This is a genomic window from Bradyrhizobium sp. RDI18, from assembly GCF_043203335.1.
GTDB classification, from domain to species: Bacteria; Pseudomonadota; Alphaproteobacteria; order Rhizobiales; family Xanthobacteraceae; genus Bradyrhizobium; species Bradyrhizobium retamae.
The window spans coordinates 2,429,364-2,544,706 of record NZ_JBICRN010000008.1; the positions used below are offsets into that span (position 1 = coordinate 2,429,364).

Below are 115,343 nucleotides of genomic sequence, written 5' to 3' on the forward strand. Positions count from 1 at the left end.
GAACGCGCGAACTCGCGATATGAGATTCTTTCAGCAGCTTGCACAAGTAGGGTTGGGTTTTCCCAATCTTCGCGAGGTCGGCCTGCGTCAAAGCCGCCCGTTCAGCCAATTCTTTGATTTCTCGGGTCGCACGCACCGCGCTTGGGCCCATGACCTTGCATGCATAAAACGAATTAGGCACCAGTTGAGGATTTAGCCATGCAGACCATGCTCACGGTTCGAGATGGACACTGGAGGTAACTCGCCATATCTCCAACCGTCGAATGGACTGCTGCCGAAATTCCGGCTTTGCTCGGCCAATCCTTTTACTGCCACGATACGCGCGCGGCGCGATTTGGCCGCCGGCAGATGGCGGGCGGAACGAACGGCAGTTTCTCCTGGAGCGCGGTGGAAATGCCTATCGACTCGTAGTGTCTGTGTGGGACGAAATGTCGCCTGTCGCATTCGGCACCTTGACTTTTACGATAAAGAGATTCCGGCTGATGCGGCCACCTCGATCCCATTAGGCAGCACAAACTTCCCGCAGCCCCTAGTCGTCCTTCGACATCTTGTAGGAACAATAGCTGCAGAGCTCGCTGGACTCGTCCGACACGTTGTCTGGGGTCAGTGACTCGCCGCACCGAACGCAAGCTTCCAGCTCCATGAAGCAGTTGACGCACTGATTTTCATCTTGCCACGTAACATACGTCTTCGTACCGCATTCGGGACAAAGTCCGACCGGATCTTGCCCGCCTTCCTTTACGGCTGAATGGCTCTCAAATTCGAAATGTGCTTCAAGGGCTGTTTCCATGAGCGTGATTGCATCGATCCTGGCGCCGCATTGCCGACACTCCGCATCGGCAAAGCCCGATCCCTTTCGGGTCTGATCGAGCCGATAAATCAAATGTGAACCGCATTTGTTGCAAGGCCGTGCAGCTTCAGACAGTGCGGCCGATTTCCATTCGACACCATCAAACGTTTGCGTGCACTGCTCGAGCTCACTGTCGTAGACCGCTTTCACTTCAAGCATGGTTAGCCAGCAGTCTCCAAGATGAGCCCGGGGATCCTCGTTCATGTCGGAATAGGTCGATAACCACGGGGAACGCCTTGGCGATCGCTTCCCGGACCGTCTCGCGACTCGCTTGCGTGTAGAGATGCTCCATATCATTCCGGATCCGATTAAGCTCGTTCAAGGCTTGACGGTCTATCTTGAGCTTGAAGGTGGCGAAGCGCTCGCCGATCTCATGAAAATCGACGGTTCTATTCCCTGGAGAGAGTTCAACCCCGCCTTTCCCGTCCGGCAGCGGCTTGAATTGCGTCCCTAGGACATCCTTGATCTTCGCCTTCGGCGCCGCCCGGACCAAGACCTCCTTCGCCAAAAGTAACGTGCCGGCATAAAAGTTACGGACAGCTGACAGCGCGCGCTTGGGCGCGTTTGCCTCGTAATCCTCGATCCCGAGCTGAATAGATTGAATGGCGTTATCGAACAGACTGTTCATATTGCTCTGTTTCCGATGCGGGACCTTCGGTCAACCTCCACTTGGGTAAATGGGCAGGTCCACTAAACGCACGAGAATCTAAGGCGCTTCAACTGATAGGATTTTCGCTTCCGTCAGGACGCGACGGTACAGACCGACGAACTGGCTGACCAGTCCCCAGTCCTTGTTCGCGGGCTTGTTTCCGGTCAGCGCCACGAGCACCCACAAAAGGTCGCGATAAGCCAAAGAAAACGCGGAAGCGATCAAATCCTCGAGCGAGTCTTTCATTTCGCCGTAGCCGCCGTCAGTTGCATAGAGAAGCTTGTTTCGAAAATCGGCGCGGGCGGAAACGAACTCCTTCACCGTCATGCCATTCTGTTTCGCAACTTCCTCCGAAAAGTCCTTCAGCATCTCTTCGACGATGGCGTCGTCATCCAGGTCGTCTCGCGACACGGCGAAGTCCAGCGGGTTTATTTTGATAACCTCTTCCCCGTCCTCCTTCCCAATGGACAGCTTCAACTTCTCTTGGTCGAGAACAGGCTTGATCGGCATCCGCAGATAGTTCTCAAGACCGTTGAAACTGACGCCGTGCTTGAGCATGTCTCCCAATACGAACCGAAATTGCGAGAGTACGGGGTAAAAAGCCAACTTCACGTAGTGGTTTTTGAACTTCTTCACGAAGTCCCGATGCTCGGGCATATCGTCTTCGTTGAGCTTCAGAAGCTCGAAGACTGCGACGACAAGCTCCTCTTCCGCAGCTATGCATCGGATAGCGCCCATGGCGTCGTCCACGCCCCTGAGGCGCAAAGCCTTGTTGAAATGATCGAGCGCTTTCCCGATGCGCGCACCGACCTTCCGGGGAGAGTGCTCGAGCAGGAAGTCGACGAATTCCTGACCGATCAGATCGGCAAATGGCTCGGTGTCCAAGCCCTCGCCGGCAGCATCATTGTCTGCTTCGCCTATGGTCTCCCGCTTATCCGTCATTTCGAAGCGTCCTTAAGCCAAAGCCCCGCCTGCCAGCGCTCCGCTTCGGCCACTTCCTAACCCTTGCTACTGCGTCGAAATCGATATTAGCGACAGAAGTCGGCTCACCTTCGTGTGTTTCAGTCATTCGATATGGGCTTCCACAACTTGTGAAAGGCTATCACCCCGCGTGGGCCCCATTGAGTTGATCTGCTTTTTCATGACAGCTGACGCCTTGAACACAACGACATTGCGCGGCTCAATAGGCACTTCAACGCCGGTCTTCGGATTTCTGCCTAGCCGCTGAGCTTTCTTCCGAACCGTGAACGTACCAAAAGACGACAGCTTGACTGTTTCCCCGCGTGCGATGCAGTCGGCTATCTCATTTAGAACTAGTTCGGCAAAATCCGCCGATTCTCGCCGCGACAGGCGGACTTTCCGATAGATCGCGTCGTACAGATCGACTCGGGTGATTGTTTTGGCCCCGCGCATATTGCTGCATCCTTACTGAAACTGTTTTGATTATGGCTGCATTCAAGCAGCTGCATATGGCCAGGATCAACCCCGTTAACCTCTTGCGGCAGGGTACAAGATCTTCCTCTCGTCGCCAATAACCAGCTCGCGAACCCGTTCGGCATCTTCAACTCGCGGAAGCGAATGGGCGATGATCAGTCAGATCCTACAGGACTACTCCTCCGGTACAACGAACTCCTCCCACGCAACGTCGGAAAGATCCTGCTCTAGGATGAAGCCGTGGGCCGCGACGCCTTCCTCTACCTTGGCGACGATGACCTTCCAGAAGCGCACAGGTATTCGCGCCCTCAGCGTCGTGTTGCCGTCGCCCTTTCCGACGAAGATGTCGTCAGTCTCCTTCAGGATCGGACCCTGCGAATACGCATAGGCGAAGTCCCATCGGCTCAGCGGCTCTCCCCGGCCGTTGACGAACATCTCGGGTACTGCGACCCGCCCACGAACGGCGAGCCAGGCGCGCAGGGCAGCAGCTGTGGTCCTCCACAAGGGGAGCGTTCGTTCCCGCCGTCCCTTGCCCAGAACACGAATGCTCATCGACGACAGGTCGATGTCCTCGAGCTTCAGCCGTGATCTTGGTCATTGCCGATCTCCCCGCTTGCCAGCGCCATCGCGATCTCCAGCAGCAGGGCTTCGACCAGCGTTGCCAACTGCTCCTTTTGTGCGGGGACCGGCAAGACGCCCGGTTCGACCTCTTCGAACAGGTCCGGCTGAATGTTTGCGCCCTTCATTATTGGCGTCCTCCCTCCGTGAGTCGGATTGGAGATAGCCTAGAAGCGCATCATCTCGGCGCGCAGAGATCGCAGAATATTCAGGGAAAACCGCGGCTCGGCACGAAACTGGTGACGCGCCGCTGACTCGTGTGTCATCCACGCGGGTATGCAGGCGACCGACCCGTCAGGCTGCGGAATGACGACCGACTCCGCCCCACGGTGGGCGTATCTCCTGACAATCAGCACCGTCTCGCCACACCTTGGATGGAACGGATAGTAGATCTGCTCCTCGATCGGCTGTTGGTGGGCAGTATGTCTCTGCTTCGAGCAAGACCTGGATGATCCGGATATCGGTTCCGTTCTCGAGAAGATGGGTCGCGAAGCTGTGGCAGCGTGTGGAGCGTGACGCGCTTGGTCAGGCCCGCAGCCTTCACCGCCGACCGGCAGGCGGCGTGCAACACGGTCTGATCGATCGGATGATCTTCGTCGCGTCCCGGGAACAGATAAACCCGCGGCCGGGCGAGCCGCCAGTAGGTGCGCAGGATGCCGAGTAGTTGGGGCGACAGCATCACGTTGCGATCCTTCGCCCCCTTGCCGTGGCGCGCGAGCACTGTCCCTTCGATCCGCAGTCCCGCGACCTCGGACGCCCTCAGTCCGGCCGTATAGGCGGTGGTGAGCGCGGCGCGGCTCTTCAGGCTCGATACCGCTTCAAGAAACTGAACCACTTCGTCGGCGCTGAGCACGACCGGCAGCTTGCGCGGTTCTCGCGCATAGGGAATGCGTTCCGGGATCAGCGCCTCGCCGAAAGTAACGCCGTAGAAAAACCGCAGCGCACAGACGATTTGGTTCAGCGCCGGCCATGATATGCAGACCAGATGCACTTGGAAGGCGCGAACGTCTTCCAGTTCCAACCGATCCGGCGATTTGCCGAAATAACGGCTGAACTTCGAAACCGCGCTGATGTAGGATCGCTGCGTCGACGGCGACAGATTGCGGACTGTCATGTCCTCGATCATGCGGCGGCGAATAGGGCTCAAATCGGCCATCTCGATACTCCTGTCTGAGGGGGATGGGCTCCAACACCCACATCCTCTCAGCCAGGAGGCGATCTACGCCACCTTGCCCCTCACGCCGCGGTAGCGGCTTCGTTCAATCCAACTAAGCGATTGGTCCCCGTGGCCCCACGGATGGGGTCCACTTCACTACTACAGGCCCTGATCTATTGGAAAAGGTCGTTTGAAGCTTTTGTTGGACGGCGAACGAATGCCTCGCCGGGAAGGCGATGTGAGAGGTCCTCCGCAAGAACGGTCACATTTGGATGCTTCAGAAGGGAACCATGGTCGCCAGGAAGAGGGGGCCCTTCAACGACGCTCTCGAAAGCAGCGTGCCATGGAGTTGCTGCGCTAGTGGACTCCCGAGTGTAATAGACGCAGAGCGCCGAAACCTTCTTAGGTACGTATAGTTTGCCCGCGCGAATATGGCGAATGAACAATTGGAAGATTTCCTCAAGCGCCGGTACACCGATTTTCCATGCACCGAAAGCAGCGCTCGCGAGCGTAGCGAAGTTACCCGGTCGAATTTTCATGGTTGCATCGTGCTCAGGCGACAATCCTCCCTCGTCGACAAGGAATGCAAGGAATTCAGACCATTCCTGGTCCAAGGTGAGAGTGGAAGGCGTCTCTGGCGCCGACGGATGGGCACTATCGATCAATGCCACTAAATCGACCCTCACATTTGCAGAGATTAGTATCCCAGCAACGGCGTGGGCGAGCATACCGCCAAAAGACCATCCGGCGAGCGTACAAGCCATGTCCGGCAACACAGGAACAATAGCCCGAGCATAGACTTGGGCAATCTCGTCAATCGAACCTACCTTCAGGAGTTCGTGACCGAACTCTAGGGCATGTATACCGTAGATGGTCTGTGTAGCTGGCAGCGCCCGCACGAGGTCATCATAGACGCTCAGCCCTCCGCCACAAGCGTGACAGAGGATAAGTGGCTGACTGTTCGCGAGTCGAAGCGGAATAAGTTGGCTCGCAGATTTTCGATGGTTCTTCGATGCGGGGCGCACCTTCTCGGCGCACTGATCGAGACGAGGTTTCGTGAAATGCACGGAAAGATCGAGGATCAAACCCCGCCGCCGGAGTTGCTCAAGCACTTGCAGCGCTAGCAGCGAATGTCCACCGAGGTCAAAGAAGTTGTCGTGCCGCCCGACCCGCGCCACACCGAGAAGCTCGGCCCAGATCGTCGCCAGCGCGGTCTCGGTCTCGCCCCGCGGCGGCTCATAGGCCGCGCGCGCATAGGCCGCATCCTCAGGCATCGGCAGCGCCTTGCGGTCGAGCTTGCCGTTTGCCGTCAGCGGCAGCGCCGCCAGCCGCACAAACGCAGCCGGCACCATGTAGTCGGGCAGCCGCGCACTCACATGCGCGCGCAACGTGCCGGCAAGGTCAGATCCCTCAGCTTCGCCGGCGTGCTCCGCAGCCGCAACCACATAGGCGACAAGACGCTTCTCGCCGGTACGATCCTGTTGCGCCACGACGACCGCATCGCGCACGAATGCGTGTTCGACGAGCCGTGCCGCGATCTCGCCGGGCTCGATCCGGAAGCCGCGGATCTTCACCTGGTCGTCGTTGCGGCCCAAAAACTCCAGATTGCCGTCCGGCAAGTAGCGCGCAACATCCCCGGTCCGGTACATCCGCGCCCCCACCTCAGCGCTGAACGGATCGGCCACAAACCGCTCCGCCGTCAGCTCGGGCCGGTTCAGATAGCCACGCGCGACCCCCGCCCCGCCAATGTAAAGCTCCCCGACCGCCCCGAACGGAACGGGCGCGCCATGACCGTCCAGCAGGTAAACCCGCGTGTTCGCGATCGGTCGGCCAATCGGGAGCCGCTGGAATGGCTCATCAATCGCGTTGATCTCGCAGACTGTCGCAAAGGTCGTCGTCTCGGTCGGACCGTAGCAGTGCAAGAGATGCTGCGGTCGGTTCTGCCTCAACACCCGTGCTACTGCCGCCACATCAACCGTATCACCACCAACTAATAGCAACCGCAAACTTGCCAGCACCGGGCCTAGATCATTAGCGCTCTGCCTGAACAACCCCGCTGTCAAATGCAGGACGGTAATGCGGTGCTGCTGAACCAGACTGCGCAGCACTTCTGGCTCCAGCACATTAGTGTATGGAATCGCAATCAGGCTCGAACCGTGTAGCAGCGGTGCCCAGACTTCCAGCGTACTGATATCAAACGCGGGATTGCCCAGCCATCCCACTCGATCCCTCGAGCTGAACTCCGCATAGCCGTTGTTGATGACGAGCCGGTTGACAGCACGATGAGGAACAACAACTCCCTTGGGAACGCCGGTCGAGCCGGAGGTGTACATGACATAAGCGGCGGCCTCGGCGCTCAATGCCAGGCCTGGATCGGTACTACATCCTGTTCCGGCCATGAGCGGCTCAATGGGCAGAACAGGGATTGTCACCTCAACCAGATCGTCATCGTCACTCTCGCTAAGCACGAGGCGCGCATCACAGTCGGCCAGCATCCAGCTTTGTCGTGCAGATGGAAGAGCGCGATCGATCGGCACATAAACTCCCCCGCCTTCAGGGTCGCCAACTGCGCCACCACAAGCGCAACGGAGCGGTCCAGCATTGTCGCAACACTATCCCCGGGCCTCACCCCGAGCCCGATCAGATGATGCGCGAGCCGGTTCGCCCGTGCGTTCAGCTCGCCATAGCTCAGCTCCTCGTCCTCATCGACCACTGCCACCGCCTCCGGCGCCTTTTGCACCTGCGCCTCGAACAGCTGATGGATGCACTGCTCCGCCGGATAGGGGGCCGCCGTCCGGTTCAACTCCTCCAGGAGGTAGGCGCGCTCAGCGGACGGCAGGATGTCGAGCTCGCGCACCGGCGTGTTGGGGGCATGCTCCAGCGCCTCCGCCAGTTGCTCGAGCGCGCGCTGCATGTAACCGCAGACCCGGTCCGCAGCGACGCCCTCCGCCACCTGCGCCGTCAGACCGAGCGCCTCGCCAAAATCCTCCACCGACAGGGTCAGCGGATAGTTGGTGCGTTCCTCCCCGCCCAGCCATTCCATCCCCGACAGACCATCATCCGTTCCGGAGCCCGGCATGGCCGCCGGCGTGGTGTGGCGGTAGTTCAACAGCGCGCTGAACAGCGGCGCCGGCGCCGCAACGCCGCTGCAGCGTTGCGCCAAGGCCAGCGAGGCATGCTCATGCGCCAGCAGCTCGGCCAGCCGGGCGTGCGTGGTCCGCACGCTCGCCTCGACCCTAGTGCCGTCAAGGTCAAGCCGCAGCGGCAGGGTGTTGATGAACAGGCCCATCGCGCGGTCGGCGCCGGCGCCGCCATGCATGCGGCCAAACAGCACCGTGCCGAACACCACCTGCTCGCGGCCGCTGCTGCGCGCCACCACCTGTCCCCACGCCAGATGGCACAGGCTGGCCAGGCTCACCCCAAGCCGCCGCGCCTGGCTGCGCAATCGCGCGTTGAGCGCCTGCGGCAGCCTCCGATGCGCCTCATGAACCCCGCAGCCGTCGCCGCGGACCTCGCTCAAGCCAAACGGCATGGTCGGCTCGTCGATGTCTGCCAGCAGCCCCCGGAAGAACTCTTCATGCGCCTTGGCATCAACACCAAGACGCGCCTGCGCCACCAGATTGCGGAACGGCTGCGGGGCTATCAGCTCATGCTCGCGCCCCTCCAGCACGGCCCGGACCTCGGCATGCATCACCTCCAGCGTGGTTTGATCCCCGATCAAATGATGCTGCAGCTGCAAGAGCAGCCAGCGCGCGCTGCCGGGCTCGCGCGCGGTCACAAACCGCAACAGCGGCGCCCGGCCAAGATCGATGCGCTGCCGGCGCGGATCAAACCGGCGCCGGAGCTCATCGGCGCCGGGACCATCATAGCCATCCAGCTCGACCTCGCTCACCTCCAGCGGCGCACGACGCCACACCACCTGGGCCGGGCTCGACAGCCCCTCCCAGACAAAGGCCGTGCGCAGAATGTCGTGCCGATCCACCACCCGCTGAACCGCACCAAGATAGCGATCCAACAGGCCACGGTCGGCAAACGCCGTCTGCGACACCAGCAGGTACGGATCGCCATGGCTGGCGAGCAGATGATGGAACAGGATGCCGTCCTGCAGCGCCGACAAGCCATAAATGTCCTGGATGTTGCCGACGCCACCAGGCACCATGGCGACGATCCGATCGATCTCCGGCTGGGCCAGCTCGATCAGCGGCAGCATCTGCGGCGTAATCGCCGTGCTGCTCGCGGTGATCAGGTTGGCCGGGACCGCCACCTCCTGATGACTGCCCAGGCTTGCGGCCAGATCCGCCAGCACCGGCTTGGCGAACAAGGTCTGCACCTCGATCCCCAGCGACAGCCGCCGCAGACGCGCCATCAGCTGCACCGCCAGCAGCGAATGGCCGCCAAGCTCAAAGAAGTTGTCGTGCCGCCCGACCCGCGCCACACCGAGAAGCTCGGCCCAGATCGTCGCCAGCGCGGTCTCGGTCTCGCCCCGCGGCGGCTCATAAGCCGCGCGCGCATAGGCCGCATCCTCAGGCATCGGCAGCGCCTTGCGGTCGAGCTTGCCGTTCACCGTCAAGGGCAGCGCCGCCAGCCGCACAAACGCAGCCGGCACCATGTAGTCGGGCAGCCGCGCTCACATGCGCGCGCAACGTGCCGGCAAGGTCAGATCCCTCAGCTTCGCCGGCGTGCTCCGCAGCCGCAACCACATAGGCAACAAGACGCTTCTCGCCGGTACGATCCTGTTGCGCCACGACGACCGCATCGCGCACGAATGCGTGTTCGACGAGCCGTGCCGCGATCTCGCCGGGCTCGATCCGGAAGCCGCGGATCTTCACCTGGTCGTCGTTGCGGCCCAAAAACTCCAGATTGCCGTCCGGCAAGTAGCGCGCAACATCCCCGGTCCGGTACATCCGCGCCCCCACCTCAGCGCTGAACGGATCGGCCACAAACCGCTCCGCCGTCAGCTCGGGCCGGTTCAGATAGCCACGCGCGACCCCCGCCCCGCCAATGTAAAGCTCCCCGACCGCCCCGAACGGAACGGGCGCGCCATGACCGTCCAGCAGGTAAACCCGCGTGTTCGCGATCGGTCGGCCAATCGGGAGCCGCTGGAATGGCTCATCAATCGCGTTGATCTCGCAGACTGTCGCAAAGGTCGTCGTCTCGGTCGGACCGTAGCAGTGCAAGAGATGCTGCGGTCGGTTCTGCCTCAACACCCGTGCTACTGCCGCCACATCAACCGTATCACCACCAACTAATAGCAACCGCAAACTTGCCAGCACCGGGCCTAGATCATTAGCGCTCTGCCTGAACAACCCCGCTGTCAAATGCAGGACGGTAATGCGGTGCTGCTGAACCAGACTGCGCAGCACTTCTGGCTCCAGCACATTAGTGTATGGAATCGCAATCAGGCTCGAACCGTGTAGCAGCGGTGCCCAGACTTCCAGCGTACTGATATCAAACGCGGGATTGCCCAGCCATCCCACTCGATCCCTCGAGCTGAACTCCGCATAGCCGTTGTTGATGACGAGCCGGTTGACAGCACGATGAGGAACAACAACTCCTTGGGAACGCCGGTCGAGCCGGAGGTGTACATGACATAAGCGGCGGCCTCGGCGCTCAATGCCAGGCCTGGATCGGTACTACATCCTGTTCCGGCCATGAGCGGCTCAATGGGCAGAACAGGGATTGTCACCTCAACCAGATCGTCATCGTCACTCTCGCTAAGCACGAGGCGCGCATCACAGTCGGCCAGCATCCAGCTTTGTCGTGCAGATGGAAGAGCGCGATCGATCGGCACATAAACTCCCCCCGCCTTCAGGGTCGCCAACTGCGCCACCACAAGCGCAACGGAGCGGTCCAGCATTGTCGCAACACTATCCCCGGGCCTCACCCCGAGCCCGATCAGATGATGCGCGAGCCGGTTCGCCCGTGCGTTCAGCTCGCCATAGCTCAGCTCCTCGTCCTCATCGACCACTGCCACCGCCTCCGGCGCCTTTTGCACCTGCGCCTCGAACAGCTGATGGATGCACTGCTCCGCCGGATAGGGGGCCGCCGTCCGGTTCAACTCCTCCAGGAGGTAGGCGCGCTCAGCGGACGACAGCAGCTCAATCCGCGCGGCCGCTTGCCGCGCATCGGCCATCACAGCACACAACAAATTTTGCAAATGCTGCGTCATGCGGTCGATCTGCTTGGGCGCCAAGCGACTAGCATCAAAGTGCCACCGGAAGCTCCCATCCAGAGCGCAAACCTCAAACGTTAGCAAATCGCCGGATAGGGTTGTCTCAGAACGCGGGCTCGAAGCCAGATCACCAGCGGCAGAACAGCTATTTGTCGTAACCGTAACACCAATCGGCCAGGGTCGCCGCGATCGTAGCGCCTCCCTACCCCGCAAGCTCGGAGCGCGCGCGATCACATCCCGCGCAAAGCTATCGTGCTCGCTCAGTTCGGCGCATTCGGCGGCGACCACCCTGCGCACCTCTGCAAAATCATGACCAAGATCAATGGTAATTTCCATCGGCACGACAGAAGCGACAATCACCTCCGCCGCCTTCAACGGGGCCCGCGATCCATTCTGTGCGGGCGTCCAGCCCAATTGGAGCTGTGATTCGCCCGTGACGCGAGCGAGATAGGTCAGCCAAGCAGTTATTAGGTGTTCCGTGCGATCAAATGGCGACAGCCTAGCCAAAGCACTTGGAATGAGCCACGAACTCGACTGCCATCTCGGGGGAGCCACAGCTTGTGGAGACGACAGAAAAGGAAGCTGCAATATTTTAGATTGCTCAAGCCGCTGTCGCCAGAAACTCTCCCGAGGCGCCAACATTTCATGGGTAACAGTTATGCTCCGCGCCTCGTCATCGCTTAGAATCGGGAGGCGATCGCCTACATCGAGATCGGAGTGCCTCGCGAGCGCCCGCGCGTCCAGAGCCTGACCATCCGGGTTGCCAAACCAAACATCGACATCCTCTGTACCTGTCGCCACACGCCAGTGGCTGGGGTGGATTTCAACCAGGGAACCCGCCGATAAGCCCGAGCGGCCAGACGACACCTCCAAGCACCTGACTGCGACAACGTCATCGCCCACAAGAGCCTTGGACAGACATAAAGGATTGAAATGATGCGGCCCAAAGTCTAAGGCGCGCGTCATCGCTGAGAGATCTTGCGCGGATCTATCCCATCGCAGACAGCCCGCAGCATCTGGGCGTCGGCGCCTCGGAAAATAGCTTCTGTCCGCTAGCGCCTGCGGACGGGCGGCAAGCGTTTCGTTCGTTAACCCAGTTAAAAGCTCGCGGAATCCCTCGACTGCGGCTTCATAACATTTGATGTTCAGGCTTAACGCGGTGTCGGTAGGTCCAATCAGGACTTGGCGTTGAACCACCAGGTCACCCGTATGAACACCATGATCTATGCGATGCCACGTGATGGCATATTCGGACTCTTGGGCCAGCAGCGCCCAAGACGTCGCATGAGTTCCCGCATACCGCGGTAAGGGACCATCGTGGTAATTGAAAGCGCCTCGACGCACTCGCCCAAACACATCCGCCGGCAATATGAACGGATTGGCAACAGAAAATATCCACTCCACCGGTTCGGTACTGAGCAATGTGGCAAGCTCTTCAACGCTCGCTAGGCACAAGACATTGGCGCGAGCGGCCCAATCGCGGAAGATGGCGTCGGCACAAAGGGCCGCGCCGATGACGTAGCCCATCTCCATTGCTAACTCTGCACACCTAATAGCTAGCGTACCACCACCAACAAAGACGGTAGAACCAATTGGTGAGGCTGCAGGTCGTTGCCCACCCCAATCGCCGAGTTCGCAACTCGATGAGGCCAACACACATATGTCGTGATGGTCGTACCCCACGTCCATGACAAAACCTCCACGTGTGTGACGCGCCGAGCGTGTGGCCACCGAGAGACGCGCGCCGGCGTGCACCGGAGGAGACCGATGGGCCATCTTCACGCTCCAGCCAAGCCGTCGCGTAGACTGGGCAATTCCCGTCCGACGCGCCGCGCCACATAATGACCTAAACCTCTCACAGCGGTTGAGATTTGCTCGGGAGTAACCGAGCTGAACGCCAATCGGATCCGGCAGTCTTGAGAGTTATCCAGTGCGAAGAAGCTCATCGGCATAACAATGACATTGTAATGCGTTGCGCACTCGTCCGCGGCGTTCGCGTCAAATCTGAAAGGAAGATCGAGAGTCAGAAAGAAGCCGCCGGCAGGACAATTCCATCGAACCTGGTCCGACAAAGGCGAAAACACATCGTCCAGCCGACACAACATAAGGTCGCGATTTGCACGATACCAATCCAGCGCCGGCCGGATCCAGCCACGTAAGCTTGTCCGCTGTTCGATCAAGAGCCCCGCCACAATCGCTTGGCTAATTTGGCTCGTATTCACGGTACCGAAACTCTTGCGCTGAACCAGATCTTCCCAAAGTGTCCGGCAAGCACCTGCGTCTCCAAAGATGGTATCGGGCAGTATTGCTGCTCCGACGCGAAGAGCTGGGCTTAGCGTCTTGGAGAATGTTGACAGGTAGATAACACTTCCGACCTCATCCAAAACGGCCATCGGAGGCACCGCATCTCCTTCATACCGAAATGGCCCATATGGATTGTCCTCCAAAACGACGATCCGATGTTTGGCGCACACTTCGAGGATCTCCCGTCGTGCGACCACATCGAGGACGCGTCCTGTCGGATTATCAAAATCGGGAATAAGATATGTTGCCCGAGCTCTTCGACCATTTCGGCCCAATTGCACAACGGCGGACTCGATCGCGTCTGCAACGCAAGACGCTGAGTTGGACAACGCTGCAATAGGCACCCTCGCAGCATTAGCTGCACCAATTGCTCCAATATAGGTGGGATTGCAGACCAGGAGCACATCCGAAGATTCGGGACACAGCGCCGGCAGGCAGAGAGCGAGCGCTTCCTGGCATCCTGAGGTGATCAGGACGCGATCCGCCTTAGCGGGGAGCCCCTCATCGGATCGCACCTGTTGCGCAACAAGCTCGTTGATGATTCCCGCTGTTCGACCATACTGCAACAACTGAGACCATACTTGGCCACGATCGCCAGCCCAATACCTTTGATACACACCGAATGCATTCAACAGCGCATGGGGGTTGAGTCTATCGAAAAACCGGTCACTCGGCCTACCAGACGCAAGCGAGACAGCTGAGGGAAACCGACTCGAGACCTCGTTCAGGAAATTCATTGCCGAACTTTGCAACCGGAAATCCATCATGGAGCCTTGGAGGAGGACGGAGCTATGGAGATCACGCCTACGTCGGAACACGAGCACGACTGGAGGTCTAAGGGCGTACGCCTCTTCGCTCAATATTTGCCGGACTGTTCAAGCTGGTCAAAAAGCTGCTGGACGTTCGATTCGAGGAAACCACTCTCTCCATCTCGGTGAATGATTTCGAAGCTAAGCCCCGTCTCAATGGAGCGGCTCGAGAAGGCCTGTGTCAGTCCAGGGCCACGTATCACATTCGTGTCAAATCCCAGACCACGAGACTTTAGGGTCTCTACAGCAGCATCCACGTCGTCGACCTCAAGAGCGATATGAGCAACTCCAACGCCGTGACGCCGCACGAGCTCTGAGACCTGAGAAGCCGGCTCAGTACCCTGACACAAAACAAACCTGATGCCCCTGCTCTCGAACTCAGCAGATAGCATGCCCGTCGCTCGACCCTTGATGTGAAAACGGCGCTTCAACTCAAAACCTAGCACGTCCCGAAAGAATTGAATTGAGGCCTCAAGATCGAGCACAGCAATCGCAATATGATCGATCCCGCGAAATTGCGACACCGGACTCGCGGTTGTCCGGATGTCATCGGAAGTCGCACCCACTCCGAGCTTGCTATCGATCGTTTTCTGCATAGCACCCACTTTCGATCACACAATCCGACAATCAGGCCAAGGCGACCTCATCGCGCGAGCGACAGGCAAACCCTGCTACCAGCAGATCAGCCCTGTACTAGCGTCAAGGTTCTTCAGAATCCTCTGCTCGAGGTCCGCCAACTCAGCCTTACGCCTGGCCACATCCGATTGAGCGCGGAAGAGCTTGGCTTTGAGCTCTTCTCGTTGCCTCATTGCTTCTCGAAGTTCCCAACCGTCCTGCATCGGCTAATTACCTATCTACGAGCGAACGCCGTCTGTCAGCTCCGAAAACACTGCCTGCGCTTCCGCTGCTGCTGGTGTCAGATCGCCGCGCTTCAGCTGGAGGCGGACGTCCGCCAGACCAATCTGTTGGAACGGCTCGCGGCACATCACCTCGAACATGGTGCGCAGCACCTCTTGACTGGCGTCGTTCCGTCCAGTTCCGGGTGCAGGAGCAATCCTGTCCTCGCCGGGAGACCGAAGCGCCATCAGGAGATGAGAGGCCCCGCGACGGCCACGCATGTGACGGGCGCGGCAGCATCAGCATGGCACTGATTTGGATCAATCGAGCAAGTTTCATCTGAACTCTTAGACAAGGGCTGCGATCGTGGTCGTAACGGATCACCCCCGCATCTCAAGCAACCGACGTGCCAATGACGTTCTGCGAGCGTTTCCTGAAGAAACAACGCGCCTCTCGCTGCGCTGGCGGAATGCTGCCGTCTTACTGTCGGGCTTGGGACATCGACGTCTTGAACCAGACACAGCTCAACACAACAACACGGACGGTCAATGGCGACGATCCCCCGCCGCAATCGCTTCCGCCGTCAGCCCGTCGCTGGCCAAAAGCACGATCCGCGCTCTCCAAACCACCTTCTGGGGCGTGTTCCGGTTTCGGACCAGCCCCTCCAATCCTTCACGATCAGCACTGCTGATCGAAATCCGTTCGATCGTCCTCATCGGCCCAGATTCGCAGGTCTGAGCCGATTTGTGAATCTTGAGGGTTCTGTGAGGTCGCGGGGGCGAAGGCCAGCCGCGCGCGCGGTGGCGCGTGCGACCTCATAGAAGCCGGATTGAACGAAGCCGCGGAGTTGCGACGCTATGGCGATAGTGCAGCCGGTGCAACTGCGGAGAAGGCGCGCCCGTGGTCGCCGCACGTCGGCGAGACATCCGGCTGATGTGAGCGGCCCTATTGATTGGGCAGTGGGCGCGGCGCAGCGAGGGATTTGCTGCGCTGGGATGCGCGGCCGAACGAATGACGGGGTGTTCGGTGACGAACGCGGCCACGGCGACATCGGACGTTGCCACTGAGAAGGTGATCACGGAACGGGTGGATGGTGCAGGCGCTGGTCATGACGTGTCACAACGAAACGGCTGTCGCGCGCGCCGGCCTGCGGGACGACATCGACGCGCCGCATGGTGCCACCGCAATGTGGGCAAACGGGGATCTCGCATTTGGGATCGACGCCGGCTTGTTGATCAGCCGGAGCGTTGCGGACAGCAAGGAGTTGGCGGCAGAGGGCGATTTTATCGTTGCGTCCGCCGTAGGCGAGGAAACCATAGTGGCGGATGCGGTGGAAGCCGTCCGGCAGGGTGTGCAGGAGAAAGCGACGAATGAACTGATCGGCATCAAGCGTCATCACCTTGGCTTTGTGATTCTGCCGATAGTCCTTCCAGGAAAAGCTCACCTTGCCGTCGGCAAGTGAGATCAGTCGACTATTGGCGATATTGTCCACCTTGTCTGATAAGACGGGCTGCGCTCGTATCCGGACTCGATCCTGACCCGGATCCGACCGTCTACACGATCGACGACCTGACAAACCGCATTCTCGATACGCGTCAATCCGAAGGAGTTCAGATCCGCTCGTTCCAGCTCGCGATCGAGCGATTGCGCGCAAAGCCGCAACTGGGGCCGATTCTGATCCATAAGCCCGGCCCCTCTTTGAAACGCCTGAACGGCAGGCTGCTATTGCCGCTGTTTACCGGCGTGGGTTAGAGGAAGTTGGCGCATTGATCGGTGGTGTGAGGACGCGGCCGGGATGACGGAAGGCTCCCAATTAGGTGGCGTGGATTTTCACTGTCATCTGGATCTTTATCCGAGCCATGAAGCCTCGATCGCCCGGGCAGAGGCGGCGAACATCTACACTCTGGCGGTAACCACGACTCCGAAAGCGTGGTCGCGCAATCTCGAACTCACACGGAGCACCCGATTTTGTTCGGGCGGCACTTGGACTGCATCCGCAGCTCGTCGCCGAGCGCGGCGGTGAACTCGCGTTGTGGAGCGGCACCTTTCCGAAACGCGCTATGTTGGCGAGGTTGGCCTGAATGCAGGCCCACGTTTCTATAAGTCCCTTGAGCCCCAGAAGCGTGTCTTCCGAACGATCCTCGAGCGCTGCGCGGATGCAGGGGAAAAATTCTCACCGTCCACAGCGTGAGGACTGCGCCGACAGTGCTGGACATGATTTAGGAACACCTGCCCCGGCACCGCAGCACCGTCGTTCTACACTGGTTCACCGGCAGCAAGCGCGATATGCAGCGCGCGGCCGCCTTGGGATGCTATTTTTCTGTCAATGCCGAGATGACGCGCTCGGACCGGGGTCGGATCCTCGTCACCGAAATGCCCTTGGATCGCATTCTCACCGAAACGGACGGTCCTTCACTCAAATGGAAGGCAGGCCGGCGGAGCCGGCAGACATCCGACTAACGGTCGCATCTATCGCCGATGTCAGAAAAATAGCTGCCGACACCGTGTCCGACATTATTCGCGCAAACCTGCAGACGCTCCTCAAAACCTGAGCGATCCTCTCACTCGGGCTCCTTTGTTGCCGCAAGATCGGAACCACTCTTCGTCTGGTGGTCGAACGAACGCAATCGCGCGGCGAATTTTATCAAGCCCGCTCTGAGCTCGAGGTCAGCAATATATTCGTCCTAGAAAGGCAAGCTCTTCGTAAGGTTGGCCGCCGCCTCTCGCGTTGCGGCTTCGATAAAGCCCGGTGCTTCGTCGAGTAGCTCAACGAGAAAATCGTCCGGCGACAATACTCGGACGCCGAGCTTTGCGAGCTCGCTTGCATCGAAATCATTGAGGTTGTTTGTGATCAGTGCACAGGGTTGCACCGCGACGGCTGCACCGGCTACGTGGCGGTCTTTGGGATCCGTACTTCCGATAGCTTGGTCGGCGTCGAAATCGCAAATGATCGCATCCGGAAAGTGCTTGCGAATGAGCGGCAGGGTTCGCTGCGAAACCCGATCTCTCGTCCGATCCTCGAGATTGCGGAGCCACTCATCTTCGATGCGATCCGTCCACCGGGCCTCGAACGCGTCATTCAACGCAAGCTGAAGCAGGAGATTGCGAAGTGCGTTCGAGTATAGAACGTTTGCATCAAGGGGTCCGGTTACCGGTCTCGGCATAGTTCGCCTCGAGATCCTCGGTATCGGCAGCTATTTCAGCCGCAGCATTCCGGCGCTGCTCCTCATGCTGCTTCAGGCGCGCGACATCTGCGACACGGATTCGTCTATGGGTGCCTATCTGCCGGAACGGCAGTTTCCCCACATCCATGCGCTTGTACACGATGGGACGAGAGATGCCCAACATCTCGGCTGCCGTCTCTGGGGAAACCTCATGCTCCGCCTTGAAGACCAAGGTTTCGCCCGGCTGCGAGATGGCGTCGAGAAAATCGTGCACCGCTCGCAAGAGCGATGCAGGCATCTCTGTCAGGATCGGCTTCCCGGAGGGATCTGTGAAGAACAGGCCGCCAGGCGCTGCAAGCCCGCCAAGCAGGCCCGCGCCCTTCTTTGCCTCTTCCCGATCACGATCATCGATCTTAAGCTGGTGACCACGTCAGTCATGGTCCACACCTCCGCGCAACTGTAATAAGTGTAATGATTGTCAGATGACATTTCAAGGCAGTTATAATTATCTCAGCAATAACATAGACTTAGATTATAAGAAGGCGTTGTGCATTGATCACCAAGGCTCTTTTGGTCCCCCGGCGAGACTCGCGTCGGTCGGTCGCCGCCGGTAACTTCCCGAAAAATTTTCGAAAAGCCTTCCCGGAAAGGCCACCTGCAGCGCAACACTCATTGGAGGCCTGGTCGGCAATCAATGGACGATGAGGCGACGCATCTTTCCCTCGGCGAGGTTCGCCGCATCATCAGCCGCTTGCGCGGGCCCGACCTCGTGCGTCTGTCGTTGTTAGCCCGCGCCTGGGCAGCCGGCCTACGCTACCATGATACGGATGATCTCCTCTACGAGGCGCTCGACCGCATCTTGTCGGGGCGGCGGCTGTGGCCCAGCGAAGTCCCGCTTCCAGCATTCCTTTCACAGGTGATGCGCAGCATCGCGAGCCAGTGGCGCCAGGAAGATCGTCGCGAACCTCTGAGGGAAGACGAAACCGACCAGATGTTCGAGGACGAGACACAGGATCCTTCAACCAGATACGAAATGGACGACCTAATCTCACGAATGCGTTGCGCCCTTGCTTCGGATCCGATCGCTTTTGATGTGGTGGACGGCGCCCGCTCCCGGCATCGCAGTGCCATAGGGTGGTTCGTCGAAGACGAATCACATGAGGGGAGCCGTCCACATGCAAATTACCACGATCGGTTTGGATATCGCCAAGAACGTGTTCCAGGTTCACGGCATTGACGCGGCCGAGAAGGTCATCGTCAGAAAGCAACTTCGCCGCGGCCAGATTATAGCGTTCTTCGAAGCTCTGGCGCCGTGCCTGGTCGGCATGGAGGCCTGTGCCACGTCGCACCATTGGGCGCGCGAGTTGACGAAGCTGGGCCACGAGGTCCGTCTGATGCCAGCGAAGGATGTGAAGGCCTACGTCAAGCGCAATAAGAACGATGCCGCCGACGCGGAGGCAATCTGTGAGGCGGTGCGGCGCCCGACCATGCGTTTCGTGCGGATTAAGTCGGCCGAGCAGCAGGGCCAGTTGATGCTGCATCGAGCACGCGACCTGCTGATGCGCCAACGTACCCAGTTGATCAATGCATTACGGGCGCATTTGGCCGAGTTCGGCGTTACGGCTGCACAGGGGCGCGAAGGGATCAAAGAGTTGTTGGCGATCGTCGCACAGGATGAGAGTTCGCGCTTGCCGATCGACGCCCACGCCAGCCTGACCGTACTAGCGGCGCAGCTTCAGGCTGTGCAGACGATGATCGGATCGATCGAGAAACGGATCGTTGCGCAGCATCGCTCGAACGAGGCAAGTAAGCGGCTCGAGACCATCCCCGGTATCGGCGTCGTAGGCGCGACGACCATCACCGCCGTCGTCACGGACCCGAAGGCATTCCGGTCGGGTCGTGATTTTGCGGCCTGGATCGGGATCGTGCCGCGGCAGGATTCGACCGGCGGCAAACAGAAGCTCGGGCCGATCTCGAAACAGGGTGACCAATACCTCAGGCGTATTCTTATTGTCGGAGCCCATTCTGTCTTACGGCGTGCGCGCCAGCAGCCGGAGAAGTATCCCTCACTCACTCAGCTTCTCGCTCGGCGACCGTTCAAGGTCGTCGCCGTCGCGCTGGCCAACAAGATGGCGCGGATCGCCTGGGCATTGCTGGCCAGGGGTGGGACCTACCGGGCGCCCCAACTTGTGGCAGTCTAACAAGGGGCTCGGCAATGGGAGGATGAGGTTGCGTCCGTGCGTTCACGAACTGCAGGGGTGAAGACGACATTGATGCGAAACGGTCGAGACCGTCGATTGGGAAAACCCGTAAGGTGCCACGCGAGGAAAGAACGCGTGCTTTTGTTTGGGACCCGATCAGCGGATCACATCAAGGCCAGCGGCCAAAGTGGCTGCATTCAAAGGCCGGATACATGGCTGCACCCGAACGCTTCGCTGAAACGTCAGATTCCTCTTGCGCCGCGGGCGCCGTCCATACAAGGCATCTTCGAGCATATCTTGGCGGATAGCGATTGCGATGAGGCGCAGCGGGCGCTTGGTATAGACGCGATCCAATACGACACGGCGCGCCGACGAATGGCGAACCGGCTCTTCGACGACTTTCATTCAGGATTATGCGCCATAAGGCGACCGACGAACGTGTACTCGAAATTCTCGCGGAGGGCGTTCTCAACGCCAGCCCGGAGGAAATCAAGCGTGTCGCCATCGCGAGCGGAATTGACGTTGCTGCGCTCGAGAAGAAAGTTCGCGAAAAGATCGCGGAGCGTACGGCAATTGCCGAAGATTCGCAGAGAGGCAGCTTCTCGGTCGGTGAGACCGTGGCTTTGCGCTCCGATCCAAAGCGAATTGGCGTTGTAACTGCCGTCACTCCAAGCAACCGCGAGACCCGCTATTCGGTCTTCATCGAAGGTCGAATGGAGATGCTCTATGCAAGCCAGCTTCAGCCGGCCGACCTCGCACCAACTGCAATCCAAGCCACCAGTAACGAGCTGAATGCTCGATTGACCGCTCTGCAAATTGCCGCGCCAAGCTTGGCCAACCTGTACTCACTGCAGGCCGGTCGCGTCGATTTTATTCCTTATCAATTCCGCCGGAATTATCGAGGTGGAGAGCTGAGATGGCGGAAACGTTCAATGTATGGCTCGATGCATTGCGCGAGAGACATGAGCGGTGGGTCGCCGCCAGCCATGAGAACAACTTTGATCGCGGCATTTGGAACGCGACCGTCGAAAAGTACGCGGATCCGACCCATTTCGAACTCTTGCAGAACGCGGAGGACGCGGAGGACGCGGACGCGAGCTGGGGCTCGCTTCGAGCTGACCAAAGATGCGGTCATTTTCCATCATAACGGTCGCCCGTTCGAGCGAAACGACATCGAAGGGATCACCGGAATCGGCAACACCACGAAAACGAAGCGAACAAGATAGGCTCCTTCGGAATCGGCTTCAAGTCGGTCTATATCGTGTCCGAACGGCCGGAAGTCCACTGCATCGTCGAAGGACAATCCATTGCATTCGCGATCCACGATTTGGTGGTTCCGGAGCTGATCACCTGCGTACACGGCCCGGCTTCTACCCGTTTCGTGCTACCGCTGTCACCTGCAAAGGCCGCTGTCACTATCGCGAAGGCGCGACTTACGTTGGAGCAAGCCGGCGCACGCTGTAGCTTTACTACATGCTTCGCCCGAGCGCAGTGCTCTACCGGGATGAATGAGGTTCCGCGCATCCTTCGCAAGGCCCGCTTGGTGCTCGGTTCCGGCGTCGATCACACCATTTGAGACTCAAGATTGATCAAACCAGCGAGATGTAGCTGGTCCAGCGGTCGCTTCGGCGCCGCGGTAAGTGACATCTGCTTCAGGGCCCATAGGCGTTGCATGAATGAAGTCGATGGTCGGCGTTGCCTCTGCTGTTTGATCAAAAGAGGCTCCGAGGGGATGCGCCCTTCTGGCCGCAAAGCGAGAACAACACTCAGCCAGACGATCCGATACAGTTCGTCGCTGCTCTCGCCCACGCGCGCCTTGGTCAGCGATCCTTGATTCGACACCCTCCACTCCAATGTTGGCATTGACGAACATCTCTCCCAGATCCGATACGCGATCAACGCTTTGCGTTGTGCACATTTGGTCATGGTTTCCAAGCCTACAACCTGACGCGGCGTGAGTTTCAAGCTCTTTCTTTCGAGTGAGTGTTGCGCTGTCGTTACAGCAATTCCCGATGACGTTGCTAAGACGCGCGCGGCCCGGGGGCCATGTAAAGGAAAGAAACTGGAATGAAGAACTTGTTGCTTGTGACTTGCAGCATCGTCGCGCTTGGCGCGGCCGCACCCGCATTCGGCGCGGATCTCGCTGCGCAGCCCGTCTACATGGCGCCGCCGCCACCGCCGCAAGTCGCGGCCGCGATCTACGACTGGAGCGGTTTGTACATCGGCATCAACGGCGGTTGGGGCTTCAGCGATGCAACCGGTAGCACCGTGGGTGGCCAGATCGGCTATCGCCAGCAGATGGGCCAGGCGGTGTTTGGTATCGAAGGTCAGGGCAACTGGGCTGATTTCAGCGGCTCCAATGTCAGCACCACCTTCCCCCTCAATACTAACCGCAGCACGACCGACGCGTTCGGCCTGATCACCGGCCTGATCGGCTACACCTCCAACAACGTTCTGCTTTACGCCAAGGGCGGTGCTGCGGTGACAAGCAACACCCATCAGGTCACCTCAACCCTGACCGGCGCGCAGCTGGCGAGCACCGACAATACGCGTTTGGGCGCAGCTGTCGGCGCGGGTGTGGAAGTCGGCTTTGCGCCGAACTGGTCGGTCGGCGTCGAGTACGACCACCTGTTCATGCCGGACGCCAACGTGAACTTCACCACGGCCGCTGGTGTGGTCGCGACCGATCGCATCCGCCAGGATTTCGATCTCCTGACCCTGCGGCTCAATTACAAGTTTAGCCCGCCGGTTCTCAAATACTGATCTCTTCGCGTCAAACGGCGGATCGAGAGCCCCGGCCCTCGGGCCCGGGGCTTTTTTCGAGCTATTCATCTGCCGCGGAACGGTCACCTAACCGCGTTCTGTATTTTCCGGGAATATGCAAGGACGTTCTGCCTGCAAATCGTTTGGGTTGAGTATGTTCAATGTGATCACCACCAAACTCGAATGGCTAAATGGCAATCGCGAACCTGACACGGCCCGGCACAATGGTGATGCATGGTTAGGGGATGAGCACGCAGACGGCCGGACAGTTTGCCCGGTTCAAGATCGCCTCCCATGCTTCCGCGGATATTCAACCCGAGGCCTACTTCCATTCTGCGGTCCGCAACGCACTGTTCAGCTTACGCATCTCACGTTTGGAAGCGCCGGATCGGCTTTCAGCCCGCTCACACGATTAGATTGCTACGAGTATGGTACTGCTTGTGCTCGACGTCTGGGTATTCTGCGGCCGCCCTTTTGTGCAGAACGCTTGGTTAAATTGTCATCCCCCTTGACCTTGGGCTCAACGCGCGGATACACGGCAAGATAAACCCGTTTGTGTCTGTTGACGATTCAGGCCCAACCCGAGCCACTGTTTGCCTACATCAACAGTCCTGTCATATGCGTCAGTTTTTATAGCCTTCTGGACTTGGTGCTATCAGACGCTTTGTCATAGCTGCGCTTTCATCGGGCAGCTGATCGGGCACTTGCTTTGTGTCCTGCTCCCATCCTGCACCGCCTTTGCGAATTCATGCATCGCAGACGCCGAAGGCCTGCGCCGCGTTCCTTTACATTCAAAGAACGCGCAATGCCCACTACGGTGGAAGAACCATACTATCTGCCTAAAGAGGGCGGCGGCGTCGCGTCGGTACGCGTGGGCAATTTCGGATACTCAATCTTAGGCAGCTGCCCAGTGAGCGAATTCAGAACGCAACAATATCGTTCCTTTCCTTATCGCTAAGCTCGATGCCGAGCTGGGTTTCACCCATCACGCCAACCGCTTGCTTAAGGCTCCAAACCTGGCCTGAATGGAAGTATGGAGCCCGCAACGCGACATTGCGCAACGGCGCGGCGCGGAAAACGTATTCGTCGCTGGCAGCCTTGGTGACCGCGTATCGGCCCTTGTCGGAGGCCGGAAGCAGGGTTGCGCCCGGCCTTTCGATCACGCCTTGTCCACCGACGTTGATTCCGTTGTGACAAGAGGAGCACCCCGTTTGCATGAAGAGCTTCAATCCTGCCTTCTGCTGATCATTGAGAGCAGTCGTATCGCCTTCAAGGTACTGATCGAATGGAGCAGCCGGTGTAATCAGAGTCGCTTCAAAGCGCCTCGATCGCCTTCGCGAAATTGTCAAAGGTGACCGGCGCCGCCTCGTTCGGGAACGCCTTCTTGAACATGACCACATAGTCACTCATCGAATTCAACGTATTGAGCACATGATCTGGGGTCGCGTTCATTTCGACACGCGCCTGCACGGGTCCCTTAGCTTGTGCCTTGAGGTCTGCGGCACGTCCATCCCAGAACTGCGCCACATTGAATACCGCGTTATAGACGGTTGGCGCCCGACGTGGACCCGGCTGCCAGCCGTGCCCGACCGAGGTCGGACCGGCATCGACTCCGCCGCTACCAAGATTATGGCAGCTATTGCAGCCGATAATCTCGCTGGCTGACAGCCGCGGATCGAAGTACAGCATCTTGCCGAGTTCGACCTTCTCGTGGGTGACCGGATTGTCCTTCCACTGCAGGCATGATCGAGGGGATCGGTTTGAAAATCTGCCTAGCAGCTCTCATCAAATCATCATCGGCGCTAGTCTGTGATGAGGCCAACATCGCAACGGCCGCAACGGATAGCTTGCGTACGAGGTGAAGCTCCCATATCGCTGACTTCTTCACAATACCTCTCATCGGCACCAAACAAGGAGGGCGTCGTCCCTGTTTATGTCACGCACTCACGCTTGTCCCAGTGATGGCTGCATAGCAACCGCCGCGCCAGTGGCGCTCGCAAGAGCTAAGCTGCTGATTTAGCCTTCAAAGCAACTGCGACCCCGCGGAGAATGTTAGGTGTCTTGAACCTGACAGAAGCCGTGCGGTGTCAGAAACGCGACAGCCACGAACTAGCGGCGGCCGATTCGTGGGTGGCCGGCGCAGGCCTTTTGTGATTATACCGATGCGGCATCCAACTCGCTGCTGTTCTCAACGAGATTAGATCGTCATGCCATGGAGAATCCTGCGAGCGGACGCCACACGCTCAGGTCAGTTAGCATCCAGTCGCCAGCGCTGGCGCCGCCGAGAATTCAATGAGATTGAGGCGAATCGCCTTTACGATGGCCTGGGTGCGGTTCGTCGTACCCAGCTTGCGCATCACGTTCTTAAGATGAAAATTGACTGTATTCTCGCTGACCTTCAGGATCTTCCCAATTTCCCAAGACGATTTTCCCTCTGCCACCCAGCTCAGGCAGTCTTTTTCGCGCTTAGACAGGGTAAGTTTCCTGTCGCAGCTGCTATCCGAGGGCCGCGCGATCTCCGCAAACGCGATATGAAAGTGCCAGGCCAGTGTGTTGAGGTGACTCATACGATACTGAGGATCGGCGTCGTCGAACGGAGATGCAAAGGATACCACAGATACTCGGCCCAATGCCCCAAACAATGGCACGCTCATACCGTGCTTCAGACCTGCGTCTCTGGCCTCGTCCAGTACGCGCTGCTCGCCGGATTGCAGTTGATATTGCTTGGCGAGTTCGTCCCAGAGAAACGGCCCCGGAAGCATTGGTGTCCGCCGGACCACCGGGTCGATGACACGGTAGTTACGTTCAAAATAACGGTGGCACCAGTCAGGCGGGAAGTTCACGGTCACCGCGGGCGGTAGATACTCCGGTAGACGAGGCGGCTCCGCGAAGGTGAGTGCTCCGTAAGCGACTTCACTGAAGCCCTCCTCGCTCGCACAGCTCACAAGAAGATCGAACAGCGCTTTAATAGAGCGCGTTCGCTTCGCGCATTCGATGAAGCTGAATAAGTCCATGTGGCGCCTCACGAGGGCAGCCAAGAGGCCGCTATTGCGCCGTTCGATTGAGTGTTTTAGGTGGAGTTCTAGCTTTATTCCGCTCAGCGAAGCCCTTGCTCCGCTCTTCATCTAGTCTGAACGCTCGCGCGCTGCGGCAAATGCTATTCCCGAATTCGTTGACCTCTCCCAGCAGGCGCCCAGAAGGGACAGGTCAATCGAAACCGCGGGCACGCAATCAAGCAGCGGAGGTGCAGCGCCTCTTCACTTAAGCTCGAACGGCACACCATAACCGTGGCGCTGGCAGCTCCACTTTATGTCGCCAGAGGGCTCGCCAACGACGCGGTGGGTATCGCGTTCGATGCAGCCGTCGAGGGTGATCTCCACGTCTCACTTGGCGTTCGGCTCGAAGCAGCGCGCGGGGCCGGCTTTCACGAGCGAAAGCAGCGGTCGCATTGTGCGCGCGCACCCCGATATGGGAACGACCGAGATCGATGTGATTGCGCTTGTCGAACAGCTTCCCTTCGAGGCACACTGAGGGCTCGACATTCATGTTTCAGTCTCCGTAGTTGGCATCCACGATTAGAGAAGGCTTCAGTCTTTTGTTTGTGCATGATCTCTTTCGAAAACCGGCGGCCACTTTTCCGGATCGTGCAGCGGCACAGGGCGCGGGCGAATATTCACCGCGCTTGGGCCGCAACGCCTTCATGTCGACTTGGCCATAGGTAGCACGGAGGCATGCCGGCTATCCCGGCGCCGACTACGATGGCGTCGAACCTTACCTCGATCGTGACAGCTTCCTCTAGCTCGCGAACTGGACGCACGAATGCGGCCGCAGACGCGCACGAAGGCGGCCATCGGCGCCGCCAGCAGCCGGTTCGCGACACTACAAACATGGGCGAGTTCGAAGATCGGCGCGTTCTTCTCGATGCTAATGGCGACGATCAGGTCGGCGCCCTTGACGCCGACCCGATGCAGGATCGCGCCGGAAATGCCGGCCGCGATAAAGAGCTTTGGCCGGATGATCTTGCCGGTGTGACCGATCTGCCGGGCGGAGGTGACCCAGCCCTTCTGCGCCAGCGGACCTGAGCAGCCATATTCGGCGCGAAGGACAGCGGCGAGCTGGCGCACCATTTGACAATTTTCGTCCGATCGGAGCCCAAGACCCTCGGCGACCACGACATCGGCATACGCGAGATCGACGTTTGCGGATTCGCAGTCCGGCACGAATGGAGTGCTGCTCCGCCTTGATGGAGTGTACGCGGAGATCCGGGGCCCCCGTCTTAGCGACGCAAGTGAGCTGCAGCAGGCCGGGCCGCTTCGCAATGCCGGGCTCGACCTTTGCGGTGTCGCCGTCGATCGTCTGCTTGTCAGTGAAGGTGACATCAACCGGGCCATACTCGCTCCCAGTCTTGCGGATTGCGGTCGTCAACGCATAGCTGGTCGCCAGCGTGCCGTCCTGGCTCATACGCGATCAATGACCGTACGATGTGGTCGGCGCCGAAGGTCAGTGCCTTGCGTAGGGCTCGGCGGCCATCGATAAGCACGCGCCGCACTCTTCGCTTAGCTCCGGCACTGCTCGCAGCGCGAACAGATCGTAGATGTTGATAATGGTCCGCGTCGGCCTCCCGGTGGCGCATGGAGTTGTTGGCCACGGGGCGCACGCGGATCTGAGCGAAGTTGGAAACCTGCTTGACCCAGACGATACCGTGCATGCGATACTCCACAAGTTCCGAGAACCTGGGATGAGAACAGCAAGGCTCGTACCAGTTGCGGCGCTCGCGAGAATCAGGCGTGGAGACAAATGCTTGAGAGAATTGGCGATCGATTGGGCACGATAGGCGATCGACGCAATTGCGACATGGTCGGAAATCCGACATCGCCGTTTGCAGCAGCCGCGACATTAGTTGATGTAGATCAAGAAGAGCGCAGCGTAAGACGGGATATGTTCTCCCCTCATCTGCGGTGAGAGCGGGGCGCGTAACACACAAGGTGAGCGGCCACAGCGTTCACGAGGACGAAAAACCAAACCCCCTTTCGCCTTGGACGACGCTTCGCATCGCCAGGAGCAGGACGCGATTTCGGATCGCACTCGAGGTCGAGCAGAGCAAGAAGTGCTGAGCTGATGAGGTTTGCCCATTGTCGAAAGGGTGCGCTTTGAATTTCCGCCACCAACGATCGAACGTCTAGTGATTGTTAGGACTTAGCCCGACTCCCGCGGTATCCTGTTTCGACTTGCAAGACGTTGCGACCCAGTCAACTACCAAAGCTAGCAATTGATCGAGATGACAGAAGCATGTCACCTACGGTTGGGCTGCGGAATTGCCCGAGCGGCTTGCCTCGATCAAGAACTGGGCGAAGCATGCCCTGAATGTCCGGCCGGTCGAAGGCACTTGCAAGGAGTGGCATGCAAGATCAATCACAATCTTTTCTCGCCAACGGCCCTGATCGATGCGCTGACTCCTCACTTGCAGAAATACTGCGCGCTGAGATTTGCTCCAACCGCGAGCTCTCCTTCCTCATGGAAGCTCATGATGCGCTCTCTGGCGCGATCGCGAAGCGGGCAGGCTTTAAAGGTTTGTGGGCGTCGGGCCTGTCAATTGCCTGCTCTCTGGGCTACCGCGATGCCAATGAAGCGTCATGGAACCAACTCGTCGACGTCGTCGAGCGCATCGTGGACTCAACGGAGCTGCCCGTGCTCGTTGATGGCGATGGCGGCTTCGGGAATTTCAACAATGCGCGCCTCTTGGCGCGCAAACTCCGTCAGCGTGGCGCTGCCGGGATTGCGCTGGAGGACAGCTGTTTTCCGAAGATGAACTCGTTCGTTGGCGATCGGCATCCCCTAGCCGATATCGATGAATTCTCCGGCCGTCTGCGGGCAGTGAAAGATACAGTCGCGGGCGACTTGGTTCTCGTGGCCCGGATCGAAGCGCTGATCGCCGGCCATGGAATGGACGAGGCAATTTTACGCGCTAGCGCTTACGCCGCCGCGGGCGCCGACGCGATCCTCATTCACTCGAGTAAGAGCACCGCGGACGAGGTCCTCTCGTTCGCGAGTGCCTGGCAGAACTGCCTGCCTGTCGTAATCGTTCCAACGAAATACTATCGAACACCGGTCTCTAAATATCGGGATGCCAGCATCTCCACAGTGATCTGGGCCAACCACTCCATGCGAGCTGCAATAGCGGCAATGCGGCACGTCTGCGGCCGCATTATCGCCGAGGAAGGCATTGACGGCATTGAGCCAGATATCGCAACGCTCGATGAGGTCTTCGATTTGTTGAGGTACGACGAACTCGTCCGTGCGGAAGCGCGATATCTCCATCCCCCTGACTCACGGCAATAGCTTGTCATCCACACTACTCATTCTCGAAGGACTGCCTGCGATGCGACCGCCTGCCCGATCGTCACGCTCCACTGCAACCGTAAACGAAGCACTTGTTTGCCCTCCTGGCACTGGACGTGCCATCAAATGGCGCCACAGCTCTTACTCGGCCGACCTGTGCATTGCTGCCGTATCTCGGCCCGATCTCCTCTCTCAATGGCCACCTAGTCACCGAAGAAGAGCAGGAGCTAATTTCTCTCTCGGAGAACGGCCGAAACGGAGATGATCCGTCCCCTTTGAATTGTGGGGTCAAGGATTCCGGTAGACCCCGCGCCACAGCAGCAACCATAGGCGACATTGGATCGACGGAGAGCGCTCATGTTGGCGCAACGGACAGTTCTGTTCAACTCGTCGGGCACGGCCGCGGCGAGAACCGCCGCCAAAGCGGCTGCCACGAACGGCAAAGAAATCATCGATCTGACCGCCGGAGAGATCTGGACCGACCTGGCGTCCTCGGTGCGCGAGGGCGCGATCGCCGCAATTAATCGCAACGTCAACCGCTACACTGATACGCTCGGTATGATGGAGTTGCGACATGCGCTTGCTCGCAGGATTTCCGCTGAGACCGCTCAACCCTGGTCGGCGGACGAAATCGCGGTGACGAGCGGCGCCAAACAGGCGCTCTTCAATGCGGCCATGGTTATTCTGAACCCGGGCGACGAAGTGCTGATCCCCGCCCCCTACTGGACTACTTTCCCGGCCCAGATCATCATTGCCGGCGGCACGCCGATCTTTATTGGGACCCGGCAGAGTAATTATGTGCCAACGCTTACGGATCTCGTGAAGGCCGTTACATCAAGGACTAAGGCGATCGTGGTCAACACGCCGAACAATCCGACTGGCGCAATCTACGACCGCGAAGCTCTTGCTGGCGTTGCCCAGCTCGCCATGGACCGGGATCTCTGGATCATCTTCGATGAATGCTACGGAGCTTTCGCCCATGCCCCACATACCCATCATCCGATCGTCTCGGTTGCGCCCCGGGCACGCGATCGTACTTTGATCGTCAATTCGTTCTCCAAGTCCTTGGCCCTGACCGGCTGGCGGATTGGCTATCTCGCAGGCCCCAAGGCGGTCATCGGCGCGGTTAAAGCGCTGCAAAGCCATACAACCTCCAATCCAAATGTCATTGCACAGCACGCGCTGCTCCATTACCTCGAGTGCGGCGGTCCTGCATACCAATTGCAGTTGCAGCGCCAAGTTGCCAACGCGCGGGAGCTCGGCCTCTCGATCCTTTCAACGCTGACATCGGTACCCCAACCTACCGCCCAAGGTGGATTTTACTTCTATCTCGATCTCAGCGAATTGCAGCGGCACGCCAAGACCCATGGCCGCGAATTCAGCGCCGATGACGTCGTTAAAAAGTTGCTGATGGACGCTGGTGTTGCAACGATTTCGGGCACTGCCTTCGGCGACCCCGCTGGGGTTCGACTCTCCTACGGCATCAATCTCAAATTGCTCGACAAAGCCTTGCGGCGTCTGACCGCAACTCTGAACGAACTGACCTTTTGAGTGGCAAGGTGCCTGTATTTGAAGAGGTTACCATAATGCCCGACATTCCAAGCCACGTCGTCATCCTTGCCGCGGGGACTTGGCTCCCGCCTGCGGCCTCTGACCGAGACCCGACCAAAGCCGCTACTCGAAGTGCTTGGCACGCCGATCTTGCACAACACACTCGGCAATTTGGCCGCTCTTGTGCCCCTTGCTCAACCTTCCGATCTGCTGCGAAATGTTGCCTGAAGGACAGCCGACGACATCTAAACAGGCTGCATGCGGAAGCCGGGGTCGCGCTATATCCGGCACCGCATTCGAGACGCCGCAGGCGTCGCCTCCCCCGGGATTATATCCGAAAAACTCGAAATTTTCCCCAGACAGCAGGTCGCAATCCTCACCGTCCGGGAACGACGGTGCGGAAAATCCTGCGATGATGAAAGGGAATGAAATGACTACCAATGCTCCAAAGAAAGCCGTCATTCTCGCGGCCGGGTTGGGCTCCCGCCTGCGTCCGCTGACCAATCTGCGCCCGAAGCCGCTAGTCCAAGTCAACGGCACTCCGATCCTTCACAACGCTCTGCACAATTTGGAAGCCGTCGGCGTGGAAGAGGTGACGATCGTCGTCGGTTATCGGAAGGACGCAATTCAATATGCCTGCGGCAGCCGCTTTGGTGAGCTCGAAATCAAGTATGTCGAGTCGGCCGTCTTCGACCGTACCGGCAGCGCCTATTCCTTGTGGCTGGCGCGCGACGCGCTTCTTTCCGGAGACTGCTTTCTCCTCGAGGGCGACGTTTTTTTCGAGGAGGATGTGTTGCGCTACCTGATGATCGGAGAGGCGACCGATGTGGCTGCAGTTGCTCCCTTCGCTGAATTGATGGAAGGGTCGGCAGTTCTGTTGTCGGATAGCGGCTTCATCTCAGGTTTCCGCATGAAGCAAACCGCCGCAAAGCTTGTCGCGGATGGGCCAAGACTATTCAAGACGATGAACCTGCTACGATTCTCGGCGCGGACTCTCAGGGCAACGATCGTTCCAGGGCTGGACGATATCATCGGCTCCGGAGCTGCTCAGGCCTACATCGAGGAGCTTCTTGCGTATCTGGTGGAACGGCGCGGCCTACAGCTCGCAGCGGCGCGTTGCGACGCTCTCAGGTGGTACGAAATCGATAGCACAGAAGATCTGCGCATCGCAGAGCGCATTTTCTCGGGAGCGAACGCCTTCGGCCCGGCTTGTGAGCTGCAGAGTAGGTGAGCCACCAATGCTGAAATACCTTTGGGATCCAGCGAACGCCATAACAATCGGAGGACTTCTTTTTTCTTCCGTCAGCCTATTCTTCGCTCTCTCCGAGCAGCTTGAGCTATCCGTGGCGGCGGCGCTTTGGGCTGTCCTCTCAGATCATCTTGATGGGGTCGTGGCAGCTCTCACGAAGAATCGTGATCCAGATGTTGCGAAAATGGGAAAGAGCCTCGACGGGTTCGGCGACATTATCTACGGAGCCGTCTTGCCCGCAGCGATTGTGATCCAACTCAGCCACGCCTCCCTCCTCGCCCTGGCGACCGCAACCGCCCTGCTTGTGGCCGCGGCAATTCGGCTTAGCTACTTTGCGAATTTCGGCAGATCGTCCGATGGGCGCTTCTTAGGTGTGCCCTTGTCATACGACGTGCCGCTACTGGCCCTCTTGTTCCTTCTCCAACCTCTTATCCCTGCTGAAGGATTTGCGGGCATTGTTAATATCTGCTTCTTGCTGCTCGCTGTCGCTCACGTGGCCTCTATTCGTGTGCCATCACCGAACATGGCGATGTATGCAGCAATCAGCGTTTTCGCCGTCGCGTCATCGGTCGCTTTAGTCGGCCGCTCTCTCTGAGCAGCTCGTGGGCAGATTAGGATGAGATCTACGGAGACTGGCATGATCGGCGCGAGTAAACGGGCTCGTGGTACGGCTTCCTGCTGCGGACCGCTTCGTCCGCCTTTGCTCACGATTTTCCGGACCTTGTCGCCTGCGTCCTCGTCGCACTTGCTGTCGAGAACGTTGCGTTCCCCGAGTGCTGAAGACGGCTTGCGCCAGGTTTCCTGGTCGTCGTTGTCATTACCCTTTGGGGAATGCATCATACTTGCGATGGAGTGGCTGCCATGAATATGCGGCCTGACCCTATAGATGCATGTGATCTGTCCGAACGAGACCACACGAGGGGCTGGATCTATCGACAAGTCGGCGTTGAACCATTCATCCAATGCGCTGGTGTCCGCACGATTTACGGCGCAAGCAATCCGAGCGACGAGGTCATCGCCGCAATGAATGCCGCTGCCGAGGCTTTCGTCGACATGGATGAGCTCGCTGAAGCCGCAGGTAAAAGGCTCGCTGAGCTCACGGGCGCCGAATGGGGCGTCATTACCGCCGGCACTGCATCAACGCTAGTGTTGGCCACCGCAGCGTGCATTGCCGGAAATAATCCGGAGCTGATGTTGCGATTGCCGGACACGTCGGGGCTGCGCAACAAGGTGCTAATTCCCTCCGATCAGCGGTTTTCATATGAACAGGCGGTCCGCGCCGCGGGTGGCAAGATCGTCAGCATTGGTAGCACACAGGAGTTGGCGCAGGCGTTTGATGGAAGCGTTGCGATGATCTGCGTGCTGGGTCGCATGGAGGCTGCGTCGGTATTGCCAATAAGGTCACTCTTGCCTTTCGCGCGCGCACACGACGTGCCAATTCTCGTCAATGCCGCCGGGCTTTCACCAGGAAAGCCGGATCGCTGGATCAAGTATGGAGCCGACCTGGTGGTTTACGCAGGTGGCAAATATATCCGTGGGCCCCAATCCACTGCTATCGTGCTTGGCAGCGAACGGCTTTGTAAGGCTATCTGGTGGATTGGAGCGCCTCACCAGGCATTCGGACGGTCAATGAAGGTTGGCAAGGAGGAAGTGGTCGGCGCACTAATCGCGCTAGACCGCTGGATCAATTTTGGATCGGCCAAGGACGAGCGCGACCAGTGGCTTCCGCGCTTAAAGCGGATTGAGGCTCACCTTAACCTGCTGGGCGTTAGGACGGAAGTGCTTTCCTGGCCTGGTTCTGTTACAGCCATCCGACTGAAGGTCATCTGGGACCCTGATGTTATTCCGTTTAGTGCCGAACAGTTGAGACTCGCCCTATTAAAACAACGGCCGCGGATCCTGATCCACGATTTTTGGTCTACGCCAATCTCGATCATATTGGATCCCGTGAATCTTTCTGAGGATGACGCGGAGACCGTCGGCCGCGCCTTGGCAACCGCGTTCCGTAGCCCCCAGTCGATAGCTCAACCTACCCCCAACCTCCCTGCAAAAGTCAATGTCTCGGGCAGTTGGTGTCTCGAAATGCAATTCCTTCATGGTTCGGCGACACATCAGATCAACATTCAGCAGAACGGCAAACTAATATCGGGCGTTCATCACACGGGATCCTCCACCGGAGTTGTATCTGGTGAAGTTCATGGCCGCCATGTCCACTTTGAGGCTGCGCATGAGCAGTTGCCGATTTCGCTGTTCTACGACTTCGAGGGCGATTTCGCGGCGGACGGCTCCATCAGCGGAAAGGTTCGGCTGGGCGGTACCGCCAAAGAACATCTCGGGCCGGTTTTCAAAGGTCAATATGGTTTTGCGGAATGGCATGCAAGACACGTCCACCTCGCTCCGGATGATTCAGTCCCGCAGGCTGTCGCCCTAAGCCAGGGAAGACCCGAATGACCATTCAGAACGTGGACACACGGACTCTCCATCTCGTCATAGCGGTCCACGCCGACATATCGGCGCAATGCCGAGATCGATCCCGCGCACCAGATGTAAGCTCGAGCTGTTGCCTAAGGCGCCCTCGCCGGATCCCGTGCACGTCCATGAAAACCTGGTTTGGCTTATCCGGAACGTCAAAATGAACATCCATGCCCAGCAACAAAGAGAGCCAATCAGCCTTATAAGAACCACCCCTCCAACGCCAGATTGGATGGGTACCAAATTATCGAAAACGCTAGTTGAGCTGGCTGAACGAAATGAGCTCGAGAAGTTGTTGAGATATCACCGCTTCGGCGGAACGGAAGCTGATCGCCAAGCTGGAGCGACTTGGCTTGCAAAGCGCTTCGCTGTTGCGCCCTCAATTGATCGTATCCTGCTCACGAATGGAACGCAGAACGCGCTCCTAATCACATTAGTATGCGTGGTAGGAAGTGGTAACCTGCTGCTGACCGAGAGCTTGAGCTACTATGATTTGCGGCGGATTTCCGGCTTCTTGAACATCGATGTCAAGGGCATAGCGATGGACAACGACGGAGCGTTGCCGGACGCGTTTGAACACGCGTGCAAAACACTCAACCCCAAAGCTCTATTCCTTATGCCCACGGTTCATAATCCTACCACAATGATCATGTCGCGCGAGCGCCGCCTCGCGCTCGCCGACGTCGCGAGACGATATGGTGTTATGATCATTGAAGACGATGTTTACGGGTTCCTTCCAAAGGAAGCTCCGCCTTCAATTAGTGCGTTGGCGCCGGACGTCACCTGGTACGCCGCAGGCTTGGCGAAATGCATTGCTCCAGGCTTGAAGATTGCCTATCTCTTGCCGCCGTCCGCGGGCGCGGTGGCAAGCGCGTTCGATCGCTTTCACGCTACCTCGACCTGGCATGTCGCTCCCCTATCTGCGGTAGTGGCTCAAACTTGGATCTCTGATGGCACTGCCGAAAAGGTGTTGCTTGCTATTCGCAGTGAAGCGGCAGCCCGACAGGCAATCGCGGCGAAACTGTTCGCTCGTGCAACTTACCTGGCCAAGCCGGAGGCACTACACATATGGCTGACTCTTCCGCGCAGATGGACACAATCGAGCTTTATAGCCGCGGCAGCCAGGGCTGGGGTAGAACTTCGCCCCGGAAGCATGTTCGCCCTTGACGAGGAAAACGCCCCGAACGCCATTCGGATTGTCTTAGGTAGCCCGGAAACCCGTGCCAGCCTTGAGCGAGCTTTGATCGCCCTCAAGCCCCTCGTCCACGACTAGCAGGATGCTGAAAAAGACGTTTCGTGAGTCGGCTGGAGTGTGATTCTGTGCATGCGTTTGATTCCTTTGGATTGGGGACCTGGATGCGCGGCGAAGATAAGCATGCGGAACACCTTTTCAGCTACGTGCGGCTGGAGACACGGATCCCGACGGACCATCCGCTGCGAGCGATCCGGGAGCTCGTTGATGCGGCGCTTAAGGATTTGTCGCGGTCGTTTGATCGGCTGTATGCCCGCGAAGGACGGCCGTCGATCCCGCCGGAGCGGCTGTTGCGAGCGCTGTTGCTGCAGGCGTTCTACACGGTGCGCTCGGAGCGGCAGTTGATGGAGCAGCTCGACTACAATCTGCTGTTCCGCTGGTTTGTCGGATTGTCTGCGGACGATTCGGTGTGGGACGCGACCGTATTCTGCAAGAACCGAGATCGGCTGCTCGACGGCGATATCGCGGCAAAGTTTTTCACAAGCGTTCTCAACCTGCCGCAGGTGAGCAAGCTGCTGTCGAGCGAGCACTTCTCGGTCGACGGGACCTTGATCGAGGCCTGGGCCAGCATGAAGAGCTTTGTACCGAAGGATGACGACGGCAAACCACCTGCGGACAAGGGCGGCGGCGGGCGCAATGCCGAGCGCAACTTTCACGGCCAAAAGCGTAAGAATGACACGCATTCTTCGACCACTGACCCGGACGCCAGGCTGTTCCGCAAGGGCGCTGGCAAGGAAGCTAAGCTCTGTCACATGGGTCATCTGATGACGGAGAACCGCAACGGGCTGATCGTCGATGCGCGACTGACCGAGGCCAACGGCACCGCTGAACGGACGACCGCGCTCGACATGATCGAGGATAATGCCCACCCTGGCAGCACTGTGGGGGGCGACAAGAACTACGACACTGCCGACTTCGTCGCGGGCTGTCGCGAGCGCGGCTGCACCCCGCATGTCTCCCAGAACAATGCCAATCGCCGCTCGGCGATCGATGCGCGCACCACCCGCCATCCCGGCTATCGCATCAGCACCATCAAGCGAAAGCGGATCGAGGAGCCGTTCGGCTGGATCAAGACGGTCGGCGGGCTGCGCAAGACCCGTCATCGAGGCCGAGGCTTGGTGGAGTGGTTCTTTGTATTGACCGCAACCGCCTACAATCTCGTTCGCATCCCCAAAATTCTGGCAGCGACGGGATGAATCCGTCTGGAGCATCGAAAATGACGAAAAACGGCAACCAGAACCCGGCGTCCGACGCCGTTCGGACCTCATCGACCGTCGCCTCGTCGCGCTCATTGAGAAAATCGCTCCCGCAATCAGCTTTTTCAGCACCCTGCTAGTCCTACTGCGTCATAATTTTCACCGACTTCGAGGTGAGATTGGTCTGATGCAACAAGGGCATCGAGATAGTGTGGACACGAGAGCCGCGTTCAATCTTCTCCGAACGGTGGCAATCGAATTTGGGACGTGTCGTTCAGGCCGCAATGGCGGACCCCCTCGGTCGATTAGTTTCGGGAATTGCAGCTTCCTTGAACAGCTTGGTGGAGGCTGTTTCTGAGGGGGGAATCGTTTCTCGCTCGGAGACCAGAAATCCGTAGGCGGCAATGCACAGTGTTGCGTGATGGTGGAAGCCACGCCAGCTTCGCCCCTCGAAGTGGCCAAGGCCAACTTCCTGTTTGAGTTCGTGATAATCGCGCTCAATGCGCCAGCGCAGCTTGACGATATCGACGAACTGACGGAAGCCAATGTTCGCCGGAAGCGTTGACAACCAATATTTGGTCGGCGCCTCCTCGCCTGCCGGCCACTCGATCAGCAGCCATTCCTCCGGCCGGCTTTCGGCGCGCCAGTAATCTCGATGTGCCGGACGGACGCGCACACGGGCAAAGCGCGAGGACAACCGTTCTGCCGTACCCTCACGCCACGTGATCTTGTGCCAAGCATGTGATGGCAGGCCGATCGCAAGCTTCTTGGCCGAAATCGGTCGGTGCTTGCTGTCACGCCGCAGCAACTTTGGAGGTCGCCCGTTCCCCGACCACTTCTTCGGCGGCCGCGGCCCAGTTCCAGGCGTCCATACCGATGTTTGTGGCAGGATGCCAGCCACATAGCTCAGGCCAAGTGCGGTGATATCTCCACGCAGAGCGGTGTCGGTGCCATAGCCGGCGTCCATCAGTACCACGCCGCGCGGCAAGCCCGCCGCACAGGCCCAGCGCAAATGATCGAGTGCAATTGCCGGCTTGGTCTTGAAGGTAATCTCCTTGGGTACACCGGCTTTGCGCCGACGTGTACGGTCCGTCACCCACTCCTTTGGCAGATACAGACGATAGGCCACCGGCAAGCTCGCATGATGATTTGCAAGCGAAAGGGTCACGGCGACCTGACAATTGTCTTGCTTGCCCAACTGGCCGCAATATTGCCGTGCAACCCCGACCGAATGCCGGCCCTTCTTGGGAAAGCCCGTATCATCGATGATCCAAGCTTCGATCGGCCCGTGCCGTTCGATCTCCGGCAGCACCATCTCGCGGACCTTGGCCAAAACCTGCTGGTCCGACCAGTCGCCTTGACCGACAAAATGCAACAACGACTGATGTTGCGCTGCTGTCCGATCAGGAGCCGTGATCGCCGCCATCGGCTCGACACTCTTGCGATCGCAAGGCATCATCAGACCAGTGCAGTAATCGCGAAGTGGCTTGGCTCGGTCCGCATGCCCGATCACGCTCGTAAGACCCTCAACATACGCCGAAAACCGCGACGCCACGTCCCCCGATTTTGCCAAACCCATCTCAGCCTCTCCGCATGCTGAAAATTGAGTCTTTTCAAATATATGATTCTTCTCGGCAAAGGCCGCGACACTCTGACTCAGTAAGACTAGAAGCTGCTGGCGGGCAGATTACAACGACCCACGACCGCGCGCGAAGGTCGGATGGAGAATGCCCTCCGAATTGGGCTTCCCCTTCCGACCGCGATGAAACTGGCGTTGCACTATGCCGAACGTTCCGCGCCAGCTCCCGTCCCGGCCATTGCCCGAGAAGGCAAATCAAACGTACCTCGGCGACACCGGACTGCAAACCACTTGGGCGGAAGGTCAACTCTGAAACCAGCCATCTGTCCGATCTCGCTCCGGCTACTAGATTAGCGTTTTCTTGGTTCGAATCATATCAGGCGGCGTCGGCGAGTTTGTAGGACCACGTGTGGATGACCGGATGGCGATTGACGTCGTCGATACCGGCCATGATGCGCTCCTTGAGTTCGTGTTTTGAGGCCACCCGGATGTGGCGGAGGACTGAACGGGCGAACTTGGAGAAGAATCCCTCGATGAGATTGAGCCATGAGCCGTGCTTGGGCGTGAAGGTGAGCTCGAAGCGCCCGCTTGGTCGAGTGGCGAGCCAGGCTCTGGTTTCTTGCGAGATGTGCGCGGAATGATTGTCGAGGATCAACTTGATCGCAGTGTTCGGCGGATAGGCGTCATCGATAAGCCTGAGGAGTTCGACGAACTCTCGACTGCGATGGCGATCTTTGACAAGGGCGTGGACCTTGCCGGTGAGCAGATCAATCCCAGCCAACAGGCTGAGCGTGCCATGGCGTTTGTATTCATGATCGCGCGCAAAGGTGGCGTGGACGCCAGGCTTGGGTGGCAAATCCGGCGCCGTCGTTGCGATGGCCTGGATTCCCGGCTTCTCGTCGCAGGAAACGATCGTCACCGGTTTTCCCCGCTTCTTCTTTCCCTTGGCAAAGGCTTTCTTCAGGACTTCGACTTTCCGATAGACGCACAGGACCTCCGCCATCTTCTGTTCGAACTCGGCGTCGCGATTTTCAAGATAATAGCGCACCTTGTGCGGCTTGATTTCCTCTTGACCGAGGATCTTGCACACCGTTCCCTGGACCAAATTGGCTAAACACGCATGCCCCGCCGCCGGCCCTTGTTCACGCGCATGGCGCGCCAAGAGCCGCGTCGTCCACAACTCATGTGGATAGCCGTGGTCCTTGGCCTTGTCGCAGGCCAGCGACACCAACCAGGCTTTGGCCTCAGGCGTGATGGTTGGTTCCTTGCCCGGTCGCGGGCGATCGTCGAGGGCTGCCAGTGGGCCATCGGCCGGCGCCCGCTCGACACAGCGCTGCACCGTCTGATGATGGACCCCAAGTCTCTGGCCCACCGCGCAGAACGAAGGATTTTCCCGATACGCCAGCAGCATCTGCGCCCGCGACACGGCTCGCCAGTTCGATCCTCGACCGCGAAAGCGTCGTCAAGGTCGCTATCTCTTCATCACTCATTGCCAATTCGACCGCTCGCCGCCATCCTGCCATGATACAGCTCCTCGTTTCGCCGACCGCAAACGAGGAATCCGCCAACAGCCTGTCCGTTCCACCAATTCAGCCTGCTCCATCAGCCCAGGTTTCATGGAATCGGTCGTCTAGACAGCTTGTTTGATCAATAATTGGAAAGCACCGCAGTATTAGCAATATCGACGCTCTACCGAGATAGACCGATCTGTCAACGGACCTTCGTTGTTAACGCTAGGTACGATCGTCGAACCCGGCACCGTTCGCAATTTGCATCAATGCTGGCTGACTCGGCTCCGAGCTCGCTGGCAGGATTACTGGAGTTTGAAGCACGATGGCGTGACGATGTGCCGAGTAAGGGCAGATTTGCGCGCCTGACTGAGTCCAACGAAGATCGGTCTCGCGCTGACGCACACTTGCGCGATACAGCGGCGGGCCGAAACTTTGATTGTTAAGCTCCTGCGTAACAATCAACCGCGCGTTTGGCCCTCCAGATTCGGTTCGAATCTCTAGCAGGGTGCTGAAAAAGCTGATTGCGGGAGCGATTTTCTCAATGAGCGCGACGAGGCGACGGTCGATGAGGTCCGAACGGCGTCGGACGCCGGGTTCTGGTTGCCGTTTTTCGTCATTTTCGATGCTCCAGACGGATTCATCCCGTCGCTGCCAGAATTTTGGGGATGCGAACGAGATTGTAGGCGGTTGCGGTCAATACAAAGAACCACTCCACCAAGCCTCGGCCTCGATGACGGGTCTTGCGCAGCCCGCCGACCGTCTTGATCCAGCCGAACGGCTCCTCGATCCGCTTTCGCTTGATGGTGCTGATGCGATAGCCGGGATGGCGGGTGGTGCGCGCATCGATCGCCGAGCGGCGATTGGCATTGTTCTGGGAGACATGCGGGGTGCAGCCGCGCTCGCGACAGCCCGCGACGAAGTCGGCAGTGTCGTAGTTCTTGTCGCCCCCCACAGTGCTGCCAGGGTGGGCATTATCCTCGATCATGTCGAGCGCGGTCGTCCGTTCAGCGGTGCCGTTGGCCTCGGTCAGTCGCGCATCGACGATCAGCCCGTTGCGGTTCTCCGTCATCAGATGACCCATGTGACAGAGCTTAGCTTCCTTGCCAGCGCCCTTGCGGAACAGCCTGGCGTCCGGGTCAGTGGTCGAAGAATGCGTGTCATTCTTACGCTTTTGGCCGTGAAAGTTGCGCTCGGCATTGCGCCCGCCGCCGCCCTTGTCCGCAGGTGGTTTGCCGTCGTCATCCTTCGGTACAAAGCTCTTCATGCTGGCCCAGGCCTCGATCAAGGTCCCGTCGACCGAGAAGTGCTCGCTCGACAGCAGCTTGCTCACCTGCGGCAGGTTGAGAACGCTTGTGAAAAACTTTGCCGCGATATCGCCGTCGAGCAGCCGATCTCGGTTCTTGCAGAATACGGTCGCGTCCCACACCGAATCGTCCGCAGACAATCCGACAAACCAGCGGAACAGCAGATTGTAGTCGAGCTGCTCCATCAACTGCCGCTCCGAGCGCACCGTGTAGAACGCCTGCAGCAACAGCGCTCGCAACAGCCGCTCCGGCGGGATCGACGGCCGTCCTTCGCGGGCATACAGCCGATCAAACGACCGCGACAAATCCTTAAGCGCCGCATCAACGAGCTCCCGGATCGCTCGCAGCGGATGGTCCGTCGGGATCCGTGTCTCCAGCCGCACGTAGCTGAAAAGGTGTTCCGCATGCTTATCTTCGCCGCGCATCCAGGTCCCCAATCCAAAGGAATCAAACGCATGCACAGAATCACACTCCAGCCGACTCACGAAACGTCTTTTTCAGCATCCTGCTAGTGCTGTGGCCTCTAGCCGAGCGATCTGTTCAGGAGCTCCCTTCACCAGCTTCGCGTAGGGCGCTTTCCGTGATCTTACCGCCAAGCTCAAGAATTACTCGCGCAGCATCTCACCGCGATGCCGCGTTCGGGGAAAGCCGAGATCATATTCATCGCAGCTTCCTATAGGAGTTCGCGAGAAGACAATCATCGTTACTCGCCGAGAACAGAGCAAAACGAACCTTCGTTACAGTAACGTATGAAAAGCAGGTCGGTCCACTTGCCGCGATGCCTTCGTCTGCCAAGGAATAGCGCAGTTCGATCGGTGGCGATCAGCGAGTCCTCCTTCCTAGAACCGGCGTGTGCACTCATCTAGACATGCGACTAATTGCCTTCCGGGACTGCGGCCTTCTTACAGAGGCGCGTCAACCATCGACAAAAAGCACGAGCGATGTCGGGGGTGTCACTGCGATCGACAGCATAAGCCCGATATTGCATGCCGCTGGGAGTCCGTGATCCTGGTATCACATGCAGAACGCCCGCGCGCACGAGATCGCTGACAATGATCTCGGGAACTACCAGAAGGCATTTTCCTGTCATGACCGCCGGTAGGGCAAGGTAATTGTGATCATATCGCGCACCCGACTTTATATCTCTCGAGCTCAGGTTCATCGCTCGTAGCCATGTAGGCAGTATGTCGGGGCGCGATGTGATGTTCAGAATCGGCATCGATCGAACAACTGAGAGCATTCTGCCATTTACGTGGTTTGGTGCGCCCACACAGACGAGTTGCTCATTGTAGATTTCCCAATCGTCTGCCGGCTCGATGACAGAAAGGTCGCGCGTAATCAAGATGTCGAAATCATCGGAAGATGTCGGCGGAGACAATGAACTAACCACATCCACAATCACGCCGCCCATCTCAACGGAGAATGCCTGAAGGTTCGGAATTAGAAAAGAATATGCGAAGGTCGAAAGCGACGTGCGAACCACAATCCGATTGGCGTCCGGAGGATTCCGCCGACGCATTCTTTTGGCGGTGAAGCACACTGTATCTAGCGGTTCCGCGACGGTGTTCGCGAAAAGCCTGCCGAATTCCGTCAATTCGCTCCGACGACCGCGTCGTTGCACGAGGTCTGTCCCTAGGTATGCTTGCAGCACGGCCAGGTAGCGGCTGACCGAGCTCTGGGTCGCTCCTAATGCGCTCGCCGCGCGCGTCACGCTTCCTTCCCGCGCGATCATCACGAACGCTCGGATTGCGTTGAGCGGCACTTCATCGTCTTGGGCAGCCATCTTCTGCTCGGGCAAATTCCTGAAATCTCCGTCAGCTTTCATTGGCAGACCATTCCAAAATGGATGTTCCATCACATTATTCGATTTTTATAGCCGGATTGCTGCTTATTAGCGACTTCCACGCGCGAAATCGGATTCCGGCCTCAGCCGATAGGACCGGTGCGTTGAAAGCGTTTTACTGAGACGCACCTTAAGGCGCGCGTGAAGCGGTCGGCGCGATAGCTCTTCTTGCAGTCGACACTCCACGGCTTTCTGAATGAGAAAGCCGTTAACTCAATTTTCCGATCAAGGGCGCGCCGAGATGGCGCCTGAGCGTAGCTAAGGAGCTATCTATTACGTTAGAAATTCGATAGTCACGGCTTGATGAAATGATGTTTAGCGAAGGAAGCGAGCTTCAGCTGCCTTAACCTCGTCCATCTTTTGAAGTCTGAAAATCTCTTCGACCGGCAGAATGTCCTTATGGACGTTCTGGATGCCGCCGTCGGCCATGATCCTGCGGAAGGTCTCTTTCATGGCTGTTGCAGCAGCACGGATGCCGTAGTTGCCATAGATCATCATGCGGATATTGCCGAGCGCCTTGACCCGCCCAGCATCGAGATCCGGGTAAGCGTTCGGCACGACCACCAACGGAACCGTTCCGGTCCAGGCGCGCGAAAAGCTTACGATTTCCGAGGGATCCTTCTTTTTCGAATGGATCAGGATCAGGTCGGCGCCAGCATCCTCATAGACCTGTGCCCGATGCAGGGCTTCTGCTTCGCCGCCCCCTGCGATCAGAGCTTCGGTGCGGGCGATGACGAGAAAATCTGGGTCCCGTCTTGTCGCGACCGCGGCTTTGATCTTGCCTTGAAACTCTTCAATTCGCAGCAGCTCCTGGCGCCCGTCGGCAACAAGGCTCGTTACTTTCGGAAAGGTCTTGTCCTCGATAACGACCGCGCTGGCACCGGCCCGCTCGTATTCCCCGACGGCATGGATGACATTGATCGCATTGCCATAGCCCGTATCGATGTCGGCAACGACTGGCAGCGTCGTGCGTCCGGCGATCGCCCGCAGCATATCGAGATGCTGTGTCATCGAGATGAGGCTCATGTCCGGCAGCCCGTAGAGGGCTGATAGCTCGAAGCCGGAGGCCCAAAGACCATCAAATCTGGCTTCTTCAGCGAGGATCGCCGAAAGCGGGCTATGTGCGGCCATGATGTGGACAAGGCCGGTCTCGGCCATGCGGGCGCGGAGGCGTTTGGCAGGCGACATGGGAGATCTTTCAGGTCAGCGCCGCACAGGCGGCAATGATGGGCGTCGCAAGCGCGGACGAGATCCCCGGCGGACGAGGCCTAGGAAATGCGGATATGCGGCCAGGCCATGGTGCCGGGCACAATTGCCACGCCAAAGACAGCGAGCAGATGCATGGCGAAATCGCAGCCGGTTAGGATCACCTTCCTTCCAGAGTGTGCTTGCGGATAACACCTGCGCAGAGAGAACGCACCGTCGGGAACGTCGCACGATGCCCCTCGTCTTGGCTGGGCTTCTGCGCCCGTCCTCGGATAGCGCCTCCATGGCAGCGCATTGTGAAATTGAACTGCTCTGCGAGTACATCTGGGCCTCGATCGGGTTTACGGCCCTGCTCAGCGCCAGAAGCCCTGCGCCATAATCAATCCGCGCCCCGCTCATTCCATCGGCCATGGACACCCCGTTGACTAACAGCGTGCGCCCATACAAGTCCGGCGCGACTGCGGCCATCGTAGCGAACTCTCCTCATAGGTAAGCTTTGACAGATGTCGTCTTGCACCACCTGGATATCGCGGAGCGGCTCGATTCCTGCGGCCTGTTGTATTTCGTCCGCCGGCGTGGATAGCCCGGATGCCGCCCTCGCAAATCGGGGACGGCGTATCGAAATCCGTTCGGCCCACCTAAGTGTGCTCACATCAATGCCTTGATCGCACAGCAAGGCGGCGCGAGCCGTCATAACTCCGCTTCAGAGGAGCGGACGAGCTGAGCCGTTCTGCAACGAGAGCCAAGACCGAATACCTCCGCATTCCGAAGAATGGTTTTAAAGAGCCTCTAATCGCTTTCAAACGTTCGAGCCAATCGGGCTATCGCCTTATTGAGTGAAATGATCGAAGAATATGATCTCATCCTAGCAATCGTCCGTCAGGTCTTTTTGCCGCGCGCCTCATCCAGTGGAAGAGGATTCGCATGAGGATCGCGGTCACGATTGACCGTATAGGCGCGTTCCTGCATGCCGGCGAGGAGCCGCGCGTGCGACGGCGACAGCGTGAACGCCGCTACACATCGCATGTTCGCAAGCTCACATCGACTTTTTTGATGATCGTCATTCCGCCGTAGCAATTCGAGCCTCTAAGGTCTCGCACATGAGCGAGCACTTCCAAGCGCAATACGCGATTTAATGGTCGAGTCGGGCGTCCGCATTGATCGACAATCGTGTGCTTCTCTTTGCTCGTGATGGGCGGTCTTGGCACTGCCAATTTGATTTTTTCAGGAGACAGTGATGTCCCCTATCGACCTGACACGACGGCAAGCCCTGACTGGCGCTCTTGCGGCAAGCATGTTGGGCAGCACGCGCATCAAGGCCGCCGAGGGCGACGTAAAGAATTCGCGTCGCCGGCTGAGAGTCGCAATGTCCGGATTTCCTAACACATTCGATCCCGCCATTGCGACTGACACCGCCATTCGCCGCATCATGCCGCAGCTTTTCGATACGCTCATCGCATTCGATCACACCCGTGGCATGGCGCTGCGGCCAGCGCTTGCTGAACGTTGGGAGCGGATCGATGCGCAGTCGCTGCGGCTCTCGTTGCGCAAGGACGTGATCTTCCATGACGGAAGTCCGCTGACGGCCGAAGATGTCGCGTTCAGCCTCGGCCCCGATCATCTGTTAGGACCCGGACGGAGCGGAATGTCCGAGGCGCTGCAGTCGCTCGATAGGCTTAAGACCGTGCAGATCGTCGATCCCTACACCATCATCGTGCACGCCCAGGGCGGCGACGCCCTCCTCGAGCAGCGCCTTGCCGCCTGGGGATCGGAAATTGTCAGCAAGCAGGCCTTCACGGCGGCAGGCTCGTGGGAGCGCTGGACGGCGGCCCCTGTCGGCAGCGGCCCGTACAGGCTCGTTGGTCACAAGCTCGACGTCCATGTCACCTTGGCCGGGCATGACGCCTATTGGGGCGGGCGCCCGCCATTCGATGGTGTCGAGTACCGGATCATTCCTGAGCTCTCCGCGCGCGTGAACGGTCTGCTCGCCGGCGAGATCGACCTCATCACCGACATCCCGCCGGACCAGTTCGCAGGTATCCAGAAGCGCCCCGATCTGGAGGTTTTGGGCGGTGCTGTGCAGAATATACGCTCGCTCGTCCTCGACCAGTCTGATCCGGTACTAAAGGATGCGCGGATTCGCCGCGCGATGAGTCTGGCGCTCGACCGCAAGCTGATCGTGGAAAGCTTGTGGGAGAATCGGCTCCCGATCCCCAATGGTTATCAGCTGCCAAGCTATGGGGAGGGCTATATCGAAGATTTCCCACCGCTTGCGTACGATCCCGACAAGGCTAGGCAGCTGCTCGCAGCCGCAGGTTACAAGGGTGAGCGGATCACTTATCGGCTGCTCAACAACTACTACCCCAATCAGGTGTCTGGCGCTCAGACGATGATCGAGATGTGGCGTGCCGTAGGTCTGAACGTCAAAATGCAGGTGATGGAGAATTTCGCCCAAATCCAGCGGCAGCCAGTGCATGCGATTTACGACACGTCCAACACCGCGCTCTTTCTCGATCATCTCGGCCATCCCTGGCGCGAATATGGCCCGAACGGCACGCTGCCGAAGCGGGGCGGCATCTGGCGGAACGAAGAATACTTCGTGCTGGGCGCGAAACTTCAGGAGACGGTCGAACCCGATAAGCGCCGGACGCTCATTCGGCGCATGCTGGAGATCGTCAATGACGTCGATCCACCCTGCGTGATTCTGCATGTGTCTGGCCAGTTCTACGGCAAGCGCCGCGACGTGCCATGGTTGCCGGGGCTGATGCTCGACCTCAACTTTGGCCCGTTCAATCAAGCCCTGACCCGGACACGAGCTAGATGACGGACACCGCCAATCCGCCATTACGCGACACGCAAGGAACTGAAAGGCCTCCGATGGAGCCGATCGTCGAGATTGTTGATCTGCGTGTCGCCTTTGACGGCCTGCCGGTGCTGCACGGCGTCGACTTCAGCATCAGGCGTGGCGAATCGGTGGGTATGGTCGGTGAAAGCGGCTGCGGAAAATCTGTGACTTGGCTAGCGGCGCTCGGCCTTTTTGCCGCAGCGCGCCCGGACAGCGGGCAGCGTGAGGCTGGCTGGCGAGGAGCTTCTTCGTGCGCCAGCGTCTTGCCTCGACAATGTTCGCGGCGGCCGCATCGCCATGATCTTTCAGGATCCGGCAAGCGCGCTCAATCCCGTCCACAAGGTGGGCGACCAGATCGCCGAGGTGTTGCGGCTCCATCGCGGGCTGGAGCGGCATGCCGCAAAGGCTGAGGCTCGGCGCCTGTTCGACCAAGTCGGCATTCCGGACGCAGCGCGTCGACTCGATGCCTACCCGCACGAATTCTCCGGCGGGCAGAACCAGCGCATCATGATCGCCATGGCGCTGGCGGGACTGCCGGATGTCTTGATCGCAGATGAGCCGACAACGGCTCTGGATGTCACTATCCAGGCGCAGATCCTTGAGCTCCTGCAGCAGATCCAGCGCGAGACAGGCATGGCACTTGTCTTAATCTCACATGATCTCGGCATCGTCGGCGAGGTGTGCGAGCGCGTCCTCGTCCTTTATGCCGGGAGGGTCGTGGAGGAGGCACCCGTCGATCGCCTATTTGCTCACCCGTCCCATCCTTACACACGGGGTCTTATTGGAGCCCTGCCAAGCCTGGAGGCGCCGCAGCGCCGGCTATCGGCAATTCCGGGTGTCGTTCCGAGTGCGGCCGATCTTCCATCAGGCTGTGCCTTCGCTGCCCGCTGCGAGCTACGGGTCGAACGATGCGCCCAATGGGCCGTCGAGCTTTCTTCCGTGAGCGATCATTGTGGTCACAAAGCCGCTTGCCTGCATCTGGCAGGTCAATTCGCGGCCACCGAGGTAGTGGCCGCATGATGGCTGCGCCCCTCCTGCAGGCGGACGGGCTCGTCCGCCACTACCGCCTACGACATGGCATGTTCGGTCATTCAGCCACGGTTCGGGCTGTCGATGGTCTTTCTCTCTTGCTGGAGAGCGGCGAGACGCTCGGACTGGTTGGGGAATCTGGCTGTGGTAAATCCACGACCGGCCGACTCCTGATCGGCCTGGAACGGCCGGATGCCGGCACCATCAACTTTGCCGGCGAGACTATGCCGCCCGAAGGCCATGCTCGCTGGCGGCGTCTCAGAACGCGTATTCAGATGGTGTTTCAGGATCCGCTCGGAGCGCTCGATCGGCGCCTGACGATTGGCACTCAGATCGCAGAGCCTCTCGAAATTCACCGGCTCGGCTGCAAGAGCGAACGTGCGGAGCGGGTTAACGTGCTGCTCGCAGACGTCGGGCTTAGGCCAGATCACGCCGCGCGCTATCCGCACGAGCTCTCTGGAGGCCAGCGACAGCGCGCTGTCTTGGCGCGGGCACTTGCCACGGATCCGGACCTTATTCTCTGCGATGAACCGGTCTCAGCGCTCGATGTCTCGATCCAGGCGCAAGTGATCAATCTTCTTGCCGACCTGAAGGACCGTCGGCGCATGGCGATGATCTTCATCAGCCATGACCTGCGCGTGGTGCGGCAGATCAGCGATCGTATTGCTGTGATGTATCTCGGCAGGATCGTTGAAGAAGGCTTGTCCGACTTGGTCCTGCGGGATCCTTTGCATCCCTATTCGCGAGCGCTCGTCTCCGCCGTGCCAGTACCGGGGCATCGCCGGGAGCGCACAATTCTACGGGGCGATCCACCCAACCCTGCTGCGCGGCCGAGCGGTTGCACCTTTCATCCGCGCTGTCCGGCAGCACTCCCTCTGCGCGCAGATCGTGCCCGAGCTCAAATTGGCCGGAACGGGACGGCGGGTCGCCTGCCACATCGTTAATGGTCTCGGTCAGGAAACTGAGGACGCAATCTGATGGCGCGATTCTTTGCGGTCCGGCTAGCGCGCGCGCTGCTCACCATTGCCATGGTGGTCACCTTCGCCTTCATCGTGCTGCGTGCCTCAGGCGATCCCGCGCGTGCGATGCTCTCGCCGGAAGCCCCCGCCGCGGCGGTCGAGGCCTTTCGCAGGGCCTGGGGTCTCGATGCGCCACTCTGGGTCCAATTTGCGAAATATCTTCTCGCCATCGTTCATGGAGATCTCGGCCAATCGATGCGCGACGGGCGCGGCGCCGTCACGGTTGTTGCCGAGCGTATTCCTGTGACGCTGATGCTCACGGTACCAGCCCTTGTGCTCAATCTCCTGCTCGGTATCCCGGCCGGGATCTACGCAGCCCTTAAGCGCGACACACTCTCGGACCGTCTGGTCATGGCACTGGCGGTGGCAGGATTCACCGTCCCCTCCTTCGTCCTTGGCCTTTTGCTCGTACTTGCCTTTGCGGTCGAGCTGAGCTGGTTTCCCTCCGGGGGGACAGGCAACTTGCGCCACATGGTGCTGCCTATCGTCACACTTGGCCTGGGCGGCGCGGCCGTTCTTGCCCGCTTCACTCGTAGCGCGATGCTTGAGGTGCTCGGGCAGCCCTATATCAGGACTGCTAGCGCCAAGGGCGCACCATGGCATAGAGTTGTGACCGGCCATGCACTGCCCAATGCCGCCATTCCGGTCGTGACCATCGTCGGGTTCATGGTCGGCAATCTCATCGCAGGAACGGTGCTTGTCGAAAGCGTGTTTTCCTGGCCGGGTCTGGGCAGCCTGCTCGTCGTCTCGGTCGTGAGCCGCGATCTTGCTGTGGTGCAGTGCATCCTGCTCATCGTGGCGGCTGCCATGATCGTGACCAACCTCGCTGTTGACTTGCTTTACGGCGTGCTCGATCCGCGTCTGCGCGATACCTCCTACCCGGCAGGAGGAGCCTAGATGTCGGACATCTCCGCTGGACAGGTCCCATCGCCTTCGATGACGCGGAAACTGTTGTGGCGGCGCGATCGCGCCGTCCAGGTCGCGATCCTCTGGCTGGTTCTCATGCTGGCTATCGCCGTCTTCGCAGATCGCCTGGCTCCTTACGACTACGCGGCGCTTGATCTTCGCAACCGGCTCGCTGCGCCCATAGCCTTCGGCGGCAACGTCACACATCTGCTCGGCTCGGATGAACTGGGCAGGGATGTGCTGGCGCGCCTGCTGATATCGATTCGCATGAGTCTTCTCATTGCCTTCGGCGCCGCCTTAATAGGTGCCTTCGTCGGCACCCTGCTCGGCTTTCTGGCCGCTCATTTCCGCGGCTGGGTCGAGCAGCTCATCCTCGCGTGCGCTGATTTTCAGGCAAGCATGCCATTCCTCATTTTGGCGCTCGCAGTGCTTGCCTTCTTCGGCAATTCTCTGCCGCTGTTCGTAGCTCTCCTTGGCCTCCACGGCTGGGAGCGCTATGCTCGCGTCAGTCGGGCGCTTGCTATGAGCTCGACCGCGCAGGGCTATGTGATGGCTGTACGCCAGCTCGGCGCAGGACCATGGCGCCTCTATCTGCGCCATGTCCTGCCGAATATCGCCTCCACCTTGATCGTTACCATGACGCTCGCCTTTCCGGAAATCATCCTGCTCGAGAGCGGGCTCAGCTTCCTCGGTCTTGGCGTGCAGCCGCCGCTCACCTCACTTGGCAACATGGTCGGCTACGGACGCGACTATCTGACCCGTGCACCGTGGATCCTCGTGCTGCCCTCACTAGTCATCTCGCTCACGACGCTGTCCATCTCACTTCTCGGAGACTGGCTGCGCGATCGACTCGACAAGACATTATCCTAATGGCTTCTGTGACCAATCCTGCCCGACAACGACGGGTCATTCTGGTAAGCTTCGACGGGCTTCGTCCCGATCTCATCAGCCCGGCCACAACGCCGCATCTTGAGAGGCTACGGCGCAACGGCGTCACGCTCGCTCGGCACCGCACCGTGTATCCGAGCGAAACGCGGGTCGCCATGCCGAGCCTGGTTACCGGCACGTCTCCGGGACGCCACGGCATGATAGGCAACAAATATCTCGATCGCACGTCGGCGCCCTCGCGCTATATCGATACGGCCGATGATCGGCTCATTGAGGCGCTCGATAGCGCCAGTGGCGGACGTCTCATGGGGGTGTCGTCACTTGGTGAAATCCTTGCCGCTCACGGCAAGACGCTCACGGTGCTCGCCTCGAATTCTGCCGGCACCACTTGCCTACTCAATCACAAGGCGCGCTTGCTGGGCCATTTCACCGTCTCTGGCCATTATAAGCGCCTCGCCACTTCTCGGCCGCTTCTCCAGGCCCTCGAGGCTCGGCTCGGCCCGTTCCCACCGCCGCCGCCTCAGGGCACGCCCGATCTGGCCTCCCAGAACTTCCTGACCTCGGCTTTGCTGGACATGGTCTGGCCCCAGCTTCGGCCCGACGTCGCTATCCTGTCCTTCGCAGAGCCCGATAATTCGTCTCATTATTGCGGAACAGCCGAGACGCGAACCTTGGAAGCCCTCTCTTGGGTCGACAATCAATTCGGCCGCGTGCTGGACTGGTGGGAAGCGGAAGGCAGGCAGCAAAACGTACATCTCGTCGCGCTCTCCGATCATGGCCATGTGACGGTTCACGCGCATGCTGATGTGCAAGGGACCCTGAAAGCTGCTGGATTTCGGTGCGGCCCTGCCCCGGGGCAAGATGTAGACGCGGCTCTCGTTCCTGGACAGGTGGGCGCCATCTATCTGGCCGATCCGTCCGTGAGGAACATTCGACGGGCCGTGGCAGCCATGACCGAGGCGCCCTGGTGTGGACCGATCTTCACCGCCGGCCACAATGAGCTCGACGGCGTGGCACCCGGCAGTTTCGCGCGCCAGCTTGTTATGATGGATCATGCCCGGTCTGGCGACATCCTGTTCTCCTATCGCGCAGACGACCAACTCGATCCATTCGGTATCGTTGGCCGGAGCTGGTCTAATGACGCGCCAATCGGTCTTGGAGTCCATGGCGGGCTACACCCGAGGGAGATGGCCTCATTCGGCATTCTTGCCGGGCCTGCTTTCCGCTCCGACAGCATTTCAGAAATCGCCTCAGGACTCTGCGACATCGCACCGACGATTCTGCATCTCCTGGGGATTGCCGCGCCAAACGGAATGGAAGGACGGGTTCTCACAGAAACGTTTGCGGCAGCGGCGGATATTGCGCCTGCTTCGATCGTAGAGACTGTGCATGAAGCAAGTACCCCCGCCTACCGCCAAACCTTACGCCGCGTTCAGGTAGAGATGGCCACTTACATCGATGGCGGTTGGGCCACTGGCACCCCGTGACAGATAGTTGTTGTCGAATGTTATGGATTTGCGAGTCGCCACCAGGAATTTGGTTTAAACATACAGGACCCTGTCACTATGCAGACAAGGTCCGGCTTCGAACGTTGATGGCACGCACATCTGTCCCCCATCGGATGTCTTGCACAGAATGAGCAGTCTAAACGAGGTATGCGATCTGATTGCCGCGTCCCGTGAAATCATGAGGATGGGGAAATAGGGCTCGCGCCCACAATGAAGGAAGAACACCATGACACCCGCTCAGGGAAGCACCGTTCGGAATTGTCGTCCAACTTGGAGAGCTCTGGTGCAACGGCGGGCCGACTTGCGGACATTGGATGTGCATGATGGGCACGGCGTACTGGTCATGAGCAGTTCGAACTGCGACCCGGGCCGGTTGAAACCGTCCCGATCTCATGTCGTAGCACAGCGGCTCCTAGGAGCCTGTCCAGTTAGCTTTGGGAAGGCAGTTTTATCTTGATAATGGCGGCTCAGGCGGCCCTTGCGAGCTTGACGAGGTTGTGAGCGGTGCAGATGAGCGCCCATTCTGCGCTGACCTTTTCGATGCCGCGCAGCAGGAATTGCCTGAACCCTCTTGCCTGTTTGATCTGTCCGAAGACGGCTTCGACGATCTGCTTGCGCAAGCGGTAGCGACTTCGGTAGCCGGCGCGCTTGAGCTTGGTGCTCATCCTGGCGATCAGCGAGCCGGGTCTTGAAGCCTTTTTCGCGGTGGCGGATTTGGTGCCGTGCTTCTGCCTTCCGGTGGCGATGTAGCCCTCGATGCGCCGCCGTTTGATCGTGCGAAGATTGGTGTCGGAGCAGTAGCCGGCGTCGGCCGATACTTCGTCGGGATTGGTCCCCAGATTGGCCCTGATCCCGTCGAGCAACGGCGCCAGTTGCGCCTGATCGCTGGAGGAACTGGTCAGCGTCTGCGCCACGATGATCTGATGGGCACCATCGACCGCGGCCTGGGCGTTGTAGCCCTGGATGTAACCGTCCTTGGTCTTCAGGATGCGGCTTTCCGGGTCGGTGAAATTGCGTTGCGCCTTGCCGTCGGGCTCCGTGTTCGGCGGCGCGGACGTCTTGCCGTTCTTTTGCCCCCTTCGGCGATGCGGCGCTCCTCGGCTTCGGCCCGCGCCTTGCGCTCCGCCTCGGCTGCGGCCTTGGCTTCGGCCTCCAGCGCGGCCTTGGCCTCGCGGATCTTCTCAAGCCGCTTCTGCTTGTCGGCCACCCAATCGGGCATCTCGTCGCCGCGCTTGTCGCCGTAGAGCTTATCCTCCTGCGCATCGGCGGCCTCCGCCGCCTTGAGCCAGCGGTCGACCTCCGCTGCAAGCTCCGCTTCCCGCTTCTTCATGCGATCATAGCTCATCGCCTTGTGCTTGGACGCGTTCGCCTTGATCTTGGTGCCGTCGAGCGCAACGTGCCCGAGCTTCACCAACCCGGCCTTCTCGGCCAGCTGATGCCATTGGCCTACCCCTTCCGATTTCCAAACCTGAGTGGCGCGAACTCCACGAGCGACTGGTTTGTTCGAATGGCCTTACCGAAGGCATAATCTATGTCCAGGTAACTCGAGGCGCAGCCGAGAGGGAGTTCACATTTGGGAAGAATATTACCCCGCTGATCTTTGGTTTCACTCAAGAAAAGCATTTGTGCACGGGAGAACGGTTGCAGAATGGTGTCTCCACAGAGCTCGTTGATGACTTGCGCTGGAAACGCAGAGATATCAAGTCAACGTCTCTCCTTGCCCAGGTCCTAGCGAAACAACACGCTTCCTTGAAAGGTGCGGCAGAAGCGCTACTGCACGAAGACGGGATAATCACAGAGGGTGGATCGACTTCCGTGTTTGCTGTTGATCGCGACGGTATTCTTCGCACTCATCCACTTGGAGGATCCATTCTTCCCGGCATTACCCGCGGCGTTGTACTCGAACTTGCGCGCAGCAATTCAATCGAGCTATTGGAGCAACCGATTGAGCTGGATGCGTTGTTCGAAATGCGGGAAGTATTCCTAACGGGTTCGACATACTTTGTCGTACCGGTCGTTAAGATTGGTAGTATACAAATCAACGACGGCCTGATTGGCCGCCCTGTAACAAAAAGACTCCAGAAGCTCTACATCGATCGCGCAAGGGCCCTTCGCGTTGCTGGCGTATAGCGTCGCTATCGGCAAGGTGCGGCACATGCTGGTATTCAGCTTCCGATGGTCAGCTGTTCAAACATCGGGCACCGAAGCGGTTGAATAGACCTCCCGGATCCGTCGCTTCTCAGCCGTCCGGCGCAGCTCTGGAAAACGAGAAGTGCAGGTCTTGCGAAGAGATGCGAGCTCGGCGCGAGTCTTGCAGGATCCGGTCAGGTCGCCTTTGCGCTGCGCCAGAGGCCCGCCATCGCCTCGCGAGCTCTAACTACTCAATCAGCCGAGCGGGGCGGCAAAGCCGATCGCTCTCGCGCAGCCAGGTTGGTCTGCGGTCATCTGCACGCGTCTCGTCAGTCATCGGTAGTTCCTCAAGCAGGCTGGCGTCAACTAGGCGATGCTACCCCCGATTCCTCTTCGACCACCGCGAAGGCATCCCCGCTGTTTGAGGCTCACAAGCAGAAGGATTTTCTCCAAGGAGCTAAACAGTCCCCAGAGAAGGCGCCCTCCGTCTACGCTTGAGGTGGCGTTTTCTCGGCAGATACACATTCGTTTTGCCGCACTGATTTCAACACACAAGCAATCCGCGGAGTGCGTACATTTTCTTGGATTCTCCGAGACCGGTCAGAGATCGCAACTCTTGGAAGTCGTTGTTGAAGATTTCGGCCTCATTTCATCAATGCCACCAAGCTGCACGACGGCTCGTCTTGATCGGATACATACTAACACAAATGCAAGTATGCTTCCCATTGCGCAGACCGCAAGAGATACGAATGCATTTGAGATTCCGTGCTGACTTTGGATAGAACTGAAGTACAATGGCGCAAACGATGCCGTTGACAATCGGAAACCGGTTATCAATCCAACTCGACTTCCGTAGCCGTCTCGTCCGAACATCGATAGTGGCAGCGTTCCGCGACAAATGCTGTTTAGACCTGAGCTAAACCCAAGTAATACTACGAAAATCGTAACTCCAACGATGGTTTCAGAAGCGAGGGCAATGACGACCGTGGCCGCGGAGAGCAGAACACATGAGAGAATTGTGAGTTGAATTGCAGCAATCCTTTCCGTGAGCGAGGCTGCAAACAGCCGTATTAGGACCTGTGAAGGCCCGAAGAGTGCTGAAACGAAAGCTCCTTCGAGACTCAAGCCAATCGATGAGAGGATTGGGATCATTTGGCCAAGAAATGCTGAGAAGACAAATGTGCTGAGCGAAAATCCCAACGTTACCAACACAAAATCAAACACATTTGGAGAGGACGGCGAGCGCACTTGCAAGTCACGGATCTTGTTTTGATCCGTAGAGCCCGCAGAGGTCATCCGAACAGCCCATTCGATTAGCGGAAGGCTAACGAGAATATTGGATGCCGCATAGATCCAAAGGATTTCTCTCCAGGAGATAAACGAGAGCAGCAGGGAGGTAAGCGGCCAGAATAATGTTGACGAGAAACCAACGATCAAGGTCAACACTGTGATTTGCCGCTTTGCACGGACTGCATCTCGCTGGACCAAGAAAACGAATGCAGCCTCATAGAAAAGAAAAGCAGACGCAATCTGCATGCCGAATAGTGCGATGGCGAACACGACCGCGCTCCAAGAAATTGCTGCTATCCCTAAGCTACTAGCTCCAACGGCTGCGGCGATTTTCATCGCTCTGCCGGCGCTATATCGGTCCATAAGACGACCGGCTATCAAGGACGTCAGCGCACTCGCAAAAAGCGCCCAGCTAAAGCAAGCGAATATCCATTCATTTGAGGTTGCGAGGTCAAGGGCAACCTTGTCGGCAACGACAGCAACGCAATAATAGAGTGTGCCGTAGCTGATGATTTCTACACCGCCTAGTGCCGAGACCACAAACGTGTCCTCGTTCCAGATGGTCGCTAGCCTTCTCTTCGGTTCGGTTCTCATATTTTGCCGGCCGCAGCTCGCGATTATTAAATCGTTGTCTTTGAAACTGAGCTGGGATCACTTGCCGGGCCACATATATCGAGGTTGGCTGTCATCTCACGAAGTCTGATCGCCCGCATCTAGTAACTCCAAGATAGAAGTGACCGCAGAGTGGTTGTCTGAAAGGGCCCTTCGAAGATGGAATATGGCGCGAACCCGAGCGAGCTTTGTGCCGTCGAACGGCTAGGCACGACCGACATCGAGCAGAACGACCATAAATGACTTGCTCAACTCGCCGCTCAAATCGGTGCAAAGCCAGCGAGCGAAAGCACCAGATCGATGGGCAAACACAGCGAGATCACCCATACGACCAATCCTCAGGTCAAGTGCGCTATGGAAAACGTCAGTCACAAGACTGACCACGACAAGTACCAGACCGATTGCGAACACCACGTCGTGCACCATCGTGAAATGCCGATGAATCGCGGCATTCACGATCCAGCTGCCCGTGCGCGGAGCGAGTGTGCCGCCAGTTTATTTGTTCCTATCTACCACCGCGCGTCGATGCGCGGCAGCCGTTGACAGCTCTCCGCCGGGATTGGCAAGGACCGTGCCAACGCGTACTGAGATGGAAAACGCGCGTTCGGAAACTTGATAGCGTGTACTCGGTTAACGCGGAAAACTCGGCATTACAGCGCATCCGCAGACGCGCGCGTTTGGAAACAATAGAGTGCAAAGACGCCATCTGGAGTCTGGCCGCTGCGCGCTTCGCGTCATCAATGTCTGAATGAAGACGGCCAATGTCGGAACTCAAACAAGAGCGGCTCAGGTAATCCACAGGAGCACCTGTAGATGACCTGCCACATGCCTCGACACCGAGGCTCGACCGCTCGGATCAAGTGTTTGAGGTTGGCGAAGACCTGCTCGACCGGATTGAGGTCCGAACTGTAGGGCGGCAGGAACAGCAAATGTGCCACCGCGGCGTGGAGGATCGCCAGTACGGAGCGCCGCGATCATGGCTGGCAACGGCTGTGTGGCACTCACAGTGGTCAGGCCTTCCTGTAGGAGATCAGATTCCTCATGTGAGTCTGGAAGAACTTCGTCAATTGTCCAATGTACTTGGCATCACGGCGCCACAGTGAATGATCTGGATGCCTTGGCAGACTTGGACTAGGAAACGGTGGTTCCGTGGTGTCAAAATTGATGTACGTCGATCCGACATTCGTCACGATCCAATAGAAGCTCCTAGAGAAGAAGGCTTCCTGTGGCGCAAGCCCTTCCAAAGCGATGCCCGGGTCGCACTGATGTCACTGACGGACAAGAACTTACAAGCATTTGGCGAGCCTCGCATCACAACAGGAAGCACTCGATGAGGGTGCCGTCAGGAATGTGGTTGGAATTGTCGTAGCGCAGGCTCCGAGAATTTGAAGATAACGTTTCAGGCGGCGAGGTCAATTGGCTGAGCGATGGGTTTTTCGGCGAGCGTTTTCCAGCCGTCGACTTTGCGCATGTTGATCTGGCCGGAGGCAAGCAAAGCCCAGAACAACATTGCAGCGGTTTCGGCAGAAGGCAGCACGGTTTGCGTCTTGATGCGTCGCTTGAACTCCTCGTGCAGCCGCTCGATCGCATTGGTGGTGCGCGCGCTCTTCCATTGTTCGGGAGGCAGGCGGGTGAAGCTGAACAGGCGTGCGCCGGCTTCCTCGAGGCTGTCGGCAACGGCACGGTGTTTGAGGCGCCATTTACGAATGAAAGCCTTGCGTCGCGCTTCGATCTGCTGGCTTGTTTCTGCGTAGATCATATCGTTGTAGTCGGCGGTGATTTCCTCGTGCAGGCGCTCCGGCGCGTGCGCGAGCAGGTTTCTGTGCTTGTGCACCGTGCAGCGTTGGAGTGGCACGCTGCCCCACACCGCGGCGATGGCGCTGTCGAGCCCCGCCGCGCCATCGACGATGAGGAACTCAGGCCGCTGCAAACCGCGCCTGGTTAGATCGTCAAGCACACTGCGCCAGGCCTCGGCGCTTTCACCGCCCATGTTCTTGATCGCGAGCAGAACTTTCTGTCCGTCGGCGCGCACCCCCAAGACGACAAGCAGCGAAATCGAAGTGGCTTTGCGGTCGAGCCGAACGCGAACCACCGTACCGTCGAGGATCAGCCTGACGATCGGCTCGTCGGCCAGCGAGCGGGTATTCCAAGCGTCCCAGTCGGTCTTCACCTTGCGCCAGGTTCGGCTCACCGTGTCCTTGCTCACCGCGCCGCCAAACAGCGCCGTCAACGCCCGACGAACCCGCCGCGTGTTGGTGCCGGCCAGATAGGTGGCGGCGATCACCGCATCCGCCGCGATGGTACGGCGCTGGTAGGCCTTCAATGCCTTGCTCTTCCATTCGGTCGTACCGCCGTCGGGGGTGTTCAATCGCGCGCGCGGCACGGCCATCTCGACCGGGCCAAACGTCCCAAGCAGCGAGCGCGACCGGTGGCCATGACGATGGCCGGTACTCCCCTCTGCCGTGCTGGCTTGCCTGCCCGCGTCCGGCGCAATACGCCCATAGCAAGGTCGGGAAAGCACCGCATCGAGTTCCTCCTCCATCATCGTCTCGATGAAATCGCGCACCCGGCCGCGCACTCCAAATTCGATCGGGTCAAACCAATTGTCGAAAAGCTGGGGGGCTGTCTCCGCTGCATGTGTCGCGGAATCAGGCTGCATGGTATGCTTCTTCATGGCGTAGTCTCCAGCCCAGCGCGCTAACGCCGGGTGATTCGAGGTTGAACACCCCGCAGACTACGCCAACTTCAATTCCTACCAATCTCGCGACGGCACCTCGATGAGTTCGTTTTGATGAATTCGGTATTCGCGAATTGACTGAGTTCGCTAGCAGCGTCAGTGCACTCAGGCATCGCCTAGAAAAAGCTCGATTGAAAGTCGCTCTGGATTTCTGAGGACCAAACGCGCAATCCCCATAAATGGGCGCGGGTGCCTAGTCGCGTTAACTCCGAGGCGAGACACAATGCAGTTAAAGTAAGGGGTGCGCGTGTCCTCCCAGGACCTCTCACTGTGGCCCTCCCCCAGCAGCTACTGGTTCTACGGGCATTGCCGTGTGGCTTCTGAGAAAGCCTTGATGGGCCGCCTCGATCTGCCGGCCCCCTCAAGCGAAGTGTTTTCGGAGCCCGGACGTCGTGCCGATTTCTCTTGTGGCTCGCTTCTACGTCGCTTCGAGACGAATATAAGCCGAGTGTCGACAGAGAAGCCTTTAGCAAAGCTGGACGCTGGCCAGTCCCTTAGATCTAGAGCCTCCGGACAGGGGATCGCTGACGAGCAGACCTTTCTCGAGGCGTCACGTAGCTCTGGAGTTGGGCGGAAGCGAGCGCCGCGCGTGAGCCTCTCGGTTAGCTTGGAGCTCCCGAGCCGAAAATCGCGAACGATACGGCGCGCTAAGCAGCAACACAAAAAGCGCCCTGTTGGCCTCATAGCTGGCCGCGGATCGGCTGCTTCTTGAACCCATCATTACCAGCGTGCCTTCGATGGTGCAGACCGACCATAACCATCTTCGCTTGCGCTGCTTTAACAAAAGCTCGAATACTGGAAATCGATCAGACATCGCATCAGCCCCTGAAGCCATGACCTTTACCGTAGTCTGCATTCCTGCATTATAGCCCAACTAGGCGGGTGCCGATCTATCTGTTGCGCATGCTGGTTCTACGCGCACTGCCGTGTGGGTTTCTAAGAGGCCTTGATGGACGCCCGTTACCCTCGCGGCTTGCAACTCAGACATAGCTTGATCCGCATCCCGCCTGAGCGTCCAGGCTTCGATCTCGATTACATCCTCGATGCCGCGGCGAGCTTCCGCAGATTTGGAGACGGGTGGCCTATCGGGCTTCCGATCACGCTCGGCTACCTCGGTTGGGCAGCTCCCAAGTCAGATAGGGCTCGAGCCGGGTCTCGAGGTAGCAGCACCATCCGTTGGCAGTGGCACGAAGTAGCTGGCCGCATCCCTCGTGCGCGCTTCGCTATCGGACTGCTCGGTTTCGGCCAAGTCCTGCCCAACGCAGAACGCTCTCTCTTCTGCTCCGGTAAGCACGATCGCACTCACGTCGTTACGCTCGCAGGCGACCGCCAGCTTGTCTCACATGTGATCACGCATACTTAGGTAGACGCATTGAGGCAATCTGGCCGATTAAAAAGGATCAGGAGAACGCTCTATAGCACTTCGACCTATACTTTATCCGCCGCTGCAATTTTCTTCGGCTATTTGCCGCAGTTCACGAGCATTACTGGGCTGCGCGATGCTTTCAGCGTCCCACGTTACAGCTCCGTCGGTCGGCGACTCGGTCTTTTAGAATTCGCTAAGTTGGTCCGCGTGGGAATTCGTCGACGAAACTCCGGTATCGCGGATCTTAGTAGTAGACGAGATGTCTTACACATTTGAATGAGGTCCAGCGAGTCGAGGCTTGCACCTGCCACTCGGGCATAGGTGCCTGGAGCTGGACGCCGCTGCGTCCAGATGCGAACTACCTCAACACTGATCGTGCCGACCCAAGCCAGCAAGATCGATAACGACGTGGTCCGGATGACCCGCATCATTGGTGCGATGCAATCGCCAGACTTAACGCATCTCGCGAAGAGCCGCCGACACAGAGGATACTCTCTCTCAACTCTGATAAGCTCATGACGCCGCCCCAAACCGCAAAAATAGCTTTTTTGGTCGTTCCCGCATTGTTTAGTGATGAGCTAGGTGTTTAGTCCCGAGCTTTGATGGTGCATTCTTATCGCACGATTCGAAGGATGCGCTATGGGACAAGTTTTACACGGCTGCGCCACCACGACGGAGGCAATCCGTCGAGCAATACAGAATAGTCAAGAGAGCCTGAGGGCGCTCGCCAGGCGCTATGGGATCAACCAAAAGACCGTCGCGAAGTGGAAGGAGCGCGAGACCGTCGCCGATCTCCCGACAGGCCCGAAGGAAGCCAAATCGACCGTGCTTTCCATCGAGGAGGAGGCGATCATCGTCGCTTTCCGGCGGCATACGCTATTGCCGCTCGATGATTGCCTCTATGCGCTCCAGCCGACCATCCCGCATCTGACGCGATCATGCCTGCATCGCTGTCTCCAGCGCCACGGCATCAGCCGATTGCCGGAGGTCGAAGGCAGCAAGCCTCCGAAGAAAAAGTTCAAGGCTTACCCGATCGGTTATTTCCACATCGACATTGCTGAGCTCCAGACCGCTGAAGGCAAGCTCTACCTCTACGTCGCCATCGATCGCACCAGCAAGTTCGCCTTCGTGCAACTGGTCAGGAAGACGGGAAGGACCTCCGCCGCGGCCTTCCTCGAAGCTCTGATTGCGGCTGTCCCCTACAAGATCCACACGGTTCTCACCGACAATGGGATCCAGTTCACTTTCCCGCCGCGCTACGCAGACGGCCCGACGGCAAGATACGTGACACATATGTTCGATATGCGCTGCCAAGAGAATGGCATCGAACATCGGCTAACCAAGATCAAGCATCCCTGGACCAATGGCCAGGTCGAGCGCATGAACCGCACGATCAAGGAAGCGACCGTCCAACGCTACCATTACGATCGACACGATCAGCTCGAAGCACACCTTGCCGACTTCATTAACGCCTACAACTGCGCTCGGCGGCTGAAGACCCTGAAGGGTCTCACGCCCTACGAATACATCTGCAAATGCTGGACTTCCCAGCCAGAACGATTCAAACTTAATCCGCTCCAGAAAATGCCGGGACTAAACACCTAGACGACCGATTCCATGAAATCTGCGTCATGGATTAGGTGGATTGGTGGAACGGACGGGCTGTTGGGGGATTCCTCGTTTGCGGTCGGCGAAACGAGGAGCTGTATCATGGCAGGATGGCGGCGAGCGGTCGAATTGGCAATGAGTGATGAAGAGATAGCGACCTTGACGACGCTTTCGCGGTCGAGGATCGAACTGGCGAGCCGGGTGTCGCGGGCGCAGATGCTGCTGGCGTATCGGGAAAATCCTTCGTTCTGCGCGGTGGGCCAGAGACTTGGGGTCCATCATCAGACGGTGCAGCGCTGTGTCGAGCGGGCGCTGGCCGATGGCCCGCTGGCAGCCCTCGACGATCGCCCGCGACCGGGCAAGGAGCCGACGATCACGCCTGAGGCCAAAGCCTGGTTGGTGTCGCTGGCCTGCGACAAGGCCAAGGACCACGGCTATCCACATGAGTTGTGGACGACGCGGCTCTTGGCACGCCATGCGCGCGAACACGGGCCGGCGGCGGGGCATGCGTGCTTGGCCAATTTGGTCCAGGGAACGGTGTGCAAGATCCTCGGCCGAGAGGAAATCAAGCCGCACAAGGTGCGCTACTATCTTGAAAATCGCGACGCCGAGTTCGAACAGAAGATGGCGGAGGTGCTGTGCGTCTATCGGGAAGTCGAAGTCCTGAAGAAAGCCTCTGCCAAGGGAAAGAAGAAGCGGGGAAAGCCGGTGACGATCGTCTCCTGCGACGAGAAGCCGGGAATCCAGGCCATCGCAACGACGGCGCCGGATTTGCCGCCCAAGCCTGGCGTCCACGCCACCTTTGCGCGCGATCATGAATACAAACGCCATGGCACGCTCAGCCTGTTGGCTGGGATTGATCTGCTCACCGGCAAGGTCCACGCCCTTGTCAAAGATCGCCATCGCAGTCGAGAGTTCGTCGAACTCCTCAGGCTTATCGATGACGCCTATCCGCCGAACACTGCGATCAAGTTGATCCTCGACAATCATTCCGCGCACATCTCGCGAGAAACCAGAGCCTGGCTCGCCACTCGACCAAGCGGGCGCTTCGAGCTCACCTTCACGCCCAAGCACGGCTCATGGCTCAATCTCATCGAGGGATTCTTCTCCAAGTTCGCCCGTTCAGTCCTCCGCCACATCCGGGTGGCCTCAAAACACGAACTCAAGGAGCGCATCATGGCCGGTATCGACGACGTCAATCGCCATCCGGTCATCCACAGGTGGTCCTACAAACTCGCCGACGCCGCCTGATATGATTCAAACCAAGAAAACGCTGACCTAGGAGCCTGTCTGAGTAGTGACTGGTCAAGAGGGAGCGAGTCTGATTCCTTGCGCAGCCATGAGCAAGGAATTTCGCCCCTGGAAGATCGACGAGGCCCAGCTTCTGCCGCCGAGCGTGCAGGATTATGTGCCGAGGGACCACGTTTCGCGGCTGATCGTGTCGCTGGTCAGGGAAAGCCTTGATCTATCGGCGATCATAGGCAGCTACCGAAGCGGGCTGGGGCAGCCGCCGTTCGATCCTCGGATGCTGACGGCGCTGCTTCTGCACGGCTACCGAAGTCGCTACCGCTTGCGCAAGCAGATCGTCGAAGCCGTCTTCGGACAGATCAAACAGGCAAGAGGGTTCAGGCAATTCCTGCTGCGCGGCATCGAAAAGGTCAGCGCAGAATGGGCGCTCATCTGCACCGCTCACAACCTCGTCAAGCTCGCAAGGGCCGCCTGAGCCGCCATTATCAAGATAAAACTGCCTTCCCAAAGCTAACTGGACAGGCTCCTAGAGTGGATCTCGAGCAGATTGAATCGTTTGGGATTCCCAAATCAAGCTGGCTCTGATTCAAGCTGTCTGCCGGCGAAGGAGGCCGGTGGGCATGGCGACATCCATTTCGTCAGTAAGCGTGTAGTCGCGGCTGTTGAAGGAGGTATATCGCGTCGAGCGGCTGCGGCGCACTTTCGGAGTGGACGCGTCGCGTGCGATCCGCTGGGTGGCGCGGGCGCGCGAACGACGAAGCCGCAGAGTGGGGGTCGACGTTCGCGGGCGATCGAAGCGCAGACCGCATTCTCGTGCTGATTGCGGCCACGCCTAACAGCACGCTGAATGAGAAGCCGGAGCTCGCCGCCGATGGACATGCCTTCAGCGTCTCCGCCTTGTCGCGCTTCTTCCAGCGCCGGAAGGTTCACACGCTCAAAAAAAGACCGCGCACGCTGCTGAGCAGGAGCGGCCGGACGTCGTGAAAAAGCGGGAGGAATGGGGCGGCGCCAGCTCACCTTCGCCCCGACAAGCTCATCTTCATCGATGAGCATGCGCGTCGACCAACATGGCGCGTACCCGCGGGCGCGCGCGCCTCGTGGCGAACGACTCGCGCTTCCATCCCGCACGGCCATTGGAAGACGACGACCTTCGTCGCCGGGCTGCGCCTGTCGGGCATGGTCGCGCCGATGGTTCTCGATGGGCCGATCAACAGAGCTGCGTTCCAGGCCTATTTCGATCACGTTCTCATTCCAGAATTGCGGCAAGGCGATATTGTCGTCATGGACAATCTGGGCAGCCACAAAGGCGCCAGCGTCCGCGCGGCGGTCGAGGCTGCCGGTGCAAAGCTCCTCTATCTTCCGCCTTACAGTCCCGACTTCAATCCGATCGAGAACGCCTTCTCCAAGCTAAAAGCGTTGCTGCGTACAGCCGCCGAGCGCACCGTCCGTTGCGTCGACTGTTTCACGCCGCGCGAATGCGCCAACTACTTCGCAGCCGCAGGATACGAGCAAACCTGATCGGTAATCGCTCTAGTGAAGCATAAGCATTAAAGTCCATATGTGCGCGCGACCGAGTGAGGTCGATGGCTATCGGGACCGAGAACGCAGGCGGATACTCGCTAAATTGGGATTCACTCCTTCGACCACTTTTCCTGCTCCACGGAATGATCGCTCCAGTACTCATCGTCGATGCAGACTGTTCTTATCATTGTGAGATCCGGCATCCGCACCATGCCCCCTTATGGTTTGCTCGGCACCTTTTTGTCATGCTAGGGCTTGAGGCCCTGGTCGAAAATTGCGCTAGTCGTCGCTGTCGCCTGACTCTATAGACCGACATTGGCCCACGGAATGGCGACGAAAAAATGTAGGGACAGCGCACTGCTTGCCTTGTTCTCCTTCGAAGACGCAGCAAATTGTCTAGGCTGAGTTGTTGAGTGCCTGCGCTACCAGCGCCTTTATCATCCGGTAGTAGTAGGTGCGAATGCCTCCTAGGACCTGGGCCATGAAAACAACCGCTAATTTCTCCTCTGGATCGATCCAGAAGAACGTTCCACCGTGGCCAGCCCACATGTATTCGCCTTCGGAACCCGGCACGCCTGCCAGCCCAGGCCCTTGCCGGACCATAAAGCCCAGTCCGAAAGTATAACCATCCACGCCCATCAGAGCTTTGCCGGGTAATGCAGGCAGCCCGGGACGATTGCCGAGGTGATCCGAAGTCATCAGTTTAATAGTGGTCGGGCTCACATACCGACGGCCGTCTAGCGTGCCGCCGTTCAGCATCATTTGACAAAAACGCAGGTAGTCGGCCGGTGTCGACACGCCCCCCACTCCGGCAAGCTCATTCAGCGGGTCAATCTTCACGTCGAGAACATGCATTTTCCTACGCAGTGGCTCGGCAATTCGGTTCCAATTTGCCTCAGGAACCTTAAACCCCGTATCAACCATGTTGAGCGGGCGGAAGAGTCGCTCGTCAAGAAACGCCGAAAGACGCTGGCCCGAGACCGCCTCGATGACGCGGCCGAGCACATCTACAGCCAAGCTGTACTCAAAGGCGGTGCCCGGCTCACGCACGAGCGGCGCTTTGGGCAATACCTGCGATGAATTGTTCGGGCGTGATCAAGCGAGACGGCTCGGTAAGAAGCTTTGCTTCCGCGTAAGCCGCTCTGATCTCCGGAATATAGGAGAACTCTCCGTAAGTGAGGCCCGCCGTATGTCGGAAGAGATCGTGGACGGTTATCGGGCTCTTGGCCCGCTGTCGGGTAGTCTTGCCGTCCCGGGTGACTATGACTTCCATGTTGGCCAAGTCCGGCAGGAACTTAGAAACTGAATCGTTGAGCTGGATCTTGCCTTCCTCGACCAGCATCATGGCGCCCACCGAGGCGAGTGGCTTCGTCATGGAATAGATGCGGAAGATCCCATCCTCGGTCATCGGCTTGCCCGCCGCCTTGTCTTGGAAACCGATCGCTTCGGAACAAATTAACTGGCCTCGCCGAGCAATCATAACTACGGCACCCGGCATGCGCTCCGCATCGACTTCCTTTTGCAGCACCGCGCGGATTCGGGCGAGGCGCTCTGGCGAGACATCGACGGTTTCGGGCTTGGCCGTTGGTAAGCCGTGCGCGAAGGCCCGGCCCACGAGCTTTAAGCGCGCCGGAAAAATAAGCGACTTCAGCCCAGCTCTCATTGATTGCCCCCTGAGCTCCCGCAGCCTTCGTTGTGCGAGAAAAGGCAAATCGCGATCACATGACTGACCGTGCATCGAATAGTCACTTGAACCAAGTCTCCGGTGGTTCGAACCCATCGATCTCCGATATACCGAAGTTGCCCGACGCACCTTGCGTCGGGGAGCAACTTGGGAGTTAGGGCATCGACGCGCCGCACCGACCGTGTCCATGCCCAAGACACGTCCTGCAATTGACATGCCGCTCGAAGGCTGTCGATGATACGTCTAGTGGGGCGCGGGCGGCACGGCCGAGCGATATTGGACATTGCGAGCAGACGCCAATTCCCGTAGCGCTAAGTAACGTGTCGGTCATCGAACAGGCGTGTCAGCGATCGAACAGATGAGCCAGATTTGCCTTTCAAGGGTTCGGGATTTCATATAACTAGATGCTCCAGATCACATGACTATGCTCCAGAGCGCCAGACATCACGCGTCGGCAATCGCTGAAAACAGACCGCGGCGTCGATCTCCGAACCGGGTCGGCGCGCCTTCGTCGAAGGTTGTCGACTAATCAGAAGACTGACACGGTCACACCGCCTTGATGCGTAATCAGGATAGACGAGCGCGGGCTCGCAACCTTAATCGGCAATATGGAAGCCCGGATGTCTAGCCGAAGTCCGGTTTCCAGTCATTGGACGGCCGCCGAACAAACGTAAGCGCTCAGCTGAAGCCGTTCAGGCTTTGAGGTTCCATGACATGAGAGCATCGATCTGAGAAATCGACCAGCCCCGCGCGATCCGTTCGAGAGCTTGTGTGGGCCAGGCAGGCGGATCGACCTGACCTGCCGGTGATTTTTCATCCAGCGGCCGTTAGAGCCTTGGAGGCCAAGTGGCGCGGGTGGATCAACGGACGATCGGCGTGCTGGCGGCGTTGCGTAGCCCATCGTCCGTTGCGGTGAGGTGGGCGGCATAGGCCGCGGGGGTCAGATATTTCAGCAACGAGTGAGGCCGCCGGCTATTGTAGTCGGCGACTCAGTTGGCGATTTTGGCGCGGTCATCGACGAGATCGAAGAACAGTGTCTGGTTGAGCAGCTCATCCCCGCATCCGGCCGTTGAAACTGTCGATGGAGTCGTTCTGCATCGGCGTCCCCGGTGCGATAGAGTGCCAGTCGATGACTGCGTCCTTGCTCCAGGCGAGCATGGCTTTGCAGGTGAACTCGGTGTCTTGGCTGGAGACGATCGTTGCCGCCTTGCCGCGTCGCTCGACGATTGCCGTGAGTTCGCGGGCAACGCGCCGCCCGGAGATCGACGTCTCTGGAATGGTCGCCAGGCACTTCTGGGTAACATAGTCGACGATGTTGAGGATGCGGAAGCGCCGTCCTATGGCAAATGACATGAACGAAGTCCAGCGACCAGCGCGCGTTGGGCTTGGCCGCGACCAGGATCAGAGCACGGGTCCCCAGAACCTTGCGGCGAACCCGCCGCTTGCCGACGGCAAGCCCTTCCTCGCGATAATGCTGGTAGATCCGGTTGATCCCCGATGGCTCGCCCTCCCGCCGCAGCAGAACGAACAGGCGGTGGTAACCGAAACGCCGCCGCTCGTTGGCGAGGTCTCGCAGCCGGCCGCGCAGAGCCGTGACCGGAGGGCGGCCGGGACGATAGCGGATCATCTTCCGATCCGCGCCCACGATCGAGCAGCCTCGCCGTTCCGGCAGGCTCATAACGGCATGCAGATGCGCGACCGCAGCGCGCTTGGCAGCGGGCCTTACCATTTTTTTGAAAGCAGCTCGTGAAGCGCGCCGCATCGAGCATCTCCTCGGCCAGAAGCTTCTTCAGCGTCGCGTTCTCCTCTTCCACGGCCTTCAGCCACTTCGCCTCGGAAACCTCCATACCGCCGAATTTGGCCTTCCAATTGTAGATCGTAGTTCGGCGATCTCATGCTTGCGAGCCAGGTCTTCGCCCCAGCCTCATGCTCCTTCAATATCGCGATGATCTGCTCTTCCGTGAACCTTGCTTACTTCATCTGTCCGTCTTTCTTCGGACCGGGACTCTAACTCCATCTGGAGAAAATACGCAGTGGCAGTCAATATCGACCCGAGCATGCGCGTGCTTCGGCGGGACTTACGTTGCACGACGGGTGTCTCCTGAATGGCTTCCCTCGAGAACCGGGAACAACGAACCTACCAACTTTGACAGCCTTCTCGATTCAGAGTTGCGCAAGTACCTACCATATAGGCGCGCGTTGCCGACTTCGGAAGACTGAAACACGTATCAGTGTTTCGATGAGCAGTTTCCGAGCGGACGGGGTCGGCGCCACGGCTCCGAGTTGAAGATGTCGCCGCCATGGGCGCCGGCGAGCTGCCCAGGAAAACGCCACCGGTCGACCGCGATCATTGGTGAGCGTCATCCAGGGACCACGCGCTGAGGGCTGATTTGGTGGGTTAGGAAGATCTCGTGGACTGAATCATCACGAGGTCTCGCCATGTTTAAGGATAGTCGTAAGGATAGCGATACGGATAGGCATACGCCTATCCTCAAGGAGCCTTCTGACACGCTGCAGCGTGTCGAGATCATCACTGGGGCCGGCCGGCGACGGCGCTGGTCGGCCGATGCGAAGGCGGCGATTGTCGCGGAGAGTTTTGCGCTGGGTGCAAGCGTGTCCGCGGTGGCACGGCGACACGACATCAGGCCAAGTCTGTTGTTTCTCTGGCGTCGCCAGGCCACGCGGGCGCAGGTCGCGGAGCGCGGGGACAGAGGCATGCCACCTGGCTTTGTGCCGGTCGCGATCACCGGCTGCGGGGGCCAATTGCCGAGTGAAGAGCAGGCGGCGATCGAGATCGAGGTCGGCGCGGTTCGCATCCATGTCAGGGGAACAGTCGACCGGCGGGCGCTGTGCGAGGTGCTGGCGGCAGTCGGGACGGTTGGCCGATGATCGGGCTCCGACCTGGGTTGTCGATCTGGATCGCGACGCAGCCGATCGATTTCCGTCGGGGGATGGACTCGCTGGCGATGCTGGTGAGCGAGGCGTTTGGGGCCAATCCGTACGACGGCGGACTTTATGTCTTCCGGTCCAAGCGCCGAGATCGCGTGAAGATCCTGACCTGGGACGGAAGCGGCCTTGTCCTTTACTACAAAAGAATCGAGGGGCAGTTCACCTGGCCGCCGATCAAGGAAGGCGTCATGCCGCTATCTCATGCTCAACTCTCGGTGCTGCTCGATGGCTCAGACTGGAAGCGTGTGCCGATGCGGGTTGTGGATCAGCCAGCGCGAGCTGGTTGATCCGTATCAAGAGTAGCTCGTCACTCATGCGGAGTTGTTGTAAAATCACTCTGCATGAGTGATTTGCCTTCCGATCCAGCATTGCTCCGACAAACCGTGATGGCGCTGTCGTCAAGGCTTGCGGCGTTGTCGGCGGAATGCAGCACGCTTTCGGCCGAGCGTGATGCGGCGATCGCCCAACGCGACGCTGCGGTTCAGGAGGCTGCGGTTCAGGAGAACGACAAGCTCCTGATGATCCTGTCCCAGTTCAAGCGCACGATCTTCGGTCCCCGCTCCGAGACACTGGATCCCGGACAGCTGCCTCTCTTCACCATCACGGCACAGGCGGCTCGTGCCGCGGCCAACGACGACGTAACCGGAGGCAGGCTGCCTGATGGAGCGGAGGGCCGTGGAAAGCGACCGGCGCGACGCAACCGGGGGAAGCTTCCGGAGCATTTGCCGCGCATCGATGTCGTAATCAATATCGAGAGCCACATCTGCCCTTGCTGCGGCGAGCGGCTGCACAAGATCGGGGAGACCGTCAAGGAAGCCTTCGACGTCATTCCGATGCAGTACCGGGTCAAGCGCATTGTGCGTCCGCGGTATGGCTGCCGGGGATGCCGCCAGGGTGTGATGCAGGCACCTGCGCCGGCCCAGGCGATCGATGGCGGGATGGTGACGGAAGCCTTGCTGGCCCACATCGCGGTGATGAAATACGGCTACCAGTTGCCGCTGTATCGGCAGGAACAGATGTTCGCCGCGCAAGGCATCACGCTCGATCGGCAGACGCTGGCCTCGTGGATGGGCCGCGCCGCCTGGTGGCTGAAGCCGCTTCACACGCTGTTGCGCCGCGCAGTGATGTCCTACCCGCGGCTGTTTGCCGACGAGACGCCGCTGCCAGTTCTCGATCCCGGCCGTGGCAGAACCAAAGTCTGCCAGTTCTGGGCGATCGCCACCGACGACCGCCCGTGGGGCGGCCCGGCGCCGCCGGCGGTGGTCTACATGTTTGCCGAGGATCGCAAGGCGATCCGCGCCAAGCAGCTGTTCGGGGACTACCACGGCATCCTGCAGGTCGACGGCTATGCCGCCTACAAGGGCCTGATCAAGAACGGCGGCCATCTGGTGCAGTTGGCGTTCTGCTTCGCGCATGCGCGGCGGAAGTTCTGGGACGTTCACGTCGCGACCAAGTCGCCGATTGCCGCGGAAGCGCTGCAACGGATCGCGATGTTCTACGCCATCGAGGATCGCATCCGCGGTCTGCCGGCGGCGCATCGGGCTGCAGTGCGGCAGACCGACACCAGGCCGTTGATCGAGGACTTCAAGCCCTGGCTCGAGGCGCGACTGCTAGAAGTCTCGAAGAAGTCCGGTCTAGGCAAAGCCATCCGCTACACCCTCAACCATTGGGACGGCCTGACGCGCTTCGTCGATGATGGGCGCATCGAGATCGACAGCAATACGGTCGAACGCAGCATCAAGCCGATCGGGGTAGGAAAGAAAAACTATCTGTTCGCAGGCAGTGAGGGCGGCGCCGAAACCTGGGCCACTCTAGCATCGCTCATCAACTCGGCAAAGCTTCACGACATCGACCCGCGGCACTATCTGACCGATGTTCTCGAGCGCATCGTCTCCGGACGTACCAAGATCAATCAGCTGAACACGCTGCTGCCGTGGAATTGGAAAGCCGAGCGCGACGGTTCGGAGGCAATGCTCGCCGCTTGATCAGTTCGACGGCAAGGCGTCGGGAACTTCCTGCGCATCGCTGGCGTCGTCGTAGATCTCTTCGCGGATCACGCGCAGCGTCACCTCGTGCAGATACACTTGCAGCGCACCCTCCAGCTCGGTGAACTCCGGCAGCAGCACTTTGTCGACGAAGCCCCGTGACGCACGGACCATCACCGTGTTGCGTCGCTGCCGGCGATAACGAAACGGCCGCAGCCCATATCGGCGGCAAAGCGCCAGAAAAAGGTGCCGAGACCACTGGTCGGGAAGTGAGAATTGCTGTTCGATCGGTGGATCGTGGCGAGCGAGTTCCTCGACCCGGGCCCGCACCCGCTGCAGCGCGGCTTCCGCCGCAAGGCGCTCACCAGCAGTTCCGGCCCCCACGAACAACGCCTCGATCTTCCGAAGCTTCTCGCGCAGCTGCGACTCGCTGTTCATTCTGATCCCATTGCCCGCTCCGAACCGGGATCACCCCATCACCGCGCCCCGGCGGCGTCAATCATCCCGACCGCGCTATCCAGAGCATTCCGCGCAAGTCAAGCCCGGGCACCGGTGATCCTATCGTGACGCTCACGATCATCGGCCAAGCGTGGATTTCGCGGTGCGGTCGTGCGCGTGCGCCCGATTGCCTGTCCCGTTCCCGTTTCGGTGCCGACCGACGTGCTTCGACGTGAGTGATTCATCAGCAAATGATAGGGTACCGGACCGGAAGCCCCTGCTCAACAATTGCTGTCATACGCCACTGCGCGACCATTCTGTTGGAGCGGTTGATGATAGTTAATCGGGCAGTACTCGCGAGGCAGTCTCACCAACGCCCCTTCGACCTCAAACTACCAAACGGGTTCATACCGAGACGATGTTAAAGCCGCCATGGTGAAGGGCCATCCCGGACGATGATGGCGATCAGGTTCACGGCACTATAAGCCTTTCAAGAACCAAAAGGTCGTAATGCTTTCCGCTGCAGGAAAAGATCTCTGGAAGGCATCCGGCAACTGAAAATCCACATTTCCTTTCTGCGAAGGAAATGCTGTCGGGCATATCTTTAAACAACATTGCGAAAATGCAGTGCAGATTAAGGAGACTTGCTCGATTTAGAAGAGTGTATGCAAGGACGGAGCCAACTCCCTTACGACGAAATGACTCTTGAACATAGAGCGACATCTCGGCTGTGTGCTTAACATCTTCTCTGACGCGATATCGAGTGAGTGCGGTCCATCCGACCACGGCGCCCTTGTCCACGCACGTGAAGGACTCAAACGACGGATGGGATTCGAATAGAAATTCTTGCATTTCCTTGACGCTCCAGGGGCGCGTTCCTTGTGTTGATTCTCTTGCATGACATGCGGCGTTATAGATCTCCGTCACACTAGGCAGGTCACCTGTTCGCAACCGGCGCACTTGGTACGACATTAGACGTACTCCACTCTAATTTGAATCGCGTATCTCATCTCGACATGACACAACTCGACGGTCAATTGAAACGTAGGTAAAACAGGAATTGAACCAAAACTCTAGACTGCTGTTGCGAGAGCAGTCAGATACATTAGCTGATCCCGCGGCTGCTCAACAAAATCCTTCCATTGCACCGGTTCTCTAATAGGCCGGTTGAGCGCCCTTTCAACCGCTGAACGATGCTTTAGAGGACCGTTTCGAGCGCGATTTGCCTACTTGCGCAGAACCGGGGAGGATCTGCAGCGAACCGAGGCAACAGTCTTAAGCTCTGCAAAGGGAATGAAGAGCGGGTGGTTTTCGATAACAGCTGTCTGATAGTGCCCGCCTCCGGAGCTCGAGGCAACCCACCAAAGCTGATGGCTTGTGTTACGGATCCGACTGTAGTCTGTTGGAATATCTGCGCGACGTGATAAACGGCAGCTTTAGCGCAGAGGACGCCAGTTGCCGGGTCCTGATCAGCAGACCTCGGTGTACACTGGGCATCGCGCGTGTAGGCACCGCGCACTTAAAGAACGGGCAAGTTAGACCAATGTTTCGACGCGCAACTTATGCCGATGCCCACAACATCGCAAAGATCTACAATCAGGCGATGAAGCCCGGCATCATTGCCATAAGTCAAATTGCTCCAGATACTCACGAGGAACGCGTCGCCTGGATTAGCGAACATCAAGATCCTTATCCTGCTTTCGTCTATGAGATTGAAAATAGTACAGTGATCGGCTGGTGTTCATTGAATAGATTTTCCTTGCGTCCTGATTATACAGACGTTGCCGAAACATCGCGCTACATCGACGAGAATCATCGAGGGAAGGGACTTGGCGGGCTGATGATTGCACACTTGATAGAAACCGCCACCAGTTTGGGATTACGACTATTAGTGTCACGTGTATATGAAGGAAATATCGCAAGTATAAAAAGCGGTCTCAAGATTCCAAGTATAAGAACAGGTCTCGGATTTCAGCGCGTCGCGGTGCTACACGAAGCGGCATGCATTAATGGTAAATGGCAAAACGACGTATTCTGCTGGCTAAAATTGAGATGACTCGCAATCGACGAACGTGTTCAAGCGATGAGAGCCTGCGGACGGCGGCGCCGCGCAAGCATGTCTTATTTCCACTCACAAGTAGGCGGAGAGTTACCGCCATAGTTCAGGCTGCCCCACCCCAATGTATTCACCAAGGCCGGACGGCCGGATTGGCTTCGAGCAACCGGCCCATTGTTCCCGAAGTAGACAATCAAGTCGCCCTCAAGATCATCGGCAGACCCGACAATAATGCTGGTCACCGCGGTAGGCCGACTCCTCACTTACGGTATGCTGAATCTATTTCTCTTCTGACTAACGCGGCCCGAGTTCTTAGCGAAAAGTGTACTGTCGGGGCTACAGCCGATGTGGAACGACGCCGCAAGCAGCTGGAGGCAAGCACGGCCGTCATAACGGCTCTGAAGGCGACCGTGACCTCGACGCCATGTTCACACCGCGTACGAGCGCCACCAAATTTCGGAAAATTACCGCCGAGCAGGATATGGCGCGCCGACCGCGGCAAAGTCTGTCGAGAACAGGAACATCATCCCGCTCCCACATGACATTGGCGCTACCATGTCGATGAAATGCACGCGGCGAGTGTACTCCCCTCACAGCGCGAGAAGCGGATTCTCGCGCCTTGAGGTGGAATTCCCAAGGATGCCTCAGGACGTTAGTGGGTCTCATGGAGGCTTTCACCCCAACTGCGCAACGTAGACACGATTGAAAACGCACTTGGCCGGGTTGCTAGCGTCAACTTTCCGGGATCATCAGTGATCTGGTTCCGAATCATGCCATTCTGGCCGGCGCAGGAGCCGATATGACCGATCTGCCCAAGTCACAAACGTTCGGCGCCGACGGCGTCACCGCTCCTTTACGTTTTCCAGCCTTCCGACGTATCTGGCTTACGAGCCTGCTCGCCAGTCTCGGCATTCTGATCCAGGGCGTTGGCGCAGGCTGGGCCATGACGCAGATGACGTCGTCAGCGGATCAGGTTGCGCTGGTGCAGACGGCTCTCATGCTGCCCGTGATGCTAATTTCGATGCCGGCCGGCGCCATTGCCGACATGCACGACCGCCGGATCGTGGCGCTGGTGGCGCTCTCGATTGAGCTTTTCGGCGCAATCGCGCTGATGGTACTCGATTGGCTGGGTCTAATCACGCCGAATCTGTTGTTGGTGCTTTGCTTTGTGGTCGGCAGCGGGATGGGATTGATTGGCCCGGCTTGGCAAGCCTTTGTCAGTGAGCAGGTGCGAGCACAAATGCTGCCGGCAGCGGTTACGCTCAACGGGCTCAGCTACAACATCGCTCGCAGCTTCGGTCCCGCGATAGGCGGCATCGTAGTTGCGACAGGGGGCTCAGTAGCAGCCTTTGCCCTCAACGTGCTGCTCTATCTGCCGCTGATGGCGGTGCTGTTCCTCTCGAAAAGTGTTGCCGAGCCGTCGCGGCTGCCGCGCGAACAGCTGAGCCGCGCCATTATCGCCGGCGTGCGCTACATCACGAATTCACCATCGATCAAGTTTGTGCTGACCCGCACCATGGTAACTGGCTTCATCGGCGGTTCGGTTTCGGCGCTAATGCCGCTAGTCGCGCGTGATGTCTTGCATGGTAGTGCACAGACTTACGGCATAGTTCTCGGCTCCTTTGGGCTTGGCGCCGTTGTCGGGGCACTCTTTATCGGCGAGGTGCGCAAACGAATGAGCGGCGAGGCCGCGGTGCGGGTCTGCGCCTTGCTGATGGGCGGTGCCATTGCTGCGGTCGCGCTGAGCCACGAGTTGGCTCTGACTGCGACCGCACTGGTCTTGGCCGGCGCGGTTTGGACGATCGCGGTGACGCTATTCAACATCGGCATACAGCTCTCTGCGCCGCGCTGGGTCTCGGGCCGTTCGCTCGCGGCCTACCAGACTGCGATTTCCGGCGGCATTGCCATCGGGAGTTGGGGCTGGGGACGTCTCACCGATACCGCCGGTGTCGAGATCGCGCTGCTGGTCTCGGGCGCGCTCATGCTGCTCTCGCCGCTGCTTGGCCTGTGGCTTCGCATGCCGCGCATCAGCGCGCGGTAAAGACGCCGAGGTGCTTGCGGATCCCGAGGTGCGGGTTGCGCTCACCGGGCGCAGTGGGCCGCTTGTGATCGTAATCGAGTATCGCGTGGCGCAAGAGGATGCGAAGGCGTTTCACAATGTGATGCAGGACGTGCAGCTGGCGCGCCAACGAAACGGCGCCTATGGCTGGTCGGTTGCGCGCGACATCGCCGATCCAGAACTGTGGACTGAGCGGTATCATTGCCCGACCTGGCTGGAATATTTGCGGCAGCGCAACCGCTCGACGCAATCGGAGCGCGAGCTGGATCAGCAAGCGGTCGCTTTCCATATTGGCCAGGAGCCCGTGCGTATCCGCCGCATGCTAGAGCGCCCGTTCGGTTGGTGCGCTGGAAGACAGACGTGACCCGACCGCGCTGCGAACGAAGTCCCTCCCAGTGATTGCAAGCGCGGCGGCAGGCAGTAGGTAGCTGACGGTTAAGACCAAGAGATCGAACCGGTAGTCGCGCATGCAAGCTTGCGGCGACGAGAAAACCACGGCGCTTCATCGCGCTCAGTGATTGAAGCTGGACGCGGGATGGCCTTCGCCTCACCGAGGACAGCGTCCCGTCAGGAGCAGTCTATGGAGGCCTCGGCTAGTTTGTCGTCCGTGAACAAGGCTCTAAGCGATTGAGCGGGAGTCCGTTTTTCGGATTCGAGACGGTTTGAGATTGCAGGGATTTAGGTGGAGGCTACCAAACCCTGCAATTTCGATTGTGGATTGAACGAAGCCGCTACCGCGGCGTGAACGGCGAGGTGGCGTAGAGCGCCTCCTGCCTGAGAGGATGTGGGTGTTGCAGCCCACCCTCTCAGACAGGAGTATTGAGATGGCCGATTTGAGCCCTCTTCGCCGCCGCATGATCGAGGACATGACCGTCCGCAATCTGTCGCCGGCGACGCAGCGATCCTACATCAGCGCGGTTTCGAAGTTCAGCCGTTATTTCGGCAAATCGCCGGATCGGTTGGAACTGGAAGACGTTCGCGCCTTTCAAGTGCATCTGGTCTCGACCGGCATATCATGGCCGGCGCTGAACCAAATCGTCTGTGCGCTGCGGTTTTTCTACGGCGTTACTCTTGGCGAGGCGCTGATCCCGGAACGCATTCCCTATGCGCGAGAACCGCGCAAGCTGCCGGTCGTGCTCAGCGCCGACGAAGTGGTTCAGTTTCTTGAAGCGGTATCGAGCCTGAAGAGCCGCGCCGCACTGACCACCGCCTATGCGGCCGGGCTGAGGGCCTCGGAGGTCGCGGGACTGCGGATCGAAGACATCGACAGTGCTCGCGGTGTCATCCAGGTGCGCCACGGCAAGGGGGCGAAGGATCGCAACGTGATGCTGTCGCCCCAACTACTCGGCATCCTGCGCACCTACTGGCGGCTCGCCCGGCCGCGGGTTTATCTGTTCCCGGGACGCGACGAAGACCATCCGATCGATCAGACCGTGTTGCATGCCGCCTGCCGGTCGGCGGTGAAGGCTGCGGGCCTGACCAAGCGCGTCACGCTGCACACGCTGCGCCACAGCTTCGCGACACATCTTCTGGAGAACGGAACCGACATCCGGATCATCCAGGTTCTGCTCGGGCACAATAACCTGTCGTCGACGGCGCGCTACACGCAGGTCGCCACCGATACGATCCGGGCGACGCAGAGCCCGCTCGACCGCCTGTCGCTGGAGGTGACGCCACCGGTATGACGACGCGTCCGGGATGCGGGTTATGGCCCGCCCCGACGTCCGTCCGCACAGACCCGCCATCGAGATTGCCGATATCTTGCGCCGGCATGGCGACGCCTATCGCCGTTTGCATGCCGGTCATCTCGGTCGGGTCGAGCGGCGCGTGATGAGTGCGATCGTTGCGTGCCGAACCGAGGCGCTCGGCGGTCACATGGAGGCTTGCGACGACTGCGGCATGACACGCATCGCTTATAATTCCTGCCGGAATCGGCATTGTCCGAAGTGTCAGGGGCGAGCCCGAGCCGCGTGGCTTGCCGCGCGAGAAGCCGACCTGCTGCCGGTTCCCTATTTCCACGTCGTCTTTACGCTTCCTGCACCGATCGCAGCGATCGCTTTCCAGAACAAGGCCGTCGTCTATGCCATCCTGTTTAAGGCCGCCGCTGAGGCGATGACGACGCTTGCTGCCAATCCGCGAAGGCTCGGTGCAGAGATCGGCGGCGTCGCGGTCCTGCATACCTGGGGACAGGCGCTGACGCATCATCCTCACATTCACTGTGTCGTGCCGGGCGGCGGCCTCTCGCCCGATGGCGCGCGCTGGATCGCCAGCCGACCAAACTTCTTCCTGGCCGTCAAACCGCTCGCCCGGCTGTTCAGACGCCTGTTCCTCGAACGTCTGACCGCCGCCTTCGACGCCGGCACCCTGAACTTCTTCGGCGATCTCGCATCCCTGGCCGAGCCTGCTGCCTTCGCAGCTCACCTCCTCGCTATGCGGCGCATCAGCTGGGTCGTCTATGCCAAGCGGCCGTTCGGCGGCCCCGCGCAGGTGCTGGCCTATCTCGGCCGCTATACCCATCGCGTTGCAATCGCCAACAGCCGGCTCGTAGCCCTCGACGAGGATCACGTCGCCTTTACCTGGAAGGACTACCGCCAGAACGGCGCGACAAGGATCATGAAGCTCAAGGCCGACGAGTTCATCCGCCGCTTCCTTCTTCACACGCTGCCCGATGGCTTCCATCGCATCCGCCACTTCGGCTTCATGGCCAACCGCCATCGCGCTGCCAAGCTCGCCCTTTGCCGCGAACTTCTCGATCGCGAGCGAACAGCCCCAAACGATGGCCAGCCGCCGCCTGTGGATTCGGAAGCTCAAACCTGGGCCGAGGTTCCTGCCTGTGCCGATTGTGGTGGCGTCATGCGCATCATTGAGCGCTTTCGACACAGCTTCAGCCGCTCCAGCCCTCGAACACCACCGTTCCGATGCGACACATCGTGAGCCAAGTCATGCCGTGCACGACGATCATCATTCGTCATTCCGCTCCCAGCGTCTCGATCATCGCGGACGATGTCGAATCCGTGCTGTCACACTGCGCGACAACAACCGTCCGATGCAACAAAAAGTCTATCGTGATCTCCGGCGAAGCGCGTTTGGTCTCAACTCTTCCCCGATGCGCACATCTCGTGTCTCTGCCTCACGCGCCGAGCCAGCAGATCGGGCCTTGCGATCTCAAACAATCCCCATAGCGTAAAATCGCGCATAGCCTCCCGCGCCTTCGTTCAATCCGGCTTCAATGAGGTCGCGTCATAAGCGCCTGCCGCGCCCTCGCGTGAGCGCGACCTCACAGAACCCTCCAGATTCCCCTTCGCTGGGAACCATGATTCTGTGGTGCATCGGAGGGGACGATGCGGCCGAAGAAGCACAAGCCGACGGGATCGACCGATCTGTTCCGGGCGCGGCTCGACCAAATAATCAACATGAAGCACGAGCTGGTTCTGCTTGCCGGCAGGATCGACTGGGACTGGATCGACGGCGAGATCGCGCCGCTCTACAGCGAGAACGGCCGGCCTGGGATCGAGACCCGGTTCATGGTTGGGCTGTTATTGCTCAAGCACATTTACGGCTTGTCCGATGAGGGAGTGTGCGAGCGCTGGGTCCACGACCCGTATTTCCAGTTCTTCACCGGCGAAGGGTTCTTCCAGCACGCTTTCCCGCACGAGCGCTCGGACCTCAGCCACTGGCGCAAGCGGCTCGGCGACAAGCTGGAGCTGCTGCTGGCCGAGAGCCTGCGGGTGGCGCATGAGGCGGGTGCATTGCGCAGAAGACCTCAAGCGGGTCACGGTCGGTCGAGTAGCCCCGGGGAATTGCACCCCGAGGCTCTCACGAAACCGGACGTGAACCTCTCGATTCATCCGGCTTCTATCTTCCGGCCGCAGGTCGAATGCCGACTCGCCACAAATAGAGTAGGTTCGGATCGCGCTGTGCGAGCCGTCCCAACCAATATACTGAGGCGACTTTCCGGCCTTTCAACCGCTTGTATTTCCGCCTCGTCCAACGGGCGAGCGCGTCGTTAACGTGACGAAGGACGTTGACACATTCCGTCCGGTAGAACCGTCCGTAATAGTTCAGCCATCCTTGCACGACAGGATCAATCAGCTTGGCGAGTTCTTCAAGACTCCAGTGGTTTCGCGTTGAACCCAGTCGCCATGAGCGAATGGTTTGTCGGATTCCTTTGGCAGCCTTGTTGCTGATTGCCGGGAGGAAGTTGAGGAACTTCTCGCCCTTTCGATCGCGAGCGCTGCGCGGCTGGAAGGTGTAGCCAAGGAAGTCGAACGAGATGTGTTCGCATTCCTTTCTCCGTTTATTATCCTTGCAGTAGACGATCCGGGTTTTCTCCGGGTGGAGCTCCAGACCGCATTCCGCAAGACGTGTCCGGATCGCCTCCATCACGGTTCGAGCCTCGCTTTCAGTTCTGCAATGGACTATCGCATCGTCAGCGTATCTTTCGAAACACAAACAAGGGAAGGTCCGCTGCATCCAGTGATCGAATGCATAGTGCAGAACCAAATTTGCGAGCAGCGGTGAAACCACTGAACCCTGAGGGGTTCCGCGTGTTCTCTCCACAAGGATTCCGTCTTCTTTCTCCACGGGAGCTTGCAGCCACCGCTTTACGTAGAGACGAATCCAGCTCAGTTCCGTATGGTGGGCGACGGCCTTTTCGATCAGGTGCCAAGGGATCGAGTCGAAGAACGACTTGATATCAAGGTCGATAACCCAGTCGAATTTCCAGCAACGCTTTCGCGCTGTCCCCACTGCGTCAAGCGCCGAACGGCCGGGCCGATAGCCGTAGGAGTCGGGATGGAATATTCGTTCCATCGTCGGCTCCATAACCATCTTTGCAACCGTCTGAGCCACGCGGTCAGCTATAGAGGGCACGGTTGCGTCGAACTGCACTTCAGCCCCGTCAGGATTTGGGTTCGGCTGAGATAACCCATCCCTTCCATGTACTTCGTGGTCAGCGATTTGCTGTCCTCAAGGTCAGAGAGGTCTCTGGCGTAGAGACTTTGAGCCTGCGCCACGCCGAGATCGGATCGCTTGCTGTCCCACGCGACTGGACGGACTGGGCGCTTCCAGGTGCTCGGAGCGAGCCTATCAATGGCCAGCAGCCGTTGCTCATTGACGCCCTTGGTCTGCTTGCGCTTGCCGAATTCGCCTCTTCGTTGAAGCACAAGAAATGAGGCTTGACCAATGACTCAGCTTCTGAATCACTCGGACATCAATTCGATTCGGTCCGCAAATGAAGAAGCCTTCTTCCGCGGCCCTGCGAAAGCGCCGCCATCAGCTCTTGCGTGCCCTGCCGCCGATCGAGCAGATTGTGCGCGGGTCGCTCATCGAGACCTACAAGCGCTGCGGCCGACCCAGCTGCCACTGCGTCGACGGACCGGGACACGGCCCCAAGCGTTACCTGTCCACAATCGCTCGAACCGGCGAACGCCCGCGGCTCGGCTATGTGCCGAATGGCGCGTATCCTCAGGTGGCCGAGTTTCTCGCCAACTACCGCAAGCTCCAGGAGATGCTCAACGAGATTTGCGCGATCAATGCCGAGCTTCTGCGTCGCCGCGAAAGTCTCGATTAGATGGATCCGGCGGTCGCAGCCCTCGACTTTGCCGAGGCGGGCGCCATCATCGCCAACATGATCGACTCCTATCTCGCTGCAGGCGCTCCGCCGCCCGATGTGGAAGGACCCGATCATGATCAATCCCAAGATTGCCGATCATCATCTCGCGCGGCAGGCCTGCATCTACATCCGTCAGTCGACGATGGGGCAAGTCCGCTTCAATCAAGAGAGCACAGAGCGCCAGTACAACTTGGCGGACCAAGCGAGGTCGCTCGGGTGGACTCCGAGCAGATCCGGATCCTCGACCGGGATCTCGGTCACTCCGGCGAGCAGGCGACCAATCGCGACGACTTCAAGACGCTGGTCAGCGATGTGGCAATGGGCCAAGTCGGCGCGATCTTCTCTCTGGAAGCCTCGCGCCTGGCCCGCTCGAACAAGGATTGGCATCGCTTGCTGGAGCTGTGCGCGGTGACACGCACATTGGTGTTCGACGGCGATGGCTGCTACGATCCGGCGGACTTCAACGACAGCCTTGTGCTTGGCATGAAGGGTACGTTTGCTCAGGCAGAGCTGCACATCATTCGCGCGCGCCTCCACGGAGGCAAACTCAACAAGGCGCAGAAAGGTGAATTGCACTTCCCTCTGCCGGTCGGTTTGGTATTCGACGGCGATAGGATCACCCTCGACCCCGATCAGGAAGTGCAAGGCGCGGTTCGAACAGTCTTCGAACTATTTGAACAAGAGAGCAGCGCCTACGGCGTAGTTAAACGGTTCAATGAACTCGGCCTTGTCTTTCCACGCCGAGCCTATGGCGGCGTCTGGGACGGCAAGCTGATCTGGGGACGACTTACGCATTCACGCGTGCTCGGTGTCCTTGCCAATCCATCTTACGCCGGCACTTACGTGTTTGGCCGATATCAATCTTGCAAGCAGGTTGGCCCTACCGGTGAGATTCAAACTCAGTTGCGCCGCATGCCACAAGATGAGTGGCGTGTTGTCATTCCCGATCACCATGCTGGTTATATTACCTGGGATCGATTCCTTACCAACCGCGAACACTTGGCGGCGAACAGGACCAATAGCGAAGTTATCGCCGGACCCGCTCGAGAGGGACTTTGTTTGCTGCAAGGTTTATTGCTTTGTGGCGCTTGCGGACGGCGTCTAAATGTGCGCTACGCCGGCAATGGCGGTCTTTACCCGATCTATGAATGCAATTGGAGGCGTCGGGAGGCACTGGCGCCGCAGCACTGCATGTCTCTGCCATCAAAACCGCTTGATCACGCCATTGCAGAGCGCCTGTTGACCGCCGTCACGCCACTGACGGTTGAACTGGCGTTGCAAGCGCTGACAAGCTTGGAGGAGCGCGATAGGTCAATTGCTGCGCAATGGCAACGAAGGATAGACCGGGCCCGTTATGATTGCGACTTGGCAGAACGGCGCTATGAAGAAGCAGACCCCAGCAATCGGTTGGTTGCCAGTACGCTCGAGAAGCGCTGGAACGATGCAATGGAACGGCTTCTCGAGCTCGAGACTGAATTGGCCAATTTTGAGCGCCAGAACCTGCGTAGCATCACAACCGAACAGAGGCAGCAAATACTGCAGCTTGGCAGGGACTTCCCCCGACTGTGGAAGGCTTCAAGCACTTCAGCTCGTGACCGCAAGCGCATGCTCCGCCTGTTGATACGCGACATCACCGTAGCTAAGGGTCCAGAACCCAAACTGCTGCGATTGCAAATTCGCTGGCAAGGTGGGGCTACTGAGACAATTGAGGTCCGGCAGCGGCCGAACCGCCCCGAAGCAGTTCGTTATCCCGATGAGTTCGTTGCCAAAATCCGCGCGCTGGCGGAACTACATGATGATCATGAAATCGTCGCGCAACTCAAAAGCAATGGCCAGACAAGCTCGACCGGCAGGCCGTTCACCGTCAGCATGATTCGATGGATCCGCTACAAGCATCGTATCACTGGCCCATCTCTTCCCGCCGGAACGTTGAACGTCAGCCAGGTTTGTGAGAGATTTGGCGTCAGCCTGTGGGTCGTCCATTACTGGATCGAACGTGGTATAGTCTCGGCGCTGCAACGCAAGCCGAATGCGCCATATGCAATCACCATCGACGATTACGTCGACCGGCGTCTCCGAAAATGGGTTGCGACTTCAAGCCATCTTGACCCACCATCCCCAACGCAAACTGTATGAGGTGTATTATGCCCGGCGCGTCGGTATTCCTAACGGACGCTTCCCTCCATTAGCCTTGGGAATTTCCACGAGACGGACGGGAGGCGGAAAGTATGTCCCCGACGACATTCGATTCCAGATCTTGTAGAGGTTTCTCTTCAAGTCCTTTTCGAATTCCTCGATGGAGACCCCGTCCACACCCGCTGACCCGCGGTTCGCTTTCACCTGTTTCCAAGCTTCCCAAACGAGATGTTTGGGGATCTGATACGACTTTGCCTCAGCCATCGGCTCCTCCCGTTTCCGGTTGGCCTGTGACTTTGGCTGGAAGATCGGGTCCCTTCGCTCCGCCCGTATTACCGGGCCTCATCACTATTACGAACCCGTCCGCCCCTGCGTCGCGCATTGGTACTCTACCCTCGGCGGGTCCGCCGCCTTTGGGGTCTCCCTTGGCATCGCGACGCAGGTTCCCATGTTCCGCGCAAGAGCCTGCCATCGGGATCACGCCGCCTCTACACCGGTTGCCGGCCAATAGACAGGCTCTCGCCGCGCTTGATCCCAGGAGGTGGTATCGCCCCTGGTTTCGACAACAGCTGAACTGTACTTTCGATGCATCATCGGCGGTTTACTTGCGTTCGTCTTCCCGTGGCTCACCTGACAGGCTGATTGCCCGCCTTTTCCAGCAACGCTCACCACCTCAGCCATTGAGCTAAAGCAGCTTGTGGCGGTTTGGACGCTGATCCTGCAATCCGAGCCCGAGGGGCCTGCCCTCATCTCTTGCGCAGCAAGGCTGCTCGGAAGATGGTCTACATACTCAACCTCCTTCTTCGCGCCGTCATGGCGCACACACCACGGTGCAGCCGAAGGCCGTCGACCGATGCCAAGCTCTTGCATGCGGCCATCAAGGGGCTCAACCGCCTGGCGAGAAGACACGGGGTCAGGCTGCGGCAATCCTATTGTCGCGTGGCCAAGCATGCGACGATGATGGCTTCCCGCTACGCCCATGCCACAGTTCAGGCGGCATCAGCGACAGTTACGTATCCTGCGCAGCCGGCTCGGCCGGATCATCCGCGACATCCGCCGCAAAGATCGAGGCCAGCAAGCACGGGAGGAGACGTTCGCCCTCTCGCTTGGCCGAGCCAGCCAGATCCGCTCGCAACAGCAGCGCCAGCGCGGCTGGAAGCTCTATTCCTTCCACGCTCCGGAGGTGGAGTGCATCGGCAAGGGCAAGGCCGCCGCGCCCTACGAGTTCGGGGTGAAGGCCTCCATCGTCACCACCAACCGGCGGGCGCCCGGCGGCCTCTTCGTGCTGCACGCCAGCGCGCTGCCCGATAACCCGTACGACGATCATACCTTGCGAGACGTCATTGACCGCACCGAGACACTCACCGGCTGTCCGATCGAGCGGGCCGTCGACAAGGGATACCGAGGCCACGATGCGCAAATCCCCGGCGCGTCTTCATCTCCGGCCAGAAGCGCGGCGTCTTCGGCCTCATCAAGCGCGAGCTGCGCCGCCGCTCCGCCATCGAGCCCATCATCGGACACATGAAGGCAGAGGGCCACCTTGGCCGCTGCCATCTCAAAGGCCGCGCCGGCGATGCCGCCAATGTCGTCCTCTCAGCAGTTGGCCACAACTTCCGCCGCATTCTCGCCTGGCTCAGAGAACTCTTGTGCCTGTTCTTGGGGCTGCTATGGCGATCGTTCGCCTGCCCAGCCCAGCTCAATCCGGCTTCTTAACGGACGACTAGCAACCGAGACCGCGCCACCGCAGGTTGAGCCGCCGCTGGTGATCGAGATGTTCCAGGGATCACGGGTGCGGCCGAACACTTCGTTGAACGTGCTGCCGCCGGCACCGAATTCGGAACGTTGGATTTAGCGAAGTGGCGCGTCATGATACGGTCCTTTGACGCCGATGGGCATACTATCAAATTAAGGAAGCGCGAGATCACGCCGCTCGATCTGATCGAGGCCTCGGCAAAAGGGCGTAAGACCGGCGTCGCGATGGATGGTCAAGAGCGGCTTCCCCTGCCGATCGGGGCACCACCGCCGATGATGGCTAGACGCCCCCTGCTCAAGTCGTGGGGACTGGGAGCGCGTGCTGAGCCCCTTGCTTCGACCGCAACGACGTGAGGTAGAGGGCGATAAGCCAGAGCACAGGCAAAAGCGACAGCAGCGACGCCACTGCAGCGATCGTCGGGTCCATCTCGTTGCGCATGTTATCCCACATTTTCAGCGGCAACGTCCGGATCGACCCACCAACCAGCGACGAAATGACGACCTCGTCGAAGGAGTGGATGAACGCGAAGATGGCGCCGCCGATGATGCCCGGCCGGATCAGCGGCAACGTCACCCTCATGAAGGTTTGCAGCGGCCCAGCCCGCATGCTCTTCGCCGCTTGCTCCAGCCGCAGGTCGAAATTCGCCAACGTTGCCGCGACGATGACGACGACAAAGGTGATGGAGCCGATGCTATGCGCCAGCGCAAGACCGATCTTCGAGCCGATCAGCCCCAAATTGACCAGGCCAAGATAGGTCGCAATACCAACGACGATGACTGGAAGGGTGATCGGCGTCAGGACCAGCATTGTCAGCAAGCTGCGCAGCCGCGGAAAGGTGCGGCTGAGGCCGTAGGCCGCGAGCGTCCCGACGATGGTCGACAGGATGGCGACTGCAACGCCGAGCTGGATGCTCGTCCAGAGGGCACCGGTCCACCACGGATTGTTGAAGAAAGAGCGGTACCACTGCAGCGAAAGGCTCGAAGGCGGGAATTTCAGAACCGTCCCGGCGCCGAACGACATGATGATGATCACAAGGCTCGGAAACAGTAGGTAGAACATGGTGAGCACGACGAACACTATGCCGACGATATTCCACCAGCGGCTATCGTCCCCGGCCTGGTAGAGCTTGGCCGTCCAGCGCTTCGATCGATAGGGAGCGGCAAGCTCATTGAGATATCGTGTCAGTGTGCCGACCGAGGGCAGCCGGATGGACCCGGACTTCCTCGCTGGTTGCAGCGCGAGGCCCTGCTTACCGGAAATATCCAGCCCCAATATTGAGAGCACGACTGCGGCGATGCCCAGGAGGATGAAGGCTGAAGCGGCGATCGCTCCCAAGTTGAAGGCGGTCGCGACCTGAGCCGCGATGAAGGTCGACAGCATGGCATCGCGCAATCCGCCGAGCGCTTGCGGCGTGATGTAGAAGCCGAGGCAGACCACAAAGACCAGCAGCACGCCGCTGCGCACGCCCGGGAGGGTGAGCGGGAAGTAAACGCGCCCAAAAGCGGCAAAGGGCCGCGCACCCATGCTGCGGGCCGCTGCCATTAGCGACTTATCGATTCCTTGCATGACGCTGACGAGCGGCAAGATCATCATCGGCAGCATGATGTGCACCATGCCGATATAAACGGCCATGCGGTTATAGATGAGCTCTAGCGGGCTTGGGATCAGCCCGAGGTCGAGCAATACATTGTTGATCAGGCCGCGGTCGCCGAGAATCACAACCCATGCGTAGGTGCGCGCCAACCCGCTGGTCAGATAGGGGATCAAGACAAGCACAATGAGCGCAATCCGCAGGCGCTTTGAGGCGGCCACGATCAGATAGGCCGTCGGATAGCCGATGATGAGGCAGATGGCCGTGGCCACCACGCTCACCTCGATCGTCTGGAAGAGGACGCGGACATTCGACTGCTCACAAAAAAACGACTGATAGTTGACGACCGAAAAGGCCGGCGCATTAAGACTGGTCAGGAAGAGCTGAATGATCGGCATGCCGAAGACGACCAGCAGAACCGCGAAGGCCGGCACGGTCAACACGATGGGCAGTCGCCCGAGTTTATGAAGCGGTCCCATTCGCCTTCCCTCTCGGTGCCTTACGTCGCCACGAAGCGGACGTCGGCACGCAACCAGTCGAGCCGCACCTCGTCGCCGGGTCGGAAGATCTGCTCCCCCGAGGCGACATGCTCGCGCACGATGAGCATGCTGCTCCCGACGCGCACATGGTATTTCCGCAACGGGCCGGCATAGATCATGTCACCCACCGTTCCCGTGAGGGACTGGCGCTGGTCTGCATCGGCGCGCTGCGGCGCCGCGGCAGCGGCAATATAGATACGCTCCGGCCGGATCATGGCCACGGTGCCGGGAGGCTGCGCTGCAACGGATTCGACCCTGAAGTCGGGATTTTCAAGAAAGTTGGCCTCGCCAAGAAAATTCGCCACGAAGCGAGTCGTCGGCCGGTCGTAGAGGGCCTCCGGCGTGTCGGTCTGCTCGATCCGCCCGGCGCTCATGACGACGATGCGATCCGACAGCGTGAGCGCCTCCTCCTGATCGTGCGTGACGCAGATAGTCGTCTTGCCGAACTCCCTGTGCAGGCTCTTGAGCTCGATTTGCATCTGCTCGCGAAGGTTGCGGTCGAGCGCGCCGAGCGGCTCGTCCAGCAGGAGGATCGGTGGATCGGCGATCAGCGCACGAGCAAGCGCCACGCGCTGCTGCTGGCCGCCACTCAGTTGCGACGGCATGCGCTCGCTAAAATCCTTGAGGTGCACGCGCGCAAGCATGCGGTCGACCCGCGCTGCCCTCTCGGCAGCCTTCATGCCGCGCATTTCCAGTGGAAATTCCAGGTTCCGCCGCACCGTAAGGTGCGGAAACAACGCATAGCTTTGAAAGACGATGCCTTGGTCGCGCCGGTAGGAAGGCACCGCGGCGACGGATCTTCCGGCGATCACGATGTCGCCGTCAGTGGGCGGTATGAACCCGGCGAGCAGCATCAGCGCAGTGGTCTTACCTGAACCGCTTGGACCGAGGATCGTTAGAAACTCGCCGCGACGGACCCTGAGTGATAAGTCTTTGACCGCAGCGACCGTCCCATACATCTTGGTGACGCTGCGAAATTCGACTTCCGCAGAACCGCGATTATTCAATACCGTCTCGCCCTGGTCAGAAACGGCAGGCGGAGTGAGACGCTCGACATACACAGTCACCATTCACGCTCCAAAACACTTCGATTGCGCCAACCGCTCGGATGCGGCGCGCCCTGCGCAGCGCTACTCACCCCCACATAGCCGGTCCCATCAAGCGGGTCAGCCCCTCGATTCTGCCCCCCACGCCTTCACAAAGCTTTCGCGGCAAGGGCCGCGCGATTTAGGACAGAATCCATTTATTCCAACGCTGGGCTAGCCGCTGACTGTTCGACAGGCCATCCGACCCGATCTGAGCGTACCACTTCATATCGATCGGAATGCTGCTCGCCATGTAGTCAGGATGGCTGGCAAGCCTGCGGGCCACGACGTCCGGGATCAGCCTGTATGCATTGCGGTTGGTGGCGCCGATGGGAAAGAGCCGGGCGAACGTCGCCTGGCGCTCGGCGCGGGTGGCGAATTCGATGAACTTCTGCGCGTTCCGCGCATTCGGGCTACCCTTCGGGATCACCCAGTAGTCCGAGATCAGCTTGGCCTGGTTCCGATTGATTTCGATCGGCGCGCCCTGCTCCATCGACAGAACCGCCCGAGAATCATAGGAATTCAGGATGTCGGCTGCTTTCTCCTGCATGATTTGCTGGATTTCGGCTCCGTTATGCCACCACTTACGAACATGCGGCTTGATCCTGTCCAGGCCGGCGAAAATACGGTCGATATCCATCGGGTAGAGCTTGTCCCTTGGCACGCCGTCCGCCAGCAGGGCCTCCTCCCACGGACCTTGAATTCCCAATTGACCGTCCGTGAGTACGCGAACGCCCGGAAACTTCTTGATGTCCCAGAACTCGGCCCACGTGGTCGGCCGCGGCTTGCCAGCCGGGAACTTGACGGTGTTATACACCATGACGATGGAATAGATATTGGAAGCGACGCCGAAAGGATGCTTCGCGAAATCGATGATGCCGTCTAGCTCATCCTTCTTGTAGATGGAGTAGTCGATCTGCTCGAGATGGCCTTTCTCGGCTGCGGCGAGCGCCGAGCCTTGAGCGATTTGAGCCACGTCGAAGGTAACGGTTTTCGTGGTCACCATCAGCTCAATCTGCGCCGGATTGGTCTGGTCGGTGATCGGCGTCACCTTGATCCCAGTCTCGGCCTGGAATGGTTTCACTAAAACTTCGATGACGGCATTACCAAAAGCGCCGCCGCTGCCCGTACGTATCGTTAACTCGCCTGCGGATTGCGCCGAAGCCCGGCTCCCAACGGAAGGCAGCGTTCCGGCCATCATAGCGGCCGATGTTGTCTGCATGAATCGTCTGCGGCTCATCCGAAAACTCATTTTTCCTCCGTGACAACTGATTGCGCGAGCTTGGTCGAGCGGAAAATTCATCCTTCTCTTTTTGGGAACATTACAGGGCTCCTAAGGCCGAATTCCTCTAATCTAGCCTCTTACATGGCCGCCAATTTGCGCTCAATTGCAAGAATGTGAAGTTTTTCATGCGATCGACCGTCAACTCTTGAGATTACACCAAGCAAGGACGAGCGGGCGAACTTAGCGCTGGTACGATCGCCCCGGGCACGACAGACTGCTGCCAGCGCCGATAACCTCCTCTTAAAGCCGGGAGCGCAGCGCCTGCGACAGCAAGTCGTTTCGCGGAACGATGCGGTGAAGGTACCCGATAGCCAGCATCTGCTCCGCTCGAGCTTCTCGGCCAGGAGAAGACGCTTGGCGCTGTCCAGCCCCAAAACACAACGCGCCATAGCCCGCTCAGCATATTGCAGACCCAGCCGTGCCGCCGGCATGAACATCCGGCAAGCCGGCACACCATAGCGGGTCGCAAGCCCTTAAGGAGCGCGCCGGAATCTTGGGGCACATACATCTCCTCTGCTGACCATTCCATTGCCAACGCTTCTCTAGTCCGAGTCATTTTGATGCTTTAGCATTGCCAGAGAAGTCCAGACGCAAACCTCTTCTTGAGCTCGTTCTTCTGAATTTTGCCCATTGCATTTCTCGGAAGCGCAGGCACGACAAAGATCTCTTTTGGAATTTTGTACCTAGCAAGCTGTGTGCCAAGTCGGCGATGGTCGATTTTACATCGAATGTTGCTGCCTTTCCCCCGAGCTCGACGACGGCAATCACGCCTTCTCCAAAGTCTGGGTGAGGCACTCCAATCACTGCGCAATCTCGAACTGCACTGAACCTGCTGAGGGTCGCTTCCACCTCCCGCGAATAGACGTTGTGTCCGCCGGTGATGATCAGATCCTTGTTGCGACCAACAATCCAGACGCCACCACGCTTGTCGATTCGCACCAGATCGCCCGATTTAAAGTATCCATCAGGCGTGAATTCAATGGCCGTTCTCGGGCAGATTCCAGTAGCCCTTGAAAATATTCGCGCCCTTTACAACAAGTTCGCCAACTTCATCGATAGCGGCAAGATCATCATCCCGGCGCCGCGCCTGAATGAGACGCCTTGAAGCACATATCCGAGCAACTCCCTCGTCCGAAAACGGATTGGACGTGATGACGGTATTTTCCGTCATGCCGTATCTCTCCAGGATGGTGTGCCCGGTTCGCGCCCTAAACTCCTGAATGGCCTAGGCTGGGAGCGGAGCTGACCCGGAGGTAAAAGAGACGAGTGCTCTTGCAAAGCTCACTGCTGAGCCGCTCGTTGGCAAGCAACCGACCATAGAGGATGGGAACGCCCATAAACATGTCGCTTGCGGAACCAGCGAAAGCACCCGCTCCGCGTCGAAGCTCGGCAAGAAGATCACGCTTGCGCGTACGGCCAGCATCGTGTTGGCCGCTATAAAGAGGCCATGCGCATGGAATGTAGGTAGCACATGCAGCAAAGTGTCTCGGCTCGTTACGCCCCACAGGTGAGCCAACGTCTCGGCACAGAATTCGAGATTGCGATTAGTATCATAGCACCCTTAGGGCGTCTGATCGTGCCAGACGTGTACAATGTCGCAGCGACGTCTTGTGGATGCCGATAGACGGTGTGAACATCTCGAGTATTCTTAACCGCAGCCTGCATCAAAGTGCCCGAGCCATCGCGTGCCAGCGTGAAGCAAGTGACGTTCCGTACTTCCATCGGCTCTGATGATACTATCGCCTTTGGTTCGTGTCAGATAGGATGAGGTCCGCCTCCGCCCGGGTGTAAGCTGTATTGGCAGCCATGCAGCGCCTATTTGAGCGCAGCTAAATAAGGACAAAATGAGTGAACGGATTTGTCGACCTTCGCGCCCACGCGATCTCCGGGCTGTGCGCCAGCATTCAGTAACGCACTGTACAATGGCGCCGATTACAGAGTCCAGCTTTGGACGGGCCAAGACGAACCATGCTCATCGGTCATGACAGCAATGTTGGCATCGAAATCGTGAGGCAGAAGTCGCTGATAAACGTTCTCTCGCATTGATGTTCTCAATTGACCGTATTGTTCGAGCTGAGGTCATTGTTGTCGGCGCACTATTCTGCGGGTCCCAGATGGCCAAGCCAACTCGAGTTTTGTCGCACAGCCTACGAAGCGAGCGTTGGTGTACTAACGCACGGCAGCGATTATCTGAGAGATTTCTTCAGTTCGCCTGAGATCGAGCGTAAGCGTCGTTCTCAGGCCACGGCCTTGAGGGCTTGAGCGCGGTGTGCCCAGGGCAGCAGCTGGTCGATGTCGCGGTTTGGATGTCCGTTGACGATCCTCGTCAGGACGTCGGTGAGGTAGGCGAGCGGGTCGATATCGTTGAGCTTGCAGGTCGTCTCGACCAAGGACGCGACGACAGCCCAATGTTCGGCACCACCGTCGGATCCGGCAAACAGCTTGGACCTCGCGCGAAGCGCCGTGAGAAGACGCTCATGCAGCGGGCGCAGATGGAAGGCCGCATGTCCCGCCCAGTCCGCCAGCGTCGACCGATCGAGAGCGATGCCCTGGCGCGCATAGATTTGTGCCTGCCGGTAGAGCGGCAGATGATCAGCGTATTTGGACACCAGAACCTGGGCGACGGTGGCTCCGGTCGGCAGTCCGCCCTCGATCAGCCGGGCCGGAGCCTCGGCTTGCATGACGCCGTCCTCGCATGCGCGACAGGCATATTTGGGACGCCGGGTGACCACAACGCGGAACTGCGCCGGCACCATATCCAGCCGTTCGCTCTTATCTTCGCCAATCCGGTGCAGCTCGCCCTTGCAGCAGGGGCAGGTCTTGTCGTCGATGTCGACGACAACCTCGACCCGCGGCAGATGCACCGGCAGCGCTCCACGGTTGACGCGGCGCTTGCGAGCCCGTTCCGCCTGGCCTTCCGGGGCTGTCTCGTCCTGAACCGCCTCGGTATAGGCCACGACCTGCTCGACGTCCTCGAGGCCGAGCAGCATCTGCTCCTCGGGAAGCGACTCCGCCTTCCGGCCAAAGCGATGACGCTGCAGCTGCTTGATGATCTGGCGTAGCCGCTCGCTCTCGTGCCGCTCGGCCAGCAGCATCGCCTTCAGCGTTTCGGGATCGTCAGGGAGGTTGTCGCTCACAGAACAATCAGAGCATATTCGCACCCGCCTGGCGACGTGCTCGATGCTGCTGTTCACTTCGCCGCAGCGCTGCCCACAATTATCCGGCTTGCGTCGGGACGACCGTCTCCCGTGCCGCGTGGACGCGCCGCCAATCAAGCCCTTCGAGCAGCGCCGACAACTCCGCCGCTGACAAACGCATCACACCATCCTCGATCTTCGGCCAGCGGAAGACGCTTTCCTCAAGCCGCTTGGTGAACAAGCACAAGCCCGTACCATCCCAAAAGATCAGTTTGATCCGGTCCGCTCGCTTGGCGCGGAACACATAGACCGCGCCCGAAAGAGGATATGTGACGCGTCACATATTAGAGAGCGTTTTTAGATTGGCGGCGCGTGATTCGGTACCCAACACGAGCACTCGCGAGGGCGCCGGCAATCTAAAAACGTGTTGGACGAAGCCGCGGGCACGCCGCTGCAGCTATGGGTGTTGAATCACTGCGCCGTTATTTGTGGACGTCGTGATCTGGACTGGAGACAAGTCCAAAGCGGACATTATCACGAAAGTACTGGGAGGAAGGGACATCTGGGAAGCGAAGTAGCCGAAAAATGCGAAGCGCCGGAGGTTTGACGTCAGAAGAACGACAACAGGGCACCTATCGGCTGCCACGACGGCCGGAAGAATTGCGAAATGGAAGGTGGCGGTTCTTGGTTGATCGAGGTCTCGCATCAAGAAGTGTCCGGTGAACGAGCGGTGCTGAACGAACCTGGCTGCAAGACCTCGACGCACACCATGTGGCCTTGATGACAGGATGGACATTGACGCAAGGAAGCGGCATTGCAGTGCTCAGCCTTCTCGGGGCAATCGGATGGCTCTTCCGGCTCCGAATGAGCATCGGCGGATATCATTCCGAGCAGTTCACGGCAGCGAGCGAGCTTTTGCTTGCGGTAGCGGTTACCCAGAAAACCATAGTAGCGAATACGTTTGAAGCCTTCGGGCAGGACATGGATGAGGAAACGCCGAATGAACTCCCCGGCGTCCAGCGTCATTACTTTCTGCTGGCTTCCGTGGCGGTAATCCTTCCATCGAAAGCGTACTTTGCCGTCTTCGATATCGATGACACGGCTGTTGCTGATCGCTACCCGATGCGTATAGCGGCCGACATAGTGCACAACCTGTTCGGCGCTGCCAAATGGCGGCTTGGCGTAGACCACCCAGTTGATTCTGCGGACCTCGTTCAGATAACGCTGAAACGCAGCCGGATCACGCAACGGTTCCAGCGACGAGAAGAATTGTAGCTCGCCGGTATCGAACGACGTTTGCAAGGCGCTGAGAAATAGGCGCCGGAACAGACGGGAAAGCACGGCCACGGGAAGAAAGAAGCCGGGCCGGCAGGCGATCCAGCGGCTGCCATCCGGGCATAGTCCTCCTCCAGGAACGACGCAATGGAGGTGGGGATGGTGAAGGAGGTTTTGGCCCCAAGTATGAAGGACAGAAAAGAACCCGATCTCGGCACCGAGGTGCTTGGGGTCAGCAGCGATAGTCCGCAAAGTCTCTGCAGCTGTGCGGAACATAATATCGTACACGGTGCCGGCATTCTGGAACGCGATCGCTGCGATTTGGTCGGGTATGGTGAAAACGACGTGAAAATACTGCGTATCGAGAAGCTCCCCTTGTCGGGCCTCGATCCATTCTGCCCGCGCGAGCGATTGGCACTTGGGGCAGTTGCGCGAGCGGCAGCTATTGTAGGAGATCCGCCGCTCTCCGCAGTGATCGCACTGCTCGACATGGCCACCGAGCGCGGCCGTTCGGCAGCGCTCGATCGCCGTCATTGCTGCACGTCGTTCGGTCGATAGAGACCTCCAGTGCTGCTCGCGCCAGGCAGCACCATAGCGGCGGAAGATATCCGCCACTTCCGGACCTGAGCGTCCCATGGGGCCGCCGTCAGAAATGTTCAGGCGGCGGCGGTGGTGGTGCCTTAGGGATTGGGCGCGGCAGCAGCTCCAGCGGGCTGGTCGCCGCGCAGACTTTGTTCGTAGCTATCCGGAGATATTGCGCGGTTGTGGACAGGCTGCGATGGCCAAGCAAGAGCTGGATGGTGCGAAGATCGGTGCCGGCCTCGAGTAGATGGACGGCGAAGGCATGCCGTAGCGAGTGCGGCGTCACGGGCTTGGCAAGGCCCGATAGCCGATGCGCCTTGCTGCAGGCGTCCTGCACCGCGTTGGTCGATATCGGCTCGTTGGGGATACCGCCGGGAAACATCCACGTCTTCGGCCGGACGGCGCGCCAATAGCCGGTCAGTGTCTCCAGCAACCGTGCCGAGAGCATGACGTAACGGTCCTTCTTCCCCTTGCCTTGATCGACGCGCAGCACCATCCGCTGTCGGTCGATGGCTTCCGGCTTCAGGCGTACCGCTTCGGAAATGCGCAGACCGGCGGCGTAGCATGTCGTCAGGATCACTTGATGCTTGAGGCTCTCCACGCAGCCGAGGAAGTGCAGCACCTCTTCGGGACTGAGGATGACGGCGAGCGTCTTGGGCACCTTTGGACACGGAATGATGAGGTCGAAATCCCATTCGAAGCCGAGCGTGACACGGTAGAAGAAACGGAGCGCTGAGACGGTCACGTGGATGGACTTCGGCGCCAGCCTCTTCTCGTTCGTTAGATAGACTTGGTAGGCGCGGACATCTTCCGGCCCGAGCAAAGCCGGCGACTTCGCAAAATGGCGGGCGAACTGCGAAATCTGCAGCAGATAGCAATCCTGCGTATGCGGTGACAGATTGCGGATCTGCATGTCGTTTATCATGCGTAACCGAAGCGGGGTCATTGAAGGCTCCTTGGCAAAAAAAACGAAAACTGCCCGGGGGCAGCAACGCCATCTTGCTTGAAGCCAAGTCTATGAACGCAGCAAATTGCGTCTCACCATGGCAACTCAAAGCAGCTACAGTTGCTTCAACCGCATTCCTTCATCTGACGATGGGTCACTCTTGCCGAGCGTTCTGCCGCGGAGCGGCTTCGTCCAACCTCATATATGTGGCGGGACGGATTATGTGGCGGCGGCGCCCCTTGGGCCTTTGCGTTCAACGAAGTCTGCGGGTTCGCCGCCACATAATCCGTCCCGCCACATATATGAGGATTTTGCTTGAGCACTTCCTGCACGCGGAGAGCCAAACTCGGAAAGCCGCACCGCATGTCGGTGTAGCCGGTCGCAAGCCACACACGAACGCCCGTCGGAATCGGGATCATCGGCCCTCCAGCACTCTTAAGACCCGCGATAGAGCGGCGATGTCGACATCCACTCCAACGATCAGACGAACACCGCTGCCGAGCACGATCTCCATCCGTCCAACAGCCTGCTCGCAGCGAGCGTCGTCACGGCTCCCATCGCTTCTCGTTGGATCCGGCTCAATCAGAGCCGCAACAAACCCGTGTTCGCCATCTTTGGCGCTAAGCGCTCCAAGAGCGCCCTGTCGCGCCAGGCGTCGCCATCCGAACAGTTGACCAGGAAAAAGTCCGTGGCGGCGAGCAACGACAGAAACAGGATCGCCACAGCAATAACTCTCCTCCACAATCCGCTGCTTCGCTTCAATACTGAACCGCCGCCGCCGTCCTGTGTCGACAACCTCCATAACTTTCGCATTATTGGCAGTAGATATGGTGTCCATACTGCCTGTAATCATGCAATAGCCAACCTCTGCAAGGCGGCCGCCCTCGGATGCGTACCGCCCGACCACCACACTCGTTGATAAAGAGTTTGTAGTTTTTACTGTCCGTCATACGTCGATCGCCTCTCTGCTGCTGGGTATTTGTTCTGTTTCCTAGTAATCCGCCGGATTCGTCACCACAACGAACGACAAGCCCTCTCATGAGGAACGACTGGATGGATAGACAGCGCCGCAGCGACGTCTTGGCGGAGAATGGTAACACCTGGGTTTGCGAGCGCCGCGAGTGATGCGCTCTCAACGGGCTTAAGAACGATCGCGTTACCCGGAGAAAGATGCGGTTCCTAGTCTGGCGCTCGCTATCCGAGGTCAAACTTGGCGGGCGGGACTCCCACTACTGGCTAGGAGCCTGTCCAGTTAGCTTTGGGAAGGCAGTTTTATCTTGATAATGGCGGCTCAGGCGGCCCTTGCGAGCTTGACGAGGTTGTGAGCGGTGCAGATGAGCGCCCATTCTGCGCTGACCTTTTCGATGCCGCGCAGCAGGAATTGCCTGAACCCTCTTGCCTGTTTGATCTGTCCGAAGACGGCTTCGACGATCTGCTTGCGCAAGCGGTAGCGACTTCGGTAGCCGGCGCGCTTGAGCTTGGTGCTCATCCTGGCGATCAGCGAGCCGGGTCTTGAAGCCTTTTTCGCGGTGGCGGATTTGGTGCCGTGCTTCTGCCTTCCGGTGGCGATGTAGCCCTCGATGCGCCGCCGTTTGATCGTGCGAAGATTGGCGTCGGAGCAGTAGCCGGCGTCGGCCGATACTTCGTCGGGATTGGTCCCCAGATTGGCCCTGATCCCGTCGAGCAACGGCGCCAGTTGCGCCTGATCGCTGGAGGAACTGGTCAGCGTCTGCGCCACGATGATCTGATGGGCACCATCGACCGCGGCCTGGGCGTTGTAGCCCTGGATGTAACCGTCCTTGGTCTTCAGGATGCGGCTTTCCGGGTCGGTGAAATTGCGTTGCGCCTTGCCGTCGGGCTCCGTGTTCGGCGGCGCGGACGTCTTGCCGTTCTTTTTGCCCCCTTCGGCGATGCGGCGCTCCTCGGCTTCGGCCCGCGCCTTGCGCTCCGCCTCGGCTGCGGCCTTGGCTTCGGCCTCCAGCGCGGCCTTGGCCTCGCGGATCTTCTCAAGCCGCTTCTGCTTGTCGGCCACCCAATCGGGCATCTCGTCGCCGCGCTTGTCGCCGTAGAGCTTATCCTCCTGCGCATCGGCGGCCTCCGCCGCCTTGAGCCAGCGGTCGACCTCCGCTGCAAGCTCCGCTTCCCGCTTCTTCATGCGATCATAGCTCATCGCCTTGTGCTTGGACGCGTTCGCCTTGATCTTGGTGCCGTCGAGCGCAACGTGCCCGAGCTTCACCAACCCGGCCTTCTCGGCCAGCTTCAACACCTGCACGAACAGGTCGGCCAGCGCCTTCAGGTGCCGCCGCCGGAACTCTGAGATCGTGCGGAAGTCCGGCGCATCGCCCGCCACGATCATCATGAAATCCGCCCGCTCCACCGCCGCCCTGGCGATCCGCCGCGACGAGTAGATACCGCTCGCGTAGCCGTGCAGAAGCAGCGCCGTCAGCATCCGAGGATCGAACGGCGGCTGCCCCAGCCCGCTTCGGTAGCTGCCTATGATCGCCGATAGATCAAGGCTTTCCCTGACCAGCGACACGATCAGCCGCGAAACGTGGTCCCTCGGCACATAATCCTGCACGCTCGGCGGCAGAAGCTGGGCCTCGTCGATCTTCCAGGGGCGAAATTCCTTGCTCATGGCTGCGCAAGGAATCAGACTCGCTCCCTCTTGACCAGTCACTACTCAGACAGGCTCCTAGTCGCGGGCGTCACTTTGGTGCACGCAGGCGAGATGCCAGAACTCAATCTGCCCCCAAATGGGGCCACATCACCGACCATTAATTTGTGACATCATAGCCTTGTGCAAGCTGCGAACAATTAACCACGGAATTGAGCTGCCTCCTGCGCGCCTACACATTCGCCCAAGCCGTGCAGGAGAGCCGCTCCGGTGCGTATGCCTTTCAGGAAGCAGTCGATTTTGATGTTCTCGTTGGGTGCGTGATTGGCTTGGTCGGCGTTCGCATAAGGCGTCACAAAGGAAGGCACCCCGAGAATCTGCGTGAAGACGTAGTCCGGCAGAGTGCCGGCGGCCACTGGATAAATGAGCGGCTCGAGGCCGTGCCCAGTGTGCACTGCCTGCTGAACAATAGCCGAGAACGGCGAATCGATTGGTGTCTTTGACGGCGGCGTGGACTCCAAGCGCACTAGCTCGACGTCCGGAGCGTACCTTTTGACATGAGCCTCTATCTTTGTGAGGACGTCATCAGAATCTTGTCCGTCAACGAGGCGAGCGTCGCACTTAACGAAAGCCTCGTGCGGGAGCACTGTTTTCAACCCCGGTCCGCCATATCCACTGTGGAAACCGTTAATGGTCAATGTTGGATGAAACATGAGCCTATCCGCTACTGACCGATCTGCTGGATTATCCAGCCTTGCGAGTCCGAGGGATTTCTTAAGATCCGCAACATCGAAAGGGAGCTTCGCTGCCATGGCACGCTCAAGGTCGCTTGGCGCCAAAACATCATCATGAAAGCCATCGATTGTGATCTCCCCATTCGTATTCTTCATTGTCGCCAACAAGTGCACGAGCGTCCAAATAGGGTTTGGAACGACACCACCGAAAAGGCCAGAATGAACATCGCGATTTGCAGCGCGGGCCCGCAGTTCGAAACCAGCGATCCCACGCACGCCGTGTTTAATAACCGGGCGACCGGACTCGTGCAGGGGACCATCAGCTGTTACAACCAAGTCTGCCTTGAGCAGGCCGCGGTAAGAGCGAACGAATTCCGCAATGTTTGGACTTCCGATCTCCTCTTCGCCTTCGAGCAAAATCAGGACGTTGCATGGCAGGCGCCCGTGTACCGCCAAATACGATTCCACGGCGAAGATCTGAGCGAGGTGCTGGCTCTTGCTGTCTCCGGCTCCCCGCGCATAAATACGCCCGTCCCGGATCGTCGGTTCAAATGGCGGATTAATCCAGGCTTCCAGCGGATCCGGCGGCATAACGTCATAATGACCATAGAGCAGGACGGTCGGCGCTCCAGGTTCGAGCTCCCAACGCGCCATTACCATCGGGTGCCCGGACGTGGGAATCGTTCGCGCGTCTAGCCGCAGGCGGCTCAGCATGCTCACCAGAAGTTCAGCGACCTCGCCGATCCCTGTATTGTCGGCACTGATACTGGCGTGCCGCAGGTAGTCGAGCAGACGGCTGACGAACTGGTCTTTGTTCGCATCAATATGCGCGAAGACTTTGGTTAATTCCGCACCGCCGGCGATCTGGCTAACGTTCGGATTCATGCGCGATAATTCTCGTCTTTTGGAGATCAGTTTAGCTCTTGCGTATGGGCAATAATGCCCGTTCCTGAGCATTAGTTGGGGGCATTAGCGGCAATAGTTGTCGTCCGTTGCGCCACTACCAATATAGGGGCATTGGTCTAGACCACCACTTTCCTCTGACAGGCCCCAACGTATTCGCGGACAACTCCAACTGCCTGATTACCCGGTGTTCGTGCGCCTTGATTTCCATAGGAAACATAGACCTTCACTTGCAATCTTCGTTCTTGGCGCAAACTTCTCTAATCGGAAGAGCGCTGCAAGATCGCGCAGCTAACGGCCAGACTGCGCATAAATTCAGCGGCTTTCAGACGATCACGCAGGATTCCCCAGGATGGTCCCGAAAAGCTCTTTGAAATGATTCTCGTCGAGCCGGACTAACTTACGGATTTGAGAAGACGAGCGGTCAAGTCGATGAGGGCACCGGATCGACGCCTACAATGCCCTTTCCGCTGATGATGAGTCCATAGAGCCGGCTCCGGAAATCTGAACAGGGCGATAAGTGGAGTTTATGCCTGACGGCGGGCAAGATTGGCCCGCGAATCGGGAGAGACGATGACGAGACGAGCACGCCGGAACCACACACCGGCTTTCAAGGCGAAGGTGGCGCTGGCCGCCGTGAAGGGCGATCGAATGCTGGCTCAATTGGCGGAGCAGTTCGACGTGCATTCCAATCAGATCACGTCGTGGAAAGCCCAACCTGAGGGCGGGGCCGCCGATGTGTTCGATCCGGGGAGCAACAGCGCGGCGGCGGCGCTACCCGCCATTGACGTGCAGTCGCTGCACGCCAAAATCCACTCCCAACTCGAGGAAATACATAAGAGTTGGGCCGAGACGCTGGGAATAACCGAACCACAGTGGTTAATTCTAATGGCCATCGACGAGCTCGACCAAGGTCGGGGCGTTTCGGGCATAGTGGTTGCGAATAAATTCCGAATTCATCCCGCCTTCGTTACCAACCAAACTAAGAAACTCGAACAGCTAGAGCTCCTGGCCCGCGTAACATCGCCCGATGACGCAAGATTCCTGCAGATGTCGCTAACCGAAAAGGCGCGGGCAGAAATCACGAAACTGTCGAACAGAAGACAAGCCCTCACGTCGACAATGTTTAGCGAAGTCGACAAGGAGTCGCTTGACTACCTCAATAAGCGGCTAACCTCGATTGCCAAGATAGCCGACTGGCATCTCAAAATTGAGCATAAGCATACTGTAGGCTCGAATCAGACAGCGACGTACCCTGCGTATTTCCTCCAATGAGTTAGAGCCCGACTTGAAGAGTAACGGACAAAAAAGAGATGAGGGTATTCGGTCCTGATCGCCTGATTTTTTTGCCGATTAGATCCCATTGACCAAAGATCATGGATGGATTCCATTTAACAAGAAATGTGGGTCGGCCTCAATGTTTTCGCTGAACTCCCGCAACCTCTGATAAGCGCTTTCAGATAATAGATTTGCGAAACATTACTTGGTGCCCATTTACGGGATTTGAATCATCAGCTCCAATGTGGACGAGAATTTTCACTGCTATCCTGGCCGACAACGTTTAGTCGTCCGTGAACAAGGCTCTAAGCGATTGAGCGGGAGTCCGTTTTTCGGATTCGAGACGGTTTGAGATTGCAGGGATTTAGGTGGAGGCTACCAAACCCTGCAATTTCGATTGTGGATTGAACGAAGCCGCTACCGCGGCGTGAACGGCGAGGTGGCGTAGAGCGCCTCCTGCCTGAGAGGATGTGGGTGTTGCAGCCCACCCTCTCAGACAGGAGTATTGAGATGGCCGATTTGAGCCCTCTTCGCCGCCGCATGATCGAGGACATGACCGTCCGCAATCTGTCGCCGGCGACGCAGCGATCCTACATCAGCGCGGTTTCGAAGTTCAGCCGTTATTTCGGCAAATCGCCGGATCGGTTGGAACTGGAAGACGTTCGCGCCTTTCAAGTGCATCTGGTCTCGACCGGCATATCATGGCCGGCGCTGAACCAAATCGTCTGTGCGCTGCGGTTTTTCTACGGCGTTACTCTTGGCGAGGCGCTGATCCCGGAACGCATTCCCTATGCGCGAGAACCGCGCAAGCTGCCGGTCGTGCTCAGCGCCGACGAAGTGGTTCAGTTTCTTGAAGCGGTATCGAGCCTGAAGAGCCGCGCCGCACTGACCACCGCCTATGCGGCCGGGCTGAGGGCCTCGGAGGTCGCGGGACTGCGGATCGAAGACATCGACAGTGCTCGCGGTGTCATCCAGGTGCGCCACGGCAAGGGGGCGAAGGATCGCAACGTGATGCTGTCGCCCCAACTACTCGGCATCCTGCGCACCTACTGGCGGCTCGCCCGGCCGCGGGTTTATCTGTTCCCGGGACGCGACGAAGACCATCCGATCGATCAGACCGTGTTGCATGCCGCCTGCCGGTCGGCGGTGAAGGCTGCGGGCCTGACCAAGCGCGTCACGCTGCACACGCTGCGCCACAGCTTCGCGACACATCTTCTGGAGAACGGAACCGACATCCGGATCATCCAGGTTCTGCTCGGGCACAATAACCTGTCGTCGACGGCGCGCTACACGCAGGTCGCCACCGATACGATCCGGGCGACGCAGAGCCCGCTCGACCGCCTGTCGCTGGAGGTGACGCCACCGGTATGACGACGCGTCCGGGGATGCGGGTTATGGCCCGCCCCGACGTCCGTCCGCACAGACCCGCCATCGAGATTGCCGATATCTTGCGCCGGCATGGCGACGCCTATCGCCGTTTGCATGCCGGTCATCTCGGTCGGGTCGAGCGGCGCGTGATGAGTGCGATCGTTGCGTGCCGAACCGAGGCGCTCGGCGGTCACATGGAGGCTTGCGACGACTGCGGCATGACACGCATCGCTTATAATTCCTGCCGGAATCGGCATTGTCCGAAGTGTCAGGGGCGAGCCCGAGCCGCGTGGCTTGCCGCGCGAGAAGCCGACCTGCTGCCGGTTCCCTATTTCCACGTCGTCTTTACGCTTCCTGCACCGATCGCAGCGATCGCTTTCCAGAACAAGGCCGTCGTCTATGCCATCCTGTTTAAGGCCGCCGCTGAGGCGATGACGACGCTTGCTGCCAATCCGCGAAGGCTCGGTGCAGAGATCGGCGGCGTCGCGGTCCTGCATACCTGGGGACAGGCGCTGACGCATCATCCTCACATTCACTGTGTCGTGCCGGGCGGCGGCCTCTCGCCCGATGGCGCGCGCTGGATCGCCAGCCGACCAAACTTCTTCCTGGCCGTCAAACCGCTCGCCCGGCTGTTCAGACGCCTGTTCCTCGAACGTCTGACCGCCGCCTTCGACGCCGGCACCCTGAACTTCTTCGGCGATCTCGCATCCCTGGCCGAGCCTGCTGCCTTCGCAGCTCACCTCCTCGCTATGCGGCGCATCAGCTGGGTCGTCTATGCCAAGCGGCCGTTCGGCGGCCCCGCGCAGGTGCTGGCCTATCTCGGCCGCTATACCCATCGCGTTGCAATCGCCAACAGCCGGCTCGTAGCCCTCGACGAGGATCACGTCGCCTTTACCTGGAAGGACTACCGCCAGAACGGCGCGACAAGGATCATGAAGCTCAAGGCCGACGAGTTCATCCGCCGCTTCCTTCTTCACACGCTGCCCGATGGCTTCCATCGCATCCGCCACTTCGGCTTCATGGCCAACCGCCATCGCGCTGCCAAGCTCGCCCTTTGCCGCGAACTTCTCGATCGCGAGCGAACAGCCCCAAACGATGGCCAGCCGCCGCCTGTGGATTCGGAAGCTCAAACCTGGGCCGAGGTTCCTGCCTGTGCCGATTGTGGTGGCGTCATGCGCATCATTGAGCGCTTTCGACACAGCTTCAGCCGCTCCAGCCCTCGAACACCACCGTTCCGATGCGACACATCGTGAGCCAAGTCATGCCGTGCACGACGATCATCATTCGTCATTCCGCTCCCAGCGTCTCGATCATCGCGGACGATGTCAGATCCGTGCTGTCACACTGCGCGACAACAACCGTCCGATGCAACAAAAAGTCTATCGTGATCTCCGGCGAAGCGCGTTTGGTCTCAACTCTTCCCCGATGCGCACATCTCGTGTCTCTGCCTCACGCGCCGAGCCAGCAGATCGGGCCTTGCGATCTCAAACAATCCCCATAGCGTAAAATCGCGCATAGCCTCCCGCGCCTTCGTTCAATCCGGCTTCAATGAGGTCGCGTCATAAGCGCCTGCCGCGCCCTCGCGTGAGCGCGACCTCACAGAACCCTCCAGATTCCCCTTCGCTGGGAACCATGATTCTGTGGTGCATCGGAGGGGACGATGCGGCCGAAGAAGCACAAGCCGACGGGATCGACCGATCTGTTCCGGGCGCGGCTCGACCAAATAATCAACATGAAGCACGAGCTGGTTCTGCTTGCCGGCAGGATCGACTGGGACTGGATCGACGGCGAGATCGCGCCGCTCTACAGCGAGAACGGCCGGCCTGGGATCGAGACCCGGTTCATGGTTGGGCTGTTATTGCTCAAGCACATTTACGGCTTGTCCGATGAGGGAGTGTGCGAGCGCTGGGTCCACGACCCGTATTTCCAGTTCTTCACCGGCGAAGGGTTCTTCCAGCACGCTTTCCCGCACGAGCGCTCGGACCTCAGCCACTGGCGCAAGCGGCTCGGCGACAAGCTGGAGCTGCTGCTGGCCGAGAGCCTGCGGGTGGCGCATGAGGCGGGTGCATTGCGCAGAAGACCTCAAGCGGGTCACGGTCGGTCGAGTAGCCCCGGGGAATTGCACCCCGAGGCTCTCACGAAACCGGACGTGAACCTCTCGATTCATCCGGCTTCTATCTTCCGGCCGCAGGTCGAATGCCGACTCGCCACAAATAGAGTAGGTTCGGATCGCGCTGTGCGAGCCGTCCCAACCAATATACTGAGGCGACTTTCCGGCCTTTCAACCGCTTGTATTTCCGCCTCGTCCAACGGGCGAGCGCGTCGTTAACGTGACGAAGGACGTTGACACATTCCGTCCGGTAGAACCGTCCGTAATAGTTCAGCCATCCTTGCACGACAGGATCAATCAGCTTGGCGAGTTCTTCAAGACTCCAGTGGTTTCGCGTTGAACCCAGTCGCCATGAGCGAATGGTTTGTCGGATTCCTTTGGCAGCCTTGTTGCTGATTGCCGGGAGGAAGTTGAGGAACTTCTCGCCCTTTCGATCGCGAGCGCTGCGCGGCTGGAAGGTGTAGCCAAGGAAGTCGAACGAGATGTGTTCGCATTCCTTTCTCCGTTTATTATCCTTGCAGTAGACGATCCGGGTTTTCTCCGGGTGGAGCTCCAGACCGCATTCCGCAAGACGTGTCCGGATCGCCTCCATCACGGTTCGAGCCTCGCTTTCAGTTCTGCAATGGACTATCGCATCGTCAGCGTATCTTTCGAAACACAAACAAGGGAAGGTCCGCTGCATCCAGTGATCGAATGCATAGTGCAGAACCAAATTTGCGAGCAGCGGTGAAACCACTGAACCCTGAGGGGTTCCGCGTGTTCTCTCCACAAGGATTCCGTCTTCTTTCTCCACGGGAGCTTGCAGCCACCGCTTTACGTAGAGACGAATCCAGCTCAGTTCCGTATGGTGGGCGACGGCCTTTTCGATCAGGTGCCAAGGGATCGAGTCGAAGAACGACTTGATATCAAGGTCGATAACCCAGTCGAATTTCCAGCAACGCTTTCGCGCTGTCCCCACTGCGTCAAGCGCCGAACGGCCGGGCCGATAGCCGTAGGAGTCGGGATGGAATATTCGTTCCATCGTCGGCTCCATAACCATCTTTGCAACCGTCTGAGCCACGCGGTCAGCTATAGAGGGCACGGTTGCGTCGAACTGCACTTCAGCCCCGTCAGGATTTGGGTTCGGCTGAGATAACCCATCCCTTCCATGTACTTCGTGGTCAGCGATTTGCTGTCCTCAAGGTCAGAGAGGTCTCTGGCGTAGAGACTTTGAGCCTGCGCCACGCCGAGATCGGATCGCTTGCTGTCCCACGCGACTGGACGGACTGGGCGCTTCCAGGTGCTCGGAGCGAGCCTATCAATGGCCAGCAGCCGTTGCTCATTGACGCCCTTGGTCTGCTTGCGCTTGCCGAATTCGCCTCTTCGTTGAAGCACAAGAAATGAGGCTTGACCAATGACTCAGCTTCTGAATCACTCGGACATCAATTCGATTCGGTCCGCAAATGAAGAAGCCTTCTTCCGCGGCCCTGCGAAAGCGCCGCCATCAGCTCTTGCGTGCCCTGCCGCCGATCGAGCAGATTGTGCGCGGGTCGCTCATCGAGACCTACAAGCGCTGCGGCCGACCCAGCTGCCACTGCGTCGACGGACCGGGACACGGCCCCAAGCGTTACCTGTCCACAATCGCTCGAACCGGCGAACGCCCGCGGCTCGGCTATGTGCCGAATGGCGCGTATCCTCAGGTGGCCGAGTTTCTCGCCAACTACCGCAAGCTCCAGGAGATGCTCAACGAGATTTGCGCGATCAATGCCGAGCTTCTGCGTCGCCGCGAAAGTCTCGATTAGATGGATCCGGCGGTCGCAGCCCTCGACTTTGCCGAGGCGGGCGCCATCATCGCCAACATGATCGACTCCTATCTCGCTGCAGGCGCTCCGCCGCCCGATGTGGAAGGACCCGATCATGATCAATCCCAAGATTGCCGATCATCATCTCGCGCGGCAGGCCTGCATCTACATCCGTCAGTCGACGATGGGGCAAGTCCGCTTCAATCAAGAGAGCACAGAGCGCCAGTACAACTTGGCGGACCAAGCGAGGTCGCTCGGGTGGACTCCGGAGCAGATCCGGATCCTCGACCGGGATCTCGGTCACTCCGGCGAGCAGGCGACCAATCGCGACGACTTCAAGACGCTGGTCAGCGATGTGGCAATGGGCCAAGTCGGCGCGATCTTCTCTCTGGAAGCCTCGCGCCTGGCCCGCTCGAACAAGGATTGGCATCGCTTGCTGGAGCTGTGCGCGGTGACACGCACATTGGTGTTCGACGGCGATGGCTGCTACGATCCGGCGGACTTCAACGACAGCCTTGTGCTTGGCATGAAGGGTACGTTTGCTCAGGCAGAGCTGCACATCATTCGCGCGCGCCTCCACGGAGGCAAACTCAACAAGGCGCAGAAAGGTGAATTGCACTTCCCTCTGCCGGTCGGTTTGGTATTCGACGGCGATAGGATCACCCTCGACCCCGATCAGGAAGTGCAAGGCGCGGTTCGAACAGTCTTCGAACTATTTGAACAAGAGAGCAGCGCCTACGGCGTAGTTAAACGGTTCAATGAACTCGGCCTTGTCTTTCCACGCCGAGCCTATGGCGGCGTCTGGGACGGCAAGCTGATCTGGGGACGACTTACGCATTCACGCGTGCTCGGTGTCCTTGCCAATCCATCTTACGCCGGCACTTACGTGTTTGGCCGATATCAATCTTGCAAGCAGGTTGGCCCTACCGGTGAGATTCAAACTCAGTTGCGCCGCATGCCACAAGATGAGTGGCGTGTTGTCATTCCCGATCACCATGCTGGTTATATTACCTGGGATCGATTCCTTACCAACCGCGAACACTTGGCGGCGAACAGGACCAATAGCGAAGTTATCGCCGGACCCGCTCGAGAGGGACTTTGTTTGCTGCAAGGTTTATTGCTTTGTGGCGCTTGCGGACGGCGTCTAAATGTGCGCTACGCCGGCAATGGCGGTCTTTACCCGATCTATGAATGCAATTGGAGGCGTCGGGAGGCACTGGCGCCGCAGCACTGCATGTCTCTGCCATCAAAACCGCTTGATCACGCCATTGCAGAGCGCCTGTTGACCGCCGTCACGCCACTGACGGTTGAACTGGCGTTGCAAGCGCTGACAAGCTTGGAGGAGCGCGATAGGTCAATTGCTGCGCAATGGCAACGAAGGATAGACCGGGCCCGTTATGATTGCGACTTGGCAGAACGGCGCTATGAAGAAGCAGACCCCAGCAATCGGTTGGTTGCCAGTACGCTCGAGAAGCGCTGGAACGATGCAATGGAACGGCTTCTCGAGCTCGAGACTGAATTGGCCAATTTTGAGCGCCAGAACCTGCGTAGCATCACAACCGAACAGAGGCAGCAAATACTGCAGCTTGGCAGGGACTTCCCCGACTGTGGAAGGCTTCAAGCACTTCAGCTCGTGACCGCAAGCGCATGCTCCGCCTGTTGATACGCGACATCACCGTAGCTAAGGGTCCAGAACCCAAACTGCTGCGATTGCAAATTCGCTGGCAAGGTGGGGCTACTGAGACAATTGAGGTCCGGCAGCGGCCGAACCGCCCCGAAGCAGTTCGTTATCCCGATGAGTTCGTTGCCAAAATCCGCGCGCTGGCGGAACTACATGATGATCATGAAATCGTCGCGCAACTCAAAAGCAATGGCCAGACAAGCTCGACCGGCAGGCCGTTCACCGTCAGCATGATTCGATGGATCCGCTACAAGCATCGTATCACTGGCCCATCTCTTCCCGCCGGAACGTTGAACGTCAGCCAGGTTTGTGAGAGATTTGGCGTCAGCCTGTGGGTCGTCCATTACTGGATCGAACGTGGTATAGTCTCGGCGCTGCAACGCAAGCCGAATGCGCCATATGCAATCACCATCGACGATTACGTCGACCGGCGTCTCCGAAAATGGGTTGCGACTTCAAGCCATCTTGACCCACCATCCCCAACGCAAACTGTATGAGGTGTATTATGCCCGGCGCGTCGGTATTCCTAACGGACGCTTCCCTCCATTAGCCTTGGGAATTTCCACGAGACGGACGGGAGGCGGAAAGTATGTCCCCGACGACATTCGATTCCAGATCTTGTAGAGGTTTCTCTTCAAGTCCTTTTCGAATTCCTCGATGGAGACCCCGTCCACACCCGCTGACCCGCGGTTCGCTTTCACCTGTTTCCAAGCTTCCCAAACGAGATGTTTGGGGATCTGATACGACTTTGCCTCAGCCATCGGCTCCTCCCGTTTCCGGTTGGCCTGTGACTTTGGCTGGAAGATCGGGTCCCTTCGCTCCGCCCGTATTACCGGGCCTCATCACTATTACGAACCCGTCCGCCCCTGCGTCGCGCATTGGTACTCTACCCTCGGCGGGTCCGCCGCCTTTGGGGTCTCCCTTGGCATCGCGACGCAGGTTCCCATGTTCCGCGCAAGAGCCTGCCATCGGGATCACGCCGCCTCTACACCGGTTGCCGGCCAATAGACAGGCTCTCGCCGCGCTTGATCCCAGGAGGTGGTATCGCCCCTGGTTTCGACAACAGCTGAACTGTACTTTCGATGCATCATCGGCGGTTTACTTGCGTTCGTCTTCCCGTGGCTCACCTGACAGGCTGATTGCCCGCCTTTTCCAGCAACGCTCACCACCTCAGCCATTGAGCTAAAGCAGCTTGTGGCGGTTTGGACGCTGATCCTGCAATCCGAGCCCGAGGGGCCTGCCCTCATCTCTTGCGCAGCAAGGCTGCTCGGAAGATGGTCTACATACTCAACCTCCTTCTTCGCGCCGTCATGGCGCACACACCACGGTGCAGCCGAAGGCCGTCGACCGATGCCAAGCTCTTGCATGCGGCCATCAAGGGGCTCAACCGCCTGGCGAGAAGACACGGGGTCAGGCTGCGGCAATCCTATTGTCGCGTGGCCAAGCATGCGACGATGATGGCTTCCCGCTACGCCCATGCCACAGTTCAGGCGGCATCAGCGACAGTTACGTATCCTGCGCAGCCGGCTCGGCCGGATCATCCGCGACATCCGCCGCAAAGATCGAGGCCAGCAAGCACGGGAGGAGACGTTCGCCCCTCGCTTGGCCGAGCCAGCCAGATCCGCTCGCAACAGCAGCGCCAGCGCGGCTGGAAGCTCTATTCCTTCCACGCTCCGGAGGTGGAGTGCATCGGCAAGGGCAAGGCCGCCGCGCCCTACGAGTTCGGGGTGAAGGCCTCCATCGTCACCACCAACCGGCGGGCGCCCGGCGGCCTCTTCGTGCTGCACGCCAGCGCGCTGCCCGATAACCCGTACGACGATCATACCTTGCGAGACGTCATTGACCGCACCGAGACACTCACCGGCTGTCCGATCGAGCGGGCCGTCGACAAGGGATACCGAGGCCACGATGCGCAAATCCCCGGCGCGTCTTCATCTCCGGCCAGAAGCGCGGCGTCTTCGGCCTCATCAAGCGCGAGCTGCGCCGCCGCTCCGCCATCGAGCCCATCATCGGACACATGAAGGCAGAGGGCCACCTTGGCCGCTGCCATCTCAAAGGCCGCGCCGGCGATGCCGCCAATGTCGTCCTCTCAGCAGTTGGCCACAACTTCCGCCGCATTCTCGCCTGGCTCAGAGAACTCTTGTGCCTGTTCTTGGGGCTGCTATGGCGATCGTTCGCCTGCCCAGCCCAGCTCAATCCGGCTTCTTAACGGACGACTAGTTTAGAACCTAGAACCGAGAAACCATAGATCATTGGCCCCGGAGCTGACCAAAGCGAACGTCCGCGCCATCTTCATCGACAGCCTGCCCCGAACCGGGCGGCACGATCATCCGGGGTCTCCTCATCAGGAGGATGCGGCAGCTTCCAGGAGGACGCGGCGCTTGCTGTTGCGAGCGTTCGGTGTCGCTTGGAGCGGCAGTTGATGGAACACCTCGACCACAATCTGCTGTTCCGTTGGTTGGTCGGGCAGCGGCGTACCGCAACCGTGGCTACAATAACTGGGATCGGCGGCTCAAGGCGATACTGCAGCCAAATTCTTTGCGAGCGCGTTGAATCCGCCGCCGGTCAAAGGCCTGCTCTCGCTTCTCGGTCGATTTCACGGTGATGAGGTGGGCCAGCATGGAGCGATGGCAGATGCCATGCACTCTGCCAGGCAGAAGGTCATTCCTGTGGTCGCCGTGAGGTGATCACCGGGGAGCGTCGGCGGCGACGATCAGGGCTCTTCGGTCGAAGGCAAGCCGCACCGATCCATCTGAAGACGAGCAAGGGGGAGCTATTTGCAAGCTCTCGGCAGCCGAACAAAGGAGGGGCGCTGACCTCTTTCGGGAAACGACGCCGCAGCCTAGCTTTCGGCGATTGCGGACATGCGAATGCCTAGCGGTCTAAAGCATCGAGTTAGATGAAATGCCGAGAGCTTGAAATCGGCAGATTTAGCTAGTCTGTTCGACGACACGTTTGTTCGATGCCCGACATGTCTGGTCGATAGTCGACAGTCTGAGAACTGACGCACTATCTTGTGGATCGATTCGGAGGAAATATTAGTACTTGCTTCATGGCGCAAAGCCCGTGCCGTATTTCGCACCTACTACGACGGCATTGATAAAGGCGCTTGGTAGCGCAGGCACTCGGCAATGACCTAGATCGTTGCTCCAAGCAGCGCGCTGCCCCTACATCGCGTGCATCGCCTATTTTCCGGGTTTGTCCAGAGCCGGGCGCCAGTTCACCTAGGCGACGAGCACCAGCGCAAGGGCTCTCAAAAATCCCGGTATTTTGCTGGCCGATTCAGTACTGGCACCGAGATTGCAATCAAAGAACAGCGGAAGCGATGCTTGGAAGGCGTGAGACAGGCACTTGGCCATAGCCAGTTCGTTTCGAGGCCGAAAACTTAGATTCGAAAAGAGATTGGGACAACATGCCGACAGTTCATTTCGACTCTGGTGGACGTGAATATCAGATAGAGGTTCCGGTCGGCACCACTGTAATGCGGGCAGCCGTCGACAATGGCGTGCCGGGGATCGATGGCGACTGCAACGGGGAGTGCGGGTGCGCGACCTGCCACGTCTACGTCGACCCTGCTTGGCTGTCGAAGACCGGCGAGCGGCCGTCGACGGAGAAGCAGCTTTTGAATTTCGCATCAGCGGCAGAATCAAATTCGAGGCTTGCCTGCCAGATCCGGATAACCCACGCGCTGGACGGCCTCCGGGTGCGGATACCCGACAGCCAGCACTGAGAATCGCAAGCGAATAGGAGCGACCATGAATACCTTATTGGCAGAGCGAGCACGCAACGACGCTTATGATATCCCGCTGGACCACCTCGATGTGAGCGAGCCCAAGCGTTTCCAGGATGATACCATATGGCCATACTTTGAGCGGCTGCGAAGGGAAGATCCGGTTCACTACTGTAAGGACAGCCTGTACGGCCCATATTGGTCAGTAACAAAATATCGCGATATTATGGCCGTGGACACGAACCATAAAGTGTTCTCGTCGGAATCAGCTGCAGCTGTCAGCATAGTCGACATGGCCGAGGAGTATCGGCTTCCGAGTTTTATTCAGATGGATCCTCCCAAACATGACGAGCAGCGGAAGGCTGTCAGTCCGATCGTTTCACCGGCAAACCTCGCCAAGCTTGAAGGTTTGATCCGGAGCCGCGTCAAAACAATTCTTGATGGCCTGCCGCGCAATGAAACCTTCAACTGGGTCGAAAAGGTTTCGATTGAGTTGACAACACAGATGCTGGCAGCGCTGTTCGATTTTCCGTTTGAGGATCGGCGACTGCTGACCTATTGGTCGGACGTGGCCACCACAGTACCGCAAGTAGGCCACGAGATCGACAGCTGGGATAAGCGAAGATCAATTCTCTCCGAGTGCTTGGCCTATTTCACACGGCTTTGGGGCGAACGGTTAGATGCCGAGCCACGGGAAGATCTGATATCGATGATGGCGAATTCGCCGGGGACTCGGAATATGGACCCGCGTGAGTTCCTCGGAACCCTCATTCTGCTGATCGTGGGCGGGAACGACACCACGCGAAATTCGATCAGCGGTGGCATCTGGTTCATGAACCAGAACCCGAACGAGTTGCGAAAGCTGCGGGATAACCCTGCCTTGGTGTCGAGCGCGGTGTGCGAGATTATCCGCTACCAGACGCCCATCGCGCACATACGTCGCAACGCGCTGGCCGATATCACGATAGGTGCCAAAACAATTAGGAAGGGTGAGAAAGTCATAATATGGTACATTTCCGGTAACCGCGACGACGAGGTCATCGAGAACGCGAACTGTTTCATCATCGATCGCAAAAATGTACGGCAACATCTCTCGTTCGGATTCGGCATCCATCGCTGCGTTGGTAATCGTCTTGCGGAGCTGCAGCTGAAAATCCTGTTGGAGGAGATCCTGACTAGGCGTCTGGACGTAAAGGTCATTGACGAACCGGAGCGAGTCGCGTCGAATTTCGTGCACGGCTACTCCGCCCTGCCAGTGCGGATCGTTGCTTAGGGCCGGGGTGCACAGCTCACTCGAGGGACAACGCCTGCGAGGGGCAGATCTCGGCCCAGAGCGAGACACCGGTACTCGAAGTGCAGAGACAATATGGATGATAGGAAGCCTGTCCAGGTGGTCTCTGGTTAAGCGCCAAGCCTGATTCCTTGCGGGGCTATGAGCACCTGATAGTTGACCCTGAAGATTGACGAGGCGCACCTTCGCCCCCGAGGTGCAGGACTACGCGGTTGAGGCCCAACGGTCGCTTTTGGTCGTAGGGCTAGTGCGGGAGGTGCTTGATCTTTCGGCGAAGCCAAGCCGCCGCCGCGGAGCGGCGCGGGCAAGAGGCCGAACAGGGGTGCATGGCTGAAGGCCACAAAAAGAGCAGCAGGACGCCAGCACCGCCGAAGCGGGCCCGACGGCACGGCGCAACGCAACTTCAACGATCCGGACATCCGCACAAGGACCAAGGACCGTTAAATCCGACGTACAACGGCGCAAGCCGCAGTAAATGCGACGGCGCAGACGCACACCCTTGACAGCAACGGCAGCGATCAGGACGCAGTTCGTTCCGTTGCTCGATGCCATGAAGGCTAACCTCAAGAGCAATCCGGAGGCCGTTTCGGCCGACGCCGGCTCCTGCTCGGGGTCAGATATTTTGTGTAAGAGGCCTCTGTGAAGGTTGAATTGTGGTTGTTACTTGCCGGACATTGTAACCCATCCCATGGTGGCTAACAGTGGCCGGGCAGCAAGCTCTGTCAAGGCCGCGGCCGCCGCAGGCGGGGCCCGCAGGTCCGCCTTTACAGAGCTTGCTGATCGGCCAAACTCGGGCCGCCGGATAAGACGGCTGATCGACACTTTGGTCATCGCGCCGATCCCGGAAAACCCGAGCAGAACTGAATGGCGAACTGGCCCATGGCGGAAGTCCATTCGACGCCTCGCCGCCACCTCAATCCGGCGTTCTTGATGGCGAGATAAAACAGCTTCAACGCCGCCTCGTCGTTGGGAAAGCTGCCGCGGATCTTGATGATCTTGCGCAAGCTGCGGTGCAGCGCCTCGACCGCGTTGGTGGTGTAGATCATCTTGCGGACGCCGGGAGCAAACGCGAAGAACGGCACGACCTGTTCTCAGGTGCGGCGCCAGGCCTTGGCCAATCGCCGGATAGCGCTTGCCCCATTCGTCCTCGAACTCCTCGAGCCGGACCAGCGCCATGTCGGCATTCTCGGCCCGGTAGACTGCCATGATCGCAGGCAGGATCGCCTTGCGATCCTTCCAGGCGACAAACGCCAGGCTGTTGCGGATCAGGTGCACGATGGGGTCGTTGAAGAAGCCCGCTTTTTGACGCGCCCTTGCCGCACGCCCGCTGGCCGTGCTTCAGCTGAGGCGATCCTTTGATGATGAAGCCGATCGTCAACGCGGGCCGCTAGCATGAGCAAAATGGCGAAGAGTACTGCGGCCAACCGCTTCAGATTGATGGCAGCGGCAGTCAGGAAAGCCTGGATGCGCATGTTGTCCTTGCCGCGGCGTATGGCACGAGCAAGACCGTGCCAACTCTTGGCTTCGCCATGGATGCCCTCGACCCGCCAGCGATGACGCCGATAGAGATTGT

91 protein-coding genes and 21 pseudogenes (1 of these 112 only partly in view) are annotated in these 115,343 nt (G+C 59.0%); 51 read left to right on the forward strand and 61 right to left on the reverse strand.

Going from position 1 to position 115,343, the window contains the following annotated elements:
• Positions 1–529: 529 nt before the first annotated feature.
• The 14 genes and pseudogenes from ACFXS9_RS20870 to ACFXS9_RS20935 form a co-directional block, all read right to left on the reverse strand.
• On the reverse strand, positions 530–1,009 hold the full coding sequence (locus ACFXS9_RS20870; RefSeq protein ID WP_249791550.1) for a hypothetical protein: 480 nt from the start codon (positions 1,007–1,009) through the stop codon (positions 530–532).
• Positions 1,002–1,478, reverse strand: a complete 477-nt coding sequence (locus ACFXS9_RS20875) for a hypothetical protein (protein ID WP_392691679.1) — start codon at positions 1,476–1,478, stop codon at positions 1,002–1,004. Before ACFXS9_RS20875 ends, ACFXS9_RS20870 begins: the two co-directional genes overlap by 8 nt.
• A 78-nt stretch (positions 1,479–1,556) precedes the next feature.
• Positions 1,557–2,441 (reverse strand): hypothetical protein, encoded by an 885-nt coding sequence (locus ACFXS9_RS20880; protein WP_392691682.1) that lies wholly within the window; start codon positions 2,439–2,441, stop codon positions 1,557–1,559.
• Positions 2,442–2,564: 123 nt separating this feature from the next.
• A complete protein-coding gene (locus ACFXS9_RS20885; protein ID WP_214494541.1) occupies positions 2,565–2,912 on the reverse strand; it encodes an integration host factor subunit alpha in 348 nt (115 codons plus the stop codon).
• Between the two features lie 195 nt (positions 2,913–3,107).
• Positions 3,108–3,485 (reverse strand): hypothetical protein, encoded by a 378-nt coding sequence (locus ACFXS9_RS20890; RefSeq protein ID WP_392691685.1) that lies wholly within the window; start codon positions 3,483–3,485, stop codon positions 3,108–3,110.
• Positions 3,486–3,511: 26 nt separating this feature from the next.
• Entirely contained in the window at positions 3,512–3,679 is a 168-nt protein-coding gene (locus ACFXS9_RS20895; protein WP_156434185.1) for a hypothetical protein, read from the reverse strand.
• Between the two features lie 307 nt (positions 3,680–3,986).
• Positions 3,987–4,707: pseudogene (locus tag ACFXS9_RS20900) on the reverse strand (site-specific integrase); the annotation flags it as partial.
• A 173-nt stretch (positions 4,708–4,880) separates the two neighbouring features.
• A complete protein-coding gene (locus ACFXS9_RS20905) occupies positions 4,881–5,981 on the reverse strand; it encodes a thioesterase domain-containing protein (RefSeq protein ID WP_392699897.1) in 1,101 nt (366 codons plus the stop codon).
• 1,154 nt (positions 5,982–7,135) lie between these two features.
• Positions 7,136–9,316 (reverse strand): condensation domain-containing protein, encoded by a 2,181-nt coding sequence (locus tag ACFXS9_RS20910; RefSeq protein WP_392700343.1) that lies wholly within the window; start codon positions 9,314–9,316, stop codon positions 7,136–7,138.
• Positions 9,231–9,611 (reverse strand): hypothetical protein, encoded by a 381-nt coding sequence (locus tag ACFXS9_RS20915; protein ID WP_392699899.1) that lies wholly within the window; start codon positions 9,609–9,611, stop codon positions 9,231–9,233. The genes ACFXS9_RS20910 and ACFXS9_RS20915 overlap by 86 nt, the downstream gene beginning before the upstream one ends.
• A 126-nt stretch (positions 9,612–9,737) precedes the next feature.
• Positions 9,738–12,655: pseudogene (locus ACFXS9_RS20920) on the reverse strand (AMP-binding protein); the annotation flags it as partial.
• 2 nt (positions 12,656–12,657) lie between these two features.
• Entirely contained in the window at positions 12,658–13,950 is a 1,293-nt protein-coding gene (locus tag ACFXS9_RS20925; RefSeq protein WP_392691688.1) for a PLP-dependent aminotransferase family protein, read from the reverse strand.
• An 89-nt stretch (positions 13,951–14,039) separates the two neighbouring features.
• Positions 14,040–14,588, reverse strand: a complete 549-nt coding sequence (locus tag ACFXS9_RS20930) for a VOC family protein (protein ID WP_057846699.1) — start codon at positions 14,586–14,588, stop codon at positions 14,040–14,042.
• A gap of 258 nt (positions 14,589–14,846) precedes the next feature.
• A complete protein-coding gene (locus ACFXS9_RS20935; RefSeq protein WP_392691691.1) occupies positions 14,847–14,990 on the reverse strand; it encodes a hypothetical protein in 144 nt (47 codons plus the stop codon).
• 205 nt (positions 14,991–15,195) lie between these two features.
• Between ACFXS9_RS20935 and ACFXS9_RS20940 the strand changes: the two genes are divergently transcribed.
• Positions 15,196–15,567, forward strand: coding sequence for a hypothetical protein (locus ACFXS9_RS20940; RefSeq protein ID WP_392691694.1), 372 nt, complete (start codon positions 15,196–15,198; stop codon positions 15,565–15,567).
• Between the two features lie 337 nt (positions 15,568–15,904).
• Here the strand turns inward: ACFXS9_RS20940 and ACFXS9_RS20945 are convergent, their stop codons facing one another.
• Entirely contained in the window at positions 15,905–16,321 is a 417-nt protein-coding gene (locus ACFXS9_RS20945) for a transposase (protein ID WP_392691697.1), read from the reverse strand.
• 794 nt (positions 16,322–17,115) lie between these two features.
• On the opposite strand from ACFXS9_RS20945, the gene ACFXS9_RS20950 reads away from it, so the two are divergent.
• A complete protein-coding gene (locus ACFXS9_RS20950) occupies positions 17,116–17,289 on the forward strand; it encodes a TatD family hydrolase (protein WP_392691700.1) in 174 nt (57 codons plus the stop codon).
• Positions 17,290–17,513: 224 nt separating this feature from the next.
• On the opposite strand, the gene ACFXS9_RS20955 is transcribed toward ACFXS9_RS20950, so the two are convergent.
• Entirely contained in the window at positions 17,514–17,912 is a 399-nt protein-coding gene (locus ACFXS9_RS20955) for a hypothetical protein (RefSeq protein ID WP_392691703.1), read from the reverse strand.
• A gap of 52 nt (positions 17,913–17,964) precedes the next feature.
• Positions 17,965–18,291, reverse strand: coding sequence for a helix-turn-helix domain-containing protein (locus ACFXS9_RS20960; protein WP_392691706.1), 327 nt, complete (start codon positions 18,289–18,291; stop codon positions 17,965–17,967).
• Between the two features lie 396 nt (positions 18,292–18,687).
• Between ACFXS9_RS20960 and ACFXS9_RS20965 the strand changes: the two genes are divergently transcribed.
• Both ACFXS9_RS20965 and ACFXS9_RS20970 read left to right on the forward strand, forming a co-directional pair.
• Positions 18,688–19,230 (forward strand): hypothetical protein, encoded by a 543-nt coding sequence (locus ACFXS9_RS20965; protein WP_392691709.1) that lies wholly within the window; start codon positions 18,688–18,690, stop codon positions 19,228–19,230.
• Positions 19,169–20,194, forward strand: coding sequence for an IS110 family transposase (locus ACFXS9_RS20970; RefSeq protein WP_392691712.1), 1,026 nt, complete (start codon positions 19,169–19,171; stop codon positions 20,192–20,194). The genes ACFXS9_RS20965 and ACFXS9_RS20970 overlap by 62 nt, the downstream gene beginning before the upstream one ends.
• A 156-nt stretch (positions 20,195–20,350) precedes the next feature.
• Here the strand turns inward: ACFXS9_RS20970 and ACFXS9_RS20975 are convergent, their stop codons facing one another.
• Complete coding sequence (locus ACFXS9_RS20975; RefSeq protein WP_392691715.1) at positions 20,351–20,599, reverse strand: hypothetical protein; 249 nt, start codon at positions 20,597–20,599, stop codon at positions 20,351–20,353.
• 8 nt (positions 20,600–20,607) lie between these two features.
• On the opposite strand from ACFXS9_RS20975, the gene ACFXS9_RS20980 reads away from it, so the two are divergent.
• Positions 20,608–21,420, forward strand: coding sequence for a hypothetical protein (locus ACFXS9_RS20980; protein ID WP_392691717.1), 813 nt, complete (start codon positions 20,608–20,610; stop codon positions 21,418–21,420).
• Between the two features lie 337 nt (positions 21,421–21,757).
• On the opposite strand, the gene ACFXS9_RS20985 is transcribed toward ACFXS9_RS20980, so the two are convergent.
• The gene (locus ACFXS9_RS20985) at positions 21,758–22,159 is read right to left on the reverse strand and encodes a hypothetical protein (RefSeq protein WP_392691719.1); all 402 of its coding nucleotides are present in this window, start codon (positions 22,157–22,159) and stop codon (positions 21,758–21,760) included.
• Positions 22,160–22,261: 102 nt separating this feature from the next.
• Here ACFXS9_RS20985 and ACFXS9_RS20990 point away from each other — a divergent pair, with 102 nt between their 5' ends.
• Positions 22,262–22,957: an outer membrane protein gene (locus ACFXS9_RS20990; protein ID WP_392691722.1), complete on the forward strand. Its 696-nt coding sequence runs from the start codon at positions 22,262–22,264 to the stop codon at positions 22,955–22,957.
• A gap of 831 nt (positions 22,958–23,788) precedes the next feature.
• Here the strand turns inward: ACFXS9_RS20990 and ACFXS9_RS20995 are convergent.
• From ACFXS9_RS20995 to ACFXS9_RS21015, 5 genes and pseudogenes are all read right to left on the reverse strand, one after another.
• Positions 23,789–24,857, reverse strand: a pseudogene (locus ACFXS9_RS20995) (cytochrome-c peroxidase).
• A 352-nt stretch (positions 24,858–25,209) separates the two neighbouring features.
• Entirely contained in the window at positions 25,210–25,971 is a 762-nt protein-coding gene (locus ACFXS9_RS21000) for an autoinducer binding domain-containing protein (protein ID WP_057846706.1), read from the reverse strand.
• Between the two features lie 243 nt (positions 25,972–26,214).
• Positions 26,215–26,503 (reverse strand): annotated as a pseudogene (locus ACFXS9_RS21005) (ferredoxin family protein).
• 249 nt (positions 26,504–26,752) lie between these two features.
• Positions 26,753–27,180 (reverse strand): annotated as a pseudogene (locus tag ACFXS9_RS21010) (electron transfer flavoprotein subunit alpha/FixB family protein); the annotation flags it as partial.
• Positions 27,181–27,335: 155 nt separating this feature from the next.
• A complete protein-coding gene (locus ACFXS9_RS21015; protein ID WP_392691726.1) occupies positions 27,336–27,665 on the reverse strand; it encodes a hypothetical protein in 330 nt (109 codons plus the stop codon).
• 761 nt (positions 27,666–28,426) lie between these two features.
• On the opposite strand from ACFXS9_RS21015, the gene aepX reads away from it, so the two are divergent.
• The 8 genes from aepX to ACFXS9_RS21055 all read left to right on the forward strand — a co-directional run bounded on the left by aepX (position 28,427) and on the right by ACFXS9_RS21055 (position 37,016).
• Positions 28,427–29,296 carry a phosphoenolpyruvate mutase gene (aepX, locus tag ACFXS9_RS21020; protein WP_392699901.1) on the forward strand — a complete coding sequence of 290 codons (870 nt, stop codon included), beginning with the start codon at positions 28,427–28,429 and terminating at the stop codon, positions 29,294–29,296.
• A 357-nt stretch (positions 29,297–29,653) separates the two neighbouring features.
• Entirely contained in the window at positions 29,654–30,847 is a 1,194-nt protein-coding gene (locus ACFXS9_RS21025) for a pyridoxal phosphate-dependent aminotransferase (protein WP_392691729.1), read from the forward strand.
• Between the two features lie 66 nt (positions 30,848–30,913).
• On the forward strand, positions 30,914–31,075 hold the full coding sequence (locus ACFXS9_RS21030; RefSeq protein ID WP_392691732.1) for a sugar phosphate nucleotidyltransferase: 162 nt from the start codon (positions 30,914–30,916) through the stop codon (positions 31,073–31,075).
• Positions 31,076–31,277: 202 nt separating this feature from the next.
• Entirely contained in the window at positions 31,278–32,078 is an 801-nt protein-coding gene (locus ACFXS9_RS21035; RefSeq protein ID WP_392699903.1) for a phosphocholine cytidylyltransferase family protein, read from the forward strand.
• 7 nt (positions 32,079–32,085) lie between these two features.
• A complete protein-coding gene (locus ACFXS9_RS21040; RefSeq protein WP_392691735.1) occupies positions 32,086–32,691 on the forward strand; it encodes a CDP-alcohol phosphatidyltransferase family protein in 606 nt (201 codons plus the stop codon).
• Between the two features lie 266 nt (positions 32,692–32,957).
• On the forward strand, positions 32,958–34,547 hold the full coding sequence (locus ACFXS9_RS21045; protein ID WP_392691738.1) for a hypothetical protein: 1,590 nt from the start codon (positions 32,958–32,960) through the stop codon (positions 34,545–34,547).
• A 181-nt stretch (positions 34,548–34,728) separates the two neighbouring features.
• Complete coding sequence (locus ACFXS9_RS21050) at positions 34,729–35,841, forward strand: PLP-dependent aminotransferase family protein (protein ID WP_392691741.1); 1,113 nt, start codon at positions 34,729–34,731, stop codon at positions 35,839–35,841.
• Positions 35,842–35,924: 83 nt separating this feature from the next.
• Positions 35,925–37,016 carry an IS5 family transposase gene (locus ACFXS9_RS21055; RefSeq protein ID WP_392691744.1) on the forward strand — a complete coding sequence of 364 codons (1,092 nt, stop codon included), beginning with the start codon at positions 35,925–35,927 and terminating at the stop codon, positions 37,014–37,016.
• A gap of 274 nt (positions 37,017–37,290) precedes the next feature.
• On the opposite strand, the gene ACFXS9_RS21060 is transcribed toward ACFXS9_RS21055, so the two are convergent.
• The 5 genes from ACFXS9_RS21060 to ACFXS9_RS21080 form a co-directional block, all read right to left on the reverse strand.
• Positions 37,291–38,595: an IS701 family transposase gene (locus ACFXS9_RS21060; RefSeq protein ID WP_392691746.1), complete on the reverse strand. Its 1,305-nt coding sequence runs from the start codon at positions 38,593–38,595 to the stop codon at positions 37,291–37,293.
• 376 nt (positions 38,596–38,971) lie between these two features.
• The gene (locus ACFXS9_RS21065) at positions 38,972–40,021 is read right to left on the reverse strand and encodes an IS630 family transposase (protein WP_392691749.1); all 1,050 of its coding nucleotides are present in this window, start codon (positions 40,019–40,021) and stop codon (positions 38,972–38,974) included.
• A 722-nt stretch (positions 40,022–40,743) separates the two neighbouring features.
• Positions 40,744–41,835, reverse strand: a complete 1,092-nt coding sequence (locus tag ACFXS9_RS21070) for an IS5 family transposase (protein ID WP_392691744.1) — start codon at positions 41,833–41,835, stop codon at positions 40,744–40,746.
• A gap of 449 nt (positions 41,836–42,284) precedes the next feature.
• On the reverse strand, positions 42,285–43,193 hold the full coding sequence (locus ACFXS9_RS21075) for a LysR family transcriptional regulator (RefSeq protein ID WP_392699904.1): 909 nt from the start codon (positions 43,191–43,193) through the stop codon (positions 42,285–42,287).
• Positions 43,194–43,568: 375 nt separating this feature from the next.
• Entirely contained in the window at positions 43,569–44,411 is an 843-nt protein-coding gene (locus ACFXS9_RS21080; protein WP_392691752.1) for an isocitrate lyase/phosphoenolpyruvate mutase family protein, read from the reverse strand.
• Between the two features lie 972 nt (positions 44,412–45,383).
• Here ACFXS9_RS21080 and ACFXS9_RS21085 point away from each other — a divergent pair.
• The 7 genes and pseudogenes from ACFXS9_RS21085 (at position 45,384) to ACFXS9_RS21115 (ending at position 52,633) form a co-directional block, all read left to right on the forward strand.
• Complete coding sequence (locus ACFXS9_RS21085; protein WP_392691755.1) at positions 45,384–45,533, forward strand: hypothetical protein; 150 nt, start codon at positions 45,384–45,386, stop codon at positions 45,531–45,533.
• 355 nt (positions 45,534–45,888) lie between these two features.
• Positions 45,889–47,283 carry an ABC transporter substrate-binding protein gene (locus ACFXS9_RS21090; RefSeq protein WP_392691758.1) on the forward strand — a complete coding sequence of 465 codons (1,395 nt, stop codon included), beginning with the start codon at positions 45,889–45,891 and terminating at the stop codon, positions 47,281–47,283.
• Positions 47,284–47,336: 53 nt separating this feature from the next.
• Positions 47,337–48,324 (forward strand): annotated as a pseudogene (locus ACFXS9_RS21095) (ABC transporter ATP-binding protein).
• Positions 48,324–49,311 (forward strand): annotated as a pseudogene (locus ACFXS9_RS21100) (ABC transporter ATP-binding protein). Before ACFXS9_RS21095 ends, ACFXS9_RS21100 begins: the two co-directional pseudogenes overlap by 1 nt.
• Complete coding sequence (locus ACFXS9_RS21105; RefSeq protein WP_392691760.1) at positions 49,311–50,249, forward strand: ABC transporter permease; 939 nt, start codon at positions 49,311–49,313, stop codon at positions 50,247–50,249. The pseudogene ACFXS9_RS21100 and the gene ACFXS9_RS21105 overlap by 1 nt, the downstream one beginning before the upstream one ends.
• A gap of 39 nt (positions 50,250–50,288) precedes the next feature.
• A complete protein-coding gene (locus tag ACFXS9_RS21110) occupies positions 50,289–51,128 on the forward strand; it encodes an ABC transporter permease (RefSeq protein ID WP_392699906.1) in 840 nt (279 codons plus the stop codon).
• A complete protein-coding gene (locus tag ACFXS9_RS21115; protein ID WP_392699908.1) occupies positions 51,128–52,633 on the forward strand; it encodes an alkaline phosphatase family protein in 1,506 nt (501 codons plus the stop codon). Before ACFXS9_RS21110 ends, ACFXS9_RS21115 begins: the two co-directional genes overlap by 1 nt.
• 488 nt (positions 52,634–53,121) lie before the next feature.
• On the opposite strand, the gene ACFXS9_RS21120 is transcribed toward ACFXS9_RS21115, so the two are convergent.
• Together ACFXS9_RS21120 and ACFXS9_RS21125 are read right to left on the reverse strand one after the other, a co-directional pair.
• Positions 53,122–53,643, reverse strand: a complete 522-nt coding sequence (locus ACFXS9_RS21120) for a transposase (RefSeq protein ID WP_392699910.1) — start codon at positions 53,641–53,643, stop codon at positions 53,122–53,124.
• Positions 53,637–54,068, reverse strand: coding sequence for a hypothetical protein (locus ACFXS9_RS21125; RefSeq protein WP_392691763.1), 432 nt, complete (start codon positions 54,066–54,068; stop codon positions 53,637–53,639). Before ACFXS9_RS21125 ends, ACFXS9_RS21120 begins: the two co-directional genes overlap by 7 nt.
• Before the next feature lie 44 nt (positions 54,069–54,112).
• On the opposite strand from ACFXS9_RS21125, the gene ACFXS9_RS21130 reads away from it, so the two are divergent.
• Entirely contained in the window at positions 54,113–54,784 is a 672-nt protein-coding gene (locus ACFXS9_RS21130; RefSeq protein WP_392699912.1) for an aminotransferase class IV, read from the forward strand.
• Between the two features lie 600 nt (positions 54,785–55,384).
• Here the strand turns inward: ACFXS9_RS21130 and ACFXS9_RS21135 are convergent.
• A complete protein-coding gene (locus ACFXS9_RS21135; protein WP_392691766.1) occupies positions 55,385–56,614 on the reverse strand; it encodes an MFS transporter in 1,230 nt (409 codons plus the stop codon).
• Positions 56,615–56,986: 372 nt separating this feature from the next.
• On the opposite strand from ACFXS9_RS21135, the gene ACFXS9_RS21140 reads away from it, so the two are divergent.
• The gene (locus ACFXS9_RS21140; protein WP_392691769.1) at positions 56,987–57,229 is read left to right on the forward strand and encodes a hypothetical protein; all 243 of its coding nucleotides are present in this window, start codon (positions 56,987–56,989) and stop codon (positions 57,227–57,229) included.
• A 194-nt stretch (positions 57,230–57,423) separates the two neighbouring features.
• Here the strand turns inward: ACFXS9_RS21140 and ACFXS9_RS21145 are convergent, their stop codons facing one another.
• Both ACFXS9_RS21145 and ACFXS9_RS21150 read right to left on the reverse strand, forming a co-directional pair.
• Positions 57,424–57,645: a transposase gene (locus ACFXS9_RS21145; protein ID WP_392699914.1), complete on the reverse strand. Its 222-nt coding sequence runs from the start codon at positions 57,643–57,645 to the stop codon at positions 57,424–57,426.
• Between the two features lie 440 nt (positions 57,646–58,085).
• Complete coding sequence (locus ACFXS9_RS21150) at positions 58,086–59,345, reverse strand: IS256 family transposase (RefSeq protein WP_392699916.1); 1,260 nt, start codon at positions 59,343–59,345, stop codon at positions 58,086–58,088.
• 2,083 nt (positions 59,346–61,428) lie between these two features.
• On the opposite strand from ACFXS9_RS21150, the gene ACFXS9_RS21155 reads away from it, so the two are divergent.
• The 4 genes and pseudogenes from ACFXS9_RS21155 to ACFXS9_RS21170 all read left to right on the forward strand — a co-directional run bounded on the left by ACFXS9_RS21155 (position 61,429) and on the right by ACFXS9_RS21170 (position 65,163).
• Positions 61,429–62,394, forward strand: a complete 966-nt coding sequence (locus ACFXS9_RS21155; RefSeq protein WP_392691772.1) for an IS481 family transposase — start codon at positions 61,429–61,431, stop codon at positions 62,392–62,394.
• A 105-nt stretch (positions 62,395–62,499) separates the two neighbouring features.
• Positions 62,500–63,648 carry an IS630 family transposase gene (locus ACFXS9_RS21160; protein WP_392691775.1) on the forward strand — a complete coding sequence of 383 codons (1,149 nt, stop codon included), beginning with the start codon at positions 62,500–62,502 and terminating at the stop codon, positions 63,646–63,648.
• Positions 63,649–63,943: 295 nt separating this feature from the next.
• Positions 63,944–64,120: pseudogene (locus ACFXS9_RS21165) on the forward strand (transposase); the annotation flags it as partial.
• Between the two features lie 153 nt (positions 64,121–64,273).
• A pseudogene (locus ACFXS9_RS21170) lies at positions 64,274–65,163 on the forward strand (IS630 family transposase).
• Positions 65,164–65,562: 399 nt separating this feature from the next.
• Here ACFXS9_RS21170 and ACFXS9_RS21175 read toward each other — a convergent pair.
• From ACFXS9_RS21175 to ACFXS9_RS21185, 3 genes and pseudogenes are all read right to left on the reverse strand, one after another.
• A complete protein-coding gene (locus ACFXS9_RS21175; protein ID WP_392691777.1) occupies positions 65,563–66,234 on the reverse strand; it encodes a serine hydrolase domain-containing protein in 672 nt (223 codons plus the stop codon).
• Positions 66,209–66,829 carry a serine hydrolase domain-containing protein gene (locus ACFXS9_RS21180; RefSeq protein WP_392691778.1) on the reverse strand — a complete coding sequence of 207 codons (621 nt, stop codon included), beginning with the start codon at positions 66,827–66,829 and terminating at the stop codon, positions 66,209–66,211. The genes ACFXS9_RS21175 and ACFXS9_RS21180 overlap by 26 nt, the downstream gene beginning before the upstream one ends.
• An 859-nt stretch (positions 66,830–67,688) precedes the next feature.
• Positions 67,689–68,800: pseudogene (locus ACFXS9_RS21185) on the reverse strand (IS3 family transposase); the annotation flags it as partial.
• Between the two features lie 489 nt (positions 68,801–69,289).
• Here ACFXS9_RS21185 and tnpA (ACFXS9_RS21190) point away from each other — a divergent pair.
• The 3 genes from tnpA (ACFXS9_RS21190) to tnpC all read left to right on the forward strand — a co-directional run bounded on the left by tnpA (ACFXS9_RS21190) (position 69,290) and on the right by tnpC (position 71,784).
• The gene (tnpA, locus tag ACFXS9_RS21190; RefSeq protein WP_392691780.1) at positions 69,290–69,739 is read left to right on the forward strand and encodes an IS66-like element accessory protein TnpA; all 450 of its coding nucleotides are present in this window, start codon (positions 69,290–69,292) and stop codon (positions 69,737–69,739) included.
• Positions 69,736–70,086: an IS66 family insertion sequence element accessory protein TnpB gene (gene tnpB, locus ACFXS9_RS21195; RefSeq protein ID WP_038952245.1), complete on the forward strand. Its 351-nt coding sequence runs from the start codon at positions 69,736–69,738 to the stop codon at positions 70,084–70,086. The genes tnpA (ACFXS9_RS21190) and tnpB (ACFXS9_RS21195) overlap by 4 nt, the downstream gene beginning before the upstream one ends.
• Positions 70,087–70,185: 99 nt before the next feature.
• Positions 70,186–71,784, forward strand: coding sequence for an IS66 family transposase (gene tnpC / locus ACFXS9_RS21200; protein WP_392699918.1), 1,599 nt, complete (start codon positions 70,186–70,188; stop codon positions 71,782–71,784).
• On the opposite strand, the gene ACFXS9_RS21205 is transcribed toward tnpC, so the two are convergent.
• Positions 71,785–72,222 (reverse strand): hypothetical protein, encoded by a 438-nt coding sequence (locus ACFXS9_RS21205; protein ID WP_057841653.1) that lies wholly within the window; start codon positions 72,220–72,222, stop codon positions 71,785–71,787. It abuts the gene before it with no gap.
• A gap of 471 nt (positions 72,223–72,693) precedes the next feature.
• On the reverse strand, positions 72,694–73,194 hold the full coding sequence (locus ACFXS9_RS21210; RefSeq protein ID WP_392691782.1) for a GNAT family N-acetyltransferase: 501 nt from the start codon (positions 73,192–73,194) through the stop codon (positions 72,694–72,696).
• Positions 73,195–73,765: 571 nt separating this feature from the next.
• Here ACFXS9_RS21210 and ACFXS9_RS21215 point away from each other — a divergent pair.
• The 5 genes and pseudogenes from ACFXS9_RS21215 to ACFXS9_RS21235 all read left to right on the forward strand — a co-directional run.
• Positions 73,766–74,278: a GNAT family N-acetyltransferase gene (locus ACFXS9_RS21215; protein ID WP_392691785.1), complete on the forward strand. Its 513-nt coding sequence runs from the start codon at positions 73,766–73,768 to the stop codon at positions 74,276–74,278.
• A gap of 799 nt (positions 74,279–75,077) precedes the next feature.
• Positions 75,078–76,765 (forward strand): annotated as a pseudogene (locus tag ACFXS9_RS21220) (MFS transporter).
• Positions 76,766–77,161: 396 nt separating this feature from the next.
• Positions 77,162–78,022 carry a tyrosine-type recombinase/integrase gene (locus ACFXS9_RS21225; protein WP_392685345.1) on the forward strand — a complete coding sequence of 287 codons (861 nt, stop codon included), beginning with the start codon at positions 77,162–77,164 and terminating at the stop codon, positions 78,020–78,022.
• A 22-nt stretch (positions 78,023–78,044) separates the two neighbouring features.
• A complete protein-coding gene (locus ACFXS9_RS21230) occupies positions 78,045–79,271 on the forward strand; it encodes an IS91 family transposase (protein WP_392685342.1) in 1,227 nt (408 codons plus the stop codon).
• 407 nt (positions 79,272–79,678) lie between these two features.
• Positions 79,679–80,117, forward strand: a pseudogene (locus ACFXS9_RS21235) (transposase); the annotation flags it as partial.
• A gap of 75 nt (positions 80,118–80,192) precedes the next feature.
• Here the strand turns inward: ACFXS9_RS21235 and ACFXS9_RS21240 are convergent.
• Positions 80,193–81,167 (reverse strand): reverse transcriptase domain-containing protein, encoded by a 975-nt coding sequence (locus ACFXS9_RS21240; protein WP_082637507.1) that lies wholly within the window; start codon positions 81,165–81,167, stop codon positions 80,193–80,195.
• Between the two features lie 77 nt (positions 81,168–81,244).
• Between ACFXS9_RS21240 and ACFXS9_RS21245 the strand changes: the two genes are divergently transcribed.
• From ACFXS9_RS21245 to ACFXS9_RS21255, 3 genes are read left to right on the forward strand one after another with little or no spacing between them, the layout of a single operon-like run.
• Entirely contained in the window at positions 81,245–81,511 is a 267-nt protein-coding gene (locus ACFXS9_RS21245; RefSeq protein WP_392690118.1) for a DUF5372 family protein, read from the forward strand.
• Positions 81,512–81,570: 59 nt separating this feature from the next.
• Positions 81,571–81,909 (forward strand): DUF6788 family protein, encoded by a 339-nt coding sequence (locus ACFXS9_RS21250; RefSeq protein ID WP_376960332.1) that lies wholly within the window; start codon positions 81,571–81,573, stop codon positions 81,907–81,909.
• Positions 81,910–84,087, forward strand: coding sequence for a recombinase family protein (locus tag ACFXS9_RS21255; protein ID WP_392691788.1), 2,178 nt, complete (start codon positions 81,910–81,912; stop codon positions 84,085–84,087). It abuts the gene before it with no gap.
• 18 nt (positions 84,088–84,105) lie between these two features.
• Here ACFXS9_RS21255 and ACFXS9_RS21260 read toward each other — a convergent pair.
• Positions 84,106–84,351: pseudogene (locus tag ACFXS9_RS21260) on the reverse strand (group II intron reverse transcriptase/maturase); the annotation flags it as partial.
• A gap of 554 nt (positions 84,352–84,905) precedes the next feature.
• Between ACFXS9_RS21260 and ACFXS9_RS21265 the strand changes: the two are divergent.
• Positions 84,906–85,800 (forward strand): annotated as a pseudogene (locus tag ACFXS9_RS21265) (IS5 family transposase); the annotation flags it as partial.
• Here ACFXS9_RS21265 and ACFXS9_RS21270 read toward each other — a convergent pair.
• From ACFXS9_RS21270 to ACFXS9_RS21340, 15 genes and pseudogenes are all read right to left on the reverse strand, one after another.
• Positions 85,753–85,890 carry a hypothetical protein gene (locus ACFXS9_RS21270; protein WP_392691790.1) on the reverse strand — a complete coding sequence of 46 codons (138 nt, stop codon included), beginning with the start codon at positions 85,888–85,890 and terminating at the stop codon, positions 85,753–85,755. The pseudogene ACFXS9_RS21265 and the gene ACFXS9_RS21270 overlap by 48 nt on opposite strands.
• A gap of 244 nt (positions 85,891–86,134) precedes the next feature.
• A complete protein-coding gene (locus ACFXS9_RS21275) occupies positions 86,135–87,910 on the reverse strand; it encodes an ABC transporter permease subunit (RefSeq protein WP_392691793.1) in 1,776 nt (591 codons plus the stop codon).
• A 20-nt stretch (positions 87,911–87,930) separates the two neighbouring features.
• The gene (locus ACFXS9_RS21280) at positions 87,931–88,929 is read right to left on the reverse strand and encodes an ABC transporter ATP-binding protein (RefSeq protein ID WP_392699920.1); all 999 of its coding nucleotides are present in this window, start codon (positions 88,927–88,929) and stop codon (positions 87,931–87,933) included.
• Between the two features lie 268 nt (positions 88,930–89,197).
• Positions 89,198–90,358, reverse strand: a complete 1,161-nt coding sequence (locus ACFXS9_RS21285) for an ABC transporter substrate-binding protein (protein WP_392691796.1) — start codon at positions 90,356–90,358, stop codon at positions 89,198–89,200.
• A gap of 534 nt (positions 90,359–90,892) precedes the next feature.
• Positions 90,893–91,279 (reverse strand): hypothetical protein, encoded by a 387-nt coding sequence (locus ACFXS9_RS21290; protein ID WP_392691799.1) that lies wholly within the window; start codon positions 91,277–91,279, stop codon positions 90,893–90,895.
• A gap of 37 nt (positions 91,280–91,316) precedes the next feature.
• Positions 91,317–91,562, reverse strand: a complete 246-nt coding sequence (locus tag ACFXS9_RS21295) for an AMP-binding protein (protein ID WP_392699922.1) — start codon at positions 91,560–91,562, stop codon at positions 91,317–91,319.
• 1,015 nt (positions 91,563–92,577) lie between these two features.
• Positions 92,578–92,730, reverse strand: coding sequence for a transposase domain-containing protein (locus tag ACFXS9_RS21300; protein ID WP_392699924.1), 153 nt, complete (start codon positions 92,728–92,730; stop codon positions 92,578–92,580).
• A gap of 42 nt (positions 92,731–92,772) precedes the next feature.
• Positions 92,773–93,435 (reverse strand): annotated as a pseudogene (locus tag ACFXS9_RS21305) (IS66 family transposase zinc-finger binding domain-containing protein); the annotation flags it as partial.
• 121 nt (positions 93,436–93,556) lie between these two features.
• A pseudogene (gene tnpB / locus ACFXS9_RS21310) lies at positions 93,557–93,790 on the reverse strand (IS66 family insertion sequence element accessory protein TnpB); the annotation flags it as partial.
• Between the two features lie 392 nt (positions 93,791–94,182).
• A complete protein-coding gene (locus ACFXS9_RS21315; protein WP_392691802.1) occupies positions 94,183–95,388 on the reverse strand; it encodes an IS91 family transposase in 1,206 nt (401 codons plus the stop codon).
• Between the two features lie 10 nt (positions 95,389–95,398).
• Entirely contained in the window at positions 95,399–96,280 is an 882-nt protein-coding gene (locus ACFXS9_RS21320) for a site-specific integrase (RefSeq protein WP_392691805.1), read from the reverse strand.
• Between the two features lie 125 nt (positions 96,281–96,405).
• Positions 96,406–96,699 carry an IS66 family insertion sequence element accessory protein TnpB gene (gene tnpB / locus ACFXS9_RS21325; RefSeq protein WP_392691808.1) on the reverse strand — a complete coding sequence of 98 codons (294 nt, stop codon included), beginning with the start codon at positions 96,697–96,699 and terminating at the stop codon, positions 96,406–96,408.
• Positions 96,696–97,118: an IS66-like element accessory protein TnpA gene (tnpA, locus tag ACFXS9_RS21330; RefSeq protein WP_392691527.1), complete on the reverse strand. Its 423-nt coding sequence runs from the start codon at positions 97,116–97,118 to the stop codon at positions 96,696–96,698. Before tnpA (ACFXS9_RS21330) ends, tnpB (ACFXS9_RS21325) begins: the two co-directional genes overlap by 4 nt.
• 453 nt (positions 97,119–97,571) lie before the next feature.
• Positions 97,572–98,915 (reverse strand): IS1182 family transposase, encoded by a 1,344-nt coding sequence (locus ACFXS9_RS21335; protein ID WP_057846620.1) that lies wholly within the window; start codon positions 98,913–98,915, stop codon positions 97,572–97,574.
• A gap of 179 nt (positions 98,916–99,094) precedes the next feature.
• Entirely contained in the window at positions 99,095–100,513 is a 1,419-nt protein-coding gene (locus ACFXS9_RS21340; protein WP_392691811.1) for a M20/M25/M40 family metallo-hydrolase, read from the reverse strand.
• 591 nt (positions 100,514–101,104) lie between these two features.
• Here ACFXS9_RS21340 and ACFXS9_RS21345 point away from each other — a divergent pair.
• The 5 genes and pseudogenes from ACFXS9_RS21345 to ACFXS9_RS21365 form a co-directional block, all read left to right on the forward strand.
• Positions 101,105–101,344 (forward strand): annotated as a pseudogene (locus ACFXS9_RS21345) (transposase); the annotation flags it as partial.
• A gap of 75 nt (positions 101,345–101,419) precedes the next feature.
• On the forward strand, positions 101,420–101,806 hold the full coding sequence (locus ACFXS9_RS21350; protein ID WP_392699925.1) for a MarR family winged helix-turn-helix transcriptional regulator: 387 nt from the start codon (positions 101,420–101,422) through the stop codon (positions 101,804–101,806).
• A gap of 513 nt (positions 101,807–102,319) precedes the next feature.
• Positions 102,320–103,180, forward strand: a complete 861-nt coding sequence (locus tag ACFXS9_RS21355) for a tyrosine-type recombinase/integrase (protein WP_392685345.1) — start codon at positions 102,320–102,322, stop codon at positions 103,178–103,180.
• Between the two features lie 23 nt (positions 103,181–103,203).
• Positions 103,204–104,430 (forward strand): IS91 family transposase, encoded by a 1,227-nt coding sequence (locus ACFXS9_RS21360; protein ID WP_392685342.1) that lies wholly within the window; start codon positions 103,204–103,206, stop codon positions 104,428–104,430.
• Between the two features lie 407 nt (positions 104,431–104,837).
• A pseudogene (locus ACFXS9_RS21365) lies at positions 104,838–105,276 on the forward strand (transposase); the annotation flags it as partial.
• Between the two features lie 75 nt (positions 105,277–105,351).
• Here ACFXS9_RS21365 and ACFXS9_RS21370 read toward each other — a convergent pair.
• Entirely contained in the window at positions 105,352–106,326 is a 975-nt protein-coding gene (locus ACFXS9_RS21370; protein ID WP_082637507.1) for a reverse transcriptase domain-containing protein, read from the reverse strand.
• A gap of 77 nt (positions 106,327–106,403) precedes the next feature.
• Here ACFXS9_RS21370 and ACFXS9_RS21375 point away from each other — a divergent pair, with 77 nt between their 5' ends.
• The 4 genes from ACFXS9_RS21375 (at position 106,404) to ACFXS9_RS21390 (ending at position 109,246) form a co-directional block, all read left to right on the forward strand.
• Positions 106,404–106,670 (forward strand): DUF5372 family protein, encoded by a 267-nt coding sequence (locus ACFXS9_RS21375; protein ID WP_392690118.1) that lies wholly within the window; start codon positions 106,404–106,406, stop codon positions 106,668–106,670.
• 59 nt (positions 106,671–106,729) lie between these two features.
• Positions 106,730–107,068, forward strand: a complete 339-nt coding sequence (locus ACFXS9_RS21380; protein WP_376960332.1) for a DUF6788 family protein — start codon at positions 106,730–106,732, stop codon at positions 107,066–107,068.
• Between the two features lie 115 nt (positions 107,069–107,183).
• Positions 107,184–108,731 carry a recombinase family protein gene (locus ACFXS9_RS21385; RefSeq protein WP_392691814.1) on the forward strand — a complete coding sequence of 516 codons (1,548 nt, stop codon included), beginning with the start codon at positions 107,184–107,186 and terminating at the stop codon, positions 108,729–108,731.
• The gene (locus tag ACFXS9_RS21390; RefSeq protein WP_392691817.1) at positions 108,716–109,246 is read left to right on the forward strand and encodes a hypothetical protein; all 531 of its coding nucleotides are present in this window, start codon (positions 108,716–108,718) and stop codon (positions 109,244–109,246) included. The genes ACFXS9_RS21385 and ACFXS9_RS21390 overlap by 16 nt, the downstream gene beginning before the upstream one ends.
• An 18-nt stretch (positions 109,247–109,264) precedes the next feature.
• Here ACFXS9_RS21390 and ACFXS9_RS21395 read toward each other — a convergent pair.
• Positions 109,265–109,510 (reverse strand): annotated as a pseudogene (locus tag ACFXS9_RS21395) (group II intron reverse transcriptase/maturase); the annotation flags it as partial.
• A gap of 554 nt (positions 109,511–110,064) precedes the next feature.
• Here ACFXS9_RS21395 and ACFXS9_RS21400 point away from each other — a divergent pair.
• The 3 genes and pseudogenes from ACFXS9_RS21400 to ACFXS9_RS21410 all read left to right on the forward strand — a co-directional run.
• Positions 110,065–110,958, forward strand: a pseudogene (locus tag ACFXS9_RS21400) (IS5 family transposase); the annotation flags it as partial.
• Positions 110,959–112,161: 1,203 nt separating this feature from the next.
• On the forward strand, positions 112,162–112,479 hold the full coding sequence (locus tag ACFXS9_RS21405) for a 2Fe-2S iron-sulfur cluster-binding protein (RefSeq protein ID WP_392691820.1): 318 nt from the start codon (positions 112,162–112,164) through the stop codon (positions 112,477–112,479).
• 25 nt (positions 112,480–112,504) lie between these two features.
• Positions 112,505–113,752, forward strand: coding sequence for a cytochrome P450 (locus ACFXS9_RS21410; protein ID WP_392691823.1), 1,248 nt, complete (start codon positions 112,505–112,507; stop codon positions 113,750–113,752).
• An 845-nt stretch (positions 113,753–114,597) separates the two neighbouring features.
• On the opposite strand, the gene ACFXS9_RS21415 is transcribed toward ACFXS9_RS21410, so the two are convergent.
• The 3 genes and pseudogenes from ACFXS9_RS21415 to ACFXS9_RS21425 form a co-directional block, all read right to left on the reverse strand.
• A complete protein-coding gene (locus ACFXS9_RS21415; RefSeq protein WP_392691826.1) occupies positions 114,598–114,852 on the reverse strand; it encodes a transposase in 255 nt (84 codons plus the stop codon).
• 82 nt (positions 114,853–114,934) lie between these two features.
• Positions 114,935–115,045: pseudogene (locus ACFXS9_RS21420) on the reverse strand (transposase); the annotation flags it as partial.
• Positions 115,036–115,343, reverse strand: the 3' portion of a protein-coding gene (locus ACFXS9_RS21425) for a transposase (protein ID WP_392691829.1). The gene runs 1,132 nt beyond the window's last position; the window shows 308 of its 1,440 coding nt (coding positions 1,133–1,440); the start codon falls outside the window, past its right edge; it ends in the stop codon at positions 115,036–115,038. The pseudogene ACFXS9_RS21420 and the gene ACFXS9_RS21425, both read right to left, overlap by 10 nt.

Bases quoted from the DNA above. Each gene is read 5' to 3' on its own strand.
- ACFXS9_RS20870 (WP_249791550.1), bottom strand. From the start codon at position 1,009: ATGCTTGAAGTGAAAGCGGTCTACGACAGTGAGCTCGAGCAGTGCACG.
- ACFXS9_RS20875 (WP_392691679.1), bottom strand. From the start codon at position 1,478: ATGAACAGTCTGTTCGATAACGCCATTCAATCTATTCAGCTCGGGATC.
- ACFXS9_RS20880 (WP_392691682.1), bottom strand. From the start codon at position 2,441: ATGACGGATAAGCGGGAGACCATAGGCGAAGCAGACAATGATGCTGCC.
- ACFXS9_RS20885 (WP_214494541.1), bottom strand. From the start codon at position 2,912: ATGCGCGGGGCCAAAACAATCACCCGAGTCGATCTGTACGACGCGATC.
- ACFXS9_RS20890 (WP_392691685.1), bottom strand. From the start codon at position 3,485: ATGAGCATTCGTGTTCTGGGCAAGGGACGGCGGGAACGAACGCTCCCC.
- ACFXS9_RS20895 (WP_156434185.1), bottom strand. From the start codon at position 3,679: ATGAAGGGCGCAAACATTCAGCCGGACCTGTTCGAAGAGGTCGAACCG.
- ACFXS9_RS20905 (WP_392699897.1), bottom strand. From the start codon at position 5,981: ATGCCTGAGGATGCGGCCTATGCGCGCGCGGCCTATGAGCCGCCGCGG.
- ACFXS9_RS20910 (WP_392700343.1), bottom strand. From the start codon at position 9,316: ATGGTGCCGGCTGCGTTTGTGCGGCTGGCGGCGCTGCCCTTGACGGTG.
- ACFXS9_RS20915 (WP_392699899.1), bottom strand. From the start codon at position 9,611: ATGTACCGGACCGGGGATGTTGCGCGCTACTTGCCGGACGGCAATCTG.
- ACFXS9_RS20925 (WP_392691688.1), bottom strand. From the start codon at position 13,950: ATGATGGATTTCCGGTTGCAAAGTTCGGCAATGAATTTCCTGAACGAG.
- ACFXS9_RS20930 (WP_057846699.1), bottom strand. From the start codon at position 14,588: ATGCAGAAAACGATCGATAGCAAGCTCGGAGTGGGTGCGACTTCCGAT.
- ACFXS9_RS20935 (WP_392691691.1), bottom strand. From the start codon at position 14,990: ATGTTCGAGGTGATGTGCCGCGAGCCGTTCCAACAGATTGGTCTGGCG.
- ACFXS9_RS20950 (WP_392691700.1), top strand. From the start codon at position 17,116: ATGCAGCGCGCGGCCGCCTTGGGATGCTATTTTTCTGTCAATGCCGAG.
- ACFXS9_RS20960 (WP_392691706.1), bottom strand. From the start codon at position 18,291: ATGCCTGCATCGCTCTTGCGAGCGGTGCACGATTTTCTCGACGCCATC.
- ACFXS9_RS20965 (WP_392691709.1), top strand. From the start codon at position 18,688: ATGGACGATGAGGCGACGCATCTTTCCCTCGGCGAGGTTCGCCGCATC.
- ACFXS9_RS20970 (WP_392691712.1), top strand. From the start codon at position 19,169: ATGCAAATTACCACGATCGGTTTGGATATCGCCAAGAACGTGTTCCAG.
- ACFXS9_RS20975 (WP_392691715.1), bottom strand. From the start codon at position 20,599: ATGAAAGTCGTCGAAGAGCCGGTTCGCCATTCGTCGGCGCGCCGTGTC.
- ACFXS9_RS20980 (WP_392691717.1), top strand. From the start codon at position 20,608: ATGCGCCATAAGGCGACCGACGAACGTGTACTCGAAATTCTCGCGGAG.
- ACFXS9_RS20990 (WP_392691722.1), top strand. From the start codon at position 22,262: ATGAAGAACTTGTTGCTTGTGACTTGCAGCATCGTCGCGCTTGGCGCG.
- ACFXS9_RS21000 (WP_057846706.1), bottom strand. From the start codon at position 25,971: ATGGACTTATTCAGCTTCATCGAATGCGCGAAGCGAACGCGCTCTATT.
- ACFXS9_RS21015 (WP_392691726.1), bottom strand. From the start codon at position 27,665: ATGCACGGTATCGTCTGGGTCAAGCAGGTTTCCAACTTCGCTCAGATC.
- ACFXS9_RS21025 (WP_392691729.1), top strand. From the start codon at position 29,654: ATGTTGGCGCAACGGACAGTTCTGTTCAACTCGTCGGGCACGGCCGCG.
- ACFXS9_RS21035 (WP_392699903.1), top strand. From the start codon at position 31,278: ATGACTACCAATGCTCCAAAGAAAGCCGTCATTCTCGCGGCCGGGTTG.
- ACFXS9_RS21040 (WP_392691735.1), top strand. From the start codon at position 32,086: ATGCTGAAATACCTTTGGGATCCAGCGAACGCCATAACAATCGGAGGA.
- ACFXS9_RS21045 (WP_392691738.1), top strand. From the start codon at position 32,958: ATGAATATGCGGCCTGACCCTATAGATGCATGTGATCTGTCCGAACGA.
- ACFXS9_RS21050 (WP_392691741.1), top strand. From the start codon at position 34,729: ATGAACATCCATGCCCAGCAACAAAGAGAGCCAATCAGCCTTATAAGA.
- ACFXS9_RS21055 (WP_392691744.1), top strand. From the start codon at position 35,925: ATGCGCGGCGAAGATAAGCATGCGGAACACCTTTTCAGCTACGTGCGG.
- ACFXS9_RS21060 (WP_392691746.1), bottom strand. From the start codon at position 38,595: ATGGGTTTGGCAAAATCGGGGGACGTGGCGTCGCGGTTTTCGGCGTAT.
- ACFXS9_RS21070 (WP_392691744.1), bottom strand. From the start codon at position 41,835: ATGCGCGGCGAAGATAAGCATGCGGAACACCTTTTCAGCTACGTGCGG.
- ACFXS9_RS21075 (WP_392699904.1), bottom strand. From the start codon at position 43,193: ATGGCTGCCCAAGACGATGAAGTGCCGCTCAACGCAATCCGAGCGTTC.
- ACFXS9_RS21080 (WP_392691752.1), bottom strand. From the start codon at position 44,411: ATGGCCGAGACCGGCCTTGTCCACATCATGGCCGCACATAGCCCGCTT.
- ACFXS9_RS21085 (WP_392691755.1), top strand. From the start codon at position 45,384: ATGAGGATCGCGGTCACGATTGACCGTATAGGCGCGTTCCTGCATGCC.
- ACFXS9_RS21090 (WP_392691758.1), top strand. From the start codon at position 45,889: ATGCCGCAGCTTTTCGATACGCTCATCGCATTCGATCACACCCGTGGC.
- ACFXS9_RS21105 (WP_392691760.1), top strand. From the start codon at position 49,311: ATGGCGCGATTCTTTGCGGTCCGGCTAGCGCGCGCGCTGCTCACCATT.
- ACFXS9_RS21110 (WP_392699906.1), top strand. From the start codon at position 50,289: ATGACGCGGAAACTGTTGTGGCGGCGCGATCGCGCCGTCCAGGTCGCG.
- ACFXS9_RS21115 (WP_392699908.1), top strand. From the start codon at position 51,128: ATGGCTTCTGTGACCAATCCTGCCCGACAACGACGGGTCATTCTGGTA.
- ACFXS9_RS21140 (WP_392691769.1), top strand. From the start codon at position 56,987: ATGGGCAAACACAGCGAGATCACCCATACGACCAATCCTCAGGTCAAG.
- ACFXS9_RS21150 (WP_392699916.1), bottom strand. From the start codon at position 59,345: ATGCAGCCTGATTCCGCGACACATGCAGCGGAGACAGCCCCCCAGCTT.
- ACFXS9_RS21155 (WP_392691772.1), top strand. From the start codon at position 61,429: ATGGGACAAGTTTTACACGGCTGCGCCACCACGACGGAGGCAATCCGT.
- ACFXS9_RS21160 (WP_392691775.1), top strand. From the start codon at position 62,500: ATGGCAGGATGGCGGCGAGCGGTCGAATTGGCAATGAGTGATGAAGAG.
- ACFXS9_RS21180 (WP_392691778.1), bottom strand. From the start codon at position 66,829: ATGAGAGCTGGGCTGAAGTCGCTTATTTTTCCGGCGCGCTTAAAGCTC.
- tnpA (WP_392691780.1), top strand. From the start codon at position 69,290: ATGTTTAAGGATAGTCGTAAGGATAGCGATACGGATAGGCATACGCCT.
- tnpB (WP_038952245.1), top strand. From the start codon at position 69,736: ATGATCGGGCTCCGACCTGGGTTGTCGATCTGGATCGCGACGCAGCCG.
- tnpC (WP_392699918.1), top strand. From the start codon at position 70,186: ATGGCGCTGTCGTCAAGGCTTGCGGCGTTGTCGGCGGAATGCAGCACG.
- ACFXS9_RS21205 (WP_057841653.1), bottom strand. From the start codon at position 72,222: ATGAACAGCGAGTCGCAGCTGCGCGAGAAGCTTCGGAAGATCGAGGCG.
- ACFXS9_RS21210 (WP_392691782.1), bottom strand. From the start codon at position 73,194: ATGTCGTACCAAGTGCGCCGGTTGCGAACAGGTGACCTGCCTAGTGTG.
- ACFXS9_RS21215 (WP_392691785.1), top strand. From the start codon at position 73,766: ATGTTTCGACGCGCAACTTATGCCGATGCCCACAACATCGCAAAGATC.
- ACFXS9_RS21225 (WP_392685345.1), top strand. From the start codon at position 77,162: ATGGCCGATTTGAGCCCTCTTCGCCGCCGCATGATCGAGGACATGACC.
- ACFXS9_RS21230 (WP_392685342.1), top strand. From the start codon at position 78,045: ATGGCCCGCCCCGACGTCCGTCCGCACAGACCCGCCATCGAGATTGCC.
- ACFXS9_RS21240 (WP_082637507.1), bottom strand. From the start codon at position 81,167: ATGGTTATGGAGCCGACGATGGAACGAATATTCCATCCCGACTCCTAC.
- ACFXS9_RS21250 (WP_376960332.1), top strand. From the start codon at position 81,571: ATGAAGAAGCCTTCTTCCGCGGCCCTGCGAAAGCGCCGCCATCAGCTC.
- ACFXS9_RS21255 (WP_392691788.1), top strand. From the start codon at position 81,910: ATGGATCCGGCGGTCGCAGCCCTCGACTTTGCCGAGGCGGGCGCCATC.
- ACFXS9_RS21275 (WP_392691793.1), bottom strand. From the start codon at position 87,910: ATGGGACCGCTTCATAAACTCGGGCGACTGCCCATCGTGTTGACCGTG.
- ACFXS9_RS21280 (WP_392699920.1), bottom strand. From the start codon at position 88,929: ATGTATGGGACGGTCGCTGCGGTCAAAGACTTATCACTCAGGGTCCGT.
- ACFXS9_RS21285 (WP_392691796.1), bottom strand. From the start codon at position 90,358: ATGAATTTTCCGCTCGACCAAGCTCGCGCAATCAGTTGTCACGGAGGA.
- ACFXS9_RS21315 (WP_392691802.1), bottom strand. From the start codon at position 95,388: ATGGGACGCTCAGGTCCGGAAGTGGCGGATATCTTCCGCCGCTATGGT.
- ACFXS9_RS21320 (WP_392691805.1), bottom strand. From the start codon at position 96,280: ATGACCCCGCTTCGGTTACGCATGATAAACGACATGCAGATCCGCAAT.
- tnpB (WP_392691808.1), bottom strand. From the start codon at position 96,699: ATGATCCCGATTCCGACGGGCGTTCGTGTGTGGCTTGCGACCGGCTAC.
- tnpA (WP_392691527.1), bottom strand. From the start codon at position 97,118: ATGGACACCATATCTACTGCCAATAATGCGAAAGTTATGGAGGTTGTC.
- ACFXS9_RS21335 (WP_057846620.1), bottom strand. From the start codon at position 98,915: ATGAGCAAGGAATTTCGCCCCTGGAAGATCGACGAGGCCCAGCTTCTG.
- ACFXS9_RS21340 (WP_392691811.1), bottom strand. From the start codon at position 100,513: ATGAATCCGAACGTTAGCCAGATCGCCGGCGGTGCGGAATTAACCAAA.
- ACFXS9_RS21350 (WP_392699925.1), top strand. From the start codon at position 101,420: ATGGCCATCGACGAGCTCGACCAAGGTCGGGGCGTTTCGGGCATAGTG.
- ACFXS9_RS21355 (WP_392685345.1), top strand. From the start codon at position 102,320: ATGGCCGATTTGAGCCCTCTTCGCCGCCGCATGATCGAGGACATGACC.
- ACFXS9_RS21360 (WP_392685342.1), top strand. From the start codon at position 103,204: ATGGCCCGCCCCGACGTCCGTCCGCACAGACCCGCCATCGAGATTGCC.
- ACFXS9_RS21370 (WP_082637507.1), bottom strand. From the start codon at position 106,326: ATGGTTATGGAGCCGACGATGGAACGAATATTCCATCCCGACTCCTAC.
- ACFXS9_RS21380 (WP_376960332.1), top strand. From the start codon at position 106,730: ATGAAGAAGCCTTCTTCCGCGGCCCTGCGAAAGCGCCGCCATCAGCTC.
- ACFXS9_RS21385 (WP_392691814.1), top strand. From the start codon at position 107,184: ATGATCAATCCCAAGATTGCCGATCATCATCTCGCGCGGCAGGCCTGC.
- ACFXS9_RS21390 (WP_392691817.1), top strand. From the start codon at position 108,716: ATGCTCCGCCTGTTGATACGCGACATCACCGTAGCTAAGGGTCCAGAA.
- ACFXS9_RS21405 (WP_392691820.1), top strand. From the start codon at position 112,162: ATGCCGACAGTTCATTTCGACTCTGGTGGACGTGAATATCAGATAGAG.
- ACFXS9_RS21410 (WP_392691823.1), top strand. From the start codon at position 112,505: ATGAATACCTTATTGGCAGAGCGAGCACGCAACGACGCTTATGATATC.